110 protein-coding genes, 5 tRNA genes, 1 other RNA gene and 1 riboswitch (2 of these 117 only partly in view) are annotated in these 115,343 nt (G+C 31.1%); of the genes, 34 read left to right on the top strand and 82 right to left on the bottom strand.

Going from position 1 to position 115,343, the window contains the following annotated elements; all coding sequences use genetic code 11:
- The 22 genes from HW119_RS10025 to guaA form a co-directional block, all read right to left on the bottom strand.
- Positions 1-1,063, bottom strand: partial view of a phage terminase large subunit gene (locus HW119_RS10025; protein ID WP_177763999.1) — the 5' portion only. It extends 383 nt beyond the left edge of the window; only the first 1,063 of its 1,446 coding nucleotides appear in the window; it begins with the start codon at positions 1,061-1,063; its stop codon lies off the left edge, out of view.
- Positions 1,064-1,654, bottom strand: coding sequence for a terminase small subunit (locus HW119_RS10020; protein WP_177763997.1), 591 nt, complete (start codon positions 1,652-1,654; stop codon positions 1,064-1,066).
- Positions 1,655-1,941: 287 nt separating this feature from the next.
- A complete protein-coding gene (locus tag HW119_RS10015) occupies positions 1,942-3,138 on the bottom strand; it encodes a tyrosine-type recombinase/integrase (protein ID WP_177763995.1) in 1,197 nt (398 codons plus the stop codon).
- 123 nt (positions 3,139-3,261) lie between these two features.
- Positions 3,262-3,662: a transfer-messenger RNA gene (gene ssrA, locus HW119_RS10010) on the bottom strand.
- Positions 3,663-4,137: 475 nt separating this feature from the next.
- Entirely contained in the window at positions 4,138-5,184 is a 1,047-nt protein-coding gene (locus HW119_RS10005; RefSeq protein WP_177763993.1) for an o-succinylbenzoate synthase, read from the bottom strand.
- A 39-nt stretch (positions 5,185-5,223) separates the two neighbouring features.
- A complete protein-coding gene (locus HW119_RS10000; protein ID WP_177763991.1) occupies positions 5,224-5,904 on the bottom strand; it encodes a metal-dependent hydrolase in 681 nt (226 codons plus the stop codon).
- A 5-nt stretch (positions 5,905-5,909) separates the two neighbouring features.
- Positions 5,910-6,815, bottom strand: a complete 906-nt coding sequence (locus tag HW119_RS09995; protein ID WP_177763989.1) for a 1,4-dihydroxy-2-naphthoate polyprenyltransferase — start codon at positions 6,813-6,815, stop codon at positions 5,910-5,912.
- Positions 6,816-7,586: an alpha/beta fold hydrolase gene (locus tag HW119_RS09990; RefSeq protein WP_177763987.1), complete on the bottom strand. Its 771-nt coding sequence runs from the start codon at positions 7,584-7,586 to the stop codon at positions 6,816-6,818.
- Positions 7,586-9,106, bottom strand: a complete 1,521-nt coding sequence (locus tag HW119_RS09985) for a PH domain-containing protein (protein ID WP_177763985.1) — start codon at positions 9,104-9,106, stop codon at positions 7,586-7,588. The genes HW119_RS09990 and HW119_RS09985 overlap by 1 nt, the downstream gene beginning before the upstream one ends.
- The gene (locus HW119_RS09980; protein WP_177763983.1) at positions 9,093-9,710 is read right to left on the bottom strand and encodes a PH domain-containing protein; all 618 of its coding nucleotides are present in this window, start codon (positions 9,708-9,710) and stop codon (positions 9,093-9,095) included. Before HW119_RS09980 ends, HW119_RS09985 begins: the two co-directional genes overlap by 14 nt.
- Before the next feature lie 73 nt (positions 9,711-9,783).
- Positions 9,784-11,691, bottom strand: coding sequence for an acetate--CoA ligase (acs, locus tag HW119_RS09975; protein WP_177763981.1), 1,908 nt, complete (start codon positions 11,689-11,691; stop codon positions 9,784-9,786).
- Positions 11,692-11,827: 136 nt separating this feature from the next.
- Positions 11,828-12,766: an NAD(P)H-dependent flavin oxidoreductase gene (locus HW119_RS09970; protein ID WP_177763978.1), complete on the bottom strand. Its 939-nt coding sequence runs from the start codon at positions 12,764-12,766 to the stop codon at positions 11,828-11,830.
- The gene (locus HW119_RS09965; protein ID WP_177763976.1) at positions 12,759-13,211 is read right to left on the bottom strand and encodes a hypothetical protein; all 453 of its coding nucleotides are present in this window, start codon (positions 13,209-13,211) and stop codon (positions 12,759-12,761) included. The genes HW119_RS09970 and HW119_RS09965 overlap by 8 nt, the downstream gene beginning before the upstream one ends.
- A gap of 65 nt (positions 13,212-13,276) precedes the next feature.
- Positions 13,277-14,473: a tRNA 2-thiouridine(34) synthase MnmA gene (mnmA, locus tag HW119_RS09960; RefSeq protein WP_177763974.1), complete on the bottom strand. Its 1,197-nt coding sequence runs from the start codon at positions 14,471-14,473 to the stop codon at positions 13,277-13,279.
- A 65-nt stretch (positions 14,474-14,538) separates the two neighbouring features.
- Positions 14,539-15,183: a toxin-antitoxin system YwqK family antitoxin gene (locus HW119_RS09955; RefSeq protein ID WP_177763972.1), complete on the bottom strand. Its 645-nt coding sequence runs from the start codon at positions 15,181-15,183 to the stop codon at positions 14,539-14,541.
- 96 nt (positions 15,184-15,279) lie between these two features.
- Entirely contained in the window at positions 15,280-17,166 is a 1,887-nt protein-coding gene (gene yidC, locus HW119_RS09950) for a membrane protein insertase YidC (protein WP_177763970.1), read from the bottom strand.
- 49 nt (positions 17,167-17,215) lie between these two features.
- Positions 17,216-18,832: a CTP synthase gene (locus HW119_RS09945; protein ID WP_177763968.1), complete on the bottom strand. Its 1,617-nt coding sequence runs from the start codon at positions 18,830-18,832 to the stop codon at positions 17,216-17,218.
- A 102-nt stretch (positions 18,833-18,934) separates the two neighbouring features.
- Positions 18,935-19,168 carry a DUF3820 family protein gene (locus HW119_RS09940; RefSeq protein WP_177763966.1) on the bottom strand — a complete coding sequence of 78 codons (234 nt, stop codon included), beginning with the start codon at positions 19,166-19,168 and terminating at the stop codon, positions 18,935-18,937.
- A 280-nt stretch (positions 19,169-19,448) separates the two neighbouring features.
- Positions 19,449-20,120, bottom strand: coding sequence for a class I SAM-dependent methyltransferase (locus tag HW119_RS09935; RefSeq protein ID WP_255497857.1), 672 nt, complete (start codon positions 20,118-20,120; stop codon positions 19,449-19,451).
- Positions 20,121-20,708: 588 nt separating this feature from the next.
- Positions 20,709-21,110 carry an OsmC family protein gene (locus HW119_RS09930; protein WP_177763964.1) on the bottom strand — a complete coding sequence of 134 codons (402 nt, stop codon included), beginning with the start codon at positions 21,108-21,110 and terminating at the stop codon, positions 20,709-20,711.
- The gene (locus HW119_RS09925; protein ID WP_177763962.1) at positions 21,110-22,990 is read right to left on the bottom strand and encodes a LysM peptidoglycan-binding domain-containing protein; all 1,881 of its coding nucleotides are present in this window, start codon (positions 22,988-22,990) and stop codon (positions 21,110-21,112) included. Before HW119_RS09925 ends, HW119_RS09930 begins: the two co-directional genes overlap by 1 nt.
- 55 nt (positions 22,991-23,045) lie before the next feature.
- Positions 23,046-24,575, bottom strand: a complete 1,530-nt coding sequence (gene guaA / locus HW119_RS09920; RefSeq protein WP_177763960.1) for a glutamine-hydrolyzing GMP synthase — start codon at positions 24,573-24,575, stop codon at positions 23,046-23,048.
- Positions 24,576-24,752: 177 nt separating this feature from the next.
- Between guaA and HW119_RS09915 the strand changes: the two genes are divergently transcribed.
- On the top strand, positions 24,753-25,502 hold the full coding sequence (locus HW119_RS09915) for a copper resistance protein NlpE N-terminal domain-containing protein (protein ID WP_177763958.1): 750 nt from the start codon (positions 24,753-24,755) through the stop codon (positions 25,500-25,502).
- Positions 25,503-25,556: 54 nt separating this feature from the next.
- Here HW119_RS09915 and HW119_RS09910 read toward each other — a convergent pair whose 3' ends face one another.
- Positions 25,557-27,020: an aminoacyl-histidine dipeptidase gene (locus HW119_RS09910; protein ID WP_177763956.1), complete on the bottom strand. Its 1,464-nt coding sequence runs from the start codon at positions 27,018-27,020 to the stop codon at positions 25,557-25,559.
- A gap of 319 nt (positions 27,021-27,339) precedes the next feature.
- On the opposite strand from HW119_RS09910, the gene HW119_RS09905 reads away from it, so the two are divergent.
- A complete protein-coding gene (locus HW119_RS09905) occupies positions 27,340-28,218 on the top strand; it encodes an energy transducer TonB (protein WP_177763954.1) in 879 nt (292 codons plus the stop codon).
- Between the two features lie 51 nt (positions 28,219-28,269).
- Here HW119_RS09905 and ychF read toward each other — a convergent pair whose 3' ends face one another.
- From ychF to ygiD, 3 genes are all read right to left on the bottom strand, one after another.
- The gene (ychF, locus tag HW119_RS09900; RefSeq protein ID WP_177763952.1) at positions 28,270-29,364 is read right to left on the bottom strand and encodes a redox-regulated ATPase YchF; all 1,095 of its coding nucleotides are present in this window, start codon (positions 29,362-29,364) and stop codon (positions 28,270-28,272) included.
- A 61-nt stretch (positions 29,365-29,425) separates the two neighbouring features.
- Entirely contained in the window at positions 29,426-30,127 is a 702-nt protein-coding gene (locus HW119_RS09895; protein ID WP_177763950.1) for a prolyl oligopeptidase family serine peptidase, read from the bottom strand.
- Positions 30,128-30,174: 47 nt separating this feature from the next.
- The gene (ygiD, locus tag HW119_RS09890) at positions 30,175-30,999 is read right to left on the bottom strand and encodes a 4,5-DOPA dioxygenase extradiol (RefSeq protein ID WP_177763948.1); all 825 of its coding nucleotides are present in this window, start codon (positions 30,997-30,999) and stop codon (positions 30,175-30,177) included.
- 237 nt (positions 31,000-31,236) lie between these two features.
- Here ygiD and HW119_RS09885 point away from each other — a divergent pair, with 237 nt between their 5' ends.
- Genes HW119_RS09885 through HW119_RS09870 form a run of 4 tightly spaced genes read left to right on the top strand, consistent with a single transcriptional unit; the run spans position 31,237 to position 37,966 of the window.
- Complete coding sequence (locus tag HW119_RS09885; protein WP_177763946.1) at positions 31,237-33,879, top strand: TonB-dependent receptor plug domain-containing protein; 2,643 nt, start codon at positions 31,237-31,239, stop codon at positions 33,877-33,879.
- Positions 33,880-33,899: 20 nt separating this feature from the next.
- Positions 33,900-35,249: a DUF4876 domain-containing protein gene (locus HW119_RS09880; protein ID WP_177763944.1), complete on the top strand. Its 1,350-nt coding sequence runs from the start codon at positions 33,900-33,902 to the stop codon at positions 35,247-35,249.
- 10 nt (positions 35,250-35,259) lie between these two features.
- Entirely contained in the window at positions 35,260-36,819 is a 1,560-nt protein-coding gene (locus HW119_RS09875) for a DUF6850 family outer membrane beta-barrel protein (protein ID WP_177763942.1), read from the top strand.
- Position 36,820: 1 nt separating this feature from the next.
- Positions 36,821-37,966 carry a cytochrome-c peroxidase gene (locus HW119_RS09870; protein WP_177763940.1) on the top strand — a complete coding sequence of 382 codons (1,146 nt, stop codon included), beginning with the start codon at positions 36,821-36,823 and terminating at the stop codon, positions 37,964-37,966.
- Between the two features lie 249 nt (positions 37,967-38,215).
- Here the strand turns inward: HW119_RS09870 and HW119_RS09865 are convergent, their stop codons facing one another.
- From HW119_RS09865 to HW119_RS09825, 9 genes are all read right to left on the bottom strand, one after another.
- Positions 38,216-40,159: a T9SS type A sorting domain-containing protein gene (locus HW119_RS09865; protein ID WP_177763938.1), complete on the bottom strand. Its 1,944-nt coding sequence runs from the start codon at positions 40,157-40,159 to the stop codon at positions 38,216-38,218.
- A gap of 816 nt (positions 40,160-40,975) precedes the next feature.
- Positions 40,976-41,926 carry a D-2-hydroxyacid dehydrogenase gene (locus HW119_RS09860; RefSeq protein WP_177763936.1) on the bottom strand — a complete coding sequence of 317 codons (951 nt, stop codon included), beginning with the start codon at positions 41,924-41,926 and terminating at the stop codon, positions 40,976-40,978.
- A 1-nt stretch (position 41,927) separates the two neighbouring features.
- A complete protein-coding gene (serC, locus tag HW119_RS09855) occupies positions 41,928-42,995 on the bottom strand; it encodes a 3-phosphoserine/phosphohydroxythreonine transaminase (protein ID WP_177763934.1) in 1,068 nt (355 codons plus the stop codon).
- Complete coding sequence (locus tag HW119_RS09850) at positions 42,995-43,396, bottom strand: phosphoheptose isomerase (protein WP_177763932.1); 402 nt, start codon at positions 43,394-43,396, stop codon at positions 42,995-42,997. Before HW119_RS09850 ends, serC begins: the two co-directional genes overlap by 1 nt.
- Before the next feature lie 122 nt (positions 43,397-43,518).
- Positions 43,519-45,009 (bottom strand): malate dehydrogenase (quinone), encoded by a 1,491-nt coding sequence (mqo, locus tag HW119_RS09845; protein WP_177763930.1) that lies wholly within the window; start codon positions 45,007-45,009, stop codon positions 43,519-43,521.
- Positions 45,010-45,094: 85 nt separating this feature from the next.
- On the bottom strand, positions 45,095-45,523 hold the full coding sequence (gene ruvX, locus HW119_RS09840) for a Holliday junction resolvase RuvX (RefSeq protein WP_255497856.1): 429 nt from the start codon (positions 45,521-45,523) through the stop codon (positions 45,095-45,097).
- A complete protein-coding gene (locus tag HW119_RS09835; RefSeq protein ID WP_177763928.1) occupies positions 45,513-46,691 on the bottom strand; it encodes an AIR synthase related protein in 1,179 nt (392 codons plus the stop codon). The genes ruvX and HW119_RS09835 overlap by 11 nt, the downstream gene beginning before the upstream one ends.
- A 172-nt stretch (positions 46,692-46,863) precedes the next feature.
- Positions 46,864-47,988 carry a cysteine desulfurase family protein gene (locus tag HW119_RS09830; protein WP_177763926.1) on the bottom strand — a complete coding sequence of 375 codons (1,125 nt, stop codon included), beginning with the start codon at positions 47,986-47,988 and terminating at the stop codon, positions 46,864-46,866.
- A gap of 11 nt (positions 47,989-47,999) precedes the next feature.
- A complete protein-coding gene (locus HW119_RS09825) occupies positions 48,000-48,902 on the bottom strand; it encodes an EamA family transporter (protein ID WP_177763924.1) in 903 nt (300 codons plus the stop codon).
- A gap of 594 nt (positions 48,903-49,496) precedes the next feature.
- Here HW119_RS09825 and HW119_RS09820 point away from each other — a divergent pair.
- Together HW119_RS09820 and HW119_RS09815 are read left to right on the top strand one after the other, a co-directional pair.
- Positions 49,497-49,826, top strand: a complete 330-nt coding sequence (locus tag HW119_RS09820) for an ArsR/SmtB family transcription factor (RefSeq protein WP_177763922.1) — start codon at positions 49,497-49,499, stop codon at positions 49,824-49,826.
- Between the two features lie 55 nt (positions 49,827-49,881).
- A complete protein-coding gene (locus HW119_RS09815; RefSeq protein ID WP_177763920.1) occupies positions 49,882-50,346 on the top strand; it encodes a DUF6428 family protein in 465 nt (154 codons plus the stop codon).
- 46 nt (positions 50,347-50,392) lie between these two features.
- Here the strand turns inward: HW119_RS09815 and dnaB are convergent, their stop codons facing one another.
- The 7 genes from dnaB to HW119_RS09780 all read right to left on the bottom strand — a co-directional run bounded on the left by dnaB (position 50,393) and on the right by HW119_RS09780 (position 58,448).
- On the bottom strand, positions 50,393-51,934 hold the full coding sequence (gene dnaB / locus HW119_RS09810) for a replicative DNA helicase (RefSeq protein WP_177763918.1): 1,542 nt from the start codon (positions 51,932-51,934) through the stop codon (positions 50,393-50,395).
- Positions 51,935-52,069: 135 nt separating this feature from the next.
- A complete protein-coding gene (locus HW119_RS09805; protein WP_177763916.1) occupies positions 52,070-53,023 on the bottom strand; it encodes an acetyl-CoA carboxylase carboxyltransferase subunit alpha in 954 nt (317 codons plus the stop codon).
- Between the two features lie 51 nt (positions 53,024-53,074).
- Positions 53,075-53,962, bottom strand: coding sequence for a DMT family transporter (locus HW119_RS09800; RefSeq protein ID WP_177763914.1), 888 nt, complete (start codon positions 53,960-53,962; stop codon positions 53,075-53,077).
- A complete protein-coding gene (locus tag HW119_RS09795) occupies positions 53,949-55,022 on the bottom strand; it encodes an LptF/LptG family permease (RefSeq protein WP_177763912.1) in 1,074 nt (357 codons plus the stop codon). Before HW119_RS09795 ends, HW119_RS09800 begins: the two co-directional genes overlap by 14 nt.
- A 13-nt stretch (positions 55,023-55,035) precedes the next feature.
- Positions 55,036-56,166 (bottom strand): tRNA guanosine(34) transglycosylase Tgt, encoded by a 1,131-nt coding sequence (gene tgt / locus HW119_RS09790; protein ID WP_177763910.1) that lies wholly within the window; start codon positions 56,164-56,166, stop codon positions 55,036-55,038.
- Between the two features lie 110 nt (positions 56,167-56,276).
- Complete coding sequence (locus HW119_RS09785) at positions 56,277-57,308, bottom strand: iron ABC transporter permease (RefSeq protein ID WP_177763908.1); 1,032 nt, start codon at positions 57,306-57,308, stop codon at positions 56,277-56,279.
- A complete protein-coding gene (locus tag HW119_RS09780; protein ID WP_177763906.1) occupies positions 57,309-58,448 on the bottom strand; it encodes an ABC transporter substrate-binding protein in 1,140 nt (379 codons plus the stop codon).
- A 96-nt stretch (positions 58,449-58,544) separates the two neighbouring features.
- Positions 58,545-58,741: riboswitch (cobalamin riboswitch) on the top strand.
- 30 nt (positions 58,742-58,771) lie between these two features.
- Between HW119_RS09780 and HW119_RS09775 the strand changes: the two genes are divergently transcribed.
- The 4 genes from HW119_RS09775 to HW119_RS09760 all read left to right on the top strand — a co-directional run bounded on the left by HW119_RS09775 (position 58,772) and on the right by HW119_RS09760 (position 62,500).
- Complete coding sequence (locus HW119_RS09775; RefSeq protein ID WP_177763904.1) at positions 58,772-60,613, top strand: TonB-dependent receptor plug domain-containing protein; 1,842 nt, start codon at positions 58,772-58,774, stop codon at positions 60,611-60,613.
- A 1-nt stretch (position 60,614) separates the two neighbouring features.
- The gene (locus HW119_RS09770) at positions 60,615-61,646 is read left to right on the top strand and encodes a YncE family protein (protein WP_177763902.1); all 1,032 of its coding nucleotides are present in this window, start codon (positions 60,615-60,617) and stop codon (positions 61,644-61,646) included.
- A gap of 67 nt (positions 61,647-61,713) precedes the next feature.
- A complete protein-coding gene (locus HW119_RS09765) occupies positions 61,714-61,974 on the top strand; it encodes a hypothetical protein (protein WP_177763900.1) in 261 nt (86 codons plus the stop codon).
- 4 nt (positions 61,975-61,978) lie between these two features.
- Positions 61,979-62,500, top strand: a complete 522-nt coding sequence (locus tag HW119_RS09760; RefSeq protein ID WP_177763898.1) for a DUF4252 domain-containing protein — start codon at positions 61,979-61,981, stop codon at positions 62,498-62,500.
- 40 nt (positions 62,501-62,540) lie between these two features.
- Here HW119_RS09760 and HW119_RS09755 read toward each other — a convergent pair whose 3' ends face one another.
- The 3 genes from HW119_RS09755 to HW119_RS09745 form a co-directional block, all read right to left on the bottom strand.
- Positions 62,541-63,026, bottom strand: coding sequence for a hypothetical protein (locus HW119_RS09755; protein ID WP_177763896.1), 486 nt, complete (start codon positions 63,024-63,026; stop codon positions 62,541-62,543).
- 170 nt (positions 63,027-63,196) lie between these two features.
- Positions 63,197-64,282 (bottom strand): DNA polymerase III subunit gamma/tau, encoded by a 1,086-nt coding sequence (gene dnaX, locus HW119_RS09750; RefSeq protein WP_177763894.1) that lies wholly within the window; start codon positions 64,280-64,282, stop codon positions 63,197-63,199.
- 63 nt (positions 64,283-64,345) lie between these two features.
- The gene (locus HW119_RS09745) at positions 64,346-65,035 is read right to left on the bottom strand and encodes a DUF4294 domain-containing protein (RefSeq protein ID WP_255497855.1); all 690 of its coding nucleotides are present in this window, start codon (positions 65,033-65,035) and stop codon (positions 64,346-64,348) included.
- A gap of 84 nt (positions 65,036-65,119) precedes the next feature.
- Here HW119_RS09745 and HW119_RS09740 point away from each other — a divergent pair, with 84 nt between their 5' ends.
- Positions 65,120-66,214, top strand: a complete 1,095-nt coding sequence (locus HW119_RS09740) for a M42 family metallopeptidase (protein ID WP_177763892.1) — start codon at positions 65,120-65,122, stop codon at positions 66,212-66,214.
- A 30-nt stretch (positions 66,215-66,244) separates the two neighbouring features.
- Here HW119_RS09740 and HW119_RS09735 read toward each other — a convergent pair whose 3' ends face one another.
- The gene (locus HW119_RS09735; protein ID WP_177763890.1) at positions 66,245-66,928 is read right to left on the bottom strand and encodes a TrmH family RNA methyltransferase; all 684 of its coding nucleotides are present in this window, start codon (positions 66,926-66,928) and stop codon (positions 66,245-66,247) included.
- 106 nt (positions 66,929-67,034) lie between these two features.
- On the opposite strand from HW119_RS09735, the gene HW119_RS09730 reads away from it, so the two are divergent.
- Both HW119_RS09730 and HW119_RS09725 read left to right on the top strand, forming a co-directional pair.
- Positions 67,035-67,625 carry a hypothetical protein gene (locus HW119_RS09730; protein WP_177763888.1) on the top strand — a complete coding sequence of 197 codons (591 nt, stop codon included), beginning with the start codon at positions 67,035-67,037 and terminating at the stop codon, positions 67,623-67,625.
- A 12-nt stretch (positions 67,626-67,637) separates the two neighbouring features.
- Positions 67,638-68,258, top strand: coding sequence for a hypothetical protein (locus HW119_RS09725; RefSeq protein ID WP_177763886.1), 621 nt, complete (start codon positions 67,638-67,640; stop codon positions 68,256-68,258).
- 79 nt (positions 68,259-68,337) lie between these two features.
- Here the strand turns inward: HW119_RS09725 and HW119_RS09720 are convergent, their stop codons facing one another.
- From HW119_RS09720 to HW119_RS09710, 3 genes are read right to left on the bottom strand one after another with little or no spacing between them, the layout of a single operon-like run.
- Positions 68,338-69,933 (bottom strand): beta-carotene 15,15'-monooxygenase, encoded by a 1,596-nt coding sequence (locus HW119_RS09720; protein WP_177763884.1) that lies wholly within the window; start codon positions 69,931-69,933, stop codon positions 68,338-68,340.
- Positions 69,920-70,996, bottom strand: coding sequence for an HlyD family secretion protein (locus tag HW119_RS09715; RefSeq protein ID WP_177763882.1), 1,077 nt, complete (start codon positions 70,994-70,996; stop codon positions 69,920-69,922). The genes HW119_RS09720 and HW119_RS09715 overlap by 14 nt, the downstream gene beginning before the upstream one ends.
- On the bottom strand, positions 70,996-72,333 hold the full coding sequence (locus HW119_RS09710) for a TolC family protein (protein ID WP_177763880.1): 1,338 nt from the start codon (positions 72,331-72,333) through the stop codon (positions 70,996-70,998). Before HW119_RS09710 ends, HW119_RS09715 begins: the two co-directional genes overlap by 1 nt.
- A 114-nt stretch (positions 72,334-72,447) precedes the next feature.
- Between HW119_RS09710 and HW119_RS09705 the strand changes: the two genes are divergently transcribed.
- From HW119_RS09705 to HW119_RS09670, 8 genes are all read left to right on the top strand, one after another.
- Entirely contained in the window at positions 72,448-73,239 is a 792-nt protein-coding gene (locus HW119_RS09705; protein WP_177763878.1) for an AraC family transcriptional regulator, read from the top strand.
- Positions 73,240-73,327: 88 nt separating this feature from the next.
- Positions 73,328-73,924, top strand: a complete 597-nt coding sequence (locus HW119_RS09700) for a hypothetical protein (RefSeq protein ID WP_177763876.1) — start codon at positions 73,328-73,330, stop codon at positions 73,922-73,924.
- A gap of 1 nt (position 73,925) precedes the next feature.
- Positions 73,926-74,549, top strand: a complete 624-nt coding sequence (locus HW119_RS09695) for a hypothetical protein (protein ID WP_177763874.1) — start codon at positions 73,926-73,928, stop codon at positions 74,547-74,549.
- Between the two features lie 145 nt (positions 74,550-74,694).
- Positions 74,695-75,393 carry a hypothetical protein gene (locus tag HW119_RS09690; protein ID WP_177763872.1) on the top strand — a complete coding sequence of 233 codons (699 nt, stop codon included), beginning with the start codon at positions 74,695-74,697 and terminating at the stop codon, positions 75,391-75,393.
- 10 nt (positions 75,394-75,403) lie between these two features.
- Complete coding sequence (locus HW119_RS09685; RefSeq protein ID WP_177763870.1) at positions 75,404-76,117, top strand: DUF1266 domain-containing protein; 714 nt, start codon at positions 75,404-75,406, stop codon at positions 76,115-76,117.
- Between the two features lie 66 nt (positions 76,118-76,183).
- Positions 76,184-76,675, top strand: coding sequence for a DUF6265 family protein (locus HW119_RS09680; protein ID WP_255497854.1), 492 nt, complete (start codon positions 76,184-76,186; stop codon positions 76,673-76,675).
- 5 nt (positions 76,676-76,680) lie between these two features.
- Positions 76,681-76,962 (top strand): hypothetical protein, encoded by a 282-nt coding sequence (locus tag HW119_RS09675; RefSeq protein ID WP_177763868.1) that lies wholly within the window; start codon positions 76,681-76,683, stop codon positions 76,960-76,962.
- A 30-nt stretch (positions 76,963-76,992) separates the two neighbouring features.
- Positions 76,993-78,345, top strand: coding sequence for a glycine-rich domain-containing protein (locus HW119_RS09670; RefSeq protein ID WP_177763866.1), 1,353 nt, complete (start codon positions 76,993-76,995; stop codon positions 78,343-78,345).
- A gap of 83 nt (positions 78,346-78,428) precedes the next feature.
- Here HW119_RS09670 and HW119_RS09665 read toward each other — a convergent pair whose 3' ends face one another.
- From HW119_RS09665 to HW119_RS09655, 3 genes are all read right to left on the bottom strand, one after another.
- Positions 78,429-79,040: a porin family protein gene (locus HW119_RS09665; protein WP_177763864.1), complete on the bottom strand. Its 612-nt coding sequence runs from the start codon at positions 79,038-79,040 to the stop codon at positions 78,429-78,431.
- Between the two features lie 77 nt (positions 79,041-79,117).
- The gene (locus HW119_RS09660) at positions 79,118-80,527 is read right to left on the bottom strand and encodes a DHA2 family efflux MFS transporter permease subunit (protein ID WP_177763862.1); all 1,410 of its coding nucleotides are present in this window, start codon (positions 80,525-80,527) and stop codon (positions 79,118-79,120) included.
- A gap of 59 nt (positions 80,528-80,586) precedes the next feature.
- Positions 80,587-82,230: an acyl-CoA carboxylase subunit beta gene (locus HW119_RS09655; RefSeq protein WP_177763860.1), complete on the bottom strand. Its 1,644-nt coding sequence runs from the start codon at positions 82,228-82,230 to the stop codon at positions 80,587-80,589.
- A 177-nt stretch (positions 82,231-82,407) separates the two neighbouring features.
- Here HW119_RS09655 and HW119_RS09650 point away from each other — a divergent pair, with 177 nt between their 5' ends.
- The 3 genes from HW119_RS09650 to HW119_RS09640 all read left to right on the top strand — a co-directional run bounded on the left by HW119_RS09650 (position 82,408) and on the right by HW119_RS09640 (position 84,988).
- Complete coding sequence (locus HW119_RS09650) at positions 82,408-83,052, top strand: DUF47 domain-containing protein (protein ID WP_177763858.1); 645 nt, start codon at positions 82,408-82,410, stop codon at positions 83,050-83,052.
- A gap of 6 nt (positions 83,053-83,058) precedes the next feature.
- Entirely contained in the window at positions 83,059-84,162 is a 1,104-nt protein-coding gene (locus HW119_RS09645; RefSeq protein ID WP_177766613.1) for an inorganic phosphate transporter, read from the top strand.
- Positions 84,163-84,325: 163 nt separating this feature from the next.
- The gene (locus HW119_RS09640; protein WP_177763856.1) at positions 84,326-84,988 is read left to right on the top strand and encodes a hypothetical protein; all 663 of its coding nucleotides are present in this window, start codon (positions 84,326-84,328) and stop codon (positions 84,986-84,988) included.
- A 39-nt stretch (positions 84,989-85,027) separates the two neighbouring features.
- On the opposite strand, the gene HW119_RS09635 is transcribed toward HW119_RS09640, so the two are convergent.
- The 4 genes from HW119_RS09635 to HW119_RS09620 form a co-directional block, all read right to left on the bottom strand.
- Entirely contained in the window at positions 85,028-85,360 is a 333-nt protein-coding gene (locus HW119_RS09635) for a HopJ type III effector protein (RefSeq protein WP_177763854.1), read from the bottom strand.
- On the bottom strand, positions 85,360-86,190 hold the full coding sequence (locus HW119_RS09630; protein WP_177763852.1) for a S1 RNA-binding domain-containing protein: 831 nt from the start codon (positions 86,188-86,190) through the stop codon (positions 85,360-85,362). The genes HW119_RS09635 and HW119_RS09630 overlap by 1 nt, the downstream gene beginning before the upstream one ends.
- A 162-nt stretch (positions 86,191-86,352) precedes the next feature.
- Positions 86,353-87,099: a 3-oxoacyl-[acyl-carrier-protein] reductase gene (fabG, locus tag HW119_RS09625; RefSeq protein WP_177763850.1), complete on the bottom strand. Its 747-nt coding sequence runs from the start codon at positions 87,097-87,099 to the stop codon at positions 86,353-86,355.
- 64 nt (positions 87,100-87,163) lie between these two features.
- Complete coding sequence (locus HW119_RS09620) at positions 87,164-88,465, bottom strand: Na+/H+ antiporter NhaC family protein (protein ID WP_177763848.1); 1,302 nt, start codon at positions 88,463-88,465, stop codon at positions 87,164-87,166.
- Between the two features lie 230 nt (positions 88,466-88,695).
- Here HW119_RS09620 and HW119_RS09615 point away from each other — a divergent pair, with 230 nt between their 5' ends.
- Positions 88,696-89,187: a hypothetical protein gene (locus HW119_RS09615; RefSeq protein ID WP_177763846.1), complete on the top strand. Its 492-nt coding sequence runs from the start codon at positions 88,696-88,698 to the stop codon at positions 89,185-89,187.
- A gap of 46 nt (positions 89,188-89,233) precedes the next feature.
- Here the strand turns inward: HW119_RS09615 and bshA are convergent, their stop codons facing one another.
- The 8 genes from bshA to HW119_RS09575 form a co-directional block, all read right to left on the bottom strand.
- Positions 89,234-90,355: an N-acetyl-alpha-D-glucosaminyl L-malate synthase BshA gene (bshA, locus tag HW119_RS09610; protein WP_177763844.1), complete on the bottom strand. Its 1,122-nt coding sequence runs from the start codon at positions 90,353-90,355 to the stop codon at positions 89,234-89,236.
- 26 nt (positions 90,356-90,381) lie between these two features.
- Positions 90,382-93,396 carry a glycoside hydrolase family 3 N-terminal domain-containing protein gene (locus HW119_RS16745; RefSeq protein WP_255497853.1) on the bottom strand — a complete coding sequence of 1,005 codons (3,015 nt, stop codon included), beginning with the start codon at positions 93,394-93,396 and terminating at the stop codon, positions 90,382-90,384.
- Between the two features lie 79 nt (positions 93,397-93,475).
- The gene (locus HW119_RS09600) at positions 93,476-93,958 is read right to left on the bottom strand and encodes an ABC transporter ATPase (RefSeq protein WP_177763842.1); all 483 of its coding nucleotides are present in this window, start codon (positions 93,956-93,958) and stop codon (positions 93,476-93,478) included.
- 2 nt (positions 93,959-93,960) lie between these two features.
- Positions 93,961-94,548, bottom strand: coding sequence for a hypothetical protein (locus tag HW119_RS09595; protein WP_177763840.1), 588 nt, complete (start codon positions 94,546-94,548; stop codon positions 93,961-93,963).
- A gap of 1 nt (position 94,549) precedes the next feature.
- Positions 94,550-95,341: a (Fe-S)-binding protein gene (locus HW119_RS09590; protein ID WP_177763838.1), complete on the bottom strand. Its 792-nt coding sequence runs from the start codon at positions 95,339-95,341 to the stop codon at positions 94,550-94,552.
- Positions 95,342-95,374: 33 nt separating this feature from the next.
- Positions 95,375-96,721 carry a (Fe-S)-binding protein gene (locus HW119_RS09585; protein ID WP_177763836.1) on the bottom strand — a complete coding sequence of 449 codons (1,347 nt, stop codon included), beginning with the start codon at positions 96,719-96,721 and terminating at the stop codon, positions 95,375-95,377.
- Between the two features lie 49 nt (positions 96,722-96,770).
- Complete coding sequence (locus tag HW119_RS09580) at positions 96,771-97,718, bottom strand: MlaD family protein (protein WP_177763834.1); 948 nt, start codon at positions 97,716-97,718, stop codon at positions 96,771-96,773.
- 57 nt (positions 97,719-97,775) lie between these two features.
- Positions 97,776-98,993: an N-acetylmuramoyl-L-alanine amidase gene (locus HW119_RS09575; protein ID WP_177763832.1), complete on the bottom strand. Its 1,218-nt coding sequence runs from the start codon at positions 98,991-98,993 to the stop codon at positions 97,776-97,778.
- 111 nt (positions 98,994-99,104) lie between these two features.
- On the opposite strand from HW119_RS09575, the gene HW119_RS09570 reads away from it, so the two are divergent.
- From HW119_RS09570 to HW119_RS09560, 3 genes are all read left to right on the top strand, one after another.
- Positions 99,105-101,780, top strand: a complete 2,676-nt coding sequence (locus tag HW119_RS09570) for a putative LPS assembly protein LptD (protein WP_177763830.1) — start codon at positions 99,105-99,107, stop codon at positions 101,778-101,780.
- A gap of 8 nt (positions 101,781-101,788) precedes the next feature.
- On the top strand, positions 101,789-102,169 hold the full coding sequence (locus HW119_RS09565; RefSeq protein ID WP_177763828.1) for a Rid family detoxifying hydrolase: 381 nt from the start codon (positions 101,789-101,791) through the stop codon (positions 102,167-102,169).
- A 176-nt stretch (positions 102,170-102,345) separates the two neighbouring features.
- Entirely contained in the window at positions 102,346-103,230 is an 885-nt protein-coding gene (locus HW119_RS09560) for a hypothetical protein (RefSeq protein WP_177763826.1), read from the top strand.
- A gap of 22 nt (positions 103,231-103,252) precedes the next feature.
- On the opposite strand, the gene HW119_RS09555 is transcribed toward HW119_RS09560, so the two are convergent.
- Both HW119_RS09555 and HW119_RS09550 read right to left on the bottom strand, forming a co-directional pair.
- Positions 103,253-103,819, bottom strand: a complete 567-nt coding sequence (locus HW119_RS09555) for a Smr/MutS family protein (RefSeq protein WP_177763824.1) — start codon at positions 103,817-103,819, stop codon at positions 103,253-103,255.
- The gene (locus tag HW119_RS09550; RefSeq protein ID WP_177763822.1) at positions 103,797-104,018 is read right to left on the bottom strand and encodes a hypothetical protein; all 222 of its coding nucleotides are present in this window, start codon (positions 104,016-104,018) and stop codon (positions 103,797-103,799) included. Before HW119_RS09550 ends, HW119_RS09555 begins: the two co-directional genes overlap by 23 nt.
- Before the next feature lie 82 nt (positions 104,019-104,100).
- Between HW119_RS09550 and HW119_RS09545 the strand changes: the two genes are divergently transcribed.
- Positions 104,101-104,388 carry a DUF2752 domain-containing protein gene (locus HW119_RS09545; protein WP_177763820.1) on the top strand — a complete coding sequence of 96 codons (288 nt, stop codon included), beginning with the start codon at positions 104,101-104,103 and terminating at the stop codon, positions 104,386-104,388.
- 2 nt (positions 104,389-104,390) lie between these two features.
- A complete protein-coding gene (locus HW119_RS09540) occupies positions 104,391-104,771 on the top strand; it encodes a CCC motif membrane protein (RefSeq protein WP_177763818.1) in 381 nt (126 codons plus the stop codon).
- A gap of 138 nt (positions 104,772-104,909) precedes the next feature.
- Here HW119_RS09540 and HW119_RS09535 read toward each other — a convergent pair.
- The 9 genes from HW119_RS09535 to idi all read right to left on the bottom strand — a co-directional run bounded on the left by HW119_RS09535 (position 104,910) and on the right by idi (position 107,766).
- Positions 104,910-104,983: transfer RNA gene (locus HW119_RS09535), tRNA-Thr, on the bottom strand.
- Positions 104,984-105,000: 17 nt separating this feature from the next.
- Positions 105,001-105,074 (bottom strand) — tRNA-Thr (locus tag HW119_RS09530).
- 21 nt (positions 105,075-105,095) lie between these two features.
- A tRNA-Thr gene (locus HW119_RS09525) sits at positions 105,096-105,169 on the bottom strand.
- Between the two features lie 16 nt (positions 105,170-105,185).
- Positions 105,186-105,259: transfer RNA gene (locus tag HW119_RS09520), tRNA-Thr, on the bottom strand.
- A 31-nt stretch (positions 105,260-105,290) separates the two neighbouring features.
- A tRNA-Thr gene (locus HW119_RS09515) sits at positions 105,291-105,367 on the bottom strand.
- Between the two features lie 80 nt (positions 105,368-105,447).
- Positions 105,448-105,714: a hypothetical protein gene (locus HW119_RS09510; RefSeq protein ID WP_177763817.1), complete on the bottom strand. Its 267-nt coding sequence runs from the start codon at positions 105,712-105,714 to the stop codon at positions 105,448-105,450.
- 16 nt (positions 105,715-105,730) lie between these two features.
- Positions 105,731-106,738, bottom strand: a complete 1,008-nt coding sequence (locus tag HW119_RS09505; RefSeq protein WP_255497852.1) for a type I phosphomannose isomerase catalytic subunit — start codon at positions 106,736-106,738, stop codon at positions 105,731-105,733.
- Between the two features lie 86 nt (positions 106,739-106,824).
- Positions 106,825-107,235, bottom strand: a complete 411-nt coding sequence (locus HW119_RS09500) for a 6-pyruvoyl trahydropterin synthase family protein (RefSeq protein WP_177763814.1) — start codon at positions 107,233-107,235, stop codon at positions 106,825-106,827.
- A gap of 3 nt (positions 107,236-107,238) precedes the next feature.
- The gene (idi, locus tag HW119_RS09495; protein ID WP_177763812.1) at positions 107,239-107,766 is read right to left on the bottom strand and encodes an isopentenyl-diphosphate Delta-isomerase; all 528 of its coding nucleotides are present in this window, start codon (positions 107,764-107,766) and stop codon (positions 107,239-107,241) included.
- Between the two features lie 121 nt (positions 107,767-107,887).
- On the opposite strand from idi, the gene HW119_RS09490 reads away from it, so the two are divergent.
- The gene (locus HW119_RS09490) at positions 107,888-108,898 is read left to right on the top strand and encodes a hypothetical protein (protein WP_177763810.1); all 1,011 of its coding nucleotides are present in this window, start codon (positions 107,888-107,890) and stop codon (positions 108,896-108,898) included.
- 36 nt (positions 108,899-108,934) lie between these two features.
- Here the strand turns inward: HW119_RS09490 and HW119_RS09485 are convergent, their stop codons facing one another.
- From HW119_RS09485 to HW119_RS09460, 6 genes are all read right to left on the bottom strand, one after another.
- Positions 108,935-110,443, bottom strand: a complete 1,509-nt coding sequence (locus tag HW119_RS09485; protein WP_177763808.1) for a T9SS type A sorting domain-containing protein — start codon at positions 110,441-110,443, stop codon at positions 108,935-108,937.
- A gap of 85 nt (positions 110,444-110,528) precedes the next feature.
- Positions 110,529-110,843: a DUF721 domain-containing protein gene (locus HW119_RS09480; RefSeq protein WP_177763806.1), complete on the bottom strand. Its 315-nt coding sequence runs from the start codon at positions 110,841-110,843 to the stop codon at positions 110,529-110,531.
- The gene (locus tag HW119_RS09475; RefSeq protein ID WP_177763804.1) at positions 110,843-111,262 is read right to left on the bottom strand and encodes a lipocalin family protein; all 420 of its coding nucleotides are present in this window, start codon (positions 111,260-111,262) and stop codon (positions 110,843-110,845) included. Before HW119_RS09475 ends, HW119_RS09480 begins: the two co-directional genes overlap by 1 nt.
- Entirely contained in the window at positions 111,262-112,215 is a 954-nt protein-coding gene (ftsY, locus tag HW119_RS09470; RefSeq protein ID WP_177763802.1) for a signal recognition particle-docking protein FtsY, read from the bottom strand. Before ftsY ends, HW119_RS09475 begins: the two co-directional genes overlap by 1 nt.
- Before the next feature lie 240 nt (positions 112,216-112,455).
- Entirely contained in the window at positions 112,456-112,773 is a 318-nt protein-coding gene (locus tag HW119_RS09465; protein ID WP_177763800.1) for a DUF6787 family protein, read from the bottom strand.
- A gap of 43 nt (positions 112,774-112,816) precedes the next feature.
- Positions 112,817-113,218, bottom strand: coding sequence for a DUF6146 family protein (locus HW119_RS09460; protein ID WP_177763798.1), 402 nt, complete (start codon positions 113,216-113,218; stop codon positions 112,817-112,819).
- 92 nt (positions 113,219-113,310) lie between these two features.
- Between HW119_RS09460 and prfB the strand changes: the two genes are divergently transcribed.
- Positions 113,311-114,409, top strand: a protein-coding gene (prfB, locus tag HW119_RS09455) for a peptide chain release factor 2 (RefSeq protein WP_177763796.1) whose coding sequence is annotated in 2 segments (ribosomal slippage) — positions 113,311-113,373 and positions 113,375-114,409 — 1,098 coding nt in all. Because the reading frame shifts where the segments join, the coding sequence is not laid out codon by codon here.
- Between the two features lie 667 nt (positions 114,410-115,076).
- Here prfB and HW119_RS09450 read toward each other — a convergent pair.
- Positions 115,077-115,343, bottom strand: the 3' end of a protein-coding gene (locus HW119_RS09450; RefSeq protein ID WP_177763794.1) for an MG2 domain-containing protein. 6,354 nt of this gene lie beyond the right edge of the window; 267 of the gene's 6,621 nt are visible here — the last part of the coding sequence; the start codon falls outside the window, past its right edge; the stop codon is at positions 115,077-115,079.

Raw genomic sequence — 115,343 nt, 5'->3', positions numbered from 1 at the left:
CAACTCCAAGCGAAACAAATGCTGTGTCTAAATCGTCTGGGTGATCAATTGGTTCATAAAGTAATAATTCAATCCAAATGTTATGTTCATCTTCTCCATACGCTGTTAATGCTGTTGGGTCATTTGTAAACCCAAAATCAAGACCGTATGTCTTAGCAATATCTTCGGGCCATTCTGTAATATAAGATACGTTGTCAAAAATGATTCCTGTCATCGCTCCTCGTAATCCTAAGCCGTAAACTTTCCAAAAGAATTCATTTGCCGTTCCTTGTCTTGTGTTCTTTGGGTGCGGCGGCGGTTGATTATCATCCGAAATAGGTTCAAGTTTACCCGTTTTCTTATTGTAACATTTGATTGTATCATCTTCAACGATATAAGAACCAGGTAACCATGGTTCGGATGCTAAAATCTCAATCTTTTGACCTATTGGAATGTGTGGGTTTCCTCTAAAAGTTGAACGTAAATGTCCAACATCATCTCGAGTAATCACTTCATTAAATACCCAGTGTTCGGTTACCGAAGGATTGAAATCGGCAATCCAAAACTTATTACAACGCATGGTTAAGTTTTTGAATACTTGTTGATCAATAGTCAACATTTCGTTGAAATACAAATAATCAGAAGTTGCACCGTGCACCTTACTTGGTTGGTCTGCACCCATGAAGTTGATTTGATTCTTACCTATGTAAAATGATTGAACGTCTTTAGCTGTTTCAAATGGGTTAGGTAAACCAAATTCACGAAGGATTTTTTTAAAGTCGAGATATAGCGTTGTTTTAAATTCGTTATAGGTTTCACGAACAATATTAATTACACAAGTTTGCTCAACATGTAAACAGATATATAAAATAAAATATAAGCTAGAGTAAGTTTTCCCACTTCGGGCGCCTCCTTCTAAAATAACACCTTTAGAGCCTTTGACTAAGTTTTCATTTACATAGGTTTGTTCCTCAAATTGTTTTTTTAGGAAGCGGTAATTATCGTTAACCTCTTTAGGTAATATATTTAGCTGCTCAATTTTAAGAAGCTGTTCTAATTCAATTATTTCCGTGTCAGTTAACATCTAATCTTTTAACTTAGCTTTTAATTCTTCTAGTCTTGTTTGCCTGTCGTTTGGTTGGAAAATGTTAACTGCTTTTTGTTTATTGTCTCTTTCATAGAATCCTAAATGCTTACAAATCTTTTCAATCGACCAATCAACTCCATGCAGCTTTATTTCAAGACCGAATTTTCCGTGTTTAACACTTTCAATACACATCAGTTGTTCGTCTGTAAGTTCATCAAATGGCTTAAACTTTAAAACAGGAAAACTCCCGGTATTCATTTCACCATCGGCTCCCTCTGATGTAATTACTTCATAAACTAGGGTAACATAATCATCAATACGAGCTTTACGTAAAATGTTTAAATGGTTTAGAATTTCCTTATGTGTAATCTGAAACTCTTTATCTGCTATTTCTCTAGCCTTTGATTGCAGTTCTTTTATCCTCGCCCTTACCTCGCTCTTTTCAGATAATATATAAGCTTTATTGTGTATAGTTTCCGCTTTCATATTTGCACAGGAATAAACCTCTCGATAAGCAGCAGACTTATCCCCCAAACGTAAATACGCTTGACAAAATGCTTCTTGCTTAATTGTGAGAGGTTTGTTCATGATTAACTAAAAAAACTTTATGAAAAAAAATTACCATATCTAAAATAGAATATGGTATCGAAATAAGTAAACAAAAGGACTTTGAGTTATTGACCGATAAAATTAAGTATCGTTTTCTTGGGATAAGGAAAATGATAGAAACAAAAAAAGCGAGGAACCACCCTCGCTTTCAAACCCGTTATCTACCAAAAACCAATCCGTTTGAATTATGATTTTGAATATGGCTAATTTAGTATTGCTTTTTTAATTACAATATTAATTTAATCAAAAGTTATTGACCAAGTTATTTAATTTAGTAGGCCCATATCATTTAGACTTAACTTATTTTGTTTTAGTTTATCCACATAAATATTTGTCAAATGCGTTGCATATACCCTGGTCATTGCTTTATTAGTATGTCCGAATAAATGCTGTACATCATCTAAACTTTGCCCGGCTTCAAGCCTTTTATTTGCCGTTAAATGTTTGAACGAATACAGCTTTACATCTATACCCAAAGGAATCTCAACTTTACGTTGCCACCATTTTGAAATAGTTTTTCTTGACAACGGATCAGCGGCCGGAATTAAATCCGTTTCATTTGAAACACCTTTGTTCTTGAACTTTCTATTAGTTCCAAACAAATAAAAATCACTATGGTAATTTTGTAAATTCTTATTTAGTAAGTACTCATAGATATAATCATCAATTGGAACTATACGTTTTATCGAAGTTTTAATTATCCCTTTAGGAAGTATTATTACTCGATTTTTTAAATCAATCATTTTTAATTGAATCAAAAGAATTTCATGCGGGCGTAATCCGGTTTGAAATAAAAAGAAAACAAAATCCCAAAGATTTGAAAAATCCACGTTTAATTTATCTTTAATAAGTTTTAGTTGAAGATCATTCGCCGGTTCATAGAAATCACTTTGAGTTGTTTTCTTTAAACTGATATCACGACAAATATTATTACCTATATATTCCCACTCTGTGAGAACAGAAAACAATGTACGAATGTTACCCAGGTATTTATTATAGGTTTTGTTTGACCATTTGTATTTTGCGGTCATAGAACTAAAGATATTTAGAATATCTTTTCTTGTTAGGTCTTTGATATCAGCATCAGCTAATTTAGCTTTATTGGATTGCTCAATAAATTTATTAACTGTTGTTTCGTAATCCTTAAAAGTACTTTCTCTGACCGTTCCCTCCTTTTTCTCTAAAGCAAACTTTAAAGATTCAGATAAGGAATTGTAGTGAACTTCTTTTACCTCGTCATCCTCATTTTCATTTGGATTCCAACCTTGAAGAAGTTTTCTTTCAATTTCTGCGCGATAGATTTCAAATTGTCTATCACGTAATTTTTTATCCTTTATCTTATTCAAATCAAATGACATTCTAAATCGAACACCATCGTAACGAAATTGGATAATTTGATAATCACCATTTTTAGTAACTATCGGAGTCGTAAAATTCGACTTCTTAATTTTTAATTTAATCATTTTGCTCGGTTTTAAGGAGCAGCTAAGAACTATTGAAAGGGCAGTTTCAAAATGTTCTATAGACATAAAATGGTCATAAAACATAGTCTTAAAAAAACAAAACACTGAAAATCAGTGTTTTGTCAGTGGAGCCGCAGGGAATCGAACCCTGGTCCAAACAAGCAATCAAAAAGCTTTCTACGCGTTTAGTTTTTGATTCGATTTTCGTTAAAAAGCAAGGCCAAAAACAACCACTTTTTACTTAACCTCTAAAGATGTCAAACGATATCCGAGATACTAATCGTTCTAGGTTTACTTTTACGGTTCCCCTTGACAAAACGCCATAAACCAAGGCTTTTTAGGAGAATTCAGCTTTCCTATCTTATAGGAACTGGGCGTATCTTACTATTAATTCAGATTAAGCAGCTAAAGCGTAGTTTTCTTCGCCGTGTAAAAAAGTTTGAAACATGATATTTACGAGCTGTGTTCCAGCGCTCGACGTGCTTACTATTCAATTCCACTCGCTGTCAAAACCGATCGGCCCCTGAAGTAGGCTGCAAATATAGTCAAATACTTCTGTTTTAAAATAAAAAATCTCGCATTTTTGCGAGATTTTCATATTCATTATCTATAAAGTTTTCATAGCAATACCTATAGTGGTTGATAATGAAACACTATGTTCGAAAAAAAATAAACTTTTTGTGATAATCAACAAAACAACAAAAATACGATCTAATTTTCTAAATAATAAAAGACGTAAAAAAATTACCACATCAATTCATTTTCAAAATTAAATTTATAAATAAAATAGTTAAATGCCCCTATAACCATTTTAAAACAAATCTAAAATAAACACAATGCGTATCAAATATATCGTTTTTTATTAAAAAATAAAAATATATTTATATTTTTTTAAAACATAAACTTTATCTTTTTTCTATATTCTTAAAAAGAGAAAAAATCAAATTATTTCATTTCCTTTTTGAAAAACAAAAGCACTATTTCTCATCAAATTTCAACTTACTGATCCAGATCAATTTTCCATATCGATAAATCATCATATCTTAAATGTCCGTTTTTTACATCAAGTGGCGACTCAAAATTATTTGTAAATAAAGCTCCTGTACCTAAACCTTGAGGCATTTTAGAATTTAATTTAAATGTCCATTGTGCAATGGCATTTAATCCGATATTACTTTCTAAAGCAGAAGTTATCCACCATCCGATATTTCGTTCTTCTGCTAATCGAATCCATTCTTCAGAACCTTTAAATCCACCGACTAAACTTGGCTTTAAAATGATGTATTTTGGCATAATTTTATCCAATAGATTTTCTTTATCGTCATAATTTACAACTCCAATAAGTTCTTCATCCAAAGCAATTGGCAAAGGTGATTTTTCACACAAATCTGCCATACTGTCATATTGCTTTTGTTTTATAGGTTGTTCTATACTATGAATATCTAAATCAGCTAATTGATTTAATTTAAATAAAGCTTCACTTGAACTAAAACCTCCGTTAGCATCGACACGAATTTCGATAATTTCTTTTGGATATTTACTACGAATATATCGAATTAACTCTAATTCTTCGTCAAAGTTTATCGCTCCAATTTTTAATTTTATACAATTAAAACCATTAGCTAATTTATCATCTATTTGAGATTTCATAAACGATTTACTTCCCATCCAAACCAATCCATTAATTGGAATTTCAGCTTGAGATTCTGTAAATAAACTCGGAAATAACACAAATGAATCTGAACTATTTAAAGATAAAAAAGCTTGCTCCACTCCAAACTGAATTGAAGGCCATTCTCGTAACATATCCCAAATTTCTTCGACCTGTTTTCCTTCATCAATCCATTGACAAACTTCATTCAACTTGTCCGAATAATCTAAATTATCATCAAAAGATAAACCGCGAAATAAACCGCATTCTCCAATTCCTTTTTTACCATTTTCTTCCAAAATCAAGAACCAAGTTTCCTTTTCTGTCATTACGCCTCGAGAAGTTCCTGAGGCTTGTTTGAAATTTAAAATGTATTTTTTAACTGATGCTTTCATATTTTATTTCATAAAAAAAGCTTCTTTCGAAGCTTTAAATTAGATATTTATTGAAGAACCTACTTCTAACAAAATTAGTTCTTTATTATGGTTTTCAAAACGTTCTTTTGAAGTTTCGTGGTGAATTTTAATATATCCGAACGTATCGTAATGATAACCTAAAACTTTTTTCACTTGTAAAAATTCAGCTGCAATTGCAGCATCTTCTACATCCATCGTAAAATTACTACCGATTGGTAAAACTGCTAAATCTAATTTAGTACGTAAAGGAATCAGTTTCATATCTTGTGTTAATGCCGTATCTCCAGCAATATAAACACTTTTATTGTTTGCTGTAATCACAAATCCGCCTGGTTGCCCGCCATAACTTCCATCAGGAAAAGAAGACGAATGTATCGCATTTACGTATTTAACTTTACCAAAATCAAATTCCCAAGAACCACCGTGATTCATCGGATGTGATTTAAAACCTTTAGCTTCATAATGTCCTGCAATTTCAGCATTTGAAACAATAACTGCATTTGGATTATTTTTTGCAATCGTTTCAACATCTAAAATATGATCTCCGTGTGCGTGTGTAATAAAAATATAATCTGCTTTTAAAGCATTTACATCAATATGAGATGCCAATTCGTTAGCCGAAATAAACGGGTCTACGATGATATTTTTTCCTTCAACTTCGATAGCTAAAGCAGCGTGTCCTAAATAAGTTATTTTCATATTTTTTACATTAAGATTAAAGCAATTGATAATAGTAAAGATATTAAAAAAGTCGTTAATGATAAACGTTTTAACTCGGGGTCTAAATTTCTTGGATTAGTAACTGTATTAACAACTTTTAAGTTTTTAAGTAACGGAATAAAACCGATTACAAAGGCAAATTGATACCATTTAAAACCTTTTTCTAATGCGAATGAATTAAGCGCAATAACTGCAAGAACAATTAAGTAAAAATGGTACATACGTGCTTTATTAAATCCTAATTTTACAACTATGGTATTTTTACCCATTTCTGCATCATTTTGGATATCACGCATGTTATTCATATTTAAAACCGCCATACTTAATAATCCGATAGCTGTTCCGGGTAATAAAACATTAAAATCAAACGAATGTCCGTATAAATAATACGACCCCAAAGTACTCACTAATCCAAAAAAGATAAAAACAAACACATCGCCCAAACCACGATAACCGTAAGCAGAATTTCCGACTGTATATTTAATTGCGGCTCCAACACAAGCAACCGCTAAAACTAAATAAATAATTGCTTGAATAAAATTTTCGTTTCCGAATGAAGCATAAATCACACCAACTGAAGAAATCAAAGATAAAACCGAAGTGATAATGATTGCTTTCTTCATTTGCGCTTGTGTGATTTCTCCACTTTGAATAGCACGCTTCGGCCCCACTCTATTATCATTATCAGTACCTTTTACAGCATCGCCGTAATCGTTAGCATAGTTAGATAACACTTGAAAAAATAAAGTAGTTAAAAAGCATAATCCAAAAATTAACCAATAATTCCATTGTGTGTGATAGGATTGATATGCACAAGCACTTCCTACGAAAATTCCTGATATCGATAATGGCAACGTTCGTAAACGTGCCGCTTTAATCCACTTTTTCATTTAAACCAAATGTTGTTTAATAAAAGATGTTACTTTTTCAAAAACCTCTTCTTTCTTTTCTTTATGAGCCGTATGTCCAGCACCTAAAACCCAATATTTTTCTGCATTAGGAGCTGCATCAAAAGCATTCATTTGTGCCGGTGAACCAAACTCATCAAACTCACCTTGAAAAACAAAAATCGGAACTTTGATTTTTGGAATAAAATGTTCGATATTCCAAGTTTGATGCTTTTCGTCTAACCAAGTGTCTGTCCAAGCAAGATACAAATCCATGACTTTATCGCCGTGATATTTTTCTAAAACTTTTGCAATTTGAGTCGTTTCTAACGTTTTCTTCGCTTGACGCACACCTTCTAAAGTTTCTTTTTCAAGCAAAACATGTACACCTTCAATGGTTAAAGAATGTATTTTATCAGCAAACATTCCTGCATAAATCGTTGCAACACTAGCTCCGTCTGAAAATCCGAAAAGGTGAACATTTTTTAAGCCTAGTTTTTGAATCAATTCATCTAAAATTTCAGCTTCTTGTTCTAAATAATTTAGTGGACGCGGAACGGTATAATTCGATGATTTTCCATATCCTCGACGGTCATAACTTAAAATATTTACATTTAATTCTTGAGCTAGTAAATCTAACCAATCACGCCAAAGAACCGTGCAACCTAACGAATCATGTAAAAGAATCAAGGTGTTTGTTGCATTCTGTGGGCTTACTTTTTTATAATAAATCGAACTATTTTGTATTAAAATATGATTCTCTTCAATCTGCATTACATCCAATTTAAATTGTGTTTTTCAATGTTATATAACCAAAAATTAACTCGGTTTCGAATTTCAGTTTCATCGGCAATAGAAAAAGTTATAAAACCTCCGGCTGTGTACAAAACTACACTACTTAAGTTTATATTTAAATGCCAAATACGCTGATATGTAGCAATTTTCTGAATTTTATGAGGTTCGATAATACTATAAGTTACATCCCAAAATCCACTTTTTTTAATAATAAAATGCTCTGTAAAATAGAAAACAGCATTTTTATAGGTAATCCACTGATACAATCCGGTAAATAAAAACAAAGGAATTGCAGCAAAAAGATAAATAGATTCGAAATTTAAATAACTTACAATAAGATAAACAAGTGTCGGAAAAACACTAAACCAAATAAAATGAACTACAAATTTACGAATACTTGGCTTGATTCCGTTTTCCAATTCAATTTCTTTATTGAAAATCTGACTTAAAATGGCATTTTTTTCATTCTGATTTACTCCGGGAATATCAATTCCAATTCCTTTTTTAGAACTATTTTCTTCAGAATCTGTTTGTAAGATTTTCATCATCAATACGTTCAGCTTTTTCTGAAAATAATTCTGAGTTATTTTTAAGATTTGAACACGTTGCGATTTAATAATGGTATTTTTAGTTTCGAAAAGTCCGTATGAAATAAATAATTTTCTATTAACAACCTGAATCTTATAATTGTAATATTTCAATAATGTTCGTACCAAATTGATTATCAAAACCACTACAAAAACCATCAATAAAACCAACGGTAAAATAACCAAAGTGAAGTTTTGCTCTAAATATTCACCAAAATTAGAAATTACATTTTCTTCTTCGTCACGATAATAATCTCGAGCTTTCTCTAAAACTTGAAAAAACAAAACCAATAATAACGAAAACGTTTGTAAATAATTACGAGTAAGACCGATTTTAACTAAACTTGAAAATGAAATTTCGATAAGTCTTTTGTTGTTATTGATATCCGAATTAATAGTTTCTAAAACAGCATCATTATACTTTGAATCAGTATTTATAACAAATTCTTTTTCTAATAATTTTGATTTTAAAGCATGAGCAACAGCTCCTGAAACGGCATAAATTTTAGCTTCTGTTTTAGAAGAACCTGCGGTATCAACTTCAACTGAATACAAATTTAAAACGCGATGTAAAAATTTCTGATTTAAATTGACTTGCTGAATTTTATCAAGCTTAATAACCGTTTTAGATTTATTTAACCAACCTTTTTCGATGATAAATTCATTAGAATTTGAATTGATATAAAATTTAAAATACAAGAAATTAATAACACTCGCAATTATAAGAAACGTAAAAACAGCAATAAAAACCAAACCTATTTTTAAAGTTTTGTGTTCGTCAGATTCTCTAAAAAACAAAATTAAAATTAACGGTAAGAATGATTTGATTGACGGTATTAAAACCTTAAAAAAAATAACCAACAATCCTTTTTTTGATTGCCTTTGCGGAAGATTTAAATCAATTTGTTCCATCAATTTCCTTTTTTTGATGAGAAAAATCATTTTCTAAATGAGTGAATTCTTCTAATAAAACAGTTTCAAAAGTTGGTTCATTTAAATCGGTTTTTATGATTTTATTTAAAAGCATATTTTTAATTTGTTCTGCTTGTTCAAGCTCCAAACCCGGAATAGCAATTTCATTATTTGCACTTGCAGCAGTAAAACATTCAATGGTTGCTAGTCCTAGATAACGAGAAAACCAACCTTGTTTTAAAACGACATGTTGTAATCTATTATACGGAACAATTTCATGAGTTATAGTCAAAATACCTGAACAATAAATTACATCTTGTGCTCTAAAAGCATAACTTTTACGTTTAAATGCCATTAAAGTAAAAAAATCAAAAAGTATTAGAATCAAAAATAAAATAAAAAGTCCGCCAAGTTTATAAATCGTTTCTACTTCATCTAACAAAAAAAAATAAACTGAAATTGTAAGTCCTAACAATATAACGTTTGAAAGGATTAAATTAAAAATTACAATTTTCTTATATCGCTTTGCAATTGGAGTTAAAGTCGTTTTTTTATAATCGGGAAGTTCCTGAAAATTTATAGTTTGATTTGTAAAAGAATCCATACTTAGTTTTTATCAAAAATACATAAATCGTATTTATAAAACAAAAAATCCCAGCTTTCACTGGGATTAAATATTATTGTCTTTCGTCAATAATTCCTTGAACTACTTCAGGATTAATCATTGTTGATGTATCACCAAAAGTATCTAATCTATCGGTAGCAATTGAACGTAACAAACGACGTAAAATTTTACCAGAACGTGTTTTGGGCAAGCCTTCTACAAACTGAATTTTATCTAATTTACCAATTGGTCCGTAATGCGACGCAATTAACTGATTGATTTCTTTTTTTACATTATCTCGGTCACGCGTTGTTCCTTCAACTTTTAAAGTGATGAATCCGTAAAGCGCATTTCCTTTAATATCGTGTGGATATCCAACTACGGCACTTTCTGCAACTGCAGGATGTTGATTGATTGCATCTTCAATTGGAGCTGTTCCTAAATTATGACCCGAAACGATTACAACATCGTCGGTTCTACCAGTAATTCTGTAATACCCTACTTCATCACGCAACGCACCATCGCCAGTAAAATAAGTTCCTGGAAATTCAGAAAAATAAGTTTGAACATAACGTTCGTGGTCGTTCCAAATAGTTCGAGCCATTGAAGGCCAAGGAAACTTGATGCACAACGAACCCATAACTTGATTTCCTGTAATTTCATTTTGCAAATCATCCATTAAAACTGTTTGAATTCCAGGCATTGGCAGCGTTGCATAAGTTGGTTTTGTTGGTGTAACATAAGCTAACGGAGAAATTAAAATACTTCCTGTTTCTGTTTGCCACCAAGTATCTACAATCGGACAACGTTTCTTTCCAACAAAATCATTAAACCAGTGCCAAGCTTCTTCGTTTATAGGCTCACCTACTGACCCAAGAATTCGTAACGAACTTAAATCGTGACCTGTTATAAAAGAATAATCTTCTGTCATTAAGGAACGAATCGCAGTAGGAGCTGTATAGAACTGTGTGATTTTATGTTTATCTATAATATCCCAAAAACGACTTGGTGTTGGATACGACGGTACGCCTTCGTACATAACTGTGGTTGCACCATTTAACAATGCACCATATAAAATATATGAGTGTCCAGTAATCCAACCTAAATCAGCAGTACACCAAAAAATATCTTCATCTTTATAATCAAAAACATTATTAAATGTATAAGCTGTTTGAATCATATAACCTGCTGTTGTATGAACCATTCCCTTTGGTTTTCCGGTAGAACCAGAAGTATAAAGAATAAACAAAGGGTCTTCTGAATCCATAATTTGAGCAACGTGAGATTCTTCTGCTTCTTGATAAAGTGGTTCTAACCATAAATCACGTCCTTCTTTCATTTGGACAGATTCATTTGTACGATTCACAACCAAAACTTTCTCAACACAACTTATATTTTGAATAGCTTCATCAACAACCGCTTTTAATTGAATCGTTTTAGCTCCGCGAAATCCACCATCTGAAGTGATAATCATTTTTGGTTCGCAATCTTCAACTCGCGTTTTAATGGCATTTGCAGAAAAACCAGCAAAAATAACTGAATGAATAGCTCCAATTCGAGCACAGGCTAACATTGCAACAGCAAGTTCAGGAATCATTGGTAAATAAATACAAACGCGGTCACCTTTTTCGATTCCTTGAGATTTTAAGACGTTAGCCATTTTAGCGACACGTACATATAACTCGTTATATGAAATGACCTGAGTAGCTTCGCTCACTTCATTAGGTTCAAAAATTAAAGCAGTTTTATCACCTCTTTTAGATAAATGTCTATCAATACAGTTTTTTACAATATTAAGTTTACCATCCGTAAACCATTTAATTTCGTGTTTGTCCATATCGAAATCAAATACTTTATCCCAAGCTTGATACCATACAAAATTTTCTTCAGCAATTTTACCCCAAAATTTACGAGGCTCTCTAACAGATTTTTTATAGTGTTTAAAATATTGTTCTAAGTCACCAATTTTATAATAACTCATGATGTATTTTCTTTTTTTGTTTGATTCTATAAAAATACCGCTTTTTTTTTAAATATTAATTACGAATAAAATAAATAAAACCAACTTTAAATAAAAAAACTCTATTAATATAGAGCTTTTTTACTTTATTTACATTTTAAAAAACAATGTTGTTTTTAACAGACTCATTAAATTCATCAACCACCCCCTTCATTACCAGGGCTACCGATTCAATTTCATCTAATAAACCAACAATTTGACCAATTTCTAACTCACCTTCAATCAAATCCCCTTCAAACATACCCCTCTTTGCTCGAGCTCTACCTAAAACCGTTTTCAAATCTTCAACAGTTGCTCCTTTTGCGTAAACTTCTTGTAGTTGATTAAAAAATTCATTTTTTATTAATCGAACAGGCGCTAATTCTTTTAATGTTAATTGTGTTTCACCCTCTTTAACTTGCGTAAGTAGATTTTTAAAATTATCATGTGCTGAACTTTCAATTGTCATTGCAAAGCGAGTTCCCATTTGTACTCCTTCTGCACCAAGAATCATAGCTGCGTGCATGCCTTTTCCTGTTGCGATTCCACCAGCTGCAATAACCGGAATAGAAACATCTTTAGTAACCATCGGAATTAAAGTTAACGTTGTTGTTTCTTCACGTCCGTTATGTCCTCCAGCTTCAAAACCTTCAGCTACTACAGCATCAACACCAGCTTCTTGCGCTTTTAAGGCAAATTTTGTTGAACTTACCACGTGTACCACTGTTAAACCTTTTTCTTTTAAAAATGAAGTATATGTTTTTGGATTTCCGGCAGATGTAAAAACAATTTTCACACCTTCTTCAATGATAATATTTAAAATCTCTTCGACATTTGGATATAACATCGGAACATTAACTCCAAAAGGTTTATCTGTAGCTTTTTTACATTTTTGAATATGTTCGCGCAAAACCTCAGGATACATTGAACCTGCCCCGATTAAACCTAATCCACCAGCATTACTAACTGCAGCAGCTAATTTATAACCGCTGTTCCAAATCATTCCACCTTGAATAATTGGATATTTTATATTAAAGAGTTGTGTTATTCTATTCATTTTTTTTATCGTTTTTTGGTTTGTATTTATAGATTTTTTTATCGTCTTGAATTTTTATCTTTTTTATACTTGAAAAGGGGATTTCATATAACCAACCGTTCAGCATACGAGATCGATCTCCTGTTAATGTATCATTTTTCAATAAAACAGAATCAAAATACATCGTATAATATTTATTGTTTACATCAAAAAAACGTATAATAAGCGAAGGTGCATTTTCTAAATATAAAACTTGTCCTTTTTTATCTATTACTCGAATCGAATCAAGATTATTAACTAAGGTTGGAACTTCAGAATAAGCAAACATAGTTGGACCATGCATTGCAATAATTTTTTCTACTTGTTGTACATTTTTAAATTGTTCACTAAAACTCTCAACTGGTATTTCGTAAGTTTTACAAGCTGATAAAATCAACAACAATCCAAAACTAAATATTTTTTTCATTGATTTAAAATAGAAAAAGTCAAACTAAATTAGTTTGACTTAATTAATATATAAACAAAAATACATTATAATTTTGAAATAACTCCTGAACCAATTAATTCTTCGCCTAAATGCCAAGAAACAAATTGTCCTTCGGTTATTGCAGATTGATATTCATTGAACTGAACATACATTCCCGATTCAAATTTATGTAGCGTAGCTTTTTGAAGTGGCTGGCGGTAACGAATACGCGCCATAACATCCATTGATTCGCCATTTTTTAAAATCAAATCTTCACGAATAAAATGAATTTCTTCTGGTTTAACAAACAAAGATTTTCTGAATAATCCAGGATGTTGACTTCCTTGACCTGTGTAAATTGCATTTTCAACTACATCGGTTCCAATAATAAACAACGGCTCAACCGTTCCACCAACATTTAATCCTTTACGTTGTCCAATGGTATAATAATGAGCTCCGTTATGATTACCTACTTTTTTACCCAATTCTGGATTATATCGAACAGAAGTTGATTCGGCAATTAATTGTTCTTCTAAAGAATCATAAACTTTTTCATCTTTATTGAAAACCGAATTATCGTTGGAAATTTCATAAATAAATCCTGCTTTTGGTTTAAGTTGTTGTTGTAAGAATTCTGGTAAACGAACTTTTCCAATAAAACACAAACCTTGTGAATCTTTCTTCTCGGCAGTAATCAAATCATTTGCTGCTGCAATTTCTCTAACTTTAGGTTTTAACAAATCTCCAATCGGAAATAATGCTTTTGCTAATTGTTCTTGCGACAATTGACATAAAAAATACGATTGGTCTTTATTTGGGTCAACTCCTGCCATTAAACTATGAACTTCTTTACCTTCGATAATCTGTGTTTGCTTACGACAATAATGTCCGGTTGCAACGAAATCCGCACCAAGCTCTAAAGCAATTTTCATGAAAACATCGAATTTAATTTCTCTGTTACATAAAACATCTGGATTTGGTGTACGACCGTTTTCGTATTCATTAAACATGTAATCAACGATACGTTCTTTATATTGTTCACTTAAATCTACAGTCTGAAAAGGAATTCCTAATTTATCTGCAACCATTAAGGCATCATTACTATCTTCAAGCCAAGGACATTCGTTTGATATGGTTACCGAATCATCATGCCAATTTTTCATGAATAACCCAATCACTTCATATCCTTGTTCTTTTAATAAATAAGCGGCTACGCTAGAGTCTACTCCACCCGATAAGCCTACTACTACTCTTTTTTTCATTTTAAAAAACTGAAACGCAAAATTACGATAATTCTATCGAAATCTACTTTGCTTTTAAGAGCAATTTAAGGTTTCTTATTAGACTTGATTATTCGTCCGTTATCGAAATCTACTTCTTCAACAATAACTCCTGAAGCATTTCTATAAATTGCTTTTCCATGTTTGGAGTCGTTCACATAAATTTCTTCTGAAATTACTTGACCATTTTCTGCATATTTAAACAATTTACCTTCTAAAACACCATTCTTATAATTCATTTCATCTGAAGGTATTCCCGACTTATAATACACTTTACGAATTCCTTCTAATTTGCCGTTTACATAATTTTCTTCGGACATAATTGTTTTGCCATCGATATGAAAATAAATCCATTTTCCATCTTTTTCTTTTCCTTTGAAATTACCTTCGCTTACTTTTTTTCCTTTTGTATCATAAAAGGTTGTAAATGCAATTCCATTTCCTTTTGAAAAATCTCTTTTGGCAATGATATTTGCACTTGGCGAATCGTCATAAAAAACAAAAACGCCTTGTTCGATACCGTTTTCAAAAACACCTTCGTAACGTTTATTATTTGTTCCTTCATAATATCCAATCCATTTTCCTTCGCGTTTTCCATTAGTTCCCGTACGATTTGTATCTTGAGCAAACACATTAAAACTGCTAAATAGAATCAAACTGAAGCAAATTATATTTTTATAAACTTTTTTCATATCTAAAAATTTAACTCGAAAATATTATTTAATATTTCATCCAAAAAAAACAACCCTGATAAAAATCAGGGCTGTTAAATATACTTAAAAAAAGAATTACTTTTTATTTTTCTTTTGTTGTTCTTGAGCTGCTTGTGCTTGCTCCATCATCTCTTGCATTTTACGCTGGAACTTACCTTGAGGTTTTGCCTTCGTTTTATTCTCTTCCATTTTTAATTTTAATTTATCATCGTTTACAATCTTATTTTTGATTGTCCACATAATTGCAATTGTAATCATGTTTGAAACAAAATAGTATAAAGATAATCCTGATGCATAATTATTAAAGAAGAACAACATCATTAATGGAGAAATGTAAATCATGATTTTCATAATCTTACTCATATCTGGCATTCCTTCTTGCGGTGCCATTTGAGGTTGATCTCCGGTTGTCATTTTCATGTAGAAGAAAATAGCAATAGAAGCTAAGATTGGGAATAAACTTACGTGATCTCCATAAAATGGAATTCTAAATGGTAATTGAATGATGTTATCGTATGATGATAAATCGTCTGCCCATAAGAATGATTTTTGTCTTAAATCAAACGCTGATGGGAAGAATTGGAACAACGCATAGAAAACTGGAATTTGAGCCAAAGCTGGTAAACAACCAGCCATTGGATTAACGCCTGCAGCAGAATACAACTTCATTGTTTCTTGCTGTTTTTTCATAGCATCGTCTTTATATTTCTCATTGATTTCATTTATCTCAGGACGAATCAATTTCATCTTAGCTTGAGAAACATACGATTTATATGTAATTGGCGACATTACCAAACGAACTAAAATCGTTAAAGCAATAATAGCAATTCCGTAAGGTAAGAACGAAGCTAAAATTCCAAAAACTGGAATAAATACATATTCGTTAATCCATCCAAAAATACCCCAACCAAGTGGCATAACTTTATCTAAATTTTTACCTTCGTATTTTGTTAAAATATCGTAAGAAGCTGGTCCAAAATATAAATTCATATTGTAGTTTAACTCACCACCTTTGAATTCTAATGGAACGCTTGCTTGGAAATTTTTAGTAAATACCGTGTCAACTTCTTCGTCTTTTACTAAGTTTTCAGATTTTAAAACAGCCGTTTTAAACGTAGTATCTGTCAATAAAATTGAAGTAAAGAAATGTTGTCTAAATGCAATAAAGTTTACATCTTTTTCTGTAGCTTCATCAGTTGCACTTGATGCACTTAAATAATGGTCTTTATCACCTTCGTATTCGTAAACCATTTCAGTATATCTGTTTTCATAAGAAATACTTTTTTCGTTACGATATGCTTTTAATTGCCAATCTAAATCTGCTGGATTTGAACCATTAATTACATTAGCTAAACCAACTGTTTTTACAGTAAAATCTAACATATAATTGTTTGGTTTAATTACATAACGATATTCTAAAAACGCATTTGCAGACGATTTTAATCGCATGGTAACAATTGTATTTTCACCTTCTTTAGAAACAGTTGGTTCAAACAACATATCTTTGGTATTGAAAACACGATTGTCTTTCGTTTGGAATTTTAAATTTAATTTAGAGTTATTGTCCTTAATTAAAGTAACAATCTCTTTAGAGTCTTTAGAAATTGCATGAATTCCGTTTAACTCAAGAGTTTTAATATATCCTCCTTTATTTGAAAAAGTAACTGTTAAAACATCTGTAGCTACAACAACTTCTTCATCATAAGCAGCTGGTAAAGTAGCACTATAAGCAAAATCTCCTAATGCAGCTTTATATTTTGCAGTCGCTAATGAATCTGTAGGTGCACCATCAAAAATTTCAGCAACTTCCATTGCTTTGGTATCAACATTTTCTGTCTTTTGTTTTTCTTCTTCAAGTTTGACGTCTTCTTTTCCGAAACCACCAGAAACCATCCAAAATAAAAGTCCAGCGAGTAATCCCATTCCAATTAAACTACTCTTGTCTAATTTTTTTTCTTCCATTTAATTATTACTTAATTTTCAAATAATGTTGAGGATGTACCTCTCTTTTTTATCCGTTTAATTTTTTATTTACTGCTGCTTTAATAAAACTTACAAATAATGGATGCGGATTTGCAACAGTACTTTTATATTCTGGATGATATTGAACAGCAACAAAGAAAGGATGGTCTTTAATCTCAACGATTTCTACCAATCTTGTTTCTGGATTAACTCCCGAAGCAATTAATCCTGCTTTTTCAAACTCATCTAAATAGGTATTATTAAATTCGTAACGGTGACGGTGACGTTCGTTAATTAAAGTAGAACCGTAGATTTCGTAAGCTTTAGTTCCTTCTTTAATTTCACAATCCCATCCACCAAGGCGCATCGTTCCGCCTTTATCTGTAATTGTTTTTTGCTCTTCCATGAACGTAATAACCGGATAAGGTGTATTGTCATTCATTTCTGTAGAATTTGCATTTTCGAATTTCAGGACGTTTCTTGCATATTCAATAACTGCCATTTGCATTCCTAAACAAATTCCCATAAACGGAATTTTGTTTTCACGAACGTAACGAACAGCTTCAATTTTACCTTCAATTCCACGAGAACCAAAACCTGGAGCAACTAAAACTCCGTCTAAATTTTTCAATTTATCAGCTACATTTTTCACAGTTAACGATTCTGAATGAATCGAAACCACATTTACTTTAGCTAAATTTTCAGCACCAGCGTGAATAAATGCTTCTAAAATTGATTTGTAAGAATCTTGTAATTCAACATATTTTCCAACTAAACCAATATTGATGGTATGTTTTGGATTTTTTAATCTATGTAAGAAATCATTCCATTTAACTAAATCTGGTAACGATTTTTCTGGTAAATCTAATTTTTTCAATGCTACACGGTCTAATCCTTCAGCTAACATGTTGTTAGGAACTTCATAGATTGTTGACGCATCGATTGATTGAATAACCGCCTCTGTTTTTACATTACAGAATGCTGCTAATTTTTGACGTATTTCTGTTGATAATTCATGCTCCGTTCTACAAACTAAAATATCAGCTTTAATACCGCTTTCCATTAAAGTTTTAACTGAATGTTGCGTTGGTTTTGTTTTTAACTCACCAGCTGCAGCTAAATACGGAACTAAAGTTAAGTGAATCACAATTGCGTTATTTTCACCTAAATCCCATAACAACTGACGTACAGATTCGATGTATGGTAACGATTCAATATCTCCGACTGTACCACCGATTTCTGTAATCACGATATCGAAATCACCAGACTTACCTAGCAATTGCATACGTTCTTTAATTTCGTTGGTAATATGCGGAACTACTTGAACTGTTTTTCCTAAAAATTCACCGCGACGTTCTTTTTCAATAACTGAAGAATAAACACGTCCGGTAGTTACATTATTTGCTTGTGAGGTTGGAACATTTAAGAAACGTTCGTAATGTCCTAAATCTAAATCGGTTTCTGCACCATCGTTAGTTACAAAACATTCGCCATGTTCGTACGGATTTAAAGTTCCAGGGTCAACGTTAATATACGGGTCAAATTTTTGAATGGTTGTACGGTAACCTCTTGCTTGAAGCAATTTCGCTAAAGATGCTGCTACAATACCTTTTCCTAATGAAGAAGTTACACCACCTGTTACAAAAATATACTTAGTTTGTTTCATTTTAAATTGAGTTCTGTTGTGTTGTGTTGTTGTTAATTAAACTTGGCAAAAGTACAATTATAATTTGGCTTTAGAAAAAATTAATTCCGATTTGTATATAATTTAAGGTTTCGGATATTTTATTCGAATATTACGAATCATATCTTCTAATCCGTTTAATTTTAATTCGTAAACCAATTGCAATTGCTCACCTAATTTACCTTTGGGAAATCCTTTGTTGTTATACCAAACGATGTAATGTTCTGGTAAATCTATAAGAAAACGCCCTTCGAATTTCCCGAAAGGCATTTTTGTATGCGCTAATTCTACTAGCAGTTTTTGTTGTTCTTGAGACATAACGTTAAATTATAAATCAAAACTTTCATAAAAGTTTTGATTTATTTGAAAACGTAAATTTACCAATTCTGTTTATAGTTTAAAGTGAAAATATAAATATTCTTTATATTTAATTTTTGTGATTTTATACAAAGTATTTTACTAATTAAGGATAAGATTATTTGAGTAATAACTATTAAATAATTTAAAAAAATCATACGAAATATTCAAATTATAAATTCGCAATATTTTCGCAATGAAAAAGTAATTTGGTGTTCTAAAATTTAAGTTTTCAATTGCATTAGATTTTCTTAGTTATCCATCCTATATAAATAGAAGATTGAAAAAATCGAATTGGTTTTTCAAAACCTGTTAACTGAAGTAATTCTGAAAGACGTTCTTCTGAAACCAAAAAAAATTCATCTTCAATTCGTTTTAAACGAAAATCGATTTGTTCTTTATCAATGTCATCTGGTAAAAGCAATCTGAGAACTTTTAGATTTTCTTGAATTTGATTTTTATCTCCAGTAATATCAAAAATCACTAAAGTGGCTCCAGTAATTAATCTCTTTGCAATATCTGCCAATAAATTAAATTTATCTCCATTATCTTTTAGAAAATGTAAAACAAGAAGAAGTGTTGCAACATTGTATTTTTCTTTAAGATCAAGGTCAGAAACCAAACCTGTAACTAATTTTACATTTGCCACATCTCCAACTTTAACCTCAGCCTGTTCTATCATTTTTGGAGAAGGATCCACTCCTGTTATTCTTAAAAAATCAGTTGTATCAACAATCTTTTCAATTTCATTTCCAGTGCCACAACCAACAACTAAAATTTCTTTTTTTTCAATATTATTTAAGAGTTTAGGTAATTGATTTATAAAAGAATTATAATTAGGAATCCATTTTTGCACAAATTGATCATAACCTGTAGCTCTTTCATTTTCAAATATTTCGATTTTATTCATCATTTATAAATTTTAGTTAAAAATGTTCATTAAAGAAATAAACATCAATCATTTATTAAGTTTACATAAAAAGTCCTAAGAAAATTTATTCCTTCGAACTTAATTAAATATTTACCAATTTTCAACCTCTTTTAGGTCTAGTTAATATTTATTGTTATTTCACTTAAATAGTTTTTGCAAAGCAAATATCAAATAAAACAATTTTAATTGATTAAGTTTATGATTCATCTAAATAAATATGTATAATGAGGAAATTTATATTAAAATCAATTATAAACTTCGTAGCATTGTTACTTTCAACTTTTTATATTGTTAATACTTATAATAAATTTAATTTAATTTCAATTGGTTCAAATATTGATAAAGTAAAAAAAGTTGGGGAGAACCATATTTTCAGAGCACTTCTGAAGGGAAAATATATCTACACTATCGATCGTTGTTTATTTATAAATGTGTTTTTATTTTTAATGAGAATGATAGTCTTTTAATTCAAAAGTGGAAACAAATTGATTAACCAAAACATTTATTGCTATTACACTTAAATAGTTTCGACTTTTCAAAGTACGCAGTAAGCTACAGTGTTTTAAGACTTTACTTCCAATTAAACGAAATCGTTTTTATAATATCCGGATTTAAACTTAAATAAACCGGACAAGTAAAAGCTGCTCTTTCTAAAATGGTTTTGGTTTTATCATCAACAGAAATATTCATTGTAAAATCAATTTTAATTTCAGCAATTTTACGTGGACTTGCCTGCATAATTTTAGTTACTTCTGCTGTCGAGTCTTCTAAATTCACCTCCATATCTGTTGCTTTAATAGCCATAATGGTAAACATACAAGTAGCTAATGAATTTGCTACTAAATCGGTCGGAGAAAACGCTTCTCCTTTTCCGTGATTATCAACTGGCGCATCGTTTATAATGGTTTGACTCGATTGCAAATGTGTTGACGAAGTTCTTAAATTTCCTAAATATGTTACTTTCGATGTCATTACTGTACTTCTTTAATCGTTAAATCTTTATCGTAATATAAAACATAAATCCCTGAATTGAAAATTCCTCCATTTTCATTTACATACATAAACTTATTTTCTATTTGTTCTGATCCATAACCAAAAATATTTTCAGTATTATCATCGTCTTGCATCATTCTAGAAATCACATCCATGGTTACATCAAACCCGCGAATTGCAAAACGATTTGGTGTTGTGTTAAAACGTTTCTTAAATGCTTCTTCAAACTTTTTATTGACATTCGAAGTTGCATCATTGGTAACCGAAGGATATGTAAATTTCAAATCAACTAAATCTTGAATTTGTACTTCTGTTGAATCTAAAACATCTAATTTTTCTAAAGTAACCAAACGAATATCATATTTTCCTTTCAACTTCTTTAAAGTAGTAACCAAATCAATTGCTGTTTTCATTGAATTAGAATCTAAAATAACATAATTCGTTTTTCCTTGAACAAACTGTGATTCGATGGTTGATGCACTTAAACCACCAGTATCAGAAGTACTAACCAATTTTACTTCAGGGAAATTTTGTGCGAAAAATTCTTTATTAGAATTTGATTTTGGATTTACAACAGCAATTAGATTTCCATAATTTGAACGTAAATATTCCATCATGGTAGTTCTGATCATTCCGTTATTTGGCATGGCATGCACTTGATTTGGGTAAGGTTTTCCAGCATCGGTTGACAAGGGAGATACAATCATCAAATTTTGATTTTTGAAAACTTCAGAAAATGCATCGACATTCTTTTGAAAAAATGGACCAATAACAACATCTGTTGAACTAAAATCTATTTGTGATTTTAACTCTTCGATATTTAAAAAACGATTGTTTTCTTTAGAATCTACAATTTTGATATGAATTGGAAGGTTCATTGCTTTTACAGAATCTATTGCTATCAAAGCTCCGGAATAAAAATCTAAAGTCATGTTCAGAAAAACATCCGAATTTAAACGTTTGTTCAAAGCTGTTCGATCAGAAAATGAATCTTCTTTTAGACTAAATGGCAATAAGAAAGTTAATTCCTGAACAGCATTGTTATTACTTTTTGTTTTTGTTACTACAGGTTCATCAAAAATAGGTTCTAAAGTAACTTCAATTTCCGGAAGTGGCTTTTGCACGTATAATTTCATACCTTCTTTTAAACCATTTTGCAACTCTGGATTCCATTTCAATAAATCATCTTGAGAAACTTGATATTTTTTAGAAATTCCGTAAATTGTTTCTTTTGGCTGAACAAAAATAAAATTTGTTTTAGTAGTCGTTGAAAATGTACTGCTTGAAGTAACATTTTTAGTACTTGGAATTTTAATAATTTGTCCTTTTTTTAAACCTTCAGATTCCAATTTAGGATTCAACTCATACAATTCACTTACGGTTGTATTGTTTTCAACCGCTAAAGAATAAAGAGTTTCTTTTTCTTTAACTTCAATTTCTTTATAAGTAACAACTTTACTTTCGTTTGAATTTATGACCGAACTTGTTTTGGGTTTAGTAATATTAATTTTCTGTCCCACTTTTAATCCGTTTTCTTTCAAACCTGGATTAAACAAATACAATTGATCGATAGCAATATTATATTTTTTTGAAATACCAAAAACCGTTTCTTGTGCTAAAACTTCATGTTGCATAGCACCTGAATTTAAGTTCGGAATTATCAAAATTTGATTTTCATTGATGCCGTTAACCGCATTCGGATTCAACAAAAATATTTCATTTACAGATGTTTGATATTTTTTTGCAATTTGAGTGATCGTTTCACCTTTAGAAACCACGTGTTTTTGGTTTGCTTCTTGTGCAAAACTAACTGCAGAAGTAAACATTAATAAAAATAAAGTTCTAATCTTATTTTTCATTTTAAATATCATTTAATTAAAAAAAGTCGCTGAAAACAACGACTTCTTAAATAATTTATTCCCACTCAATTGTTGCTGGTGGTTTAGAACTAATATCATAAACCACTCGGTTTACTCCTTTAACTCTGTTTATAATTTTATTCGAAATCTCCATTAAAAATTCGTATGGTAAATGAACCCAATCTGCCGTCATTCCGTCTGTAGATTGAACAGCACGTAAAGCAACTACTTTTTCGTACGTACGCTCATCTCCCATTACACCAACAGAATTTACTGGCAACAAAATTGCACCTGCTTGCCAAACATCATTATATAAACCATGTTCTTTTAACCCGTTGATAAAAATAGCATCTACTTCTTGTAAGATAGCAACTTTTTCTGGAGTAATATCACCTAAAATACGAATTGACAATCCTGGTCCTGGGAAAGGATGACGCCCTAATAATTCAGGGTCAATTCCTAAAGAAGCACCAACTCTACGAACTTCGTCTTTAAACAACATACGTAGCGGTTCAACAACTTGCAATTTCATATAATCTGGTAAACCACCAACATTATGATGTGATTTGATTGTTGCAGAAGGTCCTTTTACAGAAACTGATTCAATTACGTCTGGATAAATTGTTCCTTGACCTAACCATTTTGCGTCTGTAACTAATTTTGATTCATCGTCAAAAACATCAACGAAAACCTTACCAATAACTTTACGTTTTGCCTCTGGTTCTTCGATACCTGCTAATTCGCCTAAAAAACGAGCAGAAGCATCAACACCTTTTACGTTCAAACCCATTCCTTTGTATTGATCTAATACACTTTGGAACTCATCTTTACGTAACAAACCGTTATTTACAAATATACAATATAAATTATCACCGATAGCTTTATTTAATAAAACTGCAGCTACAGTAGAATCAACACCTCCTGATAAACCTAAAATCACACGGTCATTTCCGATTTTTTGTTTTAAGTCTGCAATCGTTTCTTCAACAAAAGCGTTTGGAGTAAAATCTTGAGCTACGTTAGCGATATTTACTAAGAAATTTTTGATTAATTGTGTTCCATCTGTAGAGTGAAAAACCTCTGGATGAAATTGGATTGCATACGTTTGCTCTCCATCAATTCGATAAGCTGCATTTTCAACATCATGCGTACTTGCTAAACGCACACCATTTGTTGGCAATGTTTTGATGGTATCTGAGTGACTCATCCAAACTTGAGAATTGGCAGGAATATCAGCGAAGAAAGCTTCATCTTCTTTAATAAAAGCTAAGTTTGCTCTTCCGTATTCTCTTGTATTTGAAGGAGCTACTTCACCACCATTAAAATGCGCTAAATACTGAGCACCATAACAAACAGCTAACAAAGGTAATTTACCTTTAATGTTTGATAAATCTGGATGTAAAGCATCTTCTGAACGAACAGAATATGGACTTCCCGATAAAATTACAGCTTTGAAAGAAGATAAATCTTCTGGAATTTGATTAAAAGGTAGAATCTCGCAGAAGATATTTAACTCGCGAACTCTACGCGCAATAAGTTGTGTATATTGCGATCCGAAATCTAAAATAAGTACGTTGTGTTGCATATGCAAAAATAAGCATTTATTGAACATTCAAAAATATAAAACGAATTTTATTTTTATGTAAAATAATTTTTAAAAAATTTATCTTTGAAATATCGATTTTTGGAACTATTTTTGTTAGTAATGGTATAAATAAATTAACATTTTCTTTAGATAATGATTTCAAGAAAACACTTGCTAATGCTGATTTTAGCTTCGATAACTTTAGCTTCATGCAATTTTAAGGACAAGGACAAACCTCCTGTTGTTATTCAGCCTGAATTACTTGACTCTATTTTTTCAAATTCATTTGAAGCAATTATTCCATGTCCAGATTGTGCTGGAATTGAAACCACCATTCGAATTTTTAAAGATAGTACCATCTCAAGAACCATTTATTACCAAGGAAGAAATGAACTTCCACAAACAAAAATGGGAACATGGAAATTAAAAGATTCTATTTTTGAAGCTAAATTTGATAGAGAGAAATTGTTCTATAAAATTAAATCCGGAAATTCGATATTAAGAGTTGGCTCGGACTTAAAAGAAGTTGAAGGAGATTTAGCCAAAAACTATTCTTTTAAAAGGTCTAATCCATTTGATTTAGAACAGCATTTAGGTTCTTATTTTATGGGGAATCAATCTGAAAATTACAATAAGCTTGAACTTTTATCAAATAAGAAAAATCAAGTTTCAATCGAACTTTCGTCTTACTTAACAAACGATTCAATTGCTAAATGTAAGTTGAAATTTAATGGTAAATTAAACAAAGAAAATATTATTGAAGTTCCATTGAATGAGAAAAAAGATTCGATTCAAAAATTGATGAAAATTTTGTTTACAGTTAGAGAAGCACATATTTACTTTGAAAATGTACCAAAAGATTCTATTGCGACAAAATGTTCGGATTCATTAAATATAAATTACCAAGGAACCTATTTAAAACGATAACAAAAAAACGTCTAATTTTAGTTAGACGTTTTTTTTTTGTGCTTGGAATACTATTTATTTTAAAGGAATATTTTTTAGAATTTCTAAAACAAATTTCCAATATTTTTGAGCAGAAGAAATCGAAGCTCTTTCAACTGGTGAATGTGCTCCTTTAATAGTTGGTCCAAAAGAAATCATATCCATATCTGGATAATTTGTTCCTAAAATCCCACATTCTAAACCTGCGTGACAAGCAACTACATTTGCTTTACTTCCGTTTTGTTTTTCGTAAATATCTGTAAGTACATCTAAAATTTCCGATTTTGCATTTGGTGTCCAACCTGGATAAGAACCTGAAAATTCAACTTCGCAACCCATCAATTCAAAAGCAGAACGCAAAGCATTTGCTAAATCAAATTTTGACGTCTCAACTGAAGAACGAGTTAAACATTTTACAGATAATTTCCCTTCACCAACATTCACTTTTGCAATGTTGTTTGAAGTTTCAACCAAACCTTCAAAATCTGCACTCATTCTGTAAACTCCGTTATGAGCCGTGTACATGGCGCGAACAAAATAAAACTGAGCAACCGGAGGCATAACTTTAGAAGGTAGTGTTTCTAATTTTTCGAAAACAACTTCTAAATTAGGCTCTGTAGATGCAAATTCTTTTTTGATATCATTTACGATTTGTTGCATATCAAAAACAAAAGCTTCATCGAAAGTTTGTGCGATAATCACTTTCGCAACACTTTCACGTGGAATAGCATTACGTAAACTTCCTCCTTTGATTTCAGCAATCTGTAATCCGAAATTATCAAAACCGTCAAATAATAAACGGTTCATGATTTTGTTTGCGTTACCTAAACCTTTATGAATATCCATTCCTGAATGTCCACCAACTAAACCTTTAACTGTAATTTGATAAGCTACAGAACCTTCAGGAGTATCTTCTTCATCGTATTCAGCAACTGCAGTTACATCAACACCACCTGCACAACCGATGTCGATTTCATCATCTTCTTCTGTGTCTAAATTTAAAAGAATCTGACCTTCAAGCATGCCGCCTTGTAATCCCATCGCACCAGTCATTCCAGTTTCTTCGTCAATTGTAAACAAAGCTTCGATTGCTGGATGAGGAATATTTGTTGATTCTAAAATTGCCATAATAGTTGCAACTCCTAAACCGTTATCAGCACCAAGAGTTGTACCGTTTGCACGAACCCAATCTCCATCAACATACATTTCGATTCCTTGTGTGTCAAAATCAAAAACGGTATCGTTGTTTTTTTGGTGAACCATATCTAAATGCGATTGTAAAACCACCGTTTTACGATTCTCCATTCCAACAGTTGCAGGTTTTTTAATAATTACGTTTCCTACATGGTCTTTGACAACTGGTAAACCTAATTTTTCACCGAATTCCATCATAAAAGCAATTACTCTTTCTTCTTTTTTTGAAGGACGAGGCACAGCATTTAAGTCGGCGAATTTATTCCAAAGTACTTTTGGCTCTAAATTTCTTACTTCTTGACTCATTATATAATGTGTAAAATTTTACTGATTTAAAATCCAAATTTACGAATTATCCAAAAACAAATTCAAAAGAAAGCAAACATTTAAAAATTCAATCTGAAATACTAATAAAACTTAAATTCTACAAATCATCTGATTTAAAACTTTAACATTCGACTTATGTTAAAATCAAAATTTAACCAAAAACTTTAACTAAATTTAAATCAAACAAAACAACAATATTCAAAACATAACTCACGTTATAGATATATAAACAAAATATTTAGTAAGAATATTGTTAAAACAAAAGAATCAATTAATCTAATTTTAAAAATTTAAAGTCATGGGAAATTTCAATTATTTAGGAAAAGATTGGTCTAATATCGTTTTTGAAGGACGCAATAAATTATATGGCGCATATAAACTAAGACAAGAAAATGTAAAAAATACAGCCTTAGCTTTAGTTTTTGGAATCGGAGGATTGAGTTTGATTTTTGGAGGTTCGTATTTATATGCTTCTACCAAAGATAATGACCGAGTTATCGTAGTAGATAATACCCCATTAAATCCAGCTGAAATCGAACCTAAAGTTGTTGAGCCAAAAATTGAACCAAAAGATGATCCAATTGTAGAAGCTAAAAACAAACCAAACGAAGCTAGCTCTGCGAGAACAGATGTACAAGAAAACAAAGTATTTACAGAAACAATTATCACAAAAAATAACGAAGGCAAAATAACAGCTCAAGAAGATTTTAATGATAAAACAAATTCAGGGCTAACAGATTCAGACGCAGACACTGAAAATGGTAAATTAAAAGTTAATGGCGAAAAAACTGGCTTGGCTAAAGATGGAGATGAAGGTCAAAACACAGACACGAAAGAAACTACTACAACAGTTGATAAAGTAGATAATAAAGTTTACGTCCTAAGACAAAATACTGCAGAACCAAAAGAAGGCTTTGACAAATTTTACAACAATTTTGCAAAAAAATTCACAGCTCAAGAATTAAACACAAGCGCAAACGAAATTGTTGTAAAAGTAAAATTCGTAGTTGAAAAAGACGGCTCGTTTACCGACATTCAAATTGTTGATGATAAATACGGAGTTGGTAAAGAAGCAGAACGCATTTTAAGAAACATGCCAAAATGGAAAGCTGCAGAACATAACGGTCAAAAAGTACGTTCGATGTTTACACTTCCTATTAAAATTAAAATAAAGTAATAAGCAAAAAAATCCAAACGCGAGTTTGGATTTTTTGTTATTAGTCAAAAATTATACGTTGAAACGGAAATGCATTACATCACCATCTTTAACGATATATTCTTTTCCTTCAACTCTTAATTTTCCGGCTTCTTTAACTTTAGCCTCTGATCCGTAATTTGAGAAATCTTCAAAAGCAATAACTTCTGCACGAATAAATCCTTTCTCGAAATCGGTATGAATAACACCAGCGGCTTTAGGAGCCGTATCACCAACTTTAATCGTCCATGCACGAACTTCTTTTACACCAGCTGTGAAATACGTTTGTAAATTTAATAATTTATAAGCTGCACGAATTAAAACTGCAGAACCTGGCTCCGTTAATCCCATATCTTCTAAGAAAACTTGACGTTCTTCGTAGCTTTCTAATTCTGTAATATCAGCCTCAGCACCAACAGATAAGATAATTACTTCAGCATTTTCATCTTTAACAAGTTCTTTAACCTGATCTACATATGCGTTTCCGTTTACAGCAGCTTCCTCGTTTACGTTACAAACATATAAAACTGGTTTAGCAGTAATCAATTGAAAAGCTTCTAACAATTCTTCTTCATCGTTATTTTGAGGAACAACCGTACGAGCCGATTTCCCTTCTAATAAAGTTGTACGAATTCTTTCTAACAAAGCAGCTTCAACTTGTGCTTCTTTATTTCCAGTTTTTGCTGCTTTTTTAACTTTCTCTAAACGTTTTTCAACCGTTTCTAAATCTTTAAGCTGTAATTCGATATCAATTGTTTCTTTATCGCGAATGGGATTTACATTTCCATCAACGTGAACAATATTGTCATTATCAAAACAACGTAAAACGTGAATGATTGCGTTACATTCTCTAATGTTTCCTAAGAATTGATTTCCTAAACCTTCACCTTTACTTGCACCTTTTACCAAACCAGCGATATCAACAATATCTACAGTTGCCATTTGTACACGCTCTGGTTTTACCAATTCTTCTAATCTATTGATTCTAGGATCTGGAACGTTTACTACCCCAATATTTGGTTCGATAGTACAGAATGGAAAGTTTGCACTTTGTGCTTTTGCGTTCGATAAACAGTTGAATAAAGTTGATTTTCCAACGTTAGGTAAGCCTACAATTCCTGCTTTCATATATGTGAATGTATTTTATCTTTGATTTTTAAGTTTGCAAATATATTGATTATTACGTAATTTATAAATTAAGTTCAGACATATTTGCTTTTGAATGTTTAAACAACCATTCATAAAGAGCATCTTCTCTATATAAATTTTCTACCGATCCGTGATTTCCACCTTTTATAATTTGAAATTCGAGTGGTGCATTTGCATTACATTTTTTAATGGCATTGACAATTTTCTGAGATTCTGATAAGCGAACGATAAAATCTTTATCTCCGTGAATAACTTTTATCGGAACTTCAGCTAAATTACAAGCATCTGCAACTTCACCTCCGCCACAAATAGAAACCGCTGCGGCAATTTTATCGTGATATTTACCCACAAATTTCATCGTACCATAAGAACCTAAACTCATTCCGGTTACATAAATTCGAGTTGGATCAATATCATAATTTTTCTGAACGTATTCCAAAACTTCATTTACTTTATCAGGATTCCAAGGTCCAGAAGGTAATTGCGGTGCTACAACAATTGCAGGAATATCTCTGCCTTTTTCAATAGCACGTAAAACTCCGTAACGTTTTACACGATTGATATCGGTTCCAGATAAACTTCTACCGTGAAGAAAAATAATAATTGGAGGTTTATTTTCTAATATTTCTTGTTTTGGAAGATTAATCCAAAAATTATAATCTGTTTTTCCTGTAATTGCCTGCGGTTGTGCTTGTAAAACATTACTTATTAAAAGTGATAAAAAAAACACTATCTTTTTCATTTTCAATTTTGTTTATTGAAAAGTAAAGATAGTGTTTATTATAAATATTATCCAAATCGGAATGAGGTCATACTCAAAGATCCTCCAACATAATCGTCGTTAAAGAATTCGATGGCATCTTTATCTGATTGTAAAGCTAAGTTATAAATCATTGGATAATAATGATCGGGTGTCGGAATTGCTAATTTGGCATTTTTACTTAAGCTTTCGTAATCTACCAAAGCATTGTAGTCTTTGGATAGAATTTTCTTTTTAAAAATATCATTCAATTCAATAGCCCAATCAAATCCAAAACCTGGTGCATCCATCGAACGCCAATCAATCATTCTAAGATTATGAATCATATTTCCAGAACCGATAATTAAAACGCCGCGTTTTCTCAAATCATACAATTGCTTAGCTAAATTATAATGATAAGCGGCAGGTTGATTGTAATCGATACTCAACTGAAGAACTGGAACATTTGCCTCGGGAAACATATGACGAACAACTGTCCAAGTTCCGTGATCTAATCCCCAATCGTGATCTAAACCAACGTTTGTTGATGTGATTAACTTCGCTGTTTCGCCAGCTAAAAACGGACTTCCAGGAGCTGGATATTGTACATCAAACAACGCTTGAGGAAAACCACCAAAATCGTGAATGGTTTTCGGTTCTTTCATCGCTGTAACATGCGTGCCTTTTGTCAACCAATGGGCAGAAATAACTAAAACAGCACTCGGCAGATCCATCTTTTCACCAATTTTTTTCCATTGATTAGAGAAAACATTATTTTCGATACCATTCATTGGCGAACCGTGACCAATAAAAAAAACCGGTTGTAATTTTTCTCTAACTTTAAATGATTGCGTAAAATTATATAGACTATTCATAGTTTCAATATTATATAACAAATTTACCAAATCTAATTTTTTAAGTACTTAATCTAAGTTAATAAATGAGCTTAAAACTTTAACATAGTCATTCTAAACAAAAATCTTATTTGTTTTAAGTCTAAATAAAGTTTTATTAGTATCTTTGCAAAAAAAATTAATAAAGTGAAATACTTATTATTTCTTTTGTGCTTTAGTACTTCCATTTTTGCGCAAAATCATTTTAAAGGAATTGTTTTGAGTACAGAAACAGGTGAACCTATCTCATCTGTTATTGTTGAAAATGTACAATCTCAAAAATGGGTTTTAACCGATACAGACGGAAGTTTTGTAATGGATTTTACTGCTGCTAAAAATTTAAAATTAGCTTTTAAAATTTTAGGTAAACAAGAAAAAATAATCACTTTTACTCCAGAAACGTTTAGTAAAGTTCAAACCATTTATTTAGATGATCAAGATTTACGTTTAGACGAATTGGTTATCAATGTAAAAAAAGCAGATAAATTTTCTGAAATCAAACTTGGAAGAGAACAAATTGATCAAGTACAAGCAATGTCGTTAAACGATGTTTTAGAATTATTACCAGGACAATCCATAACAAATTTTACTTTAAACGAATTTAAAACCATTGCTTTCAGAACTGCTAGACCACGAACAATTGGAAATAATGCTTTCGGAAATAAATCTTTTGGAACTGCCATTTATTTAGATGGAATTCCGATGTCGAACAATGAAAATATGCAATCGTATGCATCTAATGAAGGATCTACATTTTCTCCTAATTACATTGGTTTTGGAGATGGTGCCTCATCATTCAACGGAAGTTTTACCAATGCAAACTTTGGCTCTGATTTAAGAGGAATTGCAACTGACAATATCGAAAGTATCGAAGTTGTTCAAGGAATCCCTTCTGTTCGATACGGAGATTTAACATCTGGATTAATCAAAATCGAACAACGTGCAGGGGTTTCACCTTTCAAAATTTCTAGTTCGTTACGAGAAGGAACCATGCAACATACGTTTACCAAAGGTTTTAGATTAGGCGAACGCGCAGGAGCTTTAAACGCAACCATCGATTACTTAGATTCCAATTCAGATCCAAGGTCAAGTTACACATCTTACGAGCGCATCAATACCCAATTGATGTGGACTTGGAATGATAAATCTAAAAAAATCAGAAACTCGTTTTCATTCGATTATGGCTTTAATAAAGATAACGCCAATTACGAAGCAGAAAATAAAGACAATCAGATTACAAAAAACGACAGAACTGATTTTGGATTTTCTAATCGTTTTAAATGGAATGCCGATAAAAAATTGTTTGATAATTTAAATGTAAATGCCAATTTCAAATACACCAAACAATATTCGTACGATGCAAAAACTGTAAATGTGGGCGGTGAAGTTATCGGAACAAGTTTAGAAGAAGGTGTTTATTTAGGTTCGTACACAGCACCATCTTACAGATATGAAAAAGCTGTTGACGGAAAACCTTTGAGCGCATTCGTCTCGGCAAATTTTAGTAAAAGTTTGAGTTTTACAAACACCGATCACTTATTTAATTACGGAGTTGAATATCGTATGAGTGACAACAAAGGAAAAGGACGATTAGGTTCTCCTGATTCTCAAGTTAATTTCTATGCGCTTGGTTCTGGCGATGGTGGTGTTGGATTTCGTCCGTTTAATTATGGGCAATTTGTAAAAGCTGAAACTATTTTTTCTGCTTACATTGAAGACGAAATGGTTCACTTTTTTGAAAATAGTAAGTTAAATGTTTCAGGTGGTTTACGTTACGATAATTTTTACGGAATTAATATGTTGGCACCACGTGTAAATGCCTATTACGAAATTCCAAAAATGAAATTCAGAGCAGGTTACGGAATCACAGGAAAAGCTCCATCTTTAAATCAAATTTATACCGGACCAAGATATTACGATGTAGTTTTAGGCGATTATCGTTTACCTGGTGTTTACAATGTAGCTTTTGTTCAAACGTTTATTGACGATATTAACAATCCAAATTTAGGACCTTCAAAATCGTATCGTGCAGAAATTGGTTATGATGTGATGTTGCCTTTTGGAACTTTAAACATAACGGCTTACGAAAACAAATTAAAAAAAGGAATTACAGATGAAGCTTATCCAATCATCAGACCTTTAGCCGAAATTGAGGTTGAAAACAACGGAACAACTACACCAGATTATGAAATTGTTGGATATAAAGATTATTATTATTTCCAGAATCGTATTGTGAATAAATACAATTCTACCGATAGAGGAATTGAGTTTTTCTTGTCGTTAAAACCAAACTTGATTAAAAATGTAACGTTGGATATTAACGGAAGTTACGTTGAAACAACTAACAGAAATAACATCGATACGTATTTGCGTTCAACGCAAGTTAGCAAACCTGAAGTTTACGGAGTTTTTAAACCTTATGATATCAAGTATAAAAACTTTCAAGTTGGTGCAAACTTAACGTATCATAATCCAACATTAGGATTAATCGTTTCTGTTCGCTCAGAGCATTTCTTAATCAGAGATGAATTTTATGACCGAAACACGCAACCTTATGCGTACTTAGATGCAAATTTAGATAAGCATTTAATTCCAGAAGTCGATCAAAATGATACAGAAAAATACGGCCATATTTTCAGATCACGTTCAACAGATAATAGAAAGCTAGATGGGATTTATCACAATTTTCACTTACGCGTTTCTAAAGATTTCTTAAACGGTTTTCGTTTTTCATTCTACGTAAACAATTTCTTAAACTTAAAACCTTTAGAAAACGTGAACGAAAACGGAGTCCCAGTACAACGTGTAAGAAATGATATGGTTAATTTATCATTCGGAACTAAAATAGAATTTACCTTTTAATATAAAACATTACTAAAAATATGAAAAATAAATTTTTAATTGCTTTATCAGCATTCGCATTATTTTCTTGTTCAGACGATGATTTCTCACAAGCAGGTGCGCAACCAATTGACTACAAAGTTTCTGTAACTTATGATGAAACGTTTGATAATTTAGCTTCAAAAAACGTTTCGGTTAAATTAAAAAATACCAATACATCTGACGAATATGTAATGGCAACTGATGCGCAAGGTAATGCAAATTTTGGTTCGGTTTTACCAGGAACTTACGACATCAATGCAACGGTTACTTTAAGTGCTGCAGAATTTACAGCTACTTTTGGATATGCTCTAGAAACTGAAGAAGTTGTTTTTAATGCAAACCTAAATCAAATTGTGATTAATACTAATAATACGATGAGTAGTTTAACTTTAAAAACAGCTCGTTTAGGTGATTTAGTAATCAAACAAATTTATTACGGTGGATCGCACGCACAACAAGGTGCTTCATTTAGAGATCAATTTATTGAGATTTTCAATAACTCTAACGAAGTGATTTATGCCGATGGTCTTTATATTGCGCAAGTAATGGGTAAAATGAATAATACAGCGCACCCTAAAACGCAAACAAACGGACAATGGGATTGGTCACAATCACTTGGAATGACGATTGGAAACAATGCAAACACAAATTATGTTTATGCTGATTATGTTTTCCAAATTCCAGGTAATGGAACTCAATATCCAATTCAACCAGGAGAAAGTATTGTGATTGCTCAAAGTGCACAAAACCATAAAGCACCTTTAGTTGATTTAACTGGTGAAGAAATACCTATTGTAAATCCAGATTTAACGATTGATTTAAGCAACGCAGATTTTGAAGCTTATTTAGGAAACTTTAGAATTCAAATTGGAGAAGAACCTTATAAATACGATTTAGCAAACCCAGCAGTTCCGGATTTATTAATTGGATACTGGGGGCGCGAAGGTTTTTGGAATGGTAATAAAGATTTCTTAATGGATAATCAAGGAAGAGATTCTTATGTGATTTTTAGAACGGAAACTTTAGATTATAAAGATTTTCCTACTCCTGATGTAACTGAGATTGTTAACACAGGAACTTCACAAACGAAGTTTAATTTACAAATTCCAGTAAATATTATTATCGACGGAGTTGAAACACAACACGCAAATACTTCAAGTGCTTTACCTCAAAGATTACCAAGTTCAATTGATAATTCATCAACAAAAATCACGGCTGCTTTCTCTAGTAAATCGGTAATGAGAAAAACAAAAACTACAGCAAACGGACGTAAGATTTTACAAGACACAAACAATTCTGCAGAAGATTTTGTAGAAGTTACAGCAAATCCAAAAGGTTTCGCAAACTAAAAATTAAATAATGTTTAAAGTAAACAAATATTTATTTATATTATTGTTGAGTTGTGCTGCAAATGCACAGCTCAATGATAGTATTAACCTATCCAAAAACGAACACTTTGCTGAAGTGAAATCGTATGTGTGGGAAAATCCAATGATCATCAATCAATTTAAACTTAAAAATTATACTAAAACTTCAGTTAATATTGACTTTAAAGATTTAAACATCAAACGTCAACAAACACCAGAGGAAGTTTTAAATTATAATTTCTCATCGGAAGGGTTGTATCATTTTAGTGAAAAAATTTCTGTCTTTGGAGATTTTAAATTCACCAAACAAAACGAAAAAAACTTTGGTTACAACTTGTCAAGTAACCGAACAGAAGATCAAATGATCTTACCAACCAATTATTATTATTCACCTAAAAAAGCAGATTGGACCAATCAGTTTTATGCCTTTACAGGTGGTATTATTTACGACATTACAAACGCATTTGCAATTGGAGCAAAAGTAAAATATAGAAACGAAGCATTTGCCAGAAAATCAGATCCGCGTCCTAAAATCACTTCAAACGAAATGGGTTTTGACGGATATGCAGCTTATACCTTAGGAAAAAGCACCCTTCAGGTTGGAGGTTTGTACAATCAAAAAGATGAACTTACAACTATTTATTATGAAAACACATATCTGAATCCAAGTTCAGATTCATTATATTACATCAAACTAGCTACAGGTTACGGATTTAATATTTACGATAATACGTATCAAAAGTTCAATAATGTAAATACAACCAAAGGTTTTAATTTGGGATATACTTTTAAAACCAACTCACAAAGCTTGAGTTTGTTTTATCAATATGCCAAATCGATGAATAATTTTTATCAGAAAAACGAATTCTCATCAGTATCAAACACACCCATTCAAAACGAAGAAAACGTAAGATATAAACTGCGAAATATTGCGCATCATATCAACGGAATTTACATCAAACAATTCGATAAAGATCAATTAATTGCTAGTGCAAGTTTTAATTTTAGCAAACAGCAAAATTTTAACACACGAACATTTATTCAAAATTATCAATTAAAAAATCAGAATTTAAACATAAATGTTAACTATTTAAAAGATTCACAATCTGATTTAAAAACAGCTTTTGGAGGTCAAATTTTTATAGATAATTTAACAGCCATTGACTTATTAGGAAGCACAAATAAGCAAATTAATTCATTACAATTTAGTATTTTTGCAAACAAAGAATTTAGATTAAATAAGAATAATAAGTTATTTGCGCATTTAGAAGCAGGAACGTACCAACTTTTAAAGAACCAACTTGATTATAAAGCCATCACGCAAGATCAAGATTTTGCAAATAAGGTCATCATTCACGATCATATTTACGACGGAACAAGTAAACTGTTATCTAAAGTAAAATTGTATTATGATGTACAATTAAAAAAAGGAAAAACATTGCGTGTAAATATCGATTATCAGAATCTGAGTGCTTTGAAAAACAACAAACAAGAGCAACAAATTAATGGTACCAACCATTACATAAACACAGGAGTTTCGATATTCTATTAGAATGAAAAATAGTTTTAAAATATTAAGTTTCGGAGCGGTTACATTTGCGTTATTAGCAGCCGGAAAATTTGATTTTAATAATGAACCTTATTACTCAATAAGTGATCTAAAAAAACTTTATAGCAGCGGAGATCCATCAACTTGGCCAAAACCAACGTTAGATTCTACTGTTGTGAATTTTAGAGAAATTGGTGTTTTACCCGAAATGACTTTTCCTGAAGACAATTTGTATTCAGACGAAAAAAGAGATTTAGGAAAACAATTGTTTTTTGATCCAAGATTATCAGAATCAGGTCAAATTGCTTGCGCTTCTTGTCACGATTCGCAATTGGGTTGGAGCGATGGAAAACGTGTTTCGCACGGATTTGGTAGAACTCCAGGAACTCGAAACTCTAAAACTATTTTAAACGTAGGTTACGGAGAAGTTTTTATGTGGGATGGACGCGCAATTTCATTAGAAGATCAAGTACGTTTTCCGATGGAAGACGTAAAAGAAATGAACACACATCCGGATGTTGCTACAAAAAATATCAAAAAAATAAAAGGTTACAAAGAAGCGTTTGCTAAAGCATTTGGTGACGACGAAATTACCTTAGATCGTATTGCAAAAGCCATTGCCACTTACGAAAGAACCATTGTTAGTAGAAAATCTAAATTCGATAAATTCATCGAAGGTGATTCTACCAAATTAAGTGATTTAGAAGTTGAAGGTTTACATTTATTCAGAACCAAAGCACGTTGTATCAATTGCCACAATGGCCCTACATTCTCAGACAATCAATTTCATAATGCAGGTTTAACGTATTTTCAACGTAAACACGAAGATTTAGGAAGATATCACATCACCAAAGATTTAACTGATATTGGAAAGTTTAAAACACCAAGTTTACGTGATTTAGAATCTACAGCACCATATATGCACAACGGTTTTTTCCCGCACATTAGAGGTTTATTGAATTTATATAACGCAGGAATGCCGAATTTAAAACCGAAACCAGGTCAAGAAGATGATCCGATGTTCCCGGTTACTTCTGAACATTTGAAACCGTTAGAATTAAACGAACACGAATTAGATGCTTTAGAAGCATTCTTGAAATCGTTAAGCACAACGGTTTTAAGAGAGTCTGAACCTAAGCTACCAAAATAAAAAATAAAATTGAAGAAGCTTCTTGTTAGTAAACCAGAAGCTTCTTTTTTTACATTAGCATTTTATAAATAAAATTATTTTTATTTGTAACTGTTTATTTCCAAATTTTCAAATTAATTAATCATCTATTGGTTTGTTTTTGAGACTCTGAATCAAGTTCAGAGTGACAAGCGTTATGAACATTTCCAAATTACCTAATTCTTAATACTAAAATCTCAATACTCAGTTCTCAATACTAAAAACTAAAAACTACTTCTTAATCACTTTAACGGTTGCTTGGGTGTTTTGGTCGGTAGTTACTTTGATGAAGTACGTACCTGGTGCAAAGGTTTCTAACGAAATGGAGTTGTCTCCATTAAACGAGTTGCTAACCAAACGTTGCCCTAAAATGTTATAAACCTCGTAAGTCGTTAAGTTTTCTGGGGTATCTATAAATACGTTGTTTGTTGTTGGGTTAGGGTAAACTTTTAAATTTAAATTTGTAAACGTATCGGTATCGAGATAATTACAAGTGTTTTTAGCTAGTTTGGCAATAAAGAAATCGGTATTACTACCTGGGTTAGCTTTATTTAATTGACCAATGATCGGATGATTATTACCCATACCATCACCAAAAATCAGCGTACGCATATATCCACCAACTATATAATTCCCGTCTTTGTCGGTTTCAACGGCAGTTAAACCTTCACGGAAGCCATTAGGGCCTTGTATGCGATGCCCACCAACAGGAACCCCTGTGTTTTTATTTAAACGTATTAATATAGGATCACTAAATGCACCTACTGTTTGACCTGTGATACCAAAAGCACCCCAAGTATTGTTATAAAAACCGGTACCAACCCCCAGTTCATCTCCATTAATAGTCATACTTCGGGTACTTTCAGAACTAGAGCCACCTGAACCTGGAATAAATATTCCGTCTGCGTTAGAGCCCCATAGTAGATTCCCTTGTGCATTAAATTTGATTACAAAGGACTGACGTCCTGATTGATTATTAAATTGATAACCACCAAAGTTTCCGTCTTCTGGACCATTAGACCCATTTGGTAAAATAGTTTTTTTTGTGCCAATTCCTGAAACATAGACATTGGATTGCTCATCAATTAGCAAACCTTGGACTAGAGCCGACCATGTATTATTTGCTGTTTTGGTCCACAGCACTTGCCCAGTGGCATTGAAACAAATGAGTATAGAAGTTCTATATTCTTGGTTGTTAATGATGGTGACAAATTCATCACTATCATTTGTATCGCGCCAAGACGTAAAATAATACTGTTGGGTTAAAGGATCGTAAGTGAAATTTATTCTTTTTGAGTGGTACCTCTCTGTATTAGGGCGAAAAGGAACGGGTAGGTATCCTAACGAATTACCGTTACTGTCGTATTTTAAAATATAAAATTGCTGTTCGTTTTGAGCTAAGCCTGAAATGTTAATGGTACCATCTAAGTGAGTACCGTTTCCCATACTTACTAACCAATGCGTAGTACCGTTAGGTTCAACAGTTACGCCATAATCAAAAGCATTACTTGTATTAAGCGTTAACGAATCACTCTGCGGCATGCGTAACCATTGAAATTCACCAGCGTTGTCGTATTTGATTAAGGCTAATTTTTTATGTGCTGGAGATTTTACATTTGGTAATGTTACACCGCCCCAATTACGTGGAATGGGATCCATGATGCTGTTGGAATCGAAATGAACAGGTAGTGCAAAAGCGGTTCCTGCTATATTGGCTAAACTGTCGTGATAACCTCTGTTCCATACACGCATTGCTACATATACATTATCTGAGCTATCGATTCCCATGGAACGTGAATTATTTTCACCAGCACCTCCACCAAAAACCTTATGCCAAAGATAATTTCCCTCGCAATCGACTTTGCTTAAAAAAATGTTACTGTAATTATCAATTGCTAAAGGTTTATGATAAGTAGTAAAAGGAGTACCTGCATAATTGGTATTTCCGTAGCCCACATGACTTAAAAGATAGGTATTATTATCCGAGGTGTTTTTTAAAGCAACGACTTCTTCATGATAAATCGAGTCATCATAAATACCTCCAGAAGTATAATCTGCAAAAAGTTTATTTTCACCTCCACCGGCTTTTGCCCATTGCCATTGATAAGGTTGGGCGAAGCCCCCTAGCCCCCAAAGGGAGAAAATGATATATATAAATAATTTTTTTGTTGTCATGATGTATGTTTTTTAGTATTGAGTTCTTAGTATTGAGAAATTAGACTTGTTGTAATTTTTAAAATTTAACCAAGTTTATGTTGATAACCTTTGAATGGACTTTTCTTTAATTAAATATCTATTTTTTTAAAGATGATTATTCTAATAAAATAACACTATCTGTGCTAATATAAAAAAATATCAACACAGATAGCTGGTTATTTACTAATAAAATATTGATAATTTTATTAATATATAAATAAATCATCTAAAAAACGAACGATGATTAGAAGTTTTGGTTTTGTCTTATAAACAAGTTTAGATAGAAAGAATAACTTTTAAATGAAATGATAATTATCTTTAATAAAACGTCTCGACTTCTTTAAGCCTATTATTTATAAGGCTTAACAAAGGGTAAAAACGATGTTTTTTAGTCGTAAGTACTGAATCAAAATGATCTAAATCTATTGTATGTTTTATTAAAAATGTAGCGCTTTTGGATAACAAAAGTTCAAATAATTAAAAGCTTTTGTTTACAGAACTACTGGCTTGTAGCAGCGATGGAAGTGGTTAGCCCGCAGTGTGTTTTTTTGCAAAAAATACACGAGGACTAGAAACGGACAGCGCGGTGCTTTAGCAGCTGCCCAAAGAAGTCGAAAGTTGAAACAAAGTTTCAAATCTGTGTTATTGATCATTTTGATATGAATTCATCATCTGTGTATCTGTGGTAAAAAGTTGGAAAGTTAAAAAACAAAAAAAACTTCTCATGCGAACATAAGAAGCTTTTCGTTTATTACGATGTATTTCTAAAAACAGGTTTAGAATTACAGTATTCATTTATTTTAAAATAGCGATGATTTGCTCTGCTAATTCAGTTCCGATACGGTCTTGAGCTTCAAGAGTGGCAGCTCCGATATGTGGCGTTAATGAAATTTGTGTATTCATTAAAACCTGAACTGCTGGTGTTGGTTCGTCTTCAAAAACATCTAAACCTGCGAAGGCAACAATTTCGTCATCGATAGCTTTGGTTAAAGCTACTTCGTTAATGACACCGCCGCGCGCCGCATTGATGATTCCAACGCCTTTTTTCATTTTGGCAAATTCGGCTTCGTTAATTAAATAACCACCTAACGCCGGAACGTGGAAGGTAATAAAATCTGATTGCGTAATTACTTCATCAAAAGGAACAGTTGTTACTTCAAAATCTAGGGTTTTACCATCGAAGAAGTCTAACGTAATGGTTGCTTTTTCTATAAAAGCATCGGTTGCAAGAACCTTCATTCCAAGTCCGATAGCCAATTTTGCTACTTGTTGACCAATACGTCCGAAACCAACAATACCAAGTGTTTTACCTCTTAATTCGGTTCCGGCAGCGTACGCTTTCTTTAATCCGTTGAAATTTGAATCTCCTTCTAAAGGCATGTTTCTATTCGAATCGTGCAAGAAACGAACACCACTAAATAAATGGGCAAAAACCAATTCGGCAACCGAAGCCGAAGAAGCACCTGGCGTGTTGATTACTTTGATTCCTTTTTCGCGAGCGTAATCTACATCAATATTATCCATACCTACTCCACCTCTACCAATTATTTTGATTGATGGGCAAGCATCGATGATGTCTTTACGAATCTTAGTTGCGCTACGAACTAAAACCACATCAATTTGATGTTCGTTTACATAATTGGCAACTTGCTCTTGTGCTACTTTTGTTGTGATTACTTCAAAACCTGCGGCTTCTAAAGCATTGATTCCGCTTTTAGAAATTCCGTCGTTTGCTAATATTTTCATTTTAATTTACTGCTTTTTCTAATTCTTTCATTACGTTTACTAACACTTCAACACTTTCTAACGGAAGTGCATTGTACATAGACGCGCGGTATCCACCAACTGAACGATGTCCGTTTAATCCGTTAATTCCAGCGTCTTTCCACATTTGGTCGAACAATTCTTTATGTGCTTCGTCTTTTAATAAAAACGTTGCATTCATGTTTGAACGGTCTGCTGTAGCTGCTGTTCCAACAAATAAAGGGTTACGGTCAATTTCGTTGTATAACAATTCGGCTTTAGCTTCGTTAACTTTCTCGATAGCTTCAATTCCGCCAATGTTTTTCAACCATTTTAAAGTTAAATAACACGTATAAACGGCAAAAACCGCAGGCGTATTGTACATACTTTCTTTTTCGATGTGTTTGGCGTAGTTTAAAATGTTTGGAATTTCACGACCCGTTTGGTTTAATAAACTTTCTTTAACTACAATCATCGTAACTCCGGCTGCTCCCATATTTTTTTGAGCTCCAGCATAAATCACATCAAATTTAGAGAAGTCTAAGGTGCGTGAAAAAATATCAGAACTCATATCGCAAATCACAGGAACATTCGTTTCCGGGAACGATTTCATCTGCGTTCCGTAAATGGTATTGTTACTTGTGCAATGGAAATAATCTGCATCTGTAGGAATTTCGAATCCTTTAGGAATGTGATTGTAATTTTCATTTTTAGAAGAAGCGACTTCGATAGTTTCACCAAAAGCTTTGGCTTCTTTCATAGCATTGTTTGCCCAAGTACCCGTATTTAAATATGCTGCTTTACTTTTTAAGAAGTTATACGGAATACGTAAAAACTCCATACTTGCACCACCTTGTAAAAAAACAACTTGATAGCCTTTGTCGGTTAATCCTAAAAGTTCTAATGCTAGTTTACGGGTATCTTCCATCACCGCAACAAAATCTTTACTTCTGTGCGATATTTCGATGATGGATAATCCTGAATTATTGAAATTTAATAATGCCTCAGCCGATTTTTCAAAAACTTCTTGAGGTAAAATACATGGTCCTGCGCTAAAATTATGTTTCTTCATTATTCTTCAAATACTTGAATGTTTGCTGATTTTTCTACTAAGTCGGTAAATTTACCAACATAACGGGTTGCTTTTACAATATGGTTGTCAATCCAATGGTAATTTCCACCACGCGGTTTATTCATTAAAATGCTGTGGTACTTAAAACCGTGTTTGTTTAACCAATTGGTAGTTACTTCTCGATGCTCTTCGGTACGTGAAGTAAAAAAGCAAATATAATGACCTTCGTCATACCATTTATTAACCGTTTCTAAAGCATCCGGAAAAGGTTCGCATGTTTCCATTCGCTCAGGTTGTTCATTCGGAACATCATCTGTGATGGTTCCGTCAATATCAATCAAATAGTTTTTTACGCCTTCGGGTAAAACCGGACTGATGTCGTCTTTGTGTTCTAAATTCATTTTATGTGTGTTGTTATAAATTTAATATTAAACCGAATAAAAATCAAAAATGAATTTATTCTTTAAAATATTTTTATTAAAAGAAAAAACCAGTCGGATTTCGACTGGTCTTTGCTCTATTTTTACTTACTTAATCCCAAAGATTTAGCAGTTTTTTCTCTCATTTGATGTAATAACTCAGGGTTATCATTTAATTTTTGTCCGAACGAAGGAATCATTTCTTTAAACTTCGCTTGCCATTCTGGGCTGTTATATTTCTCAGGGAAACATTTACTTATTAATTTAAGCATGATGCTCACCGATGTTGATGCACCTGGAGATGCACCTAATAAAACAGCTAAAGAACCATCTGCAGCGTTTACCACTTCGGTACCGAAAGCTAAAACCGCTTTATTATTTTTATCGCGTTTCATGGTTTGCACACGTTGACCTGCAATTTCTAAACGCCAATCTTCTTTCTTTGCATTAGGAAAATATTCTTGTAAAGACTCAACACGTTTATCCATTGATTTCATAACTTCTGTAACCAAATACTTAGTTAAATCTAGATTGTCTAAACCTGCACCAACCATTGTCCCAATATTTGTTGTAGAAATAGATTTGAATAAATCGCAGTAAGAACCTGTTTTTAAGAATTTAGTAGAAAAACCTGCATAAGGTCCAAATAATAAAGATTTTTTACCATCTATATAACGTGTATCTAAGTGCGGAACCGACATTGGTGGTGCACCAACCGAAGCTTTTCCGTAAACTTTAGCTAAATGTTTATTTGCTAATTCTTCGTTATTACAAACCAACCATAATCCAGAAACTGGGAATCCACCGTAAGCTTTTCCTTCTGGAATTCCAGATTTTTCAAGTAATAAGATTGAAGCTCCACCAGCACCAATAAATACAAATTTAGTAGTAATTGTATATTGAACTCCTGTTTTTAAATCTTTTGCAAAGATTCTCCAACGTCCGTCCGCTTGTTTTTTAACGTCATAAACTTCTGTTTCAAAAGAAACATTTACACCGTTTTGACTTGCTTGATGCGAAATCATTTTACGAGTTAAAGCACCAAAATTTACATCGGTTCCTAAATCCATATGTGTAGCAGCCACAGCTTCATTTGCTTTTCTGCCTTCCATAATTAATGGAACCCATTTTTCGATTTCTGCAGGGTCTTTAGAAAATTGCATTTCTGCAAACAATGGATTTTTCTTAAGTGCATGAAATCTGTTTTCTAAAAATTTCACATTCTCATTTCCCCAAACAAAACTCATGTGTGGCACATGATTAATAAACTCACTTGGATTTTGAATGATTTTTTTATCTAATAAGTACGTTAAAAATTGTCTTGTAACTTCAAATTGTTCACAAATATCTAACGCTTTAGTCGTATCAACAACACCATTTTTTTCTGATGTATAATTTAATTCACAAAAAGCCGAATGTCCTGTTCCTGCGTTATTCCATGCATCTGAACTTTCTTTAGCAGCACTATCTAAACGCTCTATGATTTCAATTGATAAACTTGAGTCTAATTCTTTAAGCATTAAACCAAGTGTTGCACTCATAATACCGGCACCAATTAAAACCACATCGGTTTCTGTATTTTTGTTTGTTGACATTTTAAAATTATATTTCTTTTAAACTTCCGTTAATTATAATGCTGCAAAGTTCTTAAATTAACCCGAGCAATTACTTTATTTTATGTTAAAACATTTTACTGTTCAAATAATCTTGAAGCAAAATAGTTGCTGCAATTTCATCTACCAATGCTTTATTCTGACGTTGTTTTTTCTTAAGACCACTATCTATCATGGTTTGAAAAGCCATTTTAGAAGTAAATCTTTCATCCATTCGGATCACTTCGATTGTAGGATATAATTTCTTGAATTTAACTACAAACTCATCAATTTTTGGAGCAATTTCAGACGGTTCGTTATTTAAACGTTTAGGCTCACCAACAATAACTTTTGACACTTTTTCTTTAGAAAGATATTCTTGTAAAAAAGGAAATAATTGTTTGGTTTCGACTGTAGTTAAACCCGAAGCAATAATTTGCATCTCATCTGTTATAGCGATTCCGGTACGTTTACCGCCATAATCAATTGCCAATAATCGTGATGGATTAATATTCAAAAGTTCCGTAAACTGAATTAATAGTTAATTTTTTAGATTCAGAAGCTTCTACTCTACCTACGATTTGTGCGTTTACATGAAACGATTTTGAGATAGCAATTATTTCTTCTGCAACTTCTGGTTTTACGTATAATTCCATACGATGCCCGCAGTTGAAAACTTGATACATTTCTTTCCAATCTGTTTTAGATTGTTCTTGAATTAATTTAAACAATGGTGGAACATCGAATAAATTATCTTTAATTACATGAACATAGTCAACGAAATGTAAGATTTTTGTTTGTGCACCACCTGAACAGTGAACCATTCCGTGAATGCTTTCTGAATTGTATTTATCTAAAATTGCTTTGATAATTGGCGCATACGTTCTTGTTGGAGAAAGTACTAATTTACCTGCATTGATTGGTGCATTTTCAACTTCATCCGTTAATTTCATTCCACCAGAATAAACCAATTCTTTTGGTACAGATGAATCGAAACTTTCTGGATAATTTTCAGCCAAATAATGTGCAAACACATCATGACGAGCCGAAGTTAATCCGTTAGACCCCATTCCTCCGTTATATTCTGATTCGTAAGTTGCTTGTCCGAACGATTCTAAACCAACGATAACATCACCTGGTTGAATGTTTGCATTGTCAATTACATCGCTGCGTTTCATACGAGCTGTAACTGTTGAATCAACAATAATCGTACGAACTACATCACCAACATCGGCAGTTTCACCACCTGTAGAATGAATCGTAACTCCGAATTTTTTTAAATCTTCGATTAATTCTTCAGTACCATTGATAATTGCAGAAATCACTTCTCCCGGAACCAAATTTTTATTTCTTCCGATAGTTGAAGAAAGTAAAATATTATCAGTTGCCCCAACGCATAATAAATCATCAATATTCATGATTAATGCATCTTGTGCAATTCCTTTCCAAACAGAAATATCTCCGGTTTCTTTCCAATATAAATAAGCTAAAGACGATTTTGTTCCGGCACCATCAGCGTGCATAATCAAACAATAATCTTCATCGTTAGTTAAATAATCTGGTACAATTTTACAAAAAGCTTTAGGAAATAAACCTTTATCAATGTTTTTAATAGCGTTATGAACATCTTCCTTTTGAGCTGATACTCCGCGAAGTGCATAACGATTATTTGTTTCTGAATTCATATCTTTTGTGTTGTTGGGTGCAAATTTACTGCTAAAAACATTGTAATGCAATTCATTAAACAAAATATTATAACTAAAAATCCTCAAGCTTGTTTTTAGTAAAAAACAGGTTTGAGGATTTGATTTATTTCAAGTTTTAAAAAATATAAAATATAATTTTTTCAATTATTTTTTAAACATCTTTTAATACATCAATTAAAAAATCGATTTCTTCTTTGGTATTTTCGTGTCCAAAAGAAACACGTAAACTTGGTTTTTTAATATCTTCTTCGTTCAAAAATTCAGCTAAAACGTGCGAAGGTTTTTGACTTCCTGATTGACAAGCACTTCCTCTTGAAACTGCAATTCCTTTCATATCTAAATTAAAAAGAATCATTGCCGCTTTTTCGGGAGAAAATGGTAATAAAATATTTAACACATTATAGAAAGTCGATCCGTTTCCGTTGATTTTAATTCCAGGGAAATTTTCTTCTAATTTCGCTTTACAATAATCGCGTAATTCTGTAATTGCTTTGCGTTCGTCGTTCAAATGCTCGTAAGATAATTCCAAAGCTTTTGCCATTCCAACTACTTGATGTGGCGCTTCGGTTCCGGCACGTAAACCTTTTTCTTGTTCTCCACCAACGATTAATGGTTTTAAAACATTTTTCTTACGGATAAAAACAAATCCAGCTCCTTTTGGTCCGTGGAATTTATGTGCACTTGCAACAATAAAATCAACTGGAATTTCATCTAAAGGAATTTCAACTTTCCCTACCGATTGAACTGTATCAGTATGAAATAAAGCATTATTTGCAATACATAAATCTGCCACGCGTTTTAAATCTAGAATAGTTCCAACCTCATTATTCACGTGCATTAAACTCACTAAAGTTGGAATATTATCTTGCAGTAATTCTTCTAATTGTTTGTAATCAATTTCTGAATTTGGAAGAATATTTATATACTGAATTTCAGTTCCGTATTCTTTTTCCATTTGTTGGATAGAATACAACGTACAATGATGTTCGATTTTTGTTGTTATGATTCGTTTAACAACTAAATCACGAACAGCCGAACGAATAATCCAGTTATTACCTTCGGTTCCGCAAGATGTAAAAACAATTTCTGAAGAAGAAACATTAAACTGTTTAGCAATTGTTTTTCTTGCATTTTCGATTAACGCTTTACTGTGACGACCAACTGAATATGTTGAAGAAGGATTTCCGAAATCGGCTCTTAAAACTTTAATCATCTCTTCAACCACTTCTGGTCTTACTGAAGTAGTTGCAGCATTATCTAAATAAATTTGTTTCATGGTGTTGTATGCTATTTTTTGCTAGGTTCTAGTTTCTTAATATTTATGATTTTGTAATTAAAAATCACAATCGATAACAAAATTAATAAATAGGATCCAATTTGTAACATATTTATTGATTCTTTAAAATAAAATATCGCTAAAATAAATGTAATTATCGGATTTATATAAATTAAAATCCCAACGGTTGAAGCTGAAATTCCTTTTAATGCAAATAAATTTAAATATAACGGAACAATTGTAAATAGTACCGCAATCAATAAAATATAAAAGTAAAAATCAAATTCGGTTGGCAATTGAAAACTTCCCAAAAAACAATATGGCAACGCCAAAAGAAAGATAACAAACATTTGAACCAACAAGACATTAAACTTATCGAAATACACATTTTTCTTTTGTGAAACCAGATAAATCGCATAAGTTGCTGCGATTACAAAAGCGTAAATTAAATTGCTTGGGTTGGTTGTATAGTAAATTCCGCATCCAATTAAACTGACCAAAATAGCCAACCATTGGTGTTTTTCTATTTTTTCTTTTAAGATGATAAAAGCAAAAAACGTGGTGATAATCGGACATATTAAATAAGCAAACGATGCCGATTGCACATTTACTTGATTAACCACATAAATAAACAAAAACCAATTTAAACCCAATAATAATCCACCAAGTGATGTTAATAATAAGGTTCGTTTTTTGTCTTTGGATGGTAATTGTTGTAATAATTTATAATCGATTTGTAATTTTTCACGACGGAAAAAAGCACTGAATAGCACAATTAAAAATGTTGAGAATACGATTCTAAAAAATAAGATATCAAAACTCGAATAGGCGGTTATCGCTTTTAACGCAATAGAGAAAAATCCCCACATAAAAAATGCGGAAAATGCAGCGATATAATATTTTAATGCATTCATTTTTGGGCTGAAAATTTGCGCAAAGGTATTTTAATTAATTTGGATTTGGAATGATTTTCAAGGATTTGATTTTAACAAATAATTTAATTATTTTTAGAAAAAAATCAAACTTCATAAATGCAAAAAATACATTGGAAATATCTCTTAAAAATATGGCTAAGTATACTATTCATTGCTCCTTTTTTAGCTGATTTAACATTAATATTAAGTAGAGAAAATTCGTCAAAAATTGGTGGTTTAGTTGAAATATTTCCTTTAACTTTTTTATTAAGTTTGATATGCTCAACACCTACCTTCGTTATTTTAATTATTACTGATTACATAATGAAACATAGAAATAAAGATATTAGAGATATAAAATTTGTTTTGATTAGTTTTTTTAACACTTGGTACAATTACCACCTTTATAACACTCTTTGGTTCTCAAGATTTTGAAATAACTTTCGCTTATACCTTAGTAGCATTATTGAGTTCCTCTTTTTTCAAACTAGAAAAATAATTAAATCAATTTGAATCGAATTAGCTCAAAAAATCAGAATTTTTTTTGCAAAACTACTTTGTTATCGTAATATTGCAATGTTATAATATTTAATTATGGGAATTACAAAAACTGATTTACATTCTGAAAAAGAAAACCGTTTAGCCAGCCTGTTTAAAGTTTTGGCCCATCCGGCGCGAATTGCTATTTTACAACACATCATCAATCAACAGTCGTGTATTTGTAACGATTTGGTTGAAGAATTAGGTTTGGCACAAGCTACGATTTCGCAACATTTAAAAGAATTAAAATCCATCGGAATTTTAAAAGGAACCATCGAAGGAAAATCCATTTGTTATTGTATTAACGAAGAAATTTGGAAAAACATTCAAGCTGAATTTAATCTTTTCTTTAATCAGAATACAGAAGTAAAAACTTGTTGCTAACGGTTTTTATTTGATTTTTAACATCGCAATATTACAATATAAAATTAATCAAAATATGAAATTAAGCGAAATCAAACAAATCTTACCAACGCTAGAAAACGTAGCATTTGTTTTAGAAAACGGAACTTTTGTTCCTGAACATTTTCATGTGACCGAAGTAGGTCAAATAATCAAAAACTTTATTGATTGTGGAGGTGTTATACGTTCAGAAAAAACGGTAAACTTTCAATTATGGAACGCAGATGATTATGAACATCGACTTAAACCAACCAAATTACTTAATATCATTCAACTATCGGAAGATAAACTTGGAATTGAAGATGCAGAAATCGAAGTTGAATACCAAGCAGAAACCATCGGAAAATATGACTTAGATTTTAATGGAAAAGTATTTATTCTAAAAAACAAAACAACGGCTTGTTTGGCAGAAGATGCTTGCGGAATTCCATCGCAAAAAACGAAAATTAAAATCGGTGAAAAAGCAAGTTCATGTTGCGATCCAAAATCGGGTTGTTGTTAATCAAATAAAACAAAAAAATCCTGATGTAAAATCAGGATTTTGTATTTTAAAACGGTACGTCGTTAGCTGCACTTCCAAAAGGATTTCCAAAAATAGCATTTCCGCTTGGCAAATGTTTCGTTAAATCATTTGAATCTTCGCCATCATTCATACGTGAAGGTAATTCTCCAAACGGAATATTTCCATCTTCTAAGTTATCAAACTTACCAAACTTACCTAAGAATTTCAAACGAATATTATCCAAACCACCATTTCTGTGTTTAGCCACGATAAATTCGGCTTGACCTTCCGTTGGCGTTCCTTCATCATCATCCCATTGTTCAATTTTATAATATTCCGGACGGTAAATAAACGATACAATATCAGCATCTTGCTCAATCGCTCCAGATTCACGTAAATCGGAAAGTAACGGACGTTTCGATGTTCCACGCGTTTCAACGGCACGAGATAACTGAGAAAGTGCAATTACCGGAACTTCAAGTTCTTTTGCTAAAGCTTTTAAGTTACGAGAAATTGTCGAGATTTCTTGCTCACGGTTTCCACCTCCTTTTCCGTTTCCACCAGCTGTCATCAACTGCAAGTAGTCAATAATAATTAATTTGATTCCGTGTTGCGAAGATAAACGACGCGCTTTTGCACGCAAATCGAAAATCGAAAGCGACGGTGTATCATCAATATATAAAGGTGCTTTTTCTAAATCTTTAACTTTTACGTTAAGTTGTTCCCATTCGTGTTGTTCTAATTTTCCGGTACGCAGTTTCTCTGATGAAAGTCCCGTTTCAGAAGAAATCAAACGTGTAATTAACTGAACCGATGACATCTCAAGCGAGAACAAGGCAACTCCAAAATTGGCATCAATAGCAATGTTACGCGCCATCGATAGTACGAAAGCTGTTTTCCCCATCCCGGGACGAGCAGCAATAATAATTAAATCGGACGGTTGCCAACCCGAAGTCAAAGCATCTAATTTGTGGAAACCCGTTGGTAAACCAGAAAGACCTTCTCGACCTCCAATTTCTTGAATTCGCTTTTTTGCTTGAGCTACTAATGATTGAGCAGTTTCAGAACTCTTTTTAATATTACCTTGCGTCACTTCGTAAAGTTTTGCTTCGGCTTTATCTAATAAATCAAAAACATCGGTTGTTTCATCGTAAGAATCTTCAATGATTTCGCTTGAAATTTTAATCAAACTACGCTGAATGAACTTTTGAAGTATGATGCGCGAATGGAATTCGATATGTGCAGACGAACTGATTTTCTGCGTCAAGTTAATCAGATAGAAATCGCCACCAGCTTGTTCTAATTTTCCGTTTTTTCGCAATTGAGTTGAAACGGTCAATAAATCGATAGGTTGATTCCCAACAAAAAGTTGATCAATAGCTTCGAAAATAATACGATGCGCATCTTTATAAAAAGCGTCGGCCGTTAAAATATCAATGACTTCTTCGACTCCTTTTTTATCAATCATCATGGCTCCCAAAACCGCTTCTTCTAAATCAACGGCCTGTGGAGGAAGTTTACCTTTTTCAAGGCTTATGACATTTTTATTTTCTTTTCGAAAAGGTACTATTTCTTTTTGCTGTTCCATGAAGCTAATTTAAGTCAAAATTCTGTGCTTATCAATGATAATTTATTCACTATCGTTGTTCACAAGTCAATTTAAATTGTTAACAACTAAAAAGTCAGAGCGTTAACTCTGACTTTAATTGATATGTTAAAAAAATTAATCTTTATATTCTCCCATATGGCTGTATTTATCCATACGTTCGTCAATTAATTTTTCGATAGATTTTTTATTTAATTCTTCGAAAGTAGAAACAATATATTTTTTCACGGTTTCAAAAGTTGCTTCTCTATCATAATGAGCTCCACCAAGTGGTTCAGGAATAATTCCATCAATTAAATTATTCTTTTTCATATCGATTGAAGTCAATTTTAGTGCATCAGCAGCTCTTTCTTTAAACTCCCAACTTCTCCATAAAATAGAAGAACAAGATTCTGGAGAAATAACCGAATACCAAGTATTTTCTAACATGTAAACACGGTCACCAACACCAATTCCTAAAGCTCCACCAGAAGCTCCTTCACCAATAATAACAGTGATAATTTGAGTTTTTAGACGGAACATTTCAAGAATATTTCTTGCAATCGCTTCACCTTGTCCGCGTTCTTCAGCTTCTAAACCTGGATATGCGCCCGGAGTATCAACTAAAGTTACCACAGGAATACCAAACTTTTCTGCCATTTTCATTAAACGTAAAGCTTTGCGGTATCCTTCTGGATTTGCCATACCAAAATTACGGTATTGACGTGTTTTAGTATTTGTTCCTTTTTGTTGACCAATAAACATAAAAGTTTGGTCACCAATTTTTCCCATTCCACCAATCATGGCTTTATCGTCTTTTACACCACGGTCTCCGAACAATTCTTGAAACGTATCTCCACATAAAGCTTTGATATAATCTAAAGTGTACGGACGATTTGGATGACGAGAAAGCTGAACGCGTTGCCAAGCCGTTAAATTTTTGTATATTTCTTTTTTAGTATCTTCTAATTTCTTCTCGATATTTTTACAAGTTTCAGAAACATCAACATCAGATTCTTGCCCGATAATCGAACATTTTTCTAACTGATCTGCTAACTCTTTTATTGGAAGTTCAAAATCTAAATATTCCATAGTTATCTATCGTTTGATTTTTTTATTACAGTTGACAAAGATAAACTTTTATTAAATAACTTTTCTTTTTTTCCTGTTTTTAAAATAAACATTTAAAACCACTGTTAATAAAATAATTAGGGCTCCGAGATAAAACGCAGGTGTCATTTTTTCACTATCTTTAAAGATAATTACTGCTAATAAAATTCCATAAATCGGTTCTAAATTTATCGTTAACATACAAGTATATGGCGATAAATATTTCATAATATTGATTGAAGCAATAAAAGGATAAGCAGTACAAACTGAACCTAAAATCAGCAACCACAACCAATCTAATTTTTCAAAATGAAAAACTTCGGCTGTAAAACCACCAACAAAAAACATACAGAAAGTTAAGAACAACAAACCTCCTAAAAGTTCGTAAAAACTGATTCCATTTGAATCATATTTTCCGGCAAACTTACCATTGATTATTGAAAAACTTGCCGATAAAAAAGCTGAAAAAAGCGCTACCAAAATACCTGCAACATATTGTGTTTCTACGCTAAAAATAATACCTAACCCAACAACAACCATTACACCTAAAAACACTTCGTACCAAACTATTTTTCGCTTAAAAAAAATAGGCTCTAAAATCGATGTGAAGAAAGCACCTGTAGAAATACAAGCTAAAGTTATTGAGATGTTGGATATTTTTATTGCGTGAAAAAACGTAAACCAATGCAAGGCAATTACAAATCCGCAAACTATAAAAGTTGCAATTAGTTTTAGCGAAAATTTTAATGATATTTTTCGAACTTTTATGTAAACAAAAATTAGTGACAACGCGATTAAAATACGAGTCCAAACCAAAGGTAATGCGCTTAAAGTGATTAATTCACCTAAGATTGCTGTAAATCCCCATATAAAAACAATAAAATGTAGTTGAAGGTGATTTTTAAAATTAGCGTCTAGCATTTTTTAATAAATAAACAGCTATAATTCCGAAAACAATATTTGGGAACCACACTGCAAATAAAGGGTTTATACTTGATGCTTCGGCCAAAGTTCCGAAAATCTTGTCAAAGAAAATGTAAGTAAATGCAAAAGCGATTCCTAAAGCTAGGTTCACTCCCATTCCTCCACGACGTTTTGTAGAAGCTACAGCAACGGCAATTATCGTTAAAATAAAAGCCGAAACTGGAACACTGTATTTTTTATATTTAACGACTAAATACATATTGATATTTGACGAACCACGCATTTTTTCTTTTTCGATAAATCGATTTAATTCACCTAAAGTCATGGTTTCAGCAGCATAAACAGCTGGAGTTAAATCATCCATTTCGAAATTGAATTTCATGTTTTTTTGAAGCTCACTTTCAACTTTGTCGTCTAACTCACCAACAATACGTTTTTCATAACCTTTTAATGTATAATCTTTTGTACTGTCATTATAAATAATTCTGTTTGCTTTAATTTTATATTCTAATTTATTACCATCAAATTTTTCTAATGTAAAATTATAACCAGTTTTAGAAGATAGATTAAAATTACTTACATAGATAAATTCATCTTCACTTAATTGTTTGAACACATTCATGGTTTCACGAACTTCGGCTCGTTTTAAATACTTAAAACGAAAATCGTTATAACCTTGACTTGCAGGCGGAACAATAAAAAAACCAAAAATTAATGCAATTAGAGATATAATCGCTGCTCCAACAATATAAGGCCTAAGAAATCGATTATATGAAATCCCTGAACTCAAAATAGCAACAATCTCTGTGTTACTAGCTAATTTTGAAGTAAACCAGATAATGGAAATAAACAAAAATATAGGAAATAGCATATTGGCAAAATAAACTGTAAAGTCTAAATAATATTCCAAAACTGCTTCGATTGGTACTTTATTTTCAAGAATTTTATTAATTCTATCGGCAACGTCAATGGCTATCCCAATAGGAATAAAAAGCAACAACATTACAAAGAATGTTCCCAAATAACGTTTTAAAATGTACCAATCAATTATTTTCATATAAAGCTTTTAATTATAAACGAGTTGCCATTTGTTTTACCATTTTTTCTTTCCAAGCGTAGAAAGTTCCAGCTAAGATTTGTTGTCTTGCTTCGCGAACCAACCACATATAGAATCCTAAATTATGAATGGTAGCAATTTGTTTTCCTAAATATTCATTAGCAACAAAAAGGTGACGTAAATAAGCTTTTGAATAATCTAAATCTACCCAAGTGTGACCCATCGGATCGATTGGAGAAAAATCATCTTCCCACTTTTTATTTTTGATATTGATGAAACCTTCAGATGTAAATAACATTCCGTTTCTGGCATTACGTGTTGGCATCACACAATCAAACATATCAATACCCAAAGCAATATTTTCTAAAATGTTAATTGGCGTACCAACTCCCATTAAGTAACGAGGTTTGTCTTGTGGTAAAATATTTGTAACGACTTCGCACATTTCGTACATTTCTTCAGCCGGTTCACCAACAGACAATCCACCGATAGCATTACCAACAGCACCTGCATTTGCAATATATTCTGCAGATTGCGCTCTCAAATCTTTAAAAGTAGATCCTTGAACAATTGGAAAGAAAGCTTGATCATAACCGTATTTTGTAGGTACTTTTTCTAGATGCGATATACAACGATCCAACCAACGGTGTGTCATGTGCATCGAGCGTTTTGCGTAACGATAATCACAAGGATAAGGCGTACATTCGTCAAAAGCCATAATAATATCAGCTCCGATTGTACGTTGAATTTCCATTACATTTTCTGGAGAAAAAAAGTGGTAAGAACCATCGATGTGCGATTTAAACTTCACACCTACTTCTTTAATTTTTCTTCTTCCTGAAAGTGAATACACTTGGAAACCTCCTGAATCTGTTAAGATATTTCTATCCCAATTCATGAATTTATGTAACCCACCTGCTTTTTCTAAAATTTCTGTTTTTGGACGTAAATACAAATGGTACGTATTTCCTAAAATAATATCTGGATTGATGTCTTCTTTTAACTCACGTTGGTGCACTCCTTTTACAGAAGCAACAGTTCCAACAGGCATAAATATTGGAGTTTCGATAACTCCGTGATCTGTAGTAATTTTTCCGGCTCTAGCTTTAGATAACGGATCTTTATGTATTAAATCGAATTTCATATCTATATTTTACAATTTGCAAATATAAAGCGATTCTTTTATTTAATGTTTCATTTCTGAAAATATTCACATTTAAATATAAAAAACTTTGTACGTTTTTAATAGTCAAACTAGGCTCTAAAACCTTGTTTTCGTAATAATAAATAAATGACAATTGGAGCTCCAACAATACTTGTAATCGCATTGATTGGCAAGACAAACGAATCACCAGGTACTTGACAAATGGTATCACAAAGCAAAAGAATAATTGACCCAAAAAGTAAGTTACCAAAAAACAGTATAAAATGATTACTTGTTTTAAAAATCATTTTAGTAATATGCGGAATAGCTAATCCTACAAAAGCAATTGGACCAGCAAAAGCAGTACAAGTTCCGGATAAAATAGCTGTTGCTAAAATAATAAACAACCTTGATTTTTTTATATTTACACCTAAACTTCTCGCGTAATTTTCACCTAAAAGCAATGCGTTTAAAGCTTTTAAATATCGAAATGAAATGAACAATCCGATAAATATCGCTGTAAACATAATCGTAATATTTTGCCAAGTTAAATTTCCTAAACTACCTAAAGACCAAAAAGTAAATTTTTTTAATTCTTCTGCCGAAGAAAAATACGAAAGTACGCCAACTAATGCGCCAGCAAAACTAGCAAACATTAATCCGACAATAAGCAAGGTCATCGTATCACGAACTTTTCTTGAAACTAATAAAATGATAAATAAAACCAATAAACTCCCGAAAACGGATGCTAAAACTAAAGCTATTGACGAAGTAAAATATTGCTTGATTGCAAACGGAAACAAACCTCCGCCAAGAATTACCAATGCAACCCCTAAACTAGAACCAGAACTTAAACCTAAAACATACGGGTCAGCCATTGGATTTTTAAATAAAGTTTGCATCAACATTCCACTTACAGACAAAGCCATACCGACCAAAATAGCCACGATTGCTTTAGGTAAACGATAATTTAAAACGATATATTTCCAACTTTCTTTTTCAGATTCTTGAAACAATAATATAGAAACTACTTCTTTAAACGCAATTTGAACAGAACCAGTGCTTAAATTGAGAATAAAAAACAAGATTAAAATCAAAAATAATCCTAAAGCTACTATTTTTTGTTTAGTTGTAAAAAGCATTTATTTTAACGGTTCTATAAAATATGGTTTATAATTAGGTAAAACATTTGGATGAAAAATATGAATCAAATCTTTCAAAATTAAATCTGGACGATTTGGCGCTTCTTCATAAAACAAAGTTCCACCACTTGCACCTTTTTTCACACTATAAGAATATACATTTTTATTTTTAAAAGCTGAAAATTCAGCATAATGTGGATTTGCTTTTTGCATTTGCTCGTACGATGTAAACTCACCTGGTCCAATCCAAAATTGAGCATTTTGAGCTTTATCGAAAACCGTTTCAAATCCTAAAGAAATACTTCCAACTCCTTTACTTTCACTCCACAAATAATTTCCGCCAGCGTCTTTAATAAATTGCGCCATCCAGCTTTCACCTTCTGGTAAATACCAAACATCTTGATACAAAGCACCACTCAAAACTGTTGGTTTACTTGATGCATTTTCAACAATTTTTTTAGCATCGTTATACGAATTTACAATTTTATCAAATGCCATTTTAGCTTCGTAGTTTTTATCATATAAAGCGCCGAAAAATTTAATCCATTCGGCTTTTCCTAATGGAGTATTTTCAACCCAATCGCCGTTATAAACAATTTTTAATCCAGCATTTTTAATATTTTCTAATTTTTTATTTTCGCCATCGTAACTATGTCCAATTATTAAATCGGGCTGTAAATCAATCACTAATTCTAAATTTACATTTTCGTTATCGTCTAATTCTTTAATTTGATTAGCATCGATTTTTTTTCGAATAACTTCGTTAGAAATATAATTCAAACCTGGAAATCCTACTAACGAATTCTCTACACCAAGTTCCACCAACGAAGGAATATGCGTAGTTGAAGTAACAACAGCTTTTTGAATCGGGATTTGAATTTGTAAATATTTTGATAAACTATCTGGAATTTTATCTAAATTCTTACTTAAAACATAAGTATATTTTTGATTTGAATTTGGCCACGGATTATTCACTTTTAAAACTGAAAAATTATCATAATGTTGCAAATTAAAACCTGTTGCATAAACAATTTCATTACTTACATTTTCAATGTTTTGTTTAGTTTCTCTTTTATCATTACAAGAAATTAAAATAAAACAACCAAGAAAAAAAAAGGCTTTCAGAAATTTAGAATTCATTTTAGTACTTTTAGAAAAGCAAATTTAGTTTTTAATTTTCTAAACTACCAAATTATCAAGTTGATAAAAAAGATTTGTATTTTAATAAATTACTTATAAATTTGTACCAAACTAGGTTGCATTTTTAACAATTGCATTAATAGGGAAATAGGTGCGAATTTTTCAATTCCTATGCTGTACCCGCAACTGTAAGCTTATCTGATTTTAGATGCATTCGAACTCACGCCACTGATTTTTATCGGGAAGGCCGAATATAGCAAGCCAGGAGACCTGCCTAAAGATTACGAACAACAAGTTAACCTTCGGGAAAAAAGGTCGAACCCATGCTTTTTAAAAACATTTCTTATTTTGTAATTTTTACATGTTCTACTTTCGCTTATGCGCAAGAAGAAGCACCTTTTGTTTTAGATGAATTAATTATCTCAGATTACAAATTAAATTCGCACAACAAAACCCAAACCATACATAAAATAAACGATTCAATTATCACACAAGCAAACGGTTCGTTAACTGATTTACTTTTAATGAACTCATCTATTTATTTTAAAGAAAATGGTTCGGGAATGGTTTCGTCTCCCAGTTTTAGAGGAACTACTGCACAGCAAACAAGCGTGCTTTGGAACGGAATTCCGGTGAATTCACTATTTTTAGGACAAACCGATTTTAATTCAATTTCATATAAAGAATTTTCTGAAATTGCAATAAAGCCAGGTGGTGGAAGTATTTTGTACGGTTCAGGTGCGATTGGTGGAACGATTCATTTAAACCAACCAATTCGTTTTGAAAAACGTTTAGATAATACTTTGCAATTGGGTTACGGAAGCTATAATTCATTCCGTATCAATAATAATTTTACCATTAGTAACGACAAATGGTTTGGTCAAATTTCGATTAACCGAAATCAATCGGATAATGATTTTGAAGTAAAAAATAGAAATTGGAAAAACACAAATGCTGAGTTTTACAACAATAATGCAAGTATAGTTGTTGGGCACGAAATAAACGAGAAAAATAGCCTTTCGTTATATTCCACTTATTATAACGATGACCGTCATTTTGCATTAGTTGCAGAAAATCAAACAAAAACTAAATATAAAAATACTTATTTTAGAAACTTATTACATTGGAAAAACGAAGGTGATTCGTACAAATCTAATGCGAGAATTGCTTATTTTAATGAAGGTTACAAGTATTTCAATAATCTCCCTACAAATGAATATTCGTCTGGAAATGTGAATTCTTTTATAGCAAAATATGATTTTGAATATTTTATCGCTTCAAATTTTAGTTTAAACGGAATTCTTGATTATTCAAACCATAAAGGAACTGGAAAAAATTCTGGAATTACATCTGCTAAACAAGAAATTTTAGGATTAAGTATTTTGGCTAATCATGAATTGAATGAGAAATTAGGCTACGAAATTGGTTTCAAACAAGAATTCAATAATACTTATCAAAATCCATTTTTATATTCTGCCGGAATTTATTACAAACCAACCTCTGTTTATCAATTGAAATTGAATGGTTCAAAGAATTTTAGAATTCCAACATTTAATGATATTTTTTGGGAACCTGGAGGAAATAAATCATTACAACCCGAAACGAGTTTTCAGCTGGATTTACGCAACGAATTTAAATTCAGAAATCTAAGTTTTGGATTAAACACCTATTATACCAAAATAGATAATATGTTGCAATGGATTCCAAATAATACCGGAACTTGGGAAGCTCAGAACTTAAAAGCTGTCGAAATCAAAGGTGCTGAATTTGATGCGCAATATCATTTCAAAATCAAAGAAAATACATTTAATGTACAAGCCACTTACGCGTATACGAATTCGGAAGACACACAGTTAAAAAAACAATTGATATACACGCCTTTCCATAAATTTACTGGACAAATTAGTTACAATTACAAACGTTTTTCGGCCGGAATTCAATCCATCTATAATGGTTCTGTTTTCACGACAGCAAGTAATGTTTCGAAATCAAAAATTGAAGCTTATGCTTTGATAAACGGAAATATTCAATATCATTTCGGAAAGAAAATCAAACAAACTTTACTATTCGAAATTAAAAATATTTCGAACGTCAATTACGAAAATGTAATCAACCGACCAATGCCAGGTCGAAATTTTAATATACAATTAATAACCAAATTTTAATATGAAAAAATTAGTTTTATCTTTAGCTATCATCGCATTTGCAACATCGTGTAGCAACGTAGATGACGATACAATTATTGACGAAATTCCACAAGCTGAAAAACCTTATTCAAATGGAATTATAATCTGTAACGAAGGGAATTTCCAAAGCTCGAATGCCGAAATATCTTTTATAAAAAATGATTTAAGCACAGTTTATAACAATATTTTTGCTTTAAATAATTCTAATGCAACACTTGGAGATGTTGCACAATTTATTGGATTTAATAACGATTTGGCTTACATTGTAATGAACAATTCAAACACAATAGAAATTGTGAATCGTTATACATTTAAGAAAGTAAATCAAATTTCACAAGAATTAAATCAACCACGTGCCATTGCTTTTTCTAACGGTAAAATTTACGTGACCAATGCAAACAATAATACAGTCGCGGTTTATAATGCTACAACAAACACATTTATCAAAACAATTGCTTTAGATAATCAGCCTGAAAAATTGGTAGCAACATCAAATTATGTTTATGTACAATCTAGTTCCTATTCAACTACTGGAAATACAATTGAAATCATAAATTCATCTTCAGATACAAATACAAAAGATTTAACTTTTGCATTGCCAATGAACGGAATCACAATAGATTCAAATATGATTTTTGTTATTGGTTCTGATGTAAACAAAACAGAAATATCAAAAATAGAAAACGAAGCAGTTACAAAAACAATCACAAGTAATACTTTAAAAAGTTCGAGATATTTAACTTTAGATAATGGTAATTTATATTTCACAAACGGAACCGGAATCTTTACACTTTCAAAAGATTTAAACAATATTCCATCAGCTCCATTATTTAATGTTAGTGATAATAGTTGGTCAACTTTGTTCGGATTTAATGTCATCGACGGAAAAGTTTTTAGTTCCGACGCAAATGGGTTTACAGATAATAGTATCATAACAATTTATGATTTGAGTGGAAATGTTTTAAAAACATTCACAACTGAAATTGGTACAAACGGTTTTTATAAAAACTAAATTTAGAAAGCTTCTCAAATTACGAGAAGCTTTCTTTTTTTATCTTATATTTACAAAAAGAATAACGATGAATACAGAGAACAAAGACAAAAGAAACTTTTTATTAATGCTTATTTTTCTTGGTTTAGTTTTGATTTCGAGTGTTTTGATTTTTAATTCGGTAATGAAAAAAGAATCTAAACTTGAGGAAACAGAACCAGAAACTTTTGAAACACCAGAACAAGCATATCATAAAACAAAAGATATCTTATTTAATGTTTCCACAAAAATTAATAAAGGAATTTATTCTATCGAAAAAATAAATACAGCAGAAAAAATAAAAAATTAAAATCATGAAAACAATACTAAAATACTTGCTTTTAACGGTTACTTGTATTGGATTTTCTATTACTAGTAACGCTCAAGATTTAATAGAAACATTTAAAAATCAGCCGAATGTAGAAACGGTTGTTGTTAATAAAAAAATGTTTCAAATGATGTCAAACGTTAAAATGGATATGAATGATAAAGAAAATCAAGCCTATCTAAATTTAATAAAAAAGCTAGATGATTTAAAGCTTATTTCTACAAAAAACGCGGCTACGTCTGGTAAAATGAAAACTTATGTTGTGAGTTATGTCAAAACAAATTCGATGACCGAATTGATGACACTTACTGAAAATGGAGCAACAACGATTTTCTATGTTGACCCTTCTTCAACAAAAGAAAACATTAAAGAACTCATGATGTTTGTAAGTGGTAACGAAACAATTATTTTATCTTTGAAAGGTAGTTTTAGTTTAAATGAATTAAGTTTGGTGACAAATAAAATGAAATTACCCGTTGGCAATTCTTTAAATAAAATTTCAAAATAAACAACAGCCTCAAGATTATTAAAATTTTGAGGCTGTTGTTTTATTGTTTTAAATTTAAATCAAACGTTTTAACTAGTAGTTCTAAATCTGGATTAATTTCTAAAAGCTGATTGTATTTATCTTCAATCGTAAAAGCTTTTTTAATTTTTATTTCTTCATTAACTTCAATGTGAATTTCGATTGCATAATTGTTTAACTTCTTTCGAAGGTAATTCACCAAATCGTATTTGTTTTCATCAAAACTAATCTTAGAACCTTCGTTCGGAAGTTCGATTCGGATTAGATTTCCATTTAATTCAGGAACAGACATTTTCATGGTCGAATACATCAACATACGTCCGGTTTTGTAAAAACGATCGGCAATAAAATTCCAATGTTCAATCATTTCTTCAAAAGAAAATGCTTCTTTAGGTAAATCTTCAGGATTAATTGCAGCTTTACTTAACGAAGCTTCTAACTCTTTTTTTCGTTTGATGCTTTTTAATGATAAGGCCGAAACAGCATATTCATTATTTTGAGTATTCAATACGATTTTCTGAGTCTGAATTTCATCAGTTTGATTTTCAGTTGCAGATTCAACTTTGTTTTCTTGAGTTTGCGCAATATTAGAATACGATTCAGAAGGTGATTCTGAAACTTTATCGTTCTTAATTTCTTCTGTAATTACAGTTTGAAGTTTAAAAAAACTCGGTGGAATTATGAACCGATTAGATTTTTTTTTTCATCCATTTGAGTTAGCGATGCTAATTGCATCAAACATAACTCAACCATTAAACGTTGGTTTTGACTTGTTTTGAATTTTAAATCACAATCGTTTGCTAAATTAATTCCAGCAATTAATAAAGTAATCGGTAATTTTTGAGCTTGAATTAAAAATAATTGTTTGTTTTCATCACTAACTTCTAATAAATTCAAAGTTTCTGGATTTTTACAAACCATTAAATTTCTAAAATGCGAGGCTAAACCGGCAACAAAATGCTGACCATCAAATCCTTTTGCTAAAATATCGTTGTAAGCTAAAAGTAAATTAGGAATATCATTAGCAATAATCATATCGGTAACTCGCAAATAATAATCAAAATCTAAAACATTTAGATTTTCGGCAACTGCTTGACGTGTTAAATTATTACCACAATACGAAACTACGCGATCAAAAATAGAAAGTGCATCACGCATCGCACCATCGGCTTTTTGAGCGATGATTTGCAGCGCATCTTCTTCATAAGTAATATTTTGACTTTTCGCTACTTCTGCTAAATGGTCTTTCGCATCAGCAATCGTTATACGTTTGAAATCAAAAATCTGACAACGCGATAAAATCGTAGGTATAATTTTATGCTTCTCAGTAGTTGCTAAAATAAAAATAGCATGTTTTGGTGGTTCTTCTAATGTTTTTAGGAATGCATTAAAAGCTGCCGAAGAAAGCATGTGAACCTCATCAATAATATAAACTTTATATTTTCCGGTTTGTGGTGGTATTCTTACTTGGTCAATTAAATTACGAATATCGTCAACCGAGTTATTAGAAGCAGCATCTAACTCAAAAACATTAAATGCAAAATCTTCGGTTGGGTCATCATAGCCTTCTTGATTAATTTTTCGAGCCAAAATACGGGCACAAGTAGTTTTACCAACTCCTCTAGGTCCAGTAAATAGTAACGCTTGCGCCAAATGATTATTATCAATAGCATTGATTAATGTATTGGTAATGGTTTGTTGTCCTACAACATCTTTGAATGTTTGTGGACGGTATTTTCGCGCAGATACTATAAATTGTTCCATGGTAAATATTATGATTACAAATATACGTAATTAAAAGAATTTTCAAACTTTAAGCGACATGACTTATTCAGGAAAATATCCAGAATCTCCTAATTTTTCCTTCCAAATTTGATTCAATTTAGCATTATCATATTTCTTTTTGGGCGGATAATAATTGATTTTCCCTTCTTGTTGCAACTCTTCTATAATTCGTTCAATATAAAAATCTTCTAAAGTTGTTTCTGGATTAAATTGAGTTTTAAGATTAATGTCAAAAAGTTTAGCGGTTTGATTTGACCAAAAAGCTTTCCAACCACTTTTAAATTCTTTTATCAAAGAGAAGGTAGTTTGCCCTGTTTGTCTATCAATTAATTTCACTAAAATTTGACCATCTTTACGAGACATTTTTTTTAGTTTATCTTTAAATTGACTTTCCAAATAATCTTGAGATGCATTGATATATTTACGCTTTTCTCGATTCGTTTTAAACTTAGATAAATTTTCATTAACTGTTGTCAAAGCTTCAGAAGTAGCAATTACATATGGATAAACTCTAAGAATTCTTCTACGCAAAATATTATTTGCTTTCATGCGTTCTAATTCTTCCTTTGTAAAATTGATGTTCAATTCAGGAAGCATAAATTCAGTTTCTAATTCTCCATCTTCATTTACAACCGTCGAAAGTGTATCTGCATATTTCTGCCAATCATTAACTTGAGCAGTAATTTTCTGAGAAAAGAAAACTATTAATATGATAAAAAAAAGCTGTCTCATAATCGTTATTTTGTTAATCAAATTTATAGATATTTTTAAAAGGATAAACATCTAATTCAGTATTTTTGTAAAAAGATTCATATAATGGAAACAAAAACGATACTAAACGATAAATCGATAGCATTTTTAGAGCAATATTTAAATAATGCATCGCCAACAGGATTTGAATCTGAAGGCCAAAAACTTTGGATGGATTATTTAAAACCTTATGTAGATACTTTTATTACAGATACCTACGGAACTTGTGTTGGAGTTATTAATCCGGATGCTCCTTACAAAGTAGTTATTGAAGGTCATGCTGACGAAATTTCTTGGTACGTTAATTACATCACTGAAGACGGAATGCTTTACGTGATTAGAAATGGAGGAAGCGACCAAATGATTGCTCCAAGTAAACGCGTAAACATTCACACAAAAAAAGGAATCGTTAAAGGTGTTTTTGGATGGCCTGCAATTCATACCAGAAATCGTGGTGGTGAAGGTGATAAAGCTCCAAAAATTGAAACTAATTTTATTGATTTAGGATGTGAATCTCGCGAAGAAGTCGAAAAATTAGGAGTTCATGTAGGTTGTGTGATTACATATCCTGATACTTTTGAAATTCTTAATGATACTAAATTTGTTTGTCGTGCATTAGATAATCGCGTGGGTGGATTTATGATTGCGGAAGTTGCTCGTTTATTAAAAGAAAATAACATTACGTTACCTTTTGGATTGTATATTACCAATTCCGTTCAAGAAGAAGTTGGCTTACGAGGTGCAGAAATGATTACACAAACCATAAAACCAAATGTTGCAATTGTGACTGATGTTTGTCACGATTCGACAACACCGATGATTGATAAAAAAATTGAAGGAGAATTAAAAATCGGAAAAGGTCCGGTTATTACTTACGCACCAGCCGTTCAGAACATATTACGCGAATTGATTATCGATACAGCAGAAACAAATAATATTCCGTTTCAACGTTTAGCTTCTTCGCGTGTTACCGGAACAGACACCGATGCTTTTGCGTACAGTAATGGTGGAGTAGCTTCGGCATTAATTTCACTTCCGTTACGTTACATGCATACAACGGTAGAAATGGTTCATAGAGATGATGTTGAAAATGTAATTAAATTGATTTACAACACACTTTTAAAAATAGAAAGTAACGAAACGTTTAGTTATTTTAAATAATAGAAAAGCCTCGAAATTCGAGGCTTTTTTTTACATTTTCTTTTCTAAATATCGTTCGGTAATAAAATCAATATCTTTTATCGATTTTCGACTCCAATCGATTTTCTTTTCTAAAATTTCTTGGTTATTAAGTTTCCAATCCACTTCGCTCCTTCTTAGTTTATTGGTTAATTGCTGAATAATTATCGCTGCAGAAACCGATATGTTTAAACTTTCTGTAAATCCGACCATCGGAATTTTTAAATACGTATCGGCTTGTTTCATAATATCTTCAGATAAACCCAAACGCTCGGTCCCAAAGAAAATTGCTGAAGGTTTAGTAACATCAAAATCTTCCAAATGAAAAGCATCGACATGTGGCGTTGTTGCAACGATTTGATAACCTTTTGCTTTTAACGAATCAATACAAGCTTGATGGTTATTGTAACGATGAATATCCACCCACTTCTCTGCTCCCATCGCTATTTCTTTATCTATGGTTTTACCGAATTTTTGTTCGATGACATGCAAATCTTGCAATCCAAAAACTTCACAACTTCGCATCACAGCACTGGTATTATGCAATTGAAACAAATCTTCGCAAACAATGGTTAAATGTTTGGTACGATTTTCTAAAACTTCTAAAAAACGTTCTTTTCTTCGGTCGGTAACAATGTTTTCTAAATAAGCTAAATAATTTTCGTCTTGAAAAAGGAAGTCGATATTTGGTTGCATTTTGTTGTTTTTTCACAAAGATAACATTTCAAATGCATTCGTTTTAAGATTTACTTATGAAACCGAATTAAAATAGTTAGTAACTTAGCGCAAATAAAATATCAAAATGAAATTTATACCTTTTATATGTTTAGCGTTTTTAATTTCTTGTAGTAAAAAAGAAGAAGCTAAAACAGTTACAGCAAAACCGAAAATTCCTGAAACTGAAATGTACACTTTAGAAACCAAAAATTTTTTCATCGATGTTCCTCAAGGATTTGCAGTAAACGAAATGAAAATCGCTAATAAATATGCGATGAAAGATTTTATCAAAAGTGATAGTTTACAATATTTCTTAATTGCTTCGGACAATATGGATTCGAAAATTACAATTGATTTTAATTCCGATTTTGTTTCTTCTGATTTTAGTTTGATGGATTTGAATCAACGTTTATATCAAAATTATAAAGATAAATTTCCAAATGAAGTTAAAGAAATTACGCTACAAAAAGATTCTTTAATCGGAAACAAGCAAGTGAATTATTTAGTATTTACATCATTGAATAATGATAAATCTGAACAAACAATGTACGTTTTAATAAAAGAAAACGACAAGGTAGTTAATTTGTCTTTTAAAACTGATGCTGTTTCAAATACGATTAATCAAGATAAAACCAATTGGAAAATTATTGAAAGTATCGGATTAAAAGAAAATTAAAATTTATCAATTATGAGTGTTATTGAAGCTCTATCGACTTCCTTAAAATTAAAAATTCAAGACCCAAATATTGCATTAGCAAAAGAAATTGTGAATTCGAGTAACGAATCAGGTATTCTTGAATTGATAAACGAACTTGGTAATAAAAAACTTGCAAGTGATTGTATTAAAGTTTTATATGAAATTGGTTACTTACAACCGAAATTAATCGAAAAATACGCAACTGTTTTTTTAGATTTATTAGCTCATAAAGACAATCGAATGCAATGGGGCGCAATGACAGCTTTGGCTGAAATAGCTAAAGTTAATCCGGAATTCGCATTTGAAAATCTTTCTAAAATTTTACAAGCTTCTGACGAAGGTTCAGTGATTACAAAAGACCAAGCTTTTAATATTTTAATTGAATTAGCAAAAATAAACAGCTATTATCATAAAGCTTTTTCGCTATTAAACGAACAATTATTGAAGGCTCCAAATAATCAATTTCCAAAATATGTTGAACAAACTTTTACCATCTACAAACCTGAAGATAAAGAAGTTTTAATCAAAACGATTGAACTAAAAATCGTTGAGATTGATGTAGAATCAAAACGTAAACGTGCCGATAAGATTCTTCAAAAATTAAAAAAATAAAAAAAGACTTGTTAGTAAAAACTAGCAAGTCTTTAAAATGTAACACAACTTACATTTTTTATATAAAATAATGAATGTTCTATGCCGGAACCAACGTTTTCGATTTTAAATAAACCAAGGTTTTATTAATGTAAGGTGTGCAAATTACCAAGATAATCATAGCTAAAATAATCCACGACATCATTTCGTAATAATCCATGGCGTATCGTAAACTTGCTTGTTGATTTACGTCTGAAATAACTAATTTTTGACTCGCTTTTTCGGTTAAATCCGGTAACATTCCTCGTGAAGATAATTTATTCATATAACGAGAAAGCTCATCTTGATAAATTGTATTTGCATAAGTAATATTATCTTGAAAACGGTTGTAATGTTGACTTTTTTTGAACAAGCTAAAATAATTTACCAAACCAATACTTACGGTAAATCCTAAATAACGAACTGCTAAAGCCGTTGCTGCTGCTGATGGTCCTAGTTTAATATCGACTGACGAAATGATGTAGATAATCGTCGGAACCATAATCATACCTACGCCTAATCCTTGACAAAGCAATGGTAAAAAATAATAACTTTCGTTTGCAGAAACATTAAACAAAAAGTACATGGCAACGTGAAATATCAATAAAAAAAGAAAACCTGTTCCCCAAATAAATCGAATATTTTTCTTTTGTAGTAATAAAGCACAAGATATAACTACGCCCAAAACTAATCCGAAAAGATTAAAAATGTTGATGTACGAAATATGTCTTGGGTCAAATTTTAATATTTGTCCGAAATAATTATTGGTGATTCCTGATGCAAATCGGCAAATATACATAATGAACAAAACCAAACATCCGATTTTAAAATTTCTGAATTTAAAAATCTCTAAGTTTATGTAAGGTCTTTTGATGTAAAATTGTCGATATGCAAAAAAGAAAATAAACAAAACCAAACCTAAAAAAACCAATCGAATATCAGCATCTTCAAACCAATAATATTGCTGGCCATAAACCATTAAATATCCAAAAGAAATACCGATTCCGCTATATAAAACAAAACTTTCCCAATCTAAATCATACAACGGAAACTTAACTTGTAAGCGTACATAATTCATAGAGATTAAAATCATAATTAATCCTGGTATGAACGAAAATACGGCAATCTTATATAAAAAATTATAATCGAATTGGTCAATTAAATCGGCTGTAACAATATTATTAAATGGTGTTGCACAAATCAGCATTCCAAAAAAAACAGAGAAACTTATTTCGCGAGCTTTTTCTGAATCGATACGTGAAAAAATAGTTGACAGCGATAAATTCACTGAACTTGCAAATAACATTCCTTGTAAAAATCGTAACGGAAAAATCACATACAATTCGGTAGAATAATACATAATTAAACAAGTTATGATTTGCATAACATTGAAGATGATGAAGTATTCTTTTGTTGCAAGAAATGAAAAAAATCTGCGTTCTAAACTATAAAATCCGACAAAACCAGCATAAAATAAAGTAACTGCAAATTGCATATCTTTAGGTTCACATCCGTAATGACCTGCCGATGCATTTAAATTTGCAATAGGTAAAAAAAACAGTACCATGGTTGGCATCAAAATTGTAAAAAGTATGATTTTTACAAGCCATTCTGGAATCCATTTTTTAAATAAATCTTTTGGATTATTTGGTTGCATTGTTTTGTTTTTTAGTAACATAAACATTTACGTTCATTCCCGATTTTAATAAATCTTCTTCTTCGTTTTTACCAACCAATTCAATACGAACCGGAACACGTTGTACAATTTTTACATAGTTACCTGTTGCATTATCTGGCGGAAGCAAAGAAAAACTAGAGCCGGTTGCAGGAGAAATCGATATAATTTTACCTTCGTAATCAATATCTGGATAAGCATCGGCTACTAATTTAACCGTATTTCCTACACGCATTTCGCTAATTTGTGTTTCTTTAAAATTAGCTACAATCCATTTTGGAGTTTCGTCATTTACGATATAAGCCAAAACTTGTCCTGGGTTAATCATTTGTCCCATTTCTATGGTTCGTTTTCCCATTCTTCCGTTATATGGCGCGGTGATTACGGTATAACCAACATCTAAATTTTTACGTTGTTTTAATGATTTCAATCGTTCAATTTCGGCAAACAAGACTGCTTTCTGTGCATCTAAATCAACAATTTTAGATTTTGCTGCTTGATATGTTTTTTCTGAAGCATTCAATTCACTTTTATAAACATCTAAAGTTGATTTTACTTCTTCTAATTGTTGTGCAGTTGCAGATTCTACTTTGTATAATTTGTTATATCTGTCGTATTCTAAATCTTGTTTCCAAACTTTAGCTTCATTTGTTTTAATTACGCTTTTTGCAGCTTCAGCATCAGCAGCTAAAGTATGTTTCGTTTTCTCGATGACTTCAATTTCTGCTAATTGTTTTTGAATATTAGCTTCCGTTTGTGCTTCTTCATAAATATATTCTCGGTTATCGATAACTAATAAAGTATCACCTTTTTTAACCATTTCATTTTCTTCGAACGAAACCTGAGTAATATAACCACCAACACGAGCAATAACAGGATTTATATATTCTTGTACTTGTGCATCGTTGGTATGCTCATATTTCCAATTTCGCCAAACAGTAGAGATTCCCCAAACACAAACTCCGATAATTGTAACTCCGGCAACTACACTTGAAACTTTGGTGATGGCACGGTCTGTAATTTTAATTTTTTGTTTAAATTCCATTATAAAATCCCTTTGGCTAATTGAAGTAAATAATATTTATTTTGTGCATTAATTTTTGAAGCTTCTAATTCAAACTGAGTTCTTAAAACCTGAATATCGGCGTCAAGTAAAGCTGTAACTAAAGCTGTTTTATTGAAATATGTATTTTTTATAATTCGAGCATTTTCTTTTGCGAATTGTTTATTTTTTTCATTTACATTAATCTGAATTAAAGCTTCTTCATATCTTAAATAAGCTTCTTTAACTTCTTGTTTGATTTGGTCTGTAATATGATGATGCGCAATTTCTTCCTTTTCATATTCTAGCTTAGCTTTTCTAAGTTTATGCGTGTTATGATACAAAGACGAAATTGGAAACGATGCTTTCAAACCCACCAAACCTAAAGTGTACCAACTGTCGTTATACGGATATAAGAAAATTTGTGGATTTGCAAAAGTAAAATTCCCAGTTACACCGATTGATGGACGAACATTAGCTTTAACTTTCTTGATTCCTAATGCAGTTAGTTCAACATTTTGTTCAGAAATTTGTTGTTTAAAAGCATTTTTAAGCGCAATTTGTAAAGCTTCGTCGTAAGTTTCTAAATGAATCTCAGATAAATCTTGAACCTTTGGGATTACAATACTTTTTTCATTAGTTCCAAGATAAAAACTCAATTGCTGATTGGTAATTAAAATATCGTTTTCAATTTCAACCAACGACATTTTACGTTTAGAAAGTTCTAACTCAATACGTAAAACATCACTTTTTAAAATCACTCCGTTTTTATAAAATTGTTGAACTTCGTGTAATTGTTTCTCTTGGTCAGCGATGTCATTAATAATAACATCTCTAAATATCATTGATTTTTGCAACTCTAAAAAAAGTTGAGCAGCTTTATATCGTATTTCAGATTTTGTTTGTTGTTTTGCGATAGCAGCTCTTTTATCTAAAATTTTAGCTTCTTGAATTTTAAGATTTTGTTTGTTTCCATCATACAAATTAAAATACATCGAAGCACCTGAATTGTATAACGTATGAATCACATCGTGTTGTTCTGGCTTATTACCTAATCCGTTTGAATAGATAGGCATATTTGTAGCTTTATCAACACTTGCAAAAACACTTAGGGTAGGAAAACGTTCTGCCTTTGCATCTAAAACATTTTGATTCCGAATCAACGATTCTGTGTTTTGCAGTTGTACTTCTTTACTTTGAACGTTGGTCAGTTCCCAAACTTCATTCAAAGATAAATACAAGGTATCAGCAGTTGCTGAAGGATGTTGCGAATGTTGTGCAGCAACATCAAAGCCTGATAGAATCAGGGCTAAAGAACAAACGAGTATTCCCGATTTCATTTCATTAAAATATTGGACAAAATTAGTAAGCTACCGTGTTCCTTGTATTTCTTAAATAGTCAATAATTTATTCATTTCAGCCAATTTTTTATACCTTTACTTTTTATTTTTATTATGGATATTATAGAAGCTTTATCAAAAATAGATTCGAATGAAAATGGTGTTTTTGTCATGCACGAAAAATCAGAAAAAAGATTTCCTTTACATAAACATAACAAGGGTCAATTGAGTTATGTTGAAGGTGGAATTGCATATTTAACGGTTGATAACAAAACTTATGTAGTTCCGGCTCGTTATTTTTTTTGGATTCCGAAAGGTTTACCGCATGTATTGCGATTGAACAATTCGGCAACTGTAACACATTCTCTATATTTTTATACAACCGATGACGATTCAAATGCTTTTTATGACGAATTAGGTATTTATATCTCTAACGATTTATTGACAGAAATGATTAATTATACCGAAGCTTGGACTGGAAAAATGGTCGATGAAAGCGATGCTAATTTTGTGTTTTTAAAAGCGTTAAAAAATATTTTACCAACTTTTCAGAACAAAAATCTACCACTACAATTACCGTTTTCTGACCATCCGAGAATGATTAAGATTACAGATTATTTAGATGTGAATTTTGGTAAACCGTTAACTTTAAAACAAATTAGTGAACATTTTAATTTAAGTGAACGTTCGATGTCCCGTTTTTTTCAGACCGAATTACAAATTTCATTTTTACAATATTTAAAGACATTACGCATGGTAAAAGCCATTGAACTCTTACTAAAAACAGATATTTCAGTAAGCGAAATAGCCAACACAGTTGGATATGTAACACTAGGTTCATTTAGTAACACTTTTCAAGAATTTACAGGCTCTCGCCCACTCGATATGAGAAAAACGAAAATATAAATGATTTTAATTTTATCATTTAAAAATAGCATGTAACTAAATATTAAAACAATACCTTTGCAAATCAAAACAATTAAATTTTAAACGTATGAATCAAGATATTAGCGAAATCATCGACATTATTGAAAATTTTCACGAAAACTACCAAACTGAAACAGTTTTAGATTTTCCTGTTAATTTTTCAAACGATACTTTATTGTTAATTAAAGAATTCAAAAACAATTCGACTAACGAAAATGCATCTGATTTAAAAAAGGTTTATGAAGATTTTATGTCAGAAATTTTGAAACATGATTCTGTTTTAAAAGAAAATCAATCATTCGATTTTAGTCAAATTAAAACGTTTGAAGCTTTAATTGAAAACTCTGAAATCGAACATTTAGAACCAATTTATACACATTACAGCTTTACGGAGGTCGAAGAAATTATCGAACAAATGTTTGATGAAATTAAAAACATCAAAGAATCTCAAAAAGAACTAAAAGAAGAATTGGTTTATATTTTAGAAGATTATTTATATCACATCGAATATCTAGAAGACAATATGCAATACAATTATTTTATTTACGATGAATTGCAAGATATCGATAACGAAGAAAAATTAAACGAAACAATTGCTGTTTTACGTGAAGAGAAAAAAGCTTTACATGATAAATTTGAACAAAAATTAAAAAGTAAAAAGTAATATGTGGGGAGAAACCGACGACTTTTATAATTCATTTAACGAATTTACAGAACATTACCAAGGAGTTATCAAACACAAAAATCCGATTTCGTATGTAAATCGTGCGTTAGATTTATTAAAGGAATTTCAGTTCAGAGCCGTTCATGGAAAATGTTCTGAAGAAGAAGTTTTTGTGTATGAAGAATTTGTTGAAGAATTACAATTGCATCAAAATTTATTTGACGAATATATCGATTACGATTTATCTGACATTGAAGCTTGGGAAGATTTTATTGAAGACAAAACTTTACGTTTTGTAAAACCTTTTGAAACGCATTATAGTTTTACAGCAAACGAACAGTTTATAGAAAATGCTTTTAAACAATTTGATGCCAAAGAAATAGACTTAGAACAATTACTTGATATTTTAAAAATTCCGGTTTATGAATATCAAGAAAACGCATCAGATTTAAGTAACAATGCTTTTTTTAATCATTACGTTTATGCCGAGTTAGGTAAAATGGACCCGAAAAATAAAGAGCACGACCAATTGACTTTTCAATTACAAACCGAAAAACAAGAAAAAGCCGCTAATTATTTAATGCGACTACAACGTTTACTTGAAATAGATTCAGAAGAAAACTAACAAAAGCACTTCATATGGAAGTGTTTTTTTTGTTATAACATTTACCTTAATAAATAAAATTAGCATTAAAAATAAAAAAATCATTTTATTTTAACATAATTTAATGTAATTTAGATTCATATTTAAACCAATTCTTTTAAAATTTATGAATCCATTATTTTTAATTCCTGTAGTTGTTATTATTGGCGGTATCATTTTTATGGTTATGATGAACAAAAAACACAAAGCTGTTAAGTCTGAAATTGATATGAATAAAGAACGTCTAAAATACGAATCGTATAAACAAGAACTTTTAAATTCTGAGTTTTCGAAGATTCAAAAATGGATGAATGGAAAACCTATCGACGCTTTTACTTCTGCTTCAGTTCCGCAATCAACTGCTAGCAAAGTAGAAGAACATATTACAGATGGTCTAAAAAAAGTTGCACTTTCTGCAGTTGGCGTTAGACTTATCAAAGTAGATACTGAATGTTTCTGGGTTTTAAGTGAAAACGATTTACATTTTTTTACAACAAATACTTCGGGTGAAAAAGATGAGCATATCGTTTTTGATTATTTTAGTATCGAAAAAGCTAAATTGGCTTATGGCGGAATTTTAAAATCAACTTTAGGAGCTTATTCTAAATCATCAGAGGAATATTTGCCAAAAACGCATCTCTTAACTATTGATTTGGAAGGAAATCCAATAACACTTGAAATTCACGATAGATTGAACTATGTTGTCGACCCGCTTGATGCATTAAATCTAGAAAAACAATTTAAAACCAGAGCAAAATATCAAGTTGTCGGTGAAAAATTTGTAGAGATTCTTCAAAATAAATTTCCGAATTTAAAAATTGCTTAAACTTTGTATTATGGGATTTTTTTCAAAATTTTTTAACGCACTACAAAGTGTTCGAATCAATAAAGAAAACGGAATAAGCGGAACTCCTCTAAATCATTTATTGACAAGTTCAATGTATGCTGAACAACAATCGGCTTATTTAAATTCGTATGAAACGGGATTAAATCAATCGGACATCAAAAATATAATTGAAAATGCTTGGCATCTTTTTAATAAAGAAGATGTATTAGAAACATTAGAAACTTTACTTTACAGAAACCAAGACGAACATATAAATGTTGTTTATTTGGCTTATAATAATTCGAGCAATTATGTAGAAATTTTAAAAACTAAACTTCCGAACAACGAAGATATTTTTAATCATTATTTAGAAATTTATCGAGCTTTAAAAAAAGTTGTTCCGGAGTTAATAGCAAATCAAGTTATCGAAAATGCAGCCGAATTAAATCATATAAAAGATAGTGGTTGGAATATCGGAAGAGCCGCTTTTATTGCAAGATGTTCTTATGACTTAGGTTATTTAACTAAGGTTGAACTTATAGATTTTTTAGAAAAATGTTATTCCGAACTAAAAAAATATTGCAACACCTGGAAAGAATACACAACAAGTTACATTTTAGGTCGAGCTATTTGGGGCGGTTCTAATAACAATGGCATGATTTCGATTGCAAATAGTTTACTAACTAACGAAAATAGCCCACTTAAAAACAAAACATATATTTAAAATAAATTCAATTCAAAATTGCACTTCGATTCGAAGTGCTTTTTTTGTATATTGTAATAAAAAATCATGAAAAAAATAGTATTCTTATTATGCTCAAGTTTAATCATATCTTGTTCAGATAAAACAACAGATAAATCACTAAACAACGAAACAGTTAAATCAGAAGTTGAAACTTCAGAAAATTTTGATTGGTTACTTGGCGATTGGAAACGCTTAAATAACGATGAAGGAAACGAAACTTTTGAAAATTGGAAAAAAATCAATGACACTGAATATTTAGGAATTGGATTTACCTTAAAAAATGGCGACACCATCAGTCAAGAAAAAATGGAATTGTCCAAAACAAATAATCAATGGAATATAGCTGTTTCTTTTCCGACAGAAAAAAATGCTACGTTTTTTAAAGTTACGCAAATCGAAAAAAATTCATTTACATGCGAAAATGAACAAAACGATTTCCCAAAGAAAATTCATTATTGGATAGAAAATCAAAACTTAAAAGCTATAATAAGTAATGATGAAATGGAAATCGATTTTGTATTTGAAAGATTAAAGTAGTTTAAATGAATTCTAATAGAACTAGTATCAAAAGGCTTTTACTTCTAGATTTAAAAATTGCTGAACATGAATTATCTCAATTTTCGGGAGGTTATTCAGGTAAATTTGATTCAGCCGAAAATTTTCATAAAACTTTAAAACGCGCAATCACAAATTTTGAACTTGGCGACGATTCCGTTATTAATGATTTATGGAATTGGTTTGCTCCTACTTGCGATTGGGATGATTTGGTAGGTGATTTAAATTTAGGAAATCGGATTTTTGAACGATTAAAAGAATTAAAATAACTGATTTATAATTTTATTTAAATTTTGAAAATGAATCAAGAACTTTGGAATAGAATTTTAAATTTTAATTTTGATTTTCCTCAAAGTGAATTTGGTTTTACAACCCGACTTGCAAAAGAAAATTATTGGACTCTGAATTTTACCAAAAAAGCTATTTTAGAATATAAAAAATTTATGTATTTGGCAGCTACATCAAATGTTATGGTTTCTCCATCAGAAATCGTTGATGTAGTTTGGCATCAACATTTGATATTTACAAAATCATATCAAAAATTTTGTACAATTCTGGGAAAACAAATTCAGCATATTCCTTCAACTCATAATAAAGAAGATTACGCAAAATTCAAACAAGCAAAAGAACAAACCAAAATTTTATATGAACAAAATTTTGGAAATCAACCTGAAGAAATTTGGTCTTTCAATACAATGTTTGAAAGCTTAAAACTCAAAAAAGCAAAATATAAACTAAGAACTTTTATCAATTTTGGAATCATCAGTTTTGTATGTTTAATTTTACCTTTTTATTTTATATTAAATCCAATTTACAGAAAAATCGATGGTTCTTTATTTATATTTTTACTTTTAATTTTATCTATTGTAATATTTTCAATTTTAGAAATTTATAATCGAAAAAAATTACATGAATTAATTATCAACATAGATAAAAAATCTTTTTTGTTTGATTTAATTCCTGACGAACTTATCTATCTAAAAAAACAAAATATAATTAATGTAATAAACGTTTCAATTAACGAATTGATAAAAGAGAATGTTATCAAAATATCAGATAACAAACAGGTATTCTTAAATGAAAAAGCAATTGTTAATACACCAGAATCATATCAAATAGTTGCATTAATTCCCGAAAATAAATCGATAAGTTATATTGACTTAATAACTAAATTAAAATATAAACCTATTTTTTCGAACATTTCAAATTCATTAGATGCAACAACTAAATTTATCAATAAATCGCAGAAATTTCATACGCTTTATTATACGAATTTTGTAATTATTTCTACTTTAATTTTATTAGCTTTTGTTAGAATTATAACTGGTTTAGTTCATTCAAAAAACATTGGTGTAATTTTAGTTTCAACGATTTTTTTAATAATGTTTTCGGTTTTCTTTTTAGATAGATTAACCAAACAAATTGCCGTAAATCAATTACCAAAATTTTATATTAATGAAATAATTTCAAAAGAAAAAATTGAAAACCATTCTGAATGGAATTACTTTTTATTAGGTTCATCTGCATTAATTTGGACTTTTAAACCAATCGCAGAAGATTTACAAACTGAAAAAAATCAAAATAATTCTTGTAGTAGTTGCGGTACTTCTTGCGGAAGTTGTGGTGGATGTAGTGGATGTGGAAGTTCTTAAATTAGCCAAATGGTTTTAATATTAAAAAAACTCTCAAAAAGAATGAACCTTTCTGAGAGTCAAATATTTAAAAATATAGTTTATTAAAATTTATAACCGACTCCAATTTGAGTCACTCCGTTTCTTGAATCGCGATAATAATCATTTGATTTTCCAACCTTAGTAATACCAAAATTGTATCGAGCATTAATAAAAAAACCATTAGATAAATCATAAGCTAGACCAGCTCCAATTCCAAAATCGAAAGAATTAACTTCATTTTTTAAATCGCGATTATTTTTAAATGTTTCGCCATTAACTGTTACTTCACCTTTACTTTCTGCTTTCACTAAAAAACCAAATTGTGGTCCAACTTCGATAGAAAAACCTTTGTAAATATAATATTTAGCAAAAATAGGAATATTAATGTATTCTAATTTATCATTAAATTGAGTACCTGATATACCAACTAACGTAACTGAATTATCATATTTAGCACCTTGAGTGGAATATATTAACTCTGGTTGTACAGAAAACTTTTCAGTAAATTTAATTTCAGCAACTGCACCTACATGAAATCCAGCTAACATTTTAGCCTTTGAAACGTCTGATAATGTAGAAAAATTAACACCTGCTTTTGGTCCAAATTTTACTTCTTGTTGTGCATTGGCAACATATCCAAATAAGACTAATGCAGAAAGAATAAGTTTTTTCATTTAATTTAAAGTTTTTCAATTAATGTAATTCTACGAATTTATCGTTTTTATTTAAAAAATTAAAAACATCTATTATTTTATTTCCCAGAAAATAGATTACCATCATTCTTTTTAAGTTTCGTAAAAACTAAAGTTGAAAGTGCCGTCAAAATTCCTAAAGTGATAAACGAATATTTAAAAGCAGTAATTGTATCGCCTTCAATAAATCCAGTGTAATTCTTAAAAAAAGATAATGCAAGAGCAGCAGCAGAAATTCCAAAACTCATCGAAAGTTGTTGCATAATGGCTAATAAACTATTTCCAGAACTTGCAGTTTCGTTATCTAAATCTGAAAGTGAAATGGTGTTCATCGAAGCCATTTGAATTGAATTTACAGCGCCATAAACTACCATCAGAATAACAAAATAAAACAAAGGCGTTTCTTTCGTTGCCAAGCTTATCGTTAAAATAATAACAGCTAGAATTAAAGTGTTGCTTATTAATACATTTCGATATCCAATTTTCTGAACTAAAGGAACTACAAAAGGTTTAATCAAAACATTGCTTAAAGCAGACGGAAGTAACATCAAGCCAGCAATGGTTGCCGAATATCCAAATCCAACTTGCAGCATCAATGGCAAAAGAAATGGAATGCCGCTTATTCCTAAGCGTGTAAATAAACTTCCAGATAATCCAATTCGCAACGTACGAATTCGGAACAATTTTAAATCGATGATCGGATCTTTTGTTTTTTTGGAATGTTTTATATAAAGAATAAAAAACAAAATTGACAAAGCAAGTAAGACAGTAACTAAGGTTAAACTCGAAATTCCAACACTAGATAATTCTAATAAAAAGGTGAAAATTACTAAAGCTAAACTAAAATACAACAAACCTACAAGGTCGAATTTTCCCACTTTATTAGTAAAATTAGGCATGAATTTTTGAGTTAAAAGAATACCTATCAAACCAATTGGAATGTTTACAAGGAAAATCCAATGCCACGAAAAATTATCAGAAAGATAACCACCTAAACTCGGTCCAATTACAGGTCCAATCAATCCAGGAATGGTCATGAAATTAATCACCTTTAAAAGTTGATTTTTTGGGTATGCGTATAAAATTGCTAAACGCGCAACCGGAACCATCATTGAACCGCCAATTGCTTGAATGATTCTAGAAATTACTAAAGTGGTTAAATCAGGTGAAATGGCACAAAATAATGATCCTAATGTAAAAACTGCAACTGCGAAACTAAACGTTTTTTTTGTACCAAACTTGTCAGAAAGCCATCCGCTTAACGGAATAAAAATAGCTAAAGTTAACGTGTAGCTAACAATGATTGATTGCATTTCTAATGGCGAATAATTCATGTCTTTTGCAATCGAAGGTAACGATGTGATTAAAATGGTTCCGTCTAAAGATTGCATAAAAATGGCCATTGCTGCCAACCAAGGTAAATATTTGTAAGGTATGTTTTGAGTTTCTTGCATTTGGGCTAGTTGCATTTATAAATAAAAAAGTCTATCATAAACGATAGACTTTAATATAGTATAAAATTAAGGAATTAAACTTGAATAACTCCTAAATTAAATTGTTTTTCGATTGGTGCATGATCTGCAGCTTCAATTCCCATCGAAATCCATTTTCTTGTATCTAACGGATCGATGATTGCATCTGTCCATAAACGTGCTGCTGCATAATATGGAGAAACTTGCTTGTCGTACTTTGCTTTTATTTTATCAAATAATTCTGCTTCTTTTTCTGGTGTAATTTCTTCTCCTTTTGCCTTTAAAGAAGATGCTTCGATTTGTAATAAAACTTTAGCAGCTTGGGCTCCACCCATTACAGCTAATTCTGCGCTTGGCCAAGCAAAAATTAATCTTGGATCATAAGCTTTACCACACATTGCATAATTTCCAGCTCCGTAAGAATTTCCTACAACAACGGTGAATTTAGGAACTACAGAGTTAGAAACAGCATTTACCATTTTTGCACCGTCTTTAATAATTCCGCCGTGTTCAGATTTACTTCCAACCATGAAACCGGTAACATCTTGTAAGAAAACCAATGGAATTTTTTTCTGATTACAATTAGCAATAAAACGAGTAGCTTTATCGGCAGAATCTGAATAGATTACACCACCAAATTGCATTTCACTCGGTTTGGTTTTAGCAGCAGTTGTTTTTACGACTTTACGTTGATTGGCTACAATTCCAACAGCCCAACCGTCGATACGTGCGTAACCAGTTATGATTGTTTGTCCGTAGCCTTCTTTATATTCTTCAAATTCAGAACCATCAACTAAACGTTTAATGATTTCTTTCATATCGTATTGTTCACTTCTCGATTTTGGTAAGATACCATAAATATCTTCAGGGTTTTCTGTCGGATTTTTAGCTTCAATTCGGCTATAACCAGCTTTATCAAAATTTCCGATTTTATCAACGATGTTTTTAATTTTATCTAAAGCATCTTTATCATCTTTAGCTTTATAATCGGTAACTCCAGAAATTTCGCAATGTGTTGTTGCGCCACCTAAAGTTTCGTTATCAATTGATTCGCCAATTGCAGCTTTAACCAAATAACTTCCTGCTAAGAAAATACTTCCTGTTTTATCAACAATTAAAGCTTCGTCACTCATAATCGGTAAGTAAGCACCACCAGCAACACAACTTCCCATCACAGCAGCAATTTGTGTAATTCCCATGCTACTCATAATAGCATTGTTTCTAAAAATACGTCCAAAATGTTCTTTGTCAGGGAAAATTTCGTCTTGTAACGGTAAATAAACTCCAGCAGAATCAACTAAATATATAATTGGTAATTTATTTTCAATGGCAATTTCTTGCGCTCTTAAATTTTTCTTACCTGTAATCGGAAACCAAGCACCTGCTTTAACAGTTGCATCGTTTGCTACAACAATACATTGCTTACCCTTGATGTAACCAATTTTTACAACAACACCACCAGAAGGGCATCCGCCGTGTTCTTGGTACATTTCATCACCTACAAAAGCTCCAATTTCAATCGATTTTGAATTTTTATCAAAAAGATAATCAATACGTTCTCTAGCTGTTAGCTTTCCTTGTTCATGAAGTTTAGCAATTCTTTTTTCACCTCCGCCTAATTTAACTTTAGCTAATTTATTTTTTAAATCTGAAAGTAACAGTTTATTATGATCTTCGTTTTTATTGAAGTTAATATCCATTTTTTATAATTTTTGATGTAATTCGGTTTAATGGTTGCTAAAATACAAATTTGATTTTATATACAACGATTTTTTGAGAAATTGATATTTAAAAGTAAAATACAAAAACACCTTTAACTTAACGATAACTTAACATTGACTTATTATATTTGCACTCGAAAATATAAATAGATAATTATGTCATTAAATTCAATTTTTCAGTTTTTAGTACCAAAAGATAAAGTGTTTTATCCTTTGTTCCAAGAGATTTCTCTTAAACTTAAAGTTTTATCTGAAACTCTGCATGAAGCATTAACTCTACCGAGTAAAGATAGAAATGAGTTATTAAAAGAGGTTGAAGTTTTAAAGTCTGAAATTGAAACGATTGCTCAAAAAACAAGAGTTGAATTAGGAAGAAATTTTATCACTCCATTTGATAGAGAAGATATTCATGCATTAATGACTTCGATTGATGAGGTTGCAGATAATATGAGTGATGCAGCTTCTCGTATGCGTTTGTATCAAATTGATAAAGTAACTAAACCTTTACGTAAGCTAACAGAAGTTAATTTAGAAGCTTGTTCAGAAATTTCTTCTGCGGTTGATAAATTAAACAACTTTAAAAATTTAGATAAAATTGCTGAAAGCTGTAAAAATATTTACCGTTTAGAAAGAAAAGCAGATAAAGTTTTTGATAAAGCGGTTGCTGATATTTTCGAAAACGAATCAAATGTAATGGATATCATTCGTTACAAAGAAGTTATGATGGCTTTAGAATTCGCAACAGATAGTTGTCGTAAAGTTGCTAACGTTTTAGAAGCAGTTACAGTTAAATACGCTTAAAAAATGATGGAAGCTTTTTTAGATATTTTAGGCAGACCCGAAGGGATAATGCTTTTAGTTATCATTGTGCTTGCTTTAGGATTTGATTACATCAATGGTTTTCACGATGCTGCAAATTCAATTGCTACGATTGTAACTACAAAAGTATTGACTCCATTTCAGGCTGTTGTTTGGGCTGCATTTTTTAACTTTGTCGCCTATTTTATTTCACTTTATATTATTGGTGAGTTTAAAATCGGTAACACGATAGCTAAGTCTGTAAACGAAAGTTTTATTAACTTAGAAGTTATTTTTGCAGGATTAGTAGCTGCGATTCTTTGGAATTTAGCTACTTGGAAATTAGGAATTCCATCTTCGTCATCACATACTTTATTAGGTGGTTTCATGGGAGCTGCGGTTGCTGCTGCAGGATCTTTTACAAGTGTGATAAATGGTGTTGAGGTAGATGTTATTAACTATTCTAAAGTTGTTCCTACATTTTTCTTTATTTTCGGAGCACCTTTGTTAGGTATGATTTTAGCGTATTTCATCACAGTTGCAATCATGTGGATTTGTAGAAAAGCAAATCCTCATAGAGCAGAAGTTTGGTTTAAAAAATTACAATTAGTATCTTCAGCTTTATTCAGTTTAGGACACGGTGGAAATGATGCGCAAAAAGTAATGGGAATTATTGGAGCTGCGGTTATTTACTACCACTTAAATGTTGATATGGACCCATTATATACAGTTGGTGGAGATAATTTTAAAATATTTGTTGACCATTGGTATTGGGTTCCTTTAGCATCCTTCTTATTTATTGGTTTAGGTACTTTAAGTGGCGGTTGGAAAATCGTGAAAACGATGGGTTCAAAAATCACTAAAGTTACACCATTAGAAGGTGTTGCTGCTGAAACCGCTGGTGCTGCTGCGTTATACGTTACTGAGCATTTTGGTATTCCGGTTTCTACAACACATACAATTACAGGTTCTATTATCGGAGTTGGAATTACAAAACGTATTTCAGCAGTTCGTTGGGGAGTAACCATTAGTTTGTTATGGGCTTGGATTTTAACTATACCAGTTTCTGCTTTAATCGCAATGTTAGTGTATCATATCGTAGTATTATTCTAATATTTTTAAGTAAAAAATCAAATTAAACTGTCTCAAAAACGAGGCAGTTTTTTTTTACTTAATTTTAAAAAGAAGTTTTTATTGTTCATTAAAAGAAAGTTTTTCTCTAAATTTATTATTTAACTTAAAATTTATATGTTTGTAAAACACATAAAACTTAAACATGGGATATAATATTTCAGGTATCGTTATTAATAAATGTCTTAAAAATCGTGAGTCAGATTTATCAAACATTCTTCGTTTAGATTTAGAATATGATTGCGAAGTAGATTTTGAAACAGCTTCAGAAAACTGGAAAGATGATGGGATTATAGATGTATATTTTGGTGATAACGGAACTTTTATTTTTACAAATTTTGAGTTATGTTACGATGAAAGCTATTTTTACCCTGAATCTCAAACCTTAACTTTTACCTTTTCGGAAACTTCAATGGCATTTTATTTTGGTTATTCAATAAATGAAAAATTAATTCGTTCAATAATGTACGCCGAAAACGAAATTATTTTTGAACAAGGTCTACGCTTAAAAATTGAAGATGAAAACGAAGATGTTTCTGAAGTTATTTGGAAACAAATCGAAATGGTTTTTGGGAAAAGTTTTTGGGAAATTGAACTCGAAGAAAAAGCTAAACGTTATCGAATCAAAAATACAACAGAAATTGAAGAGCCAATTATTAAAGAGAATACGGCCCCAATTAATAATCACTCAAAAAATATAGCTTCAAAAAGCAATGGTTTAATAAAATTATATATTTTAGTTTCCTTAGCTATTCTTTTAATATTTGGCTTAATATATGTTATTTACAGCCTTTTCATGTTACCATAAACTAAAAATGCACTTCAAATCGAAGCGCATTTTTTTCATTTATTTAAGTTCTAAAACTTGTTTTTCGAATGCTAGTTTGTCCCAACCGTGAATCATAAATTGACGGATGTTTTGATGATTGGTTTCTGTTGGTGTTTCTAAAACCGATTGATAATGTTCTACAAACAATTGCAACGTATCTTCTTTGGACAAATTATTTAATTTAGCAAAAGCAAAAACTTTGGCACTTCCTTGGTTTTCATTTTCTGCATTAACCTGACTTCCGTTTGTAAATGCACCTGGAACATACGAATAATTTTCTTCAATAAAAGCGATTACATCTACAAATGAAATTTGCTTATTTTCTATCTTATTTAATAAATCTTGAATCATTAGTCTAATAAATAAATTCCGTTTTCTTTGATTTCGATTTTCTTTTCTTTGTACAATGTTCCGATGGTTTTCTTGAACGTTTTTTTACTCATATTCAAAATCTGCTTGATTTCTTCTGGATGACTCGAATCGTTTAAACCTAAAAATCCGTCGTTATATTCAAGTTCATCTAAAATGATTTGAGCATATTTTTCTACTTTTTCATAACCAAGTTTGGTACGAGAAACATCGATTTTTCCGTCAGGACGAATGGTTTTGATATATCCGATAATGCGGTCTCCGGTTCTTAAATCTTCGAAAACCTCATTTTTGTACATCAACCCTTTATGTTTTTCGTTGATGATTACGTTTATTCCTAAATCGGTAATATGCGAAACAATTAAATCAACCTCTTCTCCTACTTCAACCGTAATATTATCGTTATTTAAATATTGATTTAATTTTGAAGAACCAACCAAACGATTCGTTTTTGGGTCTAAGCTCATGTAAGTTAAATAGCGTTTATTCACTTCCATCGGACGTGCTTGTTCTTTAAACGGAACAAACAAATCTTTTTCTAATCCCATATCCATAAAAGCTCCGAATTCATTAATGTAATTCACTTTTAATAAAGCAAATTCATTCAAATAAATTTTAGGTTCTAATGTGGTAGCAACTGGTCTTTCTTCGTGGTCAAGATAAACGAAAACAGTAATTTCTTCATTAAATTCATATTGAGCCGGTAAATATTTTATTGGTAGTAAAACATCGGTTTCGCCATCAGTTAAAAAACAACCAACTGTAGTTCTTCTATCAATTCGTAAAGTATTGTATTCGCCTAATGCAATCATAAAATTAAATTTTCACAAAAGTACGAAGTTAAAAGATATCTTAAGCTACAATTTAATATATAAGATAAAATTAACATCAGATTAATCGTTGAAGTGAATCGAAATCAAAAAAAAATGAAGACAAATTGCCTTCATTTCTGTTTTATAATTATTTAAATGCGATTAGGTTAACATACCACCATCAACATTTAAAACTTGACCTGTAATATAAGCTGACATATCTGACGCTAAGAAAACACAAGCATTTGCAACATCTTCTGCAGAACCTCCGCGTTTTAAAGGAATTGCATCTGCCCAACCTTTAACCACATCGGCATTTAATTTAGCTGTCATTTCAGTTTCGATAAAACCTGGAGCAATTACGTTACAACGAATATTACGAGAACCTAATTCTAAAGCAATTGATTTTGAGAAACCAATTACACCTGCTTTAGAAGCTGCGTAATTTGTTTGTCCAGCATTTCCTTTAACTCCAACAACAGAACTCATATTGATAATAGAACCTTTACGGTTTTTCAGCATCGTTTTTTGTACTGCTTTTGTCATATTAAAAACCGATTTTAAATTCACATCAATAACAGAATCAAAATCTTCTTCAGACATACGCATTAACAAATTATCTTTTGTAATTCCAGCGTTATTGATTAGAATATCGATATTTCCGAAAGTTTCTAAAACTTGGTCAACTAAAGTTTGCGCTTCGTTAAAATCTGCCGCGTTAGATTTGTATCCTTTTGCAGAAACTCCTAAAGCTACTAATTCGTTTTCTAAAGTTTTAGCCGCTTCTTCTGAAGAACTGTAGGTGAAAGCCACATTTGCACCTTGTTGAGCAAATACTAAAGCAATTCCTCTTCCAATTCCGCGTGTAGCTCCTGTAACAATCGCTGTTTTTCCTTCTAATAATTTCATTGATGAAATGTTTTATTTTTCTAAATATAGGCAAATATAATTCTTTTGATGAAATTTCAAAGAATTATGCTTTTGAAAGATTTGGTTTTACACGATTTTTCACATTCAAAACGATAGAAATAACAGTGATAATAAATAAAAATAAGATGTAGTAACTATTTGATAATAAATCAAAATAACCCATTTTTTTATCGACCAAACTAAGTAAAATCAAAACTTGTGCTCCGTATGGAATTATTCCTTGTATGATGCACGAAAAAATATCTAAAACAGAAGTTGCCTTCGCTTTTTCGATTTGATAATCTGTTGCGATTTTTTTTGCAATCGGTCCAGAAACGATAATAGCAACGGTATTATTTGCAACAGCCAAATTCACCAAAGAAACCACTAAAGCAATTGCAGCATTTGCAGACCTAGAACCTTTAATTATTTTTTGGATGTGATTTATGATATAATCTATTCCGCCAGCTTTTTCAATTAAAGCCGCCAATCCGCCAGTTATTAATGAAAGTAAAAATATTTCGTTTACCGAAAGAAAACCATCATACACCAATTTCATATAATCGATAAATAAAATTTCCGTCGAAAATAATCCGATTGTAATGGCTAAAATGATACTTATAATCAAAACTAAAAAAACATGTAATCCTAAAATTGATAAAACAATAATGGTTACGTACGGAATCAGCAAATAATATTGGCAGGAATACGCCATTTCAACCGTTTCAGAATTTTGTGGCTGCGTAAAATAAATGGCTATTACAGTTAAAAATGCAGCAGCAAAAGCCAGTTTAAAATTGGCAATAAATTTATCTTTCATCTGACAATCCATCACTTGAGTTGCTGCAATTGTTGTATCTGATATCAACGATAAGTTATCGCCAAACATCGCACCGCCTAATAAAGCTCCTGCCATCATCGGCAAAGAATCAGGTGAATATTCTGCTAATCCAACAACAATGGGTCCGAGCGCAACGATACATCCAACGGAAGTTCCGATAGAAAAAGACAAAACACACGAAATGACAAAAACACCAATAATAAGAAATTCTGGTGTTATATTTCCAATTCCTAAAGCAACCATAAAATCTGTTGCACCAATTGCTTTTGTAACCGTTGTAAATGCACCAGCCAACAGATAAATGATACACATGGTTATTATTTTAGAATCACCACAACCTTTAATAAATGTTTCGATTTTGTTATTTAGCGAATCTTTAAACAACACAAATGCAACTAAAACACCAATTAAAGCAGCAATTGGCGAAGGAAATTTATAAAAATCGTTATAATAGATTCCGCTTCCAATAAAAACAATGATAAATACAATTAGAGGGAATAAAGAAATAATCTTAATGTTTTTCATTTATATAAATAACTACTAAATTTTAAATTCATAGGAAAATTTTCTAAATTATCAATTTAAAAAAAATAATTCAGTAATAAAATACTTTCAAAAATCAATTGTATGAAAAATTTTCAAAATCAAAATTAAACTTTTAAATGAGAAACGATTCCTTTTTTTAAAAAATAAAGATGGTTTAATTTGACATCGATTATGAATAATCTTATTTTTGAAGACAAAATAAATTAAATATGAAAAAAGTAATTTTATGTTCAGTTATAGCATTTGCAGGATTATTTACGGCTAATGCACAAGAGCAAGTTTCAAAAAACACACTTGGATTACGTTTAGGAAGTAACGATGGTTTTGGATATGAAATTTCGTATCAAAGAGCTTTAGATACAAAAAATCGTTTGGAGATTGATTTAGGTTGGAGAGATAGCAATTATACAAACGCAGTTAAACTAGTTGGTGCTTACCAATGGTACTGGAATTTAGAGAAAGGCTTATTTTGGTACGCTGGTGTTGGTGGTGGAATTAGCACTTGGAATTATGACAATGGATATGTTGAAGGAAGTGGTGCAACGCTTTTAATTGCTGGACAAGTTGGTATTGAATACAATTTTGATTTTCCATTACAATTATCACTTGATTTTCGTCCAGAATTATATTTAAATGATAATAAATATAGAGATGATAGCTTTGGTCCTGATATTGCATTAGGCGTACGTTACAAATTCTAACAAAAAAATGAGTTCCGAATGGAACTCATTTTTTGCTTCTTATTTTTTATTTCTCTAAAGCTTTGAAATAGATTGCTTCGTACATCGGAACAATTTTATCAACGCTAAATTCTTTTGAATGTGCTAAAGCATTCTGTTTAAATTTCTCTAATGTTTTATCATCTTTAAGAATCTTAATTGCATTTGCAACCATATCATCTACATCACCAATATCACTTAAAAAGCCGGTTACACCCTGAACATTAACTTCTGGTAATCCACCAGCGTTTGATGAAATCACAGGAACCGAACATGCCATTGCTTCTAAAGCTGCTAATCCAAAACTTTCGGTTTCTGACGGAAGTAAAAACAAATCGGAATATTTTAAAATACTATCTACTTCGTGTGAATTTCCAAAGAAGATAATTTTATCAAAAATACCTAACTCTTGTGCAAGCTTTTCGGCATCTGCTTTTTCAGGTCCATCGCCAATCATCATCAGCTTTGCAGGAATTTCTTTTTGAATTCCGTAGAAAACTTTGATAATATCTTGAATACGTTTTACTTTTCTAAAATTACTAATATGCGTTACCACACGTTCATTTGGAGTAGCAAATAAACTTCTTCTACATTTATGTTCAATCACTTCAGATTTATCTTCTATAAAATTCGGAATAACCGCAATTTCTTTTTGCGTTTCGAACAATTCGTAAGTTGATTTTTTTAAATCTTCTGAAACCGAAGTAACATAATCAGAATTATTAATACTAAAACTCACAGCGGTTTTGTAGAACGGATGATTTCCTACCAAAGTAATATCGGTACCATGTAAAGTAGTTACCATCGGTAAATCTATGCCTTGTTCTTTCAACATTTGTTTGGCCATATAACCAGCAAATGCATGAGGAATTGCGTAATGAACGTGTAAAATTTCAATTCCGTATAATTTAACCATATCGACTAATTTGCTCGACAAAGCCAATTCATAAGGTTGATAGTGAAATAACGGATATTCTGGAACATTCACTTCATGATAAAAAATATTCGGATTTAACAAAGCTAAACGAACCGGTTGACGGTACGTTATGAAATGAACTTCGTGTCCGCGTTGCGCCAATTCCAAACCTAATTCGGTTGCAACTACACCACTTCCTCCGAATGTTGGGTAACAAACAATTGCTATTTTCATATATTTTATTGAGTAAAAACGTACTCTTATTTTTTAATTGATTCGTAAATCACTTTTTGAATATCTTCTCGAACATTAGCTTTTGACAATTTGTTCTCGTCTGCATTTGGATACGTTCGATTTGACAAAAATACGTAAACCAAATCATATTCTGGGTCAACCCAAGTCATGGTTCCAGTAAATCCGGTGTGACCGTAACTTGATGATGAAGTACATCCACAAGTTGGTCCGCTATTTCCTAATTGCGGTTTATCAAAACCAGCACCTCTTCTATTTCCTTTTTCGCAATAATAACAGGTATTAAAATCGTTTAATGTTTTTGCAGAAAGAATTTTAGAATTGTTTTTTAAACCAGCATCTAAATAAAATTGCATCATTTTAAATACATCAGTTGAAGTTCCAAACAATCCAGCATGTCCTGCAACTCCACCAAACATGGCAGCTCCCATATCGTGAACGTAACCTTGAATCAAGGTATTTCGATAATATGTATCAAGTTCTGAAGGTGCTATTTTACTCATATCCATTTTCTGTAACGGATTGTAAGTTAAACCAATATTTAATGGTTTGTAAAAAGTTTCTTCAACCAACACATCTAAAGGTTTGTTGTATTTAGTTTCTACAATTTCCTTTAATAAAATAAAATTTAAATCGCTGTATTTATAGGTTTTATCACCTAATTTCGAATCTTTAATTTTATCTAAAATCACATTTTCATATCCTGCTTTTAAATATAAATTTTCACTTACTTGAATCGGATAATCTTTTGAAAATGTTTTACGGTAAAATTTATCACTTGGTTTTCCGTTTTCTAAAGTTTCTTTATAGAATGGAATCCAAGCCGGAAAGCCAGATTGATGTGTAAGAATTTCTTTTAATGTAATATTTTCTTTGTCGGTATTTTTAAAACGAGGTAATAAATCACCTAATTTATCTTCGAATTTAATTTGTTTGTCTTCATACAATTTCATTACCATCGGTAAAGTTCCAAGAATTTTAGACAAAGATGCTAAATCATAAACCGTTTCGTTTGTTACAGCTCCTTTTTTATTATAGGTTTGATAACCGTATGATTTATCAAAAACCACTTTTCCGTTTCTTGCAACTAAAACTTGAATTCCTGGTGTGTTTCTGTTTGCAATCGCTTTTTCGGCAATTTTATCGATTTCGGCTAACTTTTTAGTGTTTAAACCTTCAGCTTCTGGAGTCGAATAAACTACTTTTATTTTGTTTTCGACAATTTCATCTTTTGGATTTTGAACCAAATCGTTATAACGAACCAATGCAATATCTTCTGTCTCAGGAATAGTTCTTACAGGTGCAAAACGTTTGTGTTTAAATTCGTTTTTGATGTTGTCTTTTTCTGTACTCGATGCAGATAAATCAATTCCGTCGTTTACTGCATATTTAGAATTTAAAGAAACAGGCAATTTACCATCAATATCTTTTTCTCCAAATAAAGCTTGAATAGCAGCTTTATGACCAAATTTATTATTCTGATAAGCTAACAAAACAGCTTCAACATTATCAAAATTATTCATCGTCGAAAGTGCATACGGACGAGCAAATGAAACTAAAACAGTTTTATTATCTTTTGCAATCTTATTGATAGTTTCAATTTCTTTAGCTGTAAGTTCGTGTTTCTTCCAAACACCATCAGCTTTATGATAACCAATAATTACTTTATCATATTCTTTTAAAAATTCACCATTATCACCAATTGTTGTCGGATAAAAAACTTCGACATCAACTCTGCGCTTTAGTTCATCTTCAAACGGAGAAGCAACATCATCTCCTAATTTTACATAAGCAATTTTAGTATCTGCTTTAAGAGGTAAAACACGTTTTTCATTTTTGATAAGCGTCATCATATTTTCATATAATTTTTCACTTAACAAATCGTATTTAGGTTGATTTAAATCTTCATACAGATTTTTTATTTCGATTGGTTTGTAATTATTTAAACCTGCTTGATATTTATAAGCTAAAATTTTCTTTACAGATTCTTCTAAACGTTTATCTGTAAATTTATTTTCGGCATAAGCTTGATGAAACTTTTCGATAGCTAAAGGTACATTTTCAGCAAATAACAAAACATCGTTACCTGCGATAAATGCAGCTACATCAATATCTCCAGGCGATTTAAAATTAGATGCTCCTTTCATATTCAACGCATCAGTAAAAATCAAACCTTCAAATCCCATTTCATCTTTTAACAAAGTCGTAATGGTATTGTATGACAAGGATGTTGGAACACCTTTTTCTGGTTCAAGTGAAGGCACATCTAAATGTGCAACCATAATACTTGCTAAACCGTTTTTGATTAATTTACGATAAGGATAAAGTTCAACATCTGTCATCCTTGTTTTAGAAAAATCTAAATGAGGAAGTGCATGATGCGAATCTGTTGAAGTATCTCCGTGACCAGGAAAATGTTTCGCGGTTGCAAATACATTTTGACTTTGAATTCCTTTAACCAAAGCAATAGCACGTTCTGAAACGTTCTCTTTAGATTCTCCAAAAGAACGATTTCCGATTACCGGATTTTTTGGATTAATATTGATATCAACAACTGGCGCAAAATTAAAATGAACTCCAATTCGTTTAGCTTGTTCACCCATTTGTCTTCCCATCATTTCGATAAGACTCATATCCTGAATCGCACCTAAATTCATATTCCAAGGATAAACATAAGTCGAATCTAAACGCATTCCTAACCCCCATTCGGCATCAATACCAACAAACAACGGAAGTTTAGCATTTGCATTTAATTTATTGGTTATTTTAGCTTGACGAACTGGTCCGCCTTGAAAAAAAATAACTCCACCAATATTTTGATTTTTAACTAAGTCAAGTAAAGCATTTACGTGTTTTTCGTCACGGTTTGAATAAGCTGCCACCATAAACAATTGACCAACACGTTCATCAAAAGACATTTGATTATAAACACTGTCAACCCAAACTTTTTGTGGTGTAATTTTATTTTTTTGCGCAAAAGAAACGCTCGATATAAAGATTAATATAAGTGATTTAAATTTCATAAGCATTTTTAAAAAAAATCATCTTCAAAAATAAGCTTTTGAAGATGATTATAATAATATTTTAAGAAATAATTAAACTCTAAAAAAATCGACTATGCCAACTTTCTGATGCCGGAACTTCCCAGAATTCATCAAACTCTTCAATCGTATTCACAAGATTATTAAATACAATTGTGTTTCCGTTTACAGCTTTTTCTTTAGCCATTTTTTTGAAATCGATTAGTGATTTATGCGCAATGAATTCACCCGTTTTATAGGTAACATTCATCTTATCTAATAAATCAACTTTAAACTTTTGTTCTAATTCTTGAATTACGCGAACAGATGCATCAATTGAACATCCAGAAGCAGGATGATTTTCTTGGTTAACAGCCAAAACTATAAAACGATTGTATTTTATAGTATAAGAGGCTTGTAAAGGTGTACTATGAGCAGCCCAACTTTCGACAAATTTTTTTAAAACAATGTCTGCTTCTTGAACTTCTTCATCTGACAATTTTCTTTCAGATTGGTAAATCCAAATTTTTGAACTCTTTGGTAATTCTTCAAATGGAATAAACATATTTATATTTTTTCTATGTATGAAACAATTTTGTAATTTATATATCGACCAATTTTAGCATTATAAATTTCAGATACATAATACGAAACTTCGATTTGGTCGTTATTTTTTAAAATTCCGTCAGTCAATAAATAAGCCGTTTCAAAATTATTAAATAAAATAAATTCAGAACTTTTTCCTGAAGGTTCTTTTATCGTAAAGGTTAAGAATTCTCCTTTTTGAATTTTACTAATTTTTCCTGAAACACTCAAATAACTTGTTTCGATTTCGGTTGTATCGTTTTCAAAAATATCAGCAAAAACATGAGGACATTTCAACGCCATGTGCATGCCTAATTCTTCTCCGATTCCTTGCATTCCAGATTGGTCAGAAAAAAAATCTTCTCCAAAATGATAGGTAACTTCATCTTGATATTTACCAATTGATTTTAACATATAAATCCCCAACATACCTTCGTTGGTAATTTTCACATCCAAATCAGAAACTTGATTACAGAAATCTTCAGAAATTGCCCCTAACAATTCAATTTTAGTCAGCTTTTGAGCTTGAGCAAAATTACAACATAATAAAAAAAGAAGTAAAGATCTCATTTTATAAATCTTGTGCATTAGCGATTAATTCAGCAACATCTAAAACCTGAATTTCACCTTCTTTATGATTAAACTTCACACCATCAGTTAACATGGTATTACAAAACGGACAACCTGCTGCAATGATATCTGGTTTCACTTCAAGTGCATCATCCGTACGCTCCATGTTTACATCTTTAGTACCTTTTTCTGGCTCTTTAAACATTTGCGCACCACCAGCTCCACAACATAATCCGTTTGCTTTAGCACGTTTCATTTCAACCAACTCCGCATCTAATTTCTGAATTAAATCACGAGGTGCTTCGTAAATTTTATTTGCACGACCTAAATAACAAGGGTCATGAAAAGTAATTCTTTTTCCTTTAAACTGACCACCTTCGATAGTCAATCTACCTGATTCTAATAATGACTTTAAGAACTCAGTATGATGAACCACTTCATATTTTCCGCCTAATTCAGGATATTCATTTTTTAAAGTATTGAAACAATGCGGACATGCAGTTACAATTTTCTTCACTTCATAAGCGTCGAAAACCTGAATGTTCATTATTGCTTGCATTTGAAAAGCAAATTCATTTCCTGCTCTTTTTGCTGGGTCACCTGTACAAGATTCTTCAGCGCCTAAAACAGCGAATGAAACGTTTGCTCTATTTAAAATTCGTACAAATGCTTTTGTTATTTTCTTTGCTCTATCGTCAAAACTTCCAGAACATCCTACCCAAAATAAAACTTCAGGTTGTTCTCCTTTTGCCATCATTTCGGCCATTGTAGGCACTATTAAATTTTCTGACATATTCTTTATATTAAGTGATATAAATTCGATTGATTAATTTTCGTCTTTCCAATTAAGACGATCCATTTGATTGTATTGCCAAGGTGCTCCATTGTTTTCAATGTTTGTCATCATGGTATTTAATTCCATTGGTGCCGCACTTTGTTCCATTACTAAGAATCTTCTCATATCCATGATAATTGATAATGGACTGATTTCGATTGGACATTCTTGAACACAAGCATTACAACTTGTACAAGCCCAAAGTTCTTCTGGAGTAATATAATCGTTTAATAAAGATTTTCCGTCATCAATGAAAGTTCCTTTATTTGCATCGATATTTTTACCAACTTCTTCTAAACGATCACGCGTTTTCATCATGATGTTACGAGGAGATAATTTTTTACCTGTAATATTTGCCGGACAAGATGAAGTACAACGACCACATTCTGTACAAGAATACGCATTTAATAATTGAACCCAATTTAAATCTTGTACATCAGAAGCTCCGAATTTTGCAGGAGTTGCATCAGCATCTGGTGCAGGAGCAGCAAACGGATCAGCATTTGGATCCATCATTAACTTAACTTCGTTTGTAACAGATTGTAAATTATCTAACTGTCCTAATGGACGTAAATTTGCAAAATACGTATTTGGGAAAGCTAATAAAATATGTAAGTGTTTAGAGAAATACAAATAGTTTAAGAAAGCTAAAACCATTGCAAAGTGTCCCCACCAACCTACGCGTTCTAAGAAATGTAATGTTCCTTCAGACATAGATCCGAAAATAGCTGGACCTAAATGCTGTGAAATTGCAAAACCGAATGAACCTTGAGTTCCGTTGGCATAATGAGAAGCTCCCATATTATATAAAGCTTCATCGGTTCCATTCATTGTAAAAATGCAAAACACCAAAACAAGTTCCATCATTAAAATGATATTACCATCTTTTTTTGGCCATCCTAAAAGTTCTTCTTTATTTAAACGAGGAAGTTTAAGTAAATTTCTTCTTGATAAAAATGCAATTGTAGCAATTAAAGCTCCTAATGAAACAAGCTCAATTAAACTGATGATAAATGTGTAAAGTTGGCCTAACGAATCTTTAAAAACACGGTGTGTTCCAAAAATTCCATCGATAAAAATTTCTATCAATTCAATTTGAGTAATGATAAAAGCCACATAAATCGCTAAGTGTAAAAGCGCAGGAATTGGACGCGAAAACATTTTCTTTTGTCCAAAAGCTATAAGTAGCATATTTTTCCATCGTTCAGATGGATTATCAGTCCTGTCTACAGATTGACCTAGCTTGATGTTTCGATAAATCTTTTTGGCATTGATTGCGAAAAAAGAAATACCTACTACAGCTAAAGCTATAAATAAAATACTGCTTAAAATTTGCATTCGTGTAATAAATTAATTGTTGTTTTTTGTTTTGTTGGTTTAATGTAGATTATTCTCCCGAAGAAGCTGGCTCTACATAAGGTGCCGTTTTTTTACCAAAAACAGATATATTAATGTATCTATTTGGATTTAATTTAACATCTTCTAATAAAAGATTTAATTCTTTTGATGCTTTATTTAAATTATTATACAAAGCTTCATCTTTCATTAATTTACCTACATTACCATTTCCAGCTTCGATATCAGCTAATAATTTATCTAGATTTTTAGCAGCATTATCAAATTTTTGAATAGTTGCTTTTAAATCTGCTTGAGCTAAATCGGTAGATAAAGTATTTAAATTTTTTGAGGTTGCATTGAAGTTAGTCATAATTCCGTCAATTTTACCTTGATTAGATGAAACGATATTATCAAATTTCTTAGTAATTCCGTTTGCATTTGCCATTGTTTGATTTAACTCACCAATAGCATCTTTAAGATTTTGTTGCGTTGCAGGGTCTAAAGTTGCGTTAAGTGAAACAACTAATTTATTTACATTATATAAAACAGAATCTAATTTATGCGTGATTGGCTCAACCTTTTCGCTTAAACTATCTAACATTCCGGCTTCGGTTCCGCCAACTAAAAAATCACCATCTTTAGCAATTTCTTTGTCAGTAAAATTTAAATCAATAGCAATTTGTTTCCCACCAATAAAACCAGGTGCATAAATAATGGCTTTACTATTTTTTGGAACTTCGATTGGGTTGTGCATTAAAATTTCTACAAGTAATTTTCCTGAATCACCAAAAGTGATTTTACTTACTTTTCCGACTACTAAACCGTTTACAGTTACCGCTGCTCCAGGACTTAACCCTTCGACATTGTCATAGTTAACATAGAATTTTGTTGTGCTTCCGAAAAGGTCTGAACCTTTTAAGAAATTATATCCCCAAAGCAATAAAGCAATCGATGACAATACTAAAATGGCTGTTTTTAATTCTCTAGATATTTTCAAAATATGTATTTTAATTTTTATGCAAAAATAAGGTTTTTATTTATTCTTTGAATATTTTTATCTCAAAGCATCTTTCAAAGATATTTTATTTCCGTTTTTAAAGGCTACAATATAAGCGGTTGAATATTTTGGTCTTATTTTATCTAAAGTAGTACGTGCAGCTTCATAATCTGAAGTTGAATTGTAATAATATTTATATAAATTATCCTCTTTGCTAACAGTTACACCTTCTAAACCATTGAAATTCGCAGGCGTTGTATCAATTTCTTTACTACTTGCTGCAATCTGAATCATAAAAATCACACCTGTATCTTTTACTTTTGAAGTTGATTCTTTTGTTACAGTTCGAGTGCCTTCTGTTGCATTTTCAGTTTTTGAAACTTCTTTTAATCTTTCAGCTTCTTTTTTAATTGCTTCGATTCGTTCGTTTTCTTTACGTTGAAGTTCTAATTTATTATCTTCTTGTTTTTGAATTTCTTCTTTAGTAGCAGTAACTTGTGTTGTTTTAGCACTTGAATGATATACGTTTTTATACTCAATAATTGCATTTGCAATAGAGCGCGCTATTTCATTTTTACCTGCTTCAGAGTTTAGGTATTCGCCTTCTTCAAGATTAGAAAGAAAACCTACTTCGACCAAAACACTTGGCATAAATGCTCCATGAAGAACCCAAAATGGACCTTGTTTCACACCTCTATTTTTACGATTGGCATCGATGTCAAATTTTGTCTGAATTTTATTTGCTAAATCTGCGCTTTGCAAAACATATTGTTCTTGAATCAAAGTTAAACCAATAATAGATTCAGGATTTGAAGGATCATAACCTGCATAAGTCGTTTTATAATCTTTTTCTAAAACGATGGCGTAGTTTTCGTTTTTTGCAACTTCTAGATTTGATTTATTCTTAGATATACCCATCAAAAAAGTTTCTGTTCCGTATGCATCCGGTGCATTCTTAACAGAGTTAGCGTGAATTGAAACAAAAATATCTCCTTTTGCTTTGTTAGCAATATTACTTCTTTCTTTTAATTCGATAAATTCATCGGTTTTACGCGTATAAACAACATCGATGTTTTTTGCATTTTCTAATATTTTCCCTACTTTCAATGTCACGTCTAGAACAATCTTTTTTTCTGTAAAATTATTCTTAACGGCACCAAAATCTCTTCCTCCATGACCAGCATCCAAAACTACTTTAAAGTTCTGCGCATTTGCTGTAGCTCCAACAAATATTACTAAGGCAGTTATTACTTTTCTAACTTTCTTTAAAAACATGTGTAAATTTTAAAATGTTTAAATTCCTTTAAAGGTTAAATTTAAAAAAATATATGTAAGTTTGAACTCTTAAATTAAATCTTACCGAATACAAAAATAGCATATAAAAAATTGCAAACAAAAGTAAACTATATCGTTTTTATTACAATAGTCTTTTCACTATTCACTTCGGATGCTTTTTGTCAAGAAATCCGAAATAAAAACATTTCAATACCTATTGAAATTCAGAAAGATACAACTAAAATAAAGAAAAACACACCCATTATAAACGACACTATTAAAAATGATTCTAAATCACAAAAAAAGAAACAAAAATTAGAAGGAATTGTTAGTCGAGGTGCTGTCGATTATGAAAAATTAGATCAAAAAAAGAAACTAATAACTTTATATAACAAAGCGTATTTTAAATATTTAGATTACGAATTAACAGCTGGTAAAATTGTATATGATTATGACAAAAAAGAATTATATGCCGGTCGTATAAAAGATAGTCTAGGAAATTATTCTCAACGACCTGTTTTTAAACAAGGTTCTCAAGTTATCGAACCAGATTCAATTCGTTTTAATACCGAAACAAAGAAAGCTATTGTTTGGAATACGCGTACCACTTATGACGAATTTAAAATAAAAGCAGCGAAAACAAAAAAAGAAAACGATTCTGTTTACTTTATGAAGGACATTATTTTCACTACTTCTGAAGATATTGACAATCCTGAATATTATTTTAAAACAAATAAAGGAAAATTTGTACCTGGTAAAAAAGTGGTTACTGGAGTTACAAACATGGTCATTCAAGATGTTCCTACTCCAATTGGTTTACCATTTGCATTTTTTCCAATGAGTGAAAAATCAATATCTGGTTTTATAATTCCATCATTTGGAGATACAAACCTAAGAGGTTATTATTTACAAAATGGTGGTTATTATTTTGCATTGAGTGACAATTATGATTTAACTATTTTAGGAGATTATTATACCAACGGAAGTTTTGCTTTAAGAGGAACTTCGAGTTACGCAAAGCGATATAAATATTCCGGAAATTTCAACATCAGCTATGATAATTTGATTGAAAGCGAACGTGGATTACCTGATTATTTAAATGCAAAATTATACAACATTCAATGGAGTCATTCTCAAGACGCAAAAGCAAATCCTAACTCGAGATTTTCTGCTTCTGTAAATATGGGAAGTAGTAACTATTTTAGGCAATCATTAAATACTCGAAATGTTGGTGCAAACCTCAACAATACCTTGTCATCATCTATTTCGTATTCAAAAAATTTCCAAACAGTTCCTCAAGTAAACTTAAGTTTAGCTGCTACACATTCACAAAATACAAATACACAATCAGTGAATATGTCGCTTCCGACTATGCAATTAAATGTTGACCGTATCTTCCCTTTTGCTCCAAAATCAGGAATAAAAAAAGGTTTTATTCATAATATCAACTTGCAATATTCATTAAGAGGTGAAAACCGAATCAATACAACTGATTCACTTTTCTTTAAAAGAGAAATGTTTAGTAATATGAATTCAGGAATGCAACATTCAATACCACTTTCAACGAATTTTAAGATTTTTAAATATTTTTCAGTTTCAACATCAGTAAACTATTCTGAAACTTGGGTGTTTAATACCATCAAAAAATATTACGATGAAAACACAGGTAAGGTTGAAGATAGAAGACAAAATGGTTTTGATGCATTTAGACAATACAACATGTCTGCAAATATTGGAACAACTCTTTATGGTACTTTTAATTTTTCTGAGAATTCGAGAATTCAAGCAATTCGTCACGTCATGAGACCATCGATTTCATACAGTTATACTCCAAGTTTTGAACAATATTACGACACTTATGCTATCGATGCTTTAGGTACTACAATAAATGAATATACACGTTTTGAACAAGGTCTTTTTGGAACACCTAACAAGCAAATGAGTAACATTGCCAATTTTTCGCTTGGAAATAATCTTGAAGCAAAAGTTAAAGACAAAGAAACAGATGAAGTAAAAAAAGTGATGTTACTTAACAATTTAAATTTAAGTACAAACTACAATTTCACCGCAGACTCGCTTAAGTTAGCTCCAGTACGTTTGAGTGCAGGAACACAACTTTTAAAAGATAAAATGCAAATTAACTTAGGAGCAACATTAGATCCATATGCTATAAATAATGCCGGTCAGAGAATCGATATGTGGAACATTGATAACGGAGGAAGTTTGTTTAGAATGACAAGTGCAAACGCAACCGTAAACTATTCTCTTTCTAGTACAGACGCCCTTTTTGGAGGTTCTGATTCTAAAAAAAACAACGAAAATCCAAATGTAATGAACGGTGGTCGTGCTGATGATTTATTTGGTCAAGCAACCGATTTAGCAGATAGACGAAAGAGTATGTTTGGCGAAAAAGATGAAGAAAAAAACACTTCAAAAGGTTTTTACAACAATAGTATTCCTTGGGATTTGACGTTAGCCTATTCTGTTACTTACACCAATAATAATAGAAATTCGCAAATATCAAATAATTCAGTCATGTTCTCTGGAAATTTAACACCATCTGAAGGTTGGAGGGTTGGATTTTCGAGTGGATACGATTTTAAAAACAGAGGTGTCACTTATACACAAATTCGATTTGAAAGAGATTTAAAATCTTGGAGATTTGATTTATCTTGGGTTCCAAATGGCTATTACAAACAATGGAATTTCTTTATTGGTATTAAATCGTCAATTTTACAAGATATCAAATACGAAAAACGAAACGCAGCAGATAGAATTTATAGATAGCATTATATATGAAAAAAATTATCAACTCAGCTAAAGCACCTGCTTCAATAGGACCATACAATCATTCAGTAGCCGTTGGAGATTTATTATTTGTTTCAGGTCAAATTCCATTCAATCAAGCAACAGAAACTTTGGTTACTTCAGGAATTCAAGATGAAACAAAACAAGTTATGGAAAACTTGAAATTTATTTTAACCGATGCAGGTTTCACTTTTGAACAAGTTGTTAAAGCAACCATTTTTATTCGTGACATGAACAACTTCGGTTTAATAAACGAAATTTACGGAAGCTACTTTAACATGGAAACTGCTCCTGCTAGAGAATGTGTTCAAGTTGAAAGATTACCAAGAGATGTGAATGTTGAAATTTCTGTAATTGCACATAAATAAAAAAAATCGGTTGAACCGATTTTTTTTGTACCACACAAAATGAATTGACAAAAAAAAACAAAAATTCTTATATATTTAAAAAAAATAATAGTAAAAATAAATTTTATTTACAAATTCATTATTAATAACAAAAAACATATCTTTGGATTATATTTTATAAAACCAACTTATTATTAATGAATACTATTAAAATCAAACTAGATCATTTTCTGCAAAATGCAGATTCATCAATTCAAGAACTTACGTTTATAACAGATTCTAAACACCCTGTATGGGACGATAATGCCCAGATAATTGAGCTTGCAAAAAAGCAAGTTTTAGAAGCAGTTGAAAAACTTCCGAATGAAGAAGTTTTAACTTATATAGGTGTACATGCCAAAAGTCGTTTTTCGAATAAACGAGACACGTTAGGATTTGTAATAACTAATTTTAGAATTTTAATCGAAACTGACATTAGTGTTTTATTTGAAAAAGAAAACGCAACAATTATTCTTTTTTCGATGAAAAGCAATTCAAAACAAATTGCAGATGAAGCATTGACAATTTTCAAAAAAAAGAGTACAATGAAAATTGACGAAACTTTTTTTAATGGATTTAAAAATGCGTTAGAAAATACTCTTGAAATCATTTTAACTGAACTGAAAAATGAAAATACACTTCCATTAGAAATAAAAAAAGCAAGTAATATTTCTGATAGAATAAAAGAATTAAACCTTCAGAATGATTTAAAAAGCTTAACAGAAAATGAAAAGTTAATTTTAAAATTTGCAGAAAAGTTTCAAATTTCGGATATAAAATACGCTATGATTGACAAGCCTTTTTTTGGAAGTTCATATGGACTTGTCATCACAAACAATGGCATTACGAGTAGAGATGTAATGGAAGATGCCATAAGCTGTACTTGGCAAGAAATAAAAACAAACCTTGCAATTGCAGGAGAGAAAGATGATATTTTTTACGCTGCTGCTAAAAAACATGTTATTCCCCAGCATAAATCGAATTCGTTGTCAAATCTAATCATCTTGATCAACGAAATAGCTTTAGGAGAAATTGATTTATAAGAAAATAAAAAAGCAAAGTTTTCTATAAAAGAGAACTTTGCTTTAAAAAAACTTCAGTAGCACCTAAACCATATTTTCTATAATTAGCATCTTGATATGAAATTTCTGAATATCTTCCGAAAAGAAAATCTAATTCTTCTTTCAAAACCCCCTCGCCCATTCCGTGAATAAAAACAATTCTAGGAATTCTATTTTTAATAGCAAATTCTAATTGCCCGCGCGCTGTATCAATTTGTAAATTTAAAATATCAAAATTGTTCATGTGCTTAAAACTCTTAACCAACTTTTCAATATGTAAATCAATTTCCAAAACAAAATCTTCTTTTTTAGATTTTTTTTCATTATTTACTTTATGATGATTTTTAGTTACTTTTTGAATTTTAGCTTTTTCAATATCTGAATATTTACTAGCTTGGGCAATTTCAGAAGTATCTCCAAGTTTGATTAATTCATTTGCCTTAAAAACCAATTCAAAACCATCAGTCGTTTCGATAGTAATTTCATCTTTTTTTACAGCTAAAATAACACCTTCCATCGCGTCATCTAAAACTGCCACTTTATCACCTTTATTCCATTCGTTCTTTATCATCTTCATCCTTTTCTTTAAAATTATCGTCTTCATTTGATTCTTCATTTTTGCTAGGCATTTTGTCCATCAAACGCATCATTACGAAGAAAAAAAGAGCAACCGCAACAACCTGAACATAAACTTTATACTCTTGATTTTCTTTATCTAATAAAGACCAAATCATCAAACATGTTGCTACAATTCCTAGTATATATTTCATAGTTTTTTTTAAATCTCAAATTTAAATTTAATTCTTTCAAAATCCATTATTTTTCGTAAAATTGTAAGAAAAAATTCTAGTTATGGAAGAATATATGTTGCCATGCGTTCATAAAAAAATATTCGGTATCGAATGTTTTGGATGTGGAACTCAACGTGCAATTATGCTTATCTTACAAGGTGATTTTGGTGCAGCTTTTAAAATGTATCCAGCAATTTACACAACCATTCTCTTTTTTATCATTGTTTTTTTACACTTCGTTGATAAGAAAAGAAATTATAATAAAATGTTAATTTTTTTAGCTATTTTTAATGCTACAATTATGATAATTTCATATTTTTACAAATATTCATTTTTACTAACAAACTAACTATGGAAAATCAGGAATTTAACCCTTATCAAAATCAACAAAACGACAATTTTGTTATTCAACAAAACTTACCAAACTCTACACCTGTATTAATTATGGGAATTTTATCCATCCTAGGATGTTGTTTCTACGGAGTTGGAGTAATTTTTGGAATTATTGGTATTGTCTTAACAAATAAGGACATGAAATTATATAATGCCAATCCTAGTCAATACAAAGGTCTTAGCACCTTAAATACAGGAAAAATATTATGTATTATTGGTCTTATTTTAAGTGCAATATCTTTGATTATTACAATTTATATTTTTGCGATTTATGGTTATGATAATTATCAAAATGATATGTTGGAATGGTCAATGAGAATGCAACAAGATTCAATGTAATAAAATTATTATCAATAAAAAATGAGTTCGAAAAATCGAGCTCATTTTTTTTAACTTATAATTCGAGATTAAACAAATACAATTTCAACTTGTAAAATGTAAACATAAAAAAAAGCTTCTGAAAAACAGAAGCTTTAGAGCCTATGGAGGGACTCGAACCCACGACCTGCTGATTACAAATCAGCTGCTCTAGCCAACTGAGCTACACAGGCAATTACTCTTAAAAAAGAGCCTCTAGAGGGACTCGAACCCACGACCTGCTGATTACAAATCAGCTGCTCTAGCCAACTGAGCTATAGAGGCAAAATAAACTTGAAAAAATTGAGCCTATGGAGGGACTCGAACCCACGACCTGCTGATTACAAATCAGCTGCTCTAGCCAACTGAGCTACACAGGCAATTACTCTTAAAAAGAGCCTCTAGAGGGACTCGAACCCACGACCTGCTGATTACAAATCAGCTGCTCTAGCCAACTGAGCTATAGAGGCAATTTAATTTTTTCAAGCAAGTTTAAGAACTTGGAGCCGATGGAGGGACTCGAACCCACGACCTGCTGATTACAAATCAGCTGCTCTAGCCAACTGAGCTACACCGGCGACTCATTTACGGTTGCAAATATAGGAAGGTTTTTCGATTCTACAAGCGCTAGCGTAAATTTTTTAGTCATTTTTTTTAACTACAATGCGTTGATTTTATCAACTAATTGATTAGCAGATTCTTCTAATTCTGAATAAATTTGTTTGAAATGTGCTTTTTTATTTTCAACATTTTTTTGATTGATTTTCACGATCAATCCGTCAAATTTTTCAATAGCCTCATCAATAATTGCAGAAGAAGCTTCTGTTGGTTTTCCTGTAGTAGACATTTCCCAGATGTAAACTGCTTCAATGATATCTCCTAAAACAAAGTTGATATCTTTTTTTAATGTTCTAACATTTGCCATGATATGGTAATTTAAATTATTTAATAAATATTTCTAATAATGTTGCTTCACCTTTTAAAGTATAATCTTTAAGTTCAGCTGGAATTAAAATAGTATCACCTTTTTTAAATTTTAAAGTTTTAGAATTGTACACTATTTCAAAATTTCCTTCGGTGCAAATGTACACATAAAATAATTCATTCGATTTATTTATGCCTAAAGCTCCGTTTAAAGGAATTAGATTTGTTGTGAAAAAATCACACGAAACCAATCTGTTTTCTTGATTTTCTGTTTTAGAATGAACTATTTCCGGATTTTGCTTTTGATAGTTAATCGCTTCTAAAGCCAAATCGACATGTAATTCGCGAGAATTTCCGTTTTCATCAACTCGATCCCAGTCATAAACACGATAAGTGATGTCAGAAGTTTGTTGAATTTCTGCAAGTAAAATTCCACCACCAATGGCATGTATTGTTCCGGTTTCTATAAAAAAGACATCGCCTTTTTTTACTTTGTATTCTTTTAGAATCGTTGGAAGTGATTTTTTTTCTAAATGTTCTAGATATTCTTCTGACGACGAATTTTCTTTAAAACCTAAAATAATTCTAGCATTTTCATCGGCTTGCATGATGTACCACATTTCGGTTTTCCCAAAACTATTATGTCTTTTTTTTGCAAGTTCATCATTCGGATGTAATTGAATAGAAAGGTCAGATTTGGCATCTAAAAATTTAAAAAGTAAAGGAAACTGTTTTCCAAATCTCTTTGTAATTGAATCACCTAAAATTTCTACTGAAAAATTATCAATTAACGTTTTTATGGTTTCATTCGTATATAAGCCATTTGCTACTACACTCAAATCATTTTCTACCATTGAAAGCTCCCAACTTTCTCCAGTCGTTTCTGATGTTAATTCTTTTCCTAAAGTAGCTAATTTATTTCCTCCCCAAATTCTATTTTTAAGAATGGGTTTAAATAATAAAGGATAAGCAATAAATACTTCTTTAGAATCTAATATATTTATATTGTTGCTATTTGAATTCAAATTAATAACTTCTAATTATTTTTTTTCGTTGCCGTTTAAACAAGAGTGCAAGTTACGAAAATCTTTCGTAAAGATTGTTAATTGTTTTACAAACCAGAATATGAAACAAAGTTTCTAGGAGTTTCATACAGAATTATATTTAATTCGTATTTTAATTCAATTCGTTTTCTAATTTTATTCCAAATAACATAAGCAATATGTTCGGCAGTCGGAATTAACTCTGTAAATTCTGGTACATCTAAATTCAAATTCTTGTGATCAAAAGCGACTTCAATCTCTTCATAAATAATATCGCTTAGAATTTTCATGTCAATTACATACCCCGTTTCTTTATTGACATTTCCAGTAACTTCAACAATTAATTCGTAGTTATGACCATGGAAATTTGGATTATTACATTTACCAAACACCATTTGATTTTTTTCATCAGACCAATCTTTTCGAAACAATCGATGCGCAGCATTAAAATGGGCTTTTCTGCTAACAGTAACTTTCATAATTTATCTTTTTTGAGCTTCGATATGATGATAAAATTTTTCAAAAATAATTTTAAACCATTCTGTATATATTGCTGGATTTATTTGCATATCAGATTTAACATTCTCAATTGACATCCATTTCCAGGATTCAACCTCTTCTCTATTAATCACAGGTTCGTCATTATAATAACCTATCATCACATGGTCAAATTCATGTTCTGTTAAACCATTATCAAAAGGCGCTTTGTAAATAAAAGAAAAAAGCTCTACCAGAGATGTTTCAAATCCCATTTCTTCTTTTAAACGTCTTCTACCTGCTTCTAAATTCGATTCGTTTTCTCTTTGATGACTGCAGCATGTATTTGTCCATAATAAAGGAGAATGATATTTATCCTTTGCACGTTGCTGCAACATAATTTCATTCTTTTCGTTTAATACAAATACAGAAAAAGCTCGATGAAGTAATGCTTTTTCATGTGCTTCTAGTTTTGCCATCAAACCAATTTGCTCGTCATTTTGGTTAACAAGAACCACAAATTCTTCTTCCATTTACATCAATTTTTTATGATATCAAAAATACAAAAAAACCTATCACTTAAATGTTTTAAAGTGTTTAAAAACGTAACATTTTTCTTTTATATTTGCCAACTAATTAACCGTAAATTAACTAATGAAAAAAATTACTTTATTATTCTTATTTTCTTTTTTAACACTTTCAAATTCTTTATCAACTTTTGCGCAAAGTAATTCAAGAACTAAAAAAATAGGAGTTGTTTATAAAAAAGATGGTTCAAAAATAACGGGGAACGTAAAAAATTTTTATACCGCACCGATATTTGATAGAGTTGATCCTTTAATTTATATCAAATCTCTTTTTAGTAATGATATCCCAAATTATTTTTGGAATGGAAGAGGCTCTGTGGATAATGTAAAAATCAAACCAAATGGAACTAAAAAATTTGAAAAAATTCTTTTTGAAGATATTGATAGAGTTTCCATATCTCAAACCACTAAAGATGGCGTAACAAAAACTACTGAATATGTTGCAATGTCTGGTGAGAATTTTTATGGTAAAAAAAGAAAAAAAGAAAACAAATCTCTTTTACCTTCACTTACTAAAGGAAAATCGATTAATACTTATGGTACTATTTATCCAATTAGAAAGTTATTTGCAATTTATCCGTTTTTATTTGAAATTGGAACTCCGGATGCTTATGGATCAATTTTGATAGAAAATAAAGATAAAAAATTAACTTTAAGTAAAACCTATATTGAAGAAGAGAAAACTTATTCAGCAAAAAAAGCAGAACGAAGATCTAAAAGAAAAAACAATAAAAACTACAATACGGTTTATGAATTATTTGGAGATTGTCCTGAAACAAAAGAATTAATTGACAAATTTTATATCAATAGAATTGAAGACAAGTCTGAACGTAAAAAAGCAGCTATAGATTACAATCAAAAGTTAGTCAAAAACGTAAAAAATTTCAAAAAAATTATTAGAAAAGATAGAAAGAAAGCTACTGCAGATTTATATTTAGAACTTTATGAATTCGATCTATTGGAAATTATCAGAACTTACGAAAAAAATTGTTTACCAATTGATGAATTCGACCCAAGACATGAAATGTACAAGAAAGAATTCGATATTTTAAATAGAGATAATAACGATACATTATAAAAAAGCGAGGTTTTCAAGAACCTCGCTTTTTTATGCTTACTTAACTATTATTTTATTGATATTTGCTTTTCTATCAACTTTTGAGATTAGAATATAAACTCCTGAAGAATCAAGCTTATAATTGAATTCGTTTTGATTAAAACGTCCTAATGTTCGTTGATCAACCAACTTACCATTCATTTGATAAACATATAATTCTACGTTAGATTCAGATGTCAAGTTATACGAAATTTTGAAATCTTGACCTGCAGTTACTGGATTAGGATAAACAGTGATTTCATTTGAAACTTTTCCATCGATTTTATTATAAACATTAGTTTCATAAGAATTTGTCACATTATTAGAAGTAACTCTCATTTCATAAACTCCTGTTTTATTTGTAACTAAATCTTTTTTGTTAGAAATTAGTTTATCATTAACATACCAAGCAACTGTGTAATCAGATTTTTTGTCTGCTTTTATTTCCGGTTTAATCGTGATTTCACCGCGATCATTCAAGAACCAAGCTTCTGCTAACTCAGCCTTAACTGAAGATAAGTCATAAGACAACGAAAGTAAATCTTTTCCAGAACCATTTGAATTTAAAATAACATCATTGAAAACAATTGCATTTTTATCAACATTTCCTTTGATTTTCACATCGTTATTAATTGTTAAATAAACCATCTTTGAAGTATCAAAATTTTCTAACAACGAATTATTAAACGTCAATGTAACATTTTCTTCGCTTTCTGAAGCAGTTTGAGCTAAATACGTTTTATCTAAAACCATTTCGCTTCCACTATTTTCGAAACGATTACTTTTTGCAGTATTTCCAATCAAAACATATTCTTCATTTCTCAAAGAATTAGAAGAAACAGTCAATAATTTATCTACAGAATTGATTGATGAATTTTGATTAAAATCATAAAAATTAGATTTACCTAAACCAATAATATTTTTATTAAATTCAGGTGCATAACTATTATCCCATAAAACCACATTTTCATTAGATAAATAGTTATTATTATCTATTAAAGAAATTCCATATTTCAAAGATAAATACGTTTGTAAATATTTATGATCTATATCTGTAAACTCTTTGTTCATATAAATGATTTCATAGATATAAGTTCTATCCTTATCATTGTTTACCAACATAAATTCATCTGTAACCTTATAATTACCTAAATTAAATCCATATTTTAATATTGCTCCTGTTTGAATTTTCTCTGACAACGGAACATCTAAACTTTGAGGATTTATATTTTGTGTTGTAATTTTTTGCTGGTAACATTTCATATTCATATCAGCCAAATCTACTGCATTCGCGTCGAATGATTGAAATACAATATAAAAATTTGAATGATTTTCTCCAAGTTGCGTCATAATTGCACCTTGATTATCTTCCGATAAAGGATAATTTCCGTTCAAGTTTACAGCAGATTTTGCATCTGAACCTTTTATCCAAAACTTAGCTTCAGATTTTAAATTCTGAGCATTTACTTGTGTTTGTAAAGTTAAAGCAAAACACAATGTAGCAATTGAAAGTACTTTTTTTATCATATCGTGAAATTTTTAATAAATATAACAAAATATTATAAAAATAAACAACAATAAATAAAAAAAAAAGATTTGCTAATGCAAATCTTTATCTTAAAATAATTTCTTTAACCACTTCTTTTCGAAGTTCTTCGTTAATCATTTTTATAATTTTATCTTTTCCGTAACTTAATTCTTCACGTAAAACAGCCGAAGATAAAGCAACATATAACGTATTATTTTTTAAAACAACATCTAGAGTGTAATTTGCAATTCCAGGACCAAGTAAATTAATCCAAGCCTCTTTTACATTTAGTTTGTCAATTCCAGATTCTAACTTATTGCCTTGAATAAAAACCTTTAAAACATCACTTATTGAAGTTTCTTCTTTAATGCGACTGTTTGGGTTAAATTTTTTAGACATTATTCAATTTTAATAGGTTCAAATCTTTTGTAATGATATGTAAAATCTTGGTCGTTTTTGGTAACTAAAACGTCATCTGAAATTTTAATTATTTGTTCTGTCCAATTCGCGTAATCGGTTTTATAAACTAAGTAAGTTGACGAAGCAGAATCTTTTACGGTAATCAATTCTTTAACTTCGTTGGTTAAATATTTTCCATCAATCTGTGGAACGACTTTTTGACGAAATCCCGAATTATCTTTAAGCTCGATATAATCAACAACTGTTGACATTCCGTATTCTTTATCTTCGCCATCTGGAGTTTCTACAAGAGTAACTTCCCAATAACCGTTTATTTTATTTAATTCTTCTGGAGAAACTTTTGAATTACAAGAAATAACTAAAAGTGCCAATGGAATTAATTTTAATATATTTTTCATTATTTAAAAAACGAATCAACAAATTCATATTTATTGAAAACTTGTAAATCTTCAATACCTTCACCAACACCAATATATTTTACCGGAATTTGGAACTGATCAGAAATCCCGATTACAACGCCTCCTTTTGCAGTTCCGTCTAATTTGGTTACCGCTAAAGCAGAAACCTCGGTAGCAGCTGTAAATTGTTTGGCTTGTTCAAAAGCATTTTGACCAGTTGAACCATCTAAAACTAATAAAACATCATGCGGAGCATCAATCATCACTTTTTGCATCACACGTTTAACTTTCGAAAGTTCGTTCATTAAACCAACTTTGTTATGTAAACGACCAGCGGTATCAATAATAACAACATCTGCGTTTTGAGCAACTGCCGATTCTAAAGTATCAAAGGCAACCGAAGCAGGATCACTTCCCATTTGTTGACGAACAATTGGTACACCAACTCGATCTGCCCAAATTTGTAATTGATCGATTGCTGCGGCACGAAACGTATCTGCAGCTCCCAAAACAACATTGTAACCAGATTTTTTAAATTGATAAGCTAATTTTCCGATGGTCGTTGTCTTACCAACACCATTAACTCCAACAACCATAATAACATAAGGTTTTTTATCTTTTGGGATTTCAAATTCGGTACTTTCGCCAGATTTGGTTTCAGAAAGTAAACCCGAAATTTCTTCACGAAGAATCTGATTTAATTCATCAGTTCCTAAATATTTATCTTGAGAAACTCGTTCTTCAATTCGAGTGATGATTTTTAAAGTTGTGTTCACTCCAACATCAGAAGAAATTAAAATGTCTTCTAAATTATCTAAAACTTCGTCGTCAACTTTAGATTTACCCGCAATTGCTTTTGATAGTTTAGAGAAAAAACTGGTTTTAGATTTCTCTAAACCTTTGTCTAAAGTTTCCTTTTTTTCTGATGAAAATAGACGTTTGAAAAAACTCATAGGTATGCATGCTTTTTGTTAGACAAATATAGTTATTTCTAAGGTATGATAAATATAAAATTTTTAATCGGATTTTATATTAACTTCTAATTAAATTATAATTACTTATTTAATTTTTAGATTTAAAAAATAGTAAACTCGTATCTTTTTTGATTAGATTTTAAACTTTTCTAAAAAGTATTTTTCTAAAATATGTAACTTCGATTTATAAAAAAAGCCATCTGAATTCAATATAGATGGCTATTTATTTTTTTGCTTTCCGTACAAGAAACCTAATTTCATTCTAAAAAGCATTTTCTTTACAAAATTCCAAAAGAAAGTATGTTGTCCAAAAATAGTTCCTATAATAATTAAGATTACTTTATAAACGGGTAAGATTAAAACAATACGTAAAATCCAATATGGTACAATATGAAAATCTTGTTTTGTTATGCCTAAAAATTCTAATATAGGTTTTGTTATCCAAGCAGAAGTAGATCCTGTAATTGCAAAAACAATAAAAATTATAACAATTTGAAAATTTGAGGTTACGCCCCAACGTTCTTTTAAACTTGCCATTTCTTATTTAAAATAATTCTAAGCAAATATACGTATTTAAAATTTAATTTAATTTCACATTATTCGTTTCTTGCCAATATAAAAGATAATTATAAAGCATATAATTCACTTCATAACCATAATTTGTAGTTGAATTATAATCAATCGTATAATCATAACCTGGTTTTCCAGAACGACTTCTACTATTCCAAGTAGTAACCCAAATTCTATTTTTATTTTCTAAAAATGCTAAATCATAATATCTGCGTTGTTTTCCACGAGCTTGTAGCCACGGTTCAAATCCAATATCAAAAATAATAATTTCATATTCTAATTCAGGATTTGAAATGGTAATTTTTCCTTTTTCAATTTTAGTTTTTCCATTATCGATTACAGATTTCTCAGCTTGTGAAGCACAAGATAAAATTCCAAAACAGAAACATATTAAAAAAACAATTTTCTTCATAATTTCAAAAGTTTATATAAAGTTACGATTATTATGACGAAATAAATTTCATTCGCGTTTATAAATAGTTATTTTTGTAAAAAACAATTAAAATGATTACAACAGAACAGGTCAAAAGCCTTATAGATCGCCTTGGTGCGTTAAGGAGGTATCTTTGACATCGATAAAAAATTAATCGAAATTACAAACGAAGAAGAACAAACTTACGCTCCTGATTTTTGGAACAATGCCAAAGAAGCTGAAATTATCGTAAAAAATATTCGTTCAAAGAAAAAATGGGTTGAAGGTTTTAATCAAGCTACGGCCGAAATCGAAGAACTTCAAATTGGTTTAGAGTTTTTTGCTGAAGGTGACATTTCTGAAGAAGAAGTTACTGAGCAATATGATAATGCCCTAAATACCATTGAAGATTTGGAATTCAAAAACATGCTTTCAGACGAAGGTGATAGTATGAGTGCCGTTTTACAAATTACTGCTGGTGCTGGTGGTACCGAAAGTTGTGATTGGGCTGCCATGTTAATGCGTATGTATTTGATGTGGGGCGAAAAAAATGGTTATAAAATTAAAGAGCTAAACTTTCAAGAAGGTGAAGTTGCTGGAGTTAAAACGGTAACTTTAGAGTTTGAAGGCGAATATGGATTTGGATATTTGAAAGGAGAGAATGGCGTTCATCGTTTGGTACGAATTTCGCCTTTTGATAGTAACGCCAAGCGTCATACTTCATTTGCTTCGGTTTATGTGTATCCCTTGGCAGATGATACGATTGAAATTGAAATATTACCATCAGATATTTCTTGGGAAACCATGCGTTCATCCGGAGCTGGTGGACAAAACGTAAACAAAGTAGAAACTGCAGTTCGTTTGCGTCACCATCCAACTGGAATTATTATCGAAAACTCGGAAACGCGTTCACAGCTCGATAATAAAACCAAAGCCATGCAATTACTTAAATCGCAATTGTTTGAAATTGAGTTAAAAAAACGTCAAGCAAAACGTGATGAAATTGAGGCCAATAAAATGAAAATTGAATGGGGTTCTCAAATTCGAAACTATGTCATGCATCCGTATAAATTGGTTAAAGATGTGCGTACACAACACGAAACCAGTGATGTCGACAGCGTAATGAACGGAAATCTTGAACCGTTCTTGAAAGCATTTTTAATGATGATGGGACAAAAAGAAGAAAAATAAATACAATCAGTCAGCTTGTTAGTTGACTGATTTTTTTGGGGGGTTATAGCAAATCCTTCCACTGCGTTACAGGTCGGGCTGTTCGCACTCGCTTTTCCAAAATGAATTTTGTAAAAGAGCTCAAACAGAGCTTCCATCCCTTTTGCAGGATTGATGGTTTTTATTTAACCTCAGATACACAAATCACATTTCAAAACAAACTTAATGTTTTAACAGAATATGAATATCATGTATTCAAATAAATATAACCTTACACGATTTTGAAAACCTGCGCTGGTTTTATCCAACTCCTGCTTAGGAATTACCAAACTCTTGCTTAGGAATTAGCAAACTCTTGCGGTAGTTTTTACCGAAAGCTGCGCAACAATATGACACGCTTAGTTTTAGAACAAAATATAAACCTACAAGATTTCAAAAACCTCGCAGGTTGATATTAGTAAACTCCGACAGAGTTTCGAACTCTGTCGGAGTTGATGACAACTTTAATCCTTCTGATTTTAGACACTAGACTGAACTGCGTTAGCGGTTGAAGCGATATCCTTTTGTGGAACGAAGTGAAGCAAAAGATTTAGCGAAAGACGCGACGTTGCAAAAACGACGTAAGGAGTTTTTGTGAGCGAACGCCATAAAAAAAACGCTCCCAAATAAATGGAAACGTTTTGTTCTTTTATTTAACCTCAACTTTATCACCTGAAGTATGCGATGCATGTTCAGGTGCATACATACTTTGAATGGTAGAAATTCCGCTGGTGAAATTTCCAATATTATTCAAACGAACGTTGTATTCTAACACGTATTTTCCTTTGTTTAGATGGTCGATAAAGAAATTCGTCGAAGCATCTTTGGTGCTTTGATAATAACGTAAACCGTTTCCATAACGTTGCCCTGAAATCGCATCTAGCGGTTCGAAAGTTGCCGGACGATTGTCTTTGAT

The organism is Flavobacterium sp. I3-2 (assembly GCF_013389595.1).
GTDB lineage: Bacteria > Bacteroidota > Bacteroidia > Flavobacteriales > Flavobacteriaceae > Flavobacterium.
Note: the sequence above shows the minus strand (reverse complement) of the source record. Positions and strands in the feature narration are given on the sequence as shown.

Coding starts and splice junctions, on each gene's coding strand:
- mnmA (WP_177763974.1), bottom strand. CDS start 14,473: ATGAAAAAAAGAGTAGTAGTAGGCTTATCGGGTGGAGTAGACTCTAGC.
- HW119_RS09795 (WP_177763912.1), bottom strand. CDS start 55,022: ATGAAAATAATTGATTGGTACATTTTAAAACGTTATTTGGGAACATTC.
- HW119_RS09965 (WP_177763976.1), bottom strand. CDS start 13,211: ATGAAAAAAATATTTAGTTTTGGATTGTTGTTGATTTTATCAGCTTGT.
- HW119_RS09970 (WP_177763978.1), bottom strand. CDS start 12,766: ATGAATAGAATAACACAACTCTTTAATATAAAATATCCAATTATTCAA.
- HW119_RS09585 (WP_177763836.1), bottom strand. CDS start 96,721: ATGCAAATTTTAAGCAGTATTTTATTTATAGCTTTAGCTGTAGTAGGT.
- HW119_RS09615 (WP_177763846.1), top strand. CDS start 88,696: ATGAAAAAAGTAATTTTATGTTCAGTTATAGCATTTGCAGGATTATTT.
- HW119_RS09715 (WP_177763882.1), bottom strand. CDS start 70,996: ATGGAATTTAAACAAAAAATTAAAATTACAGACCGTGCCATCACCAAA.
- HW119_RS09865 (WP_177763938.1), bottom strand. CDS start 40,159: ATGACAACAAAAAAATTATTTATATATATCATTTTCTCCCTTTGGGGG.
- yidC (WP_177763970.1), bottom strand. CDS start 17,166: ATGGAAGAAAAAAAATTAGACAAGAGTAGTTTAATTGGAATGGGATTA.
- dnaX (WP_177763894.1), bottom strand. CDS start 64,282: ATGGAACAATTTATAGTATCTGCGCGAAAATACCGTCCACAAACATTC.
- bshA (WP_177763844.1), bottom strand. CDS start 90,355: ATGAAAATAGCAATTGTTTGTTACCCAACATTCGGAGGAAGTGGTGTA.
- HW119_RS09630 (WP_177763852.1), bottom strand. CDS start 86,190: ATGATTGCATTAGGCGAATACAATACTTTACGAATTGATAGAAGAACT.
- HW119_RS09460 (WP_177763798.1), bottom strand. CDS start 113,218: ATGAAGAAAATTGTTTTTTTAATATGTTTCTGTTTTGGAATTTTATCT.
- HW119_RS16745 (WP_255497853.1), bottom strand. CDS start 93,396: ATGAAATTTAAATCACTTATATTAATCTTTATATCGAGCGTTTCTTTT.
- HW119_RS09500 (WP_177763814.1), bottom strand. CDS start 107,235: ATGAAAGTTACTGTTAGCAGAAAAGCCCATTTTAATGCTGCGCATCGA.
- HW119_RS09925 (WP_177763962.1), bottom strand. CDS start 22,990: ATGAAAAATAAGATTAGAACTTTATTTTTATTAATGTTTACTTCTGCA.
- HW119_RS09590 (WP_177763838.1), bottom strand. CDS start 95,341: ATGTCAGAAAATTTAATAGTGCCTACAATGGCCGAAATGATGGCAAAA.
- ychF (WP_177763952.1), bottom strand. CDS start 29,364: ATGAAAGCAGGAATTGTAGGCTTACCTAACGTTGGAAAATCAACTTTA.
- ygiD (WP_177763948.1), bottom strand. CDS start 30,999: ATGAATAGTCTATATAATTTTACGCAATCATTTAAAGTTAGAGAAAAA.
- HW119_RS09490 (WP_177763810.1), top strand. CDS start 107,888: ATGAAAAAAATTACTTTATTATTCTTATTTTCTTTTTTAACACTTTCA.
- HW119_RS09990 (WP_177763987.1), bottom strand. CDS start 7,586: ATGCAGATTGAAGAGAATCATATTTTAATACAAAATAGTTCGATTTAT.
- HW119_RS09600 (WP_177763842.1), bottom strand. CDS start 93,958: ATGTTTATTCCATTTGAAGAATTACCAAAGAGTTCAAAAATTTGGATT.
- HW119_RS09935 (WP_255497857.1), bottom strand. CDS start 20,120: ATGATGAATAAAATCGAAATATTTGAAAATGAAAGAGCTACAGGTTAT.
- HW119_RS09665 (WP_177763864.1), bottom strand. CDS start 79,040: ATGAAAAAACTTATTCTTTCTGCATTAGTCTTATTTGGATATGTTGCC.
- HW119_RS09930 (WP_177763964.1), bottom strand. CDS start 21,110: ATGACATCGAAAGTAACATATTTAGGAAATTTAAGAACTTCGTCAACA.
- HW119_RS09915 (WP_177763958.1), top strand. CDS start 24,753: ATGCTGATTTTAGCTTCGATAACTTTAGCTTCATGCAATTTTAAGGAC.
- HW119_RS09670 (WP_177763866.1), top strand. CDS start 76,993: ATGAATCAAGAACTTTGGAATAGAATTTTAAATTTTAATTTTGATTTT.
- HW119_RS09740 (WP_177763892.1), top strand. CDS start 65,120: ATGGAAACAAAAACGATACTAAACGATAAATCGATAGCATTTTTAGAG.
- HW119_RS09735 (WP_177763890.1), bottom strand. CDS start 66,928: ATGCAACCAAATATCGACTTCCTTTTTCAAGACGAAAATTATTTAGCT.
- HW119_RS09760 (WP_177763898.1), top strand. CDS start 61,979: ATGAAAACAATACTAAAATACTTGCTTTTAACGGTTACTTGTATTGGA.
- HW119_RS09940 (WP_177763966.1), bottom strand. CDS start 19,168: ATGTCTCAAGAACAACAAAAACTGCTAGTAGAATTAGCGCATACAAAA.
- HW119_RS09780 (WP_177763906.1), bottom strand. CDS start 58,448: ATGAATTCTAAATTTCTGAAAGCCTTTTTTTTTCTTGGTTGTTTTATT.
- HW119_RS09705 (WP_177763878.1), top strand. CDS start 72,448: ATGGATATTATAGAAGCTTTATCAAAAATAGATTCGAATGAAAATGGT.
- HW119_RS09870 (WP_177763940.1), top strand. CDS start 36,821: ATGAAAAATAGTTTTAAAATATTAAGTTTCGGAGCGGTTACATTTGCG.
- HW119_RS09720 (WP_177763884.1), bottom strand. CDS start 69,933: ATGCAACCAAATAATCCAAAAGATTTATTTAAAAAATGGATTCCAGAA.
- HW119_RS09655 (WP_177763860.1), bottom strand. CDS start 82,230: ATGGATATTAACTTCAATAAAAACGAAGATCATAATAAACTGTTACTT.
- HW119_RS09700 (WP_177763876.1), top strand. CDS start 73,328: ATGAATCAAGATATTAGCGAAATCATCGACATTATTGAAAATTTTCAC.
- HW119_RS09815 (WP_177763920.1), top strand. CDS start 49,882: ATGAAATTAAGCGAAATCAAACAAATCTTACCAACGCTAGAAAACGTA.
- HW119_RS09560 (WP_177763826.1), top strand. CDS start 102,346: ATGAATACTATTAAAATCAAACTAGATCATTTTCTGCAAAATGCAGAT.
- HW119_RS09725 (WP_177763886.1), top strand. CDS start 67,638: ATGAGTGTTATTGAAGCTCTATCGACTTCCTTAAAATTAAAAATTCAA.
- HW119_RS09730 (WP_177763888.1), top strand. CDS start 67,035: ATGAAATTTATACCTTTTATATGTTTAGCGTTTTTAATTTCTTGTAGT.
- HW119_RS09830 (WP_177763926.1), bottom strand. CDS start 47,988: ATGAAACAAATTTATTTAGATAATGCTGCAACTACTTCAGTAAGACCA.
- HW119_RS09835 (WP_177763928.1), bottom strand. CDS start 46,691: ATGAATTCAGAAACAAATAATCGTTATGCACTTCGCGGAGTATCAGCT.
- HW119_RS09995 (WP_177763989.1), bottom strand. CDS start 6,815: ATGAAAAAGTGGATTAAAGCGGCACGTTTACGAACGTTGCCATTATCG.
- HW119_RS09465 (WP_177763800.1), bottom strand. CDS start 112,773: ATGGCAAGTTTAAAAGAACGTTGGGGCGTAACCTCAAATTTTCAAATT.
- HW119_RS10000 (WP_177763991.1), bottom strand. CDS start 5,904: ATGAAAATAACTTATTTAGGACACGCTGCTTTAGCTATCGAAGTTGAA.
- HW119_RS09880 (WP_177763944.1), top strand. CDS start 33,900: ATGAAAAATAAATTTTTAATTGCTTTATCAGCATTCGCATTATTTTCT.
- HW119_RS09510 (WP_177763817.1), bottom strand. CDS start 105,714: ATGGCAAATGTTAGAACATTAAAAAAAGATATCAACTTTGTTTTAGGA.
- HW119_RS09645 (WP_177766613.1), top strand. CDS start 83,059: ATGGAAGCTTTTTTAGATATTTTAGGCAGACCCGAAGGGATAATGCTT.
- HW119_RS09595 (WP_177763840.1), bottom strand. CDS start 94,548: ATGAGATCTTTACTTCTTTTTTTATTATGTTGTAATTTTGCTCAAGCT.
- HW119_RS09545 (WP_177763820.1), top strand. CDS start 104,101: ATGGAAGAATATATGTTGCCATGCGTTCATAAAAAAATATTCGGTATC.
- HW119_RS09875 (WP_177763942.1), top strand. CDS start 35,260: ATGTTTAAAGTAAACAAATATTTATTTATATTATTGTTGAGTTGTGCT.
- HW119_RS09745 (WP_255497855.1), bottom strand. CDS start 65,035: ATGAGACAGCTTTTTTTTATCATATTAATAGTTTTCTTTTCTCAGAAA.
- HW119_RS09635 (WP_177763854.1), bottom strand. CDS start 85,360: ATGATTCAAGATTTATTAAATAAGATAGAAAATAAGCAAATTTCATTT.
- HW119_RS09910 (WP_177763956.1), bottom strand. CDS start 27,020: ATGAGTCAAGAAGTAAGAAATTTAGAGCCAAAAGTACTTTGGAATAAA.
- HW119_RS09690 (WP_177763872.1), top strand. CDS start 74,695: ATGAATCCATTATTTTTAATTCCTGTAGTTGTTATTATTGGCGGTATC.
- HW119_RS09775 (WP_177763904.1), top strand. CDS start 58,772: ATGCTTTTTAAAAACATTTCTTATTTTGTAATTTTTACATGTTCTACT.
- HW119_RS09575 (WP_177763832.1), bottom strand. CDS start 98,993: ATGTTTTTAAAGAAAGTTAGAAAAGTAATAACTGCCTTAGTAATATTT.
- mqo (WP_177763930.1), bottom strand. CDS start 45,009: ATGTCAACAAACAAAAATACAGAAACCGATGTGGTTTTAATTGGTGCC.
- idi (WP_177763812.1), bottom strand. CDS start 107,766: ATGGAAGAAGAATTTGTGGTTCTTGTTAACCAAAATGACGAGCAAATT.
- fabG (WP_177763850.1), bottom strand. CDS start 87,099: ATGAAATTATTAGAAGGAAAAACAGCGATTGTTACAGGAGCTACACGC.
- HW119_RS09765 (WP_177763900.1), top strand. CDS start 61,714: ATGAATACAGAGAACAAAGACAAAAGAAACTTTTTATTAATGCTTATT.
- HW119_RS09770 (WP_177763902.1), top strand. CDS start 60,615: ATGAAAAAATTAGTTTTATCTTTAGCTATCATCGCATTTGCAACATCG.
- HW119_RS09895 (WP_177763950.1), bottom strand. CDS start 30,127: ATGAAAAAGATAGTGTTTTTTTTATCACTTTTAATAAGTAATGTTTTA.
- HW119_RS09660 (WP_177763862.1), bottom strand. CDS start 80,527: ATGCAACTAGCCCAAATGCAAGAAACTCAAAACATACCTTACAAATAT.
- HW119_RS09955 (WP_177763972.1), bottom strand. CDS start 15,183: ATGAAAAAAGTTTATAAAAATATAATTTGCTTCAGTTTGATTCTATTT.
- HW119_RS09550 (WP_177763822.1), bottom strand. CDS start 104,018: ATGAAATATATACTAGGAATTGTAGCAACATGTTTGATGATTTGGTCT.
- HW119_RS09800 (WP_177763914.1), bottom strand. CDS start 53,962: ATGCTAGACGCTAATTTTAAAAATCACCTTCAACTACATTTTATTGTT.
- HW119_RS09980 (WP_177763983.1), bottom strand. CDS start 9,710: ATGGATTCTTTTACAAATCAAACTATAAATTTTCAGGAACTTCCCGAT.
- HW119_RS09945 (WP_177763968.1), bottom strand. CDS start 18,832: ATGAAACAAACTAAGTATATTTTTGTAACAGGTGGTGTAACTTCTTCA.
- HW119_RS09860 (WP_177763936.1), bottom strand. CDS start 41,926: ATGAAAATATTAGCAAACGACGGAATTTCTAAAAGCGGAATCAATGCT.
- acs (WP_177763981.1), bottom strand. CDS start 11,691: ATGAGTTATTATAAAATTGGTGACTTAGAACAATATTTTAAACACTAT.
- HW119_RS09480 (WP_177763806.1), bottom strand. CDS start 110,843: ATGTCTAAAAAATTTAACCCAAACAGTCGCATTAAAGAAGAAACTTCA.
- HW119_RS09710 (WP_177763880.1), bottom strand. CDS start 72,333: ATGAAATCGGGAATACTCGTTTGTTCTTTAGCCCTGATTCTATCAGGC.
- HW119_RS09650 (WP_177763858.1), top strand. CDS start 82,408: ATGTCATTAAATTCAATTTTTCAGTTTTTAGTACCAAAAGATAAAGTG.
- HW119_RS09905 (WP_177763954.1), top strand. CDS start 27,340: ATGGGAAATTTCAATTATTTAGGAAAAGATTGGTCTAATATCGTTTTT.
- HW119_RS10005 (WP_177763993.1), bottom strand. CDS start 5,184: ATGAAAGCATCAGTTAAAAAATACATTTTAAATTTCAAACAAGCCTCA.
- ftsY (WP_177763802.1), bottom strand. CDS start 112,215: ATGAGTTTTTTCAAACGTCTATTTTCATCAGAAAAAAAGGAAACTTTA.
- HW119_RS09680 (WP_255497854.1), top strand. CDS start 76,184: ATGAAAAAAATAGTATTCTTATTATGCTCAAGTTTAATCATATCTTGT.
- HW119_RS09825 (WP_177763924.1), bottom strand. CDS start 48,902: ATGAATGCATTAAAATATTATATCGCTGCATTTTCCGCATTTTTTATG.
- HW119_RS10020 (WP_177763997.1), bottom strand. CDS start 1,654: ATGAACAAACCTCTCACAATTAAGCAAGAAGCATTTTGTCAAGCGTAT.
- HW119_RS09695 (WP_177763874.1), top strand. CDS start 73,926: ATGTGGGGAGAAACCGACGACTTTTATAATTCATTTAACGAATTTACA.
- dnaB (WP_177763918.1), bottom strand. CDS start 51,934: ATGGAACAGCAAAAAGAAATAGTACCTTTTCGAAAAGAAAATAAAAAT.
- HW119_RS09785 (WP_177763908.1), bottom strand. CDS start 57,308: ATGCTTTTTACAACTAAACAAAAAATAGTAGCTTTAGGATTATTTTTG.
- HW119_RS09850 (WP_177763932.1), bottom strand. CDS start 43,396: ATGAATTTAGAACACAAAGACGACATCAGTCCGGTTTTACCCGAAGGC.
- HW119_RS10015 (WP_177763995.1), bottom strand. CDS start 3,138: ATGATTAAATTAAAAATTAAGAAGTCGAATTTTACGACTCCGATAGTT.
- serC (WP_177763934.1), bottom strand. CDS start 42,995: ATGAAGAAACATAATTTTAGCGCAGGACCATGTATTTTACCTCAAGAA.
- HW119_RS09820 (WP_177763922.1), top strand. CDS start 49,497: ATGGGAATTACAAAAACTGATTTACATTCTGAAAAAGAAAACCGTTTA.
- HW119_RS09805 (WP_177763916.1), bottom strand. CDS start 53,023: ATGGAATATTTAGATTTTGAACTTCCAATAAAAGAGTTAGCAGATCAG.
- HW119_RS09540 (WP_177763818.1), top strand. CDS start 104,391: ATGGAAAATCAGGAATTTAACCCTTATCAAAATCAACAAAACGACAAT.
- HW119_RS09685 (WP_177763870.1), top strand. CDS start 75,404: ATGGGATTTTTTTCAAAATTTTTTAACGCACTACAAAGTGTTCGAATC.
- HW119_RS09640 (WP_177763856.1), top strand. CDS start 84,326: ATGGGATATAATATTTCAGGTATCGTTATTAATAAATGTCTTAAAAAT.
- HW119_RS09675 (WP_177763868.1), top strand. CDS start 76,681: ATGAATTCTAATAGAACTAGTATCAAAAGGCTTTTACTTCTAGATTTA.
- HW119_RS09555 (WP_177763824.1), bottom strand. CDS start 103,819: ATGATAAAGAACGAATGGAATAAAGGTGATAAAGTGGCAGTTTTAGAT.
- tgt (WP_177763910.1), bottom strand. CDS start 56,166: ATGAAATTCGATTTAATACATAAAGATCCGTTATCTAAAGCTAGAGCC.
- HW119_RS09485 (WP_177763808.1), bottom strand. CDS start 110,443: ATGATAAAAAAAGTACTTTCAATTGCTACATTGTGTTTTGCTTTAACT.
- HW119_RS09620 (WP_177763848.1), bottom strand. CDS start 88,465: ATGAAAAACATTAAGATTATTTCTTTATTCCCTCTAATTGTATTTATC.
- HW119_RS09985 (WP_177763985.1), bottom strand. CDS start 9,106: ATGGAACAAATTGATTTAAATCTTCCGCAAAGGCAATCAAAAAAAGGA.
- HW119_RS09475 (WP_177763804.1), bottom strand. CDS start 111,262: ATGAAAAATATATTAAAATTAATTCCATTGGCACTTTTAGTTATTTCT.
- HW119_RS09565 (WP_177763828.1), top strand. CDS start 101,789: ATGAAAAAAATTATCAACTCAGCTAAAGCACCTGCTTCAATAGGACCA.
- guaA (WP_177763960.1), bottom strand. CDS start 24,575: ATGCAACACAACGTACTTATTTTAGATTTCGGATCGCAATATACACAA.